The organism is Vibrio sp. NFR, assembly GCF_027587095.1.
In the GTDB taxonomy this organism is placed as follows: domain Bacteria; phylum Pseudomonadota; class Gammaproteobacteria; order Enterobacterales; family Vibrionaceae; genus Vibrio; species Vibrio harveyi.
On record NZ_JAPPTN010000007.1, the window covers coordinates 173,015 to 278,486 of the forward strand.

The following is a 105,472-nucleotide window of genomic DNA, read 5'->3' on the forward strand; positions in this document are numbered from 1 at the left end:
AAGCGGCGCATTGCATCATCAATTGAGAGTTTAAAGTCCTCTTCTAGCGCCAATATTTGTTGGACAGGTGTCTTTTTATCACCGTAAATCAGGAAAGAGGCGTAACGGCTTACGCGTTTGTATAGCAAGCCCCAAGTGATCCCGATTAAAGCGCAGATCGGCGTGGCAATTAACCATTGGTTATTGTCAGTCATCGGGATAAAGATAGCCCCCAATGGAAGCACGAAAATAGCACATACCAATAAGGCACTTAACGTCATGTACGCTAGGTACTTCACGCTGTAGAAGCGCGAGGTCAGCAGTGCATACCCGACAAAGAGCATCTCACTGATCGACAGCGCGGGTGGCAACCATGTCAGAGAGAAATCACCCAAGAAGTAGGTCATACCAAGATGAATGGTCGCGGTAGAGAGCATGAATACTAAAATGCCCGCGATCATGTAGTTGGTTTTTGCTAGCGTAAGTTTGCTGCTGTTTGCTCGCATGGCGACGAGGTTGACCAAAGTGAGCACAACGAAACTGACCAAACCAATAAAGAAATAGGACGTGTGTGAGCCAAATTCGATAACAAACTGGCTAGGACCTTCAATATCGACGTGTTCGACTGTCAAATCTGGACGCAAATTGATAAACAGTGAATACACCGTCAAGGTGACAAAGATACCTTGCTGCCACAAATGCACTTTGCCTTTGCGTTGCTCTGCCGCAAGCTGGCAAGAAAAATAGTAAGCAAAGGCGAAAGCAAAAAAGGATGCTAAGTTAGCAAACTTCGCCATAAAGATGCCCGCCGAAGCACCAAGTTCAGGCAAGAGATTGGTATGGAAGTAAGCGTTACTGCTGATCCACGCAATGATACACACTGAATACGCAATGTAGGGCGCATGGTGTGTACCAAAGATCACTTCGTTCTTTTGTTTGAGTCGATAGCAGTAATAGCTTAACCAGATCATCACCACCGCCACTGTCGCAAGTAACGTGATGGCTTTGGTGTAAACGATTGCCTCTAAGCTGAGATCAAACATGTTCGTCCCTTTCGACCGATTTGCCTTTTCTTATCGCACTTACGGTGCGTTTGTAGTGGCGAAAATCGATGTTATTGAAGGCTTTGACCATCATTTCAAAATTCCAAAATCCACGGTAAGTCTTTTTACCGTCATTGTTTAGGTCGCAATATCCCGAATGGAAATACGCTTCTTTATCAATTGCTTTATAAAAGTTGAGCATGAAAGGTTGCTCAATGATTGTGAAGCCGACTTTGTAACCTGCTTGGTGCAAAACACTCATTAATTCTTTTTGAGCAAGATAGAGATAGTAGAGCTTTTGTTGAGCATTTCCACTTACCGTCAGTCGCAATACTTCGCATACCGATTTTTTATCAGACAATTGTAACTTGAATTCGTTATCAAATTCTTGGAGAGAGTAACACTTTGACAGTGTTGGCGATGTAAACAGCTGTAAGCGAGCTAGGGTCTCTTCTGCGTGCTCTGGTAAGCAATAATGCCACTTTGCATTGCTAAACTGCGGCGCATAACTTAGCCATGTATTGTGTATCTGCCAATCCTGAATCAAAGCTGAAGCAACGAGCGTTGGACACGATTCCTCATCAGGGTGCTTGAGTAAGATGAAGTGCTTACCGACTTGAGATAGAAAGAGTAAAGGCAACATTTCGTACCACTTTTCACCTTGTATAAAAAGCTCAAGATTACTCAATGTAATTGCATCACTGATTGACATTGCATGCGGATGGCTGGGGATTTGTACCGCAAGTTGCGCATCTTCTATTCGCTCAATCAATGCGCCGTAGTACGCGCTGTCCTTAAATGGCAAGGAGGGCGAAGTAGGGGCAGACGTTGTGAATGGAGCTTTGGCTTTGATCGCGGCAATTTCGCACGCGCACCAAAACTCGAGCCAATGCATGTAACATTGACCGACGACCTTTTCTAGCAAAGCAATATCGGCTGAAAGTGTGCTTGGGTAACGTTGCACAAGATCTCGATAGTCCATCAATTCGAACAGCACAGAAAAGCTGTTGTCCTGATGTTCAGGGAAGATAGAGACTAATTGGTTTCTGCGATAATCAGTAATAGTCTGAAATAGAGCAGCGCGCTCGTGCGGTTGATATGCGTTGATGACGAGTTCAAGCAATGCTTGCTGTTTTGTTTCGATAGGCAGACAGCTCGTCGACAGTGAGCCTAAAGACGACGTAAATTTCATGGTTCAACCTAGCCTAGGTTTATTGATTTTTTATGTTTATGGCTCCCTTATATCACTTGAGAAAAAATATGCCATTGGTTTCTATTTAAATGGTTACTTACTGCAATGTTAAGTACAAAAAAAGCCGCTCTTTTGAGCGGCTTGTTTAAAATGCGTTCAGGCTTATGCTTCTTGCTTTTGAAGCTCAACTTGTGCCGCTTCTTCTTCAACTAAAGCATCTACGATAACTGCACATGCAGCGTCACCGGTGATGTTTAGTGCGGTACGAATCATATCGAAGATACGGTCTAGAGCGAACAATAGTGGCAGACCTTCGATTGGAATACCTGCAGCAAGCAGTACTGCAACGACTAGGAATGACGGGCCTGGAACACCAGCTTGACCTACTGCACCTAACGTTGAAGTCACGATGATAGCGATGTACGCGCCCATGCCTAAGTCGATGTTGAACAGTTGCGCGAAGAAAATTGCAACCAGACCATAGTAAATTGCGTTACCGGACATGTTGATGGTTGCGCCAAGAGGAAGAACAAAGGATGCTGTTGAGTTTTTAACGCCCAGCTCTTTCTCACACGTATCCATTGTAACTGGTAGTGTCGCCATCGATGAAGCTGTAGACAGGGCAACCGCTTGTGGCTTCTTCATTGCAGATACGAACTTTTTCGCCGATGTCTTAGTGAAGATGTGCACCATTGCTGGGTACACAACGAAACCGAAGACAAGGATTGCTGCAACGTAAACAACGAAAAGCTTGAACACTACCATTAGAGCGCCAAACCCGAACGTACCCACAGCTTCAGCCATAAGACCGAATACACCAATAGGGGCAATAATCATGACCTTGTTGATCATCCAAACCATTGCGTCAACGATGCAGTTTACGCCATTGATGATTGGTTCACGGCGTGCTTTTTCTTGTTTTGAAATCGCAATACCGAAGAACATACAGAACACAAGGATCTGAAGGATGTTCGCTTCGTTTAGTGATTGGAAAACGTTCGTTGGAATCATACCAGTGATGGTAGCCCAGAAAGTAGGTAGTTCACCTTTTGAAGCGTACTCAGCAGAAAACATGCCTTCAACGCCAGAAACGTCGATACCCATGCCCGGTTGGAATACTTCACCCATAAACAGCGCTAGTGCAACAGCGAGCGCTGACGTTAGACCGAAGTAACCTAGGGTTACTAACCCCACTTTACCTGCAGATTGACTGTTACCTAGACCAGCCGCACCTGAGATCAGCGCCACTGCAACCAAAGGGATCACAAGCATTTTGATCAGGTTGATAAAGATAGCACCAAGCGGCGCGAATACAGTCGCACTTTGACCCATGAAGGCACCAACGGCAGTACCCACGATCATTGCAATGACGACTTGCACGCCAATGTTGTTTAGCAAACTCTTTTGTTTTAACACTTCCATAACCTCTGTGCTAATAATATGTAAAATCCTAAAATTACCCACCAATCTAAAGTTGTTATTTGGATAATTATATCGCCTTGCTTTTTACACTTATCATTCACAATTAGCAATACAATTTCCGTACAAACTGACCAACTAACTGGGAATTTATTGATGAATGATAGTTTTTTAATCAGAGGCAAACGATTGCTATCGATCGTAGTGATATTTTTACTGGGTGATGTTTATAAAATAGATGGTAAGGAAGAGGAGAATTTAGAGAATGGATGTTAAAAAAAAGATCGATTCCGAATGGTTAATAAGGAATCGATCTCATATTCCACAAATCAGTAATACGTTATTTTTGTGTTGCAGCTTTCATTGCTGATACAAACTCGCCAAGCTTGTTGAGCATGGTTTGCGGTTGCTCTACGTTTGCTTCAATGATCTTCACAACAGCCGAACCAGAGATAGCACCTGCAGCACCTGATTCTAGTGCTTCTTTTACTTGAGCTGGCTCTGAGATACCAAAACCGAGTAACGCTGGTGGCGCATTGAATTGGTTCAGCTTATCTAGCATATGACCAACTGGCATGTTTGCTTTGGTTTCTGCACCAGTAACGCCGGCACGAGAGAGTAGATAAGTATACCCACCGCCAAGCTCTGATACTTGCTTAAGCGTTTCGTCACTGGCTGTAGGTGGCGCGATAAAGATTGGGTGAATACCAAACTTCTCAGCGGCTGCGACAAACTCTGCACTTTCGTTGGTTGGTACGTCTGCAATCAGAACAGAATCGATGCCCGCTTTTGCACAACGCTCATAGAAGTTCTCGATACCACGTGAGTAAACAAGGTTTGCGTACATCAGAAGACCAATTGGTAGCTCGGGATATTTCGCTCGGATCTTACCAATTTGCTCGAAGCAGATATCAGGCGTAGCACCAGATTCTAGAGCACGAATGTTCGCCCCTTGAATTGTCGGACCATCTGCCAGTGGATCAGAGAATGGGATACCCAGCTCTAAAGCATCTGCACCGGACTCCACGAGCGTTTCCATGATTTGGTAGGACTGTTCAGCGTTTGGATCGCAAACCGTTACGAACGGTACAAACGCGCCTTGGTTTTTCTCGTTTAGGCGCTCAAACATCTTTGCATAACGGCTCATTAGATCGCTCCTTTTTCTTCTAGGATGGCGTGCACAGTGAAGATATCTTTATCACCACGACCTGATAGGTTTACAACTAACAATTGCTCTTTTTCTGGGTTCTCTCGAGCCATACGCAGGGCGTGTGCCAGTGCATGAGAAGATTCGAGAGCAGGAATAATACCTTCATGACGCGCAATTTCTTGAAATGCTTCTAGTGCTTCATCATCGGTGACGTTGTCATATTCGGCACGACCAATAGCGTTAAGATGCGCATGCTGTGGACCTACAGATGGGAAGTCTAGACCCGCAGAAACAGAGTAAGACTCTTCTACCTGACCGTTTGGATCTTGCATCAAAGGTGCTTTCATACCAAAGAAGATACCCGTTTTACCGTGCTTAAGTGGTGCACCATGTTGGTCTGTATCGATGCCTTTACCCGCAGGTTCTACACCAATTAGGCGAACGCTTTCTTCTTCGATAAAGTCAGCAAACATACCAATCGCGTTTGAGCCGCCACCAACACACGCGATAACGGCGTCAGGAAGACGACCTTCACGTGCCAAAATCTGATTCTTCGTTTCTTCACCAATCATTCTCTGGAAATCACGAACGATCGTTGGGAATGGGTGAGGACCTGCAGCTGTACCTAGTAGGTAGTGTGCGTCTTCGTAAGTTGCAGACCAGTCGCGTAGTGCTTCGTTACATGCGTCTTTAAGTGTTGCTGAACCTGAGTGAACTGGAATTACTTCAGCACCCATGAGTTTCATACGGAATACGTTCGGGCTTTGACGTTCAACGTCTTTTGCACCCATGTAAACACGACATTTCAGACCAAGTAGCGCACACGCTAGTGCAGTTGCTACGCCGTGTTGACCTGCGCCGGTTTCTGCGATGATTTCGTTTTTGCCCATGCGTTTCGCAAGCAGCGCTTGACCTAACACTTGGTTAGTTTTGTGTGCGCCACCATGAAGTAGATCTTCACGCTTGAGGTACAGTTTGGTTTTCGTACCTTTAGTTAGGTTACGAGTTAGAGTCAGAGCTGTTGGACGCCCCGCATACTCTTGAAGAAGCGTCATGAATTCACTGCGGAATTCTGGATCTTCTTGTGCGTCGATAAACGCTTGCTCTAGTTGCTCTAAGGCTGGAACTAGAATTTGCGGAACGTACTGACCGCCGTATTCGCCAAAGTAGGCATTCAGTTTTGCCATCGTGATATTCCTTCTCGTATTTTTTTCGCTACGAATAGCTTTAAATTTTTAGCTACAAACAGCTTTAGTAGTTGCGAATTGCATTGAATGCCGCGAGCAACTTCTGTGAATCTTTCTTACCTGGTGCGCTTTCTACACCAGAATTTAAATCTAGTCCCAAGCAGCCCAAATTTGCTGCTTGTCTTGCATTCTCTGGCGACAACCCGCCAGCCAGCATAATTTGACTGGGGTCGCCGATCAGTGACCAATCAAACACGTGACCTGTTCCGCCTGTTTGAGTGCCAACTTGAGCATCCAAAAGATGGCGGTCTATGTTATCTACAAGCAGTTCTGGCTTGGCATCAGTAACGCCGTAAGCTTTCCAGATTTCAACACCTGATGGCAGCTCTGCTTTGAGTTGGTTGACGTAAGCTTGATCTTCTTGACCGTGCAGTTGGACTGCTTTTAACCCCAGAGAGGTCACCATTGAAGCAACAAAGTCGATGTCGTGGTTTTGGAATACACCTACATAATGAAGAGGTGCGCCACTCATCGTTAGACGAGCACTTTCCAGATCCACAGCACGCTTTGACTTTTCAACAAAAATTAGACCGCCAAACACTGAGCCAGCTTGGTATGCCTTTGCTGCATCATCAGGATGAGTTAAGCCACACACCTTGTTTTCACCCAACGTCACTTTACGAACCGCAAGCTCTAGGTTGTCTTCTGCCATCAGCGAGCTACCAATCAAGAACCCGTCTGCGTATTCCACTAAATCACGAACTTGTTGATGCGTATAAATGCCAGACTCTGAAATCACGGTTGCGTTTGGTGCTAATTCGCGAATTGTTGGTGCCAGTTCTTTAGTACGATTCAAATCAGTACTTAGGTCGCGCAAGTTACGATTATTGATTCCGATAACACGCGCTCCTAACTTAACCGCGCGATGAAGCTCTTCTTCGTTGCTAACTTCAGTCAGAATACCCATGTTTAAACTGTGTGCCGCTTCTTCTAGCGCTTTGTACTCTTCGTCATTCAGGACTGAAAGCATCAGCAATACGGCATCGGCGCTGTAATGACGCGCTAGGTAAACTTGGTAGGCATCTACCATAAAGTCTTTGCACAGAACGGGTTGTTTGACTTGACCACGCACTTGAGGAAGAAAGTCAAAGTTACCTTGGAAGTACTTTTCGTCTGTTAATACCGAAATGGCATCAGCATGGTTGTTATAAACCGATGCAATGTAATCCAAGTCGAAGTGATCACGAATCAAACCTTTAGAAGGAGATGCCTTCTTGCATTCGGTGATGAAAGCCGTCTTTTCGCCACTCAGAGCGTCGTAGAAGCTGCGGTCCGATGGCAGCAAATCAGACTGAAATGTGCTTAGCGGTTGAGACAACTTACGGTCTGCTACCCATTGATATTTATCGCGGACAATTTTCGCCAGTACTTCTGCCATTTCTGCTTCTTTTTTAGAAACGTGCTCAGATAGGTTGTCAGCTTGCTGAGTGTTGAAGTCAGTCATCTTCTTCAATTCCTTAAGCGTGTGCGGCAAGTTGTTGTACCAATTGGTACGCCTTGCCTGAATTCATTGCCTCAATCGCTTGTTGCGTGTTGGCTTTTAAATCTTCGTCACCGAATAGACGCATTAGCAGAGCAACGTTCACTGCCACTGCACCCAATTGTGCGTCTGTACCTTTACCCGTCAGGATATTGGTAATGATCGCCTTGTTTTCTTCAGGATCTCCACCTTTGATTGCTTCTAACGGGTGCGCTTCTAGACCGAAGTCTGCTGGTGTTAGCGTGTACTCAGTGATCTTGCCGTCTTTGATTTCTGCAACCGTTGTTTCGCCATGAATCGCGACTTCGTCCAAACCACTTCCGTGTACCACTGCGGCGCGCTTCATACCCATTTGTAGCATGGTTTCCGCGATAGGACGAACCAGTTCTTCACTGTAAACACCCATCAATTCGATGTTTGGACGAGCTGGGTTAATCAGCGGACCAAGAATGTTAAAGATGGTGCGTGTTTTCATAGTTTGACGCACAGGCATCGCATGGCGCACACCACCGTGGTATTGAGGTGCAAATAGGAAAGCAACACCGATATCGTCGACCGCTTTGCGCGTATCTTCTGCGCTCATGGCTAGGTTGATACCAAATGAATCAAGAAGGTCAGAAGAACCCGATTTGCTTGAAACGCTGCGGTTGCCGTGCTTTGCCACTTTTAGACCACATGCTGCAGCAACAAATGCCGCGGTGGTTGAAATATTGATGGTGTTGTGACCGTCTCCACCAGTACCTACGATATCTGCGAAATCGTAATCTGGGCGAGGAAATGGGTTTGCGTTTGCCAGCAGTGCTTTTGCCGCACCCGCAATTTCATCCGGTGTTTCGCCTTTGATTTTTAGTGCAGTCAGTGCTGATGCCATCAAAATCGGATCGAGTTCACCACGGATGATGATGTCGAACAGTTGTTGGCTCTCTTCCTGAGTCAGTGACTCTTGCTCGTACAACTTGGTAATAATAGGGTTGATGATTGCTTCCATATTTCCTCTCCTAAATTTCTTATGTGCCAAGCGCTTTTTTAAGCAGTGAGGGAATTCACTGAAGTTTGTACTTCGAGTGCCCATTCAATGGCATTGGCCAACAGTGTCGCTCCGTAGGTCGTCATAATAGATTCCGGGTGGAACTGGAACCCGCAAACTTTATCTTTTTCATGTACAACAGACATGACCAAATCATCCACTTCTGCTGTGATGGTTAGGCTCTCAGGAACCTTGGTTGCAACTAACGAGTGGTAACGTGCAATTGCAAGTGGTGATGGTAGGTTTTGGTAAATCGCATGGTTTTGGTGCTCCATCATAGAGACCTTACCGTGAATGATTTCGCCTGCACCAGCAACGGTACCGCCGTAAGCTTCAACAATTGCTTGGTGACCAAGACAAATACCAATCATAGGAACTTTGCCTTTCAGCAATTGAATTAGCTCTGGCATTGAGCCTGCTTCAGACGGCGCACCAGGACCTGGCGATAGCAGTACCACGGGGTTCTCAAGCTCATTCACTGCTTGTTCAATGGTTTTTGCTGGAATGTTGTTTCGGTAAATCTTGACTGAGTGACCTAGCGAGCGGAACTGATCCACAAGGTTGTAGGTGAACGAGTCAAAGTTATCGATAAAAATGATATTAGCCATCTCTGAACCCTATTCCTTATTGTGACTTATGTGCTGCTTGAATAGCAGAAATTACCGCTTGGGCTTTCCCGCGTGTTTCGTCTGCTTCTGCTTGTGGATCAGAATCAAACACCACACCTGCGCCTGCTTGAACTTGAGCAATGCCGTTCTCAACATAAGCTGAGCGGATCACGATACAAGTATCTAATGTACCTTCGCCGGTAAGGTAACCTACTGCGCCTCCGTAGCTACCGCGGCGTGCGCCCTCTACATCACGAATCAACTGCATTGCACGAATCTTTGGTGCGCCAGTTAGTGTGCCCATGTTCATACAAGCTTGGTAAGCGTGCAGGGCGTCTAGATCGTTACGTAGTTGCCCAACGACACGAGATACCAAGTGCATTACGTGGCTGTAGCGGTCGACTTTGAGTAAGTCTGCGACGTGGCGAGTTCCAGCTTGAGCAATACGTGCGACGTCATTTCGTGCTAAGTCGACTAGCATCATGTGCTCAGCGTTTTCTTTCATGTCAGTGCGCAATTCGAGTTCGATACGGCTATCCAAGTCAAAATCGATATCACCGTTTGGACGTTTGCCACGGCGGCGAGTCCCTGCGATTGGGTAGATTTCAATTTGGTTAGTGTCTGTTTCGTACTTGAGCGCACTCTCTGGTGATGCTCCGAATAGAGTGAACAGCTCGTCTTGCATGTAGAACATGTAAGGGCTTGGGTTGCTCTGTTTTAGCTCTTTATAAGCTGTCAATGGAGAAGGGCAAGGTAGCGTAAATCGGCGAGACGGTACGACTTGGAATACATCCCCTTTTACGACGAACTCTTTTAGGTCACGAACGATTTGGCAGAAGTCATCGTCAGACACGCTTGGTCTAACTGTCACATCCGCGATTTGCTCTGCACTTGGCAGTAGTTTTGGTGCTGCGCATTGTGCACTGATTTCTGAGATGCGAGTTTCTAGCGCTGTTTTTTCTGAATCATCAACAAATAAAGTTGCTTGCAGCTGACAAGATTCTGTTTGGTGGTCCACAACCAGCAGTGTTTCGGCGACGTAGAAAACGTAATCTGGGCATTGGTTTGTGGCTTCTGCATTGCCCAGTGGTTCGAAGTTAGCGACCAAGTCGTAGGCAAACAAACCACCAAGGAAAATCGCGTGTTTGTCTTGGTCCGAGATATCGAAGCTGTGCTGAACCAAACGCAGCGCATCAAATGAAGAGGCTTCACGCAGTCGAGAGTCTTCATCTAGCGTGTCGCACGGGTGGGTGAAATCTAAAGTCAGTGTTTCGCCATCGAGCTCACTCTCGACATCACCACGGATGTTTTGGTTTAAGTGAGTTAGTAGGTTCTTACCGTTATTGGTCAACGCTTGCATCTTGACAGTGTGACCGTAACAAACGATGCGTACGGCTGAATCAACAATCAACAGCGACTTCAAATCTTGCTTTGAATCGATCTCAGCAGATTCCAGCAACAGACTGTCAGTTTTGTTCTCACATAATGTGTGGAACAAGCGAGTCGGGTCTTGAGTATAAGGGACGGAAGCCGTCAGTACTTCAAGCTGTCCAAGTTTCTTAATTTCAATGGCCTTGTTCACAAGACCTCCTTATAGCTGTTTTATATCTTCCTGCCGTACATAGTCGCATAAAGCAAACGTTCACCCAATCTAGTTTTGGTCATATCCGATGAATGTTTGAGCAGTTAACTGTGAGGTAGACGGCAAAACAAAAAGCCCGCTGAAGTAGCGGGCTTTGTGACATTTCATTCGTTAAACTAGAAGTACACGTTCGCCCACCAAGAACTTGTCCAAGTGCGCCACCAAGCTAGATCAACAGAATTCATCTTATTAAGACGATCTGCAACTTTCGCTTCCTGGTTTTGGTTAAATTCTTGTAACATGGTGAGCCTTAAATTAGGTACTTCGTATTTGTGTACTAGTTAACTAGTGCAGAGATAAAAAGTCAACCCCAAAACAGCATTAAAACGACAAAAAAATGAGAATTGATTTACACAGCCACACCACTGCATCAGATGGTCGCTTTGCACCACATGATCTAGTAGACAGGGCATTGAGTTTTGATATCGAGGTTTTGGCGATCACGGATCATGATACGGTTGACGGCTTAGCTCCGGCCAAGCAATACGTTGAAGAAAATAATCTTCCGATAAAAATCATCAACGGTATCGAGATTTCCACGGTTTGGCAGAATAAAGATATTCATATTGTTGGGTTAAACATTGACCCGGACAGCCCAGCGTTGGTTGAGTTAATCGAGCAACAAAAAAAGCATCGCGTTACACGTGCAGAGCTTATTGCGGAACGTTTACAGAAGGCGACCCGTGAAGGTGTGCTGGAAGAAGTGCAGCAAATCGCTGGTGATGCGCCTATTACCCGTGCGCACTTTGCTAAGTGGTTGGTCGACAACGGTTACGCCAAGACCATGCAGATGGTGTTTAAGAAGTTTCTGACGCGCACCAATCCGGGTTATGTCCCACCAAACTGGTGCTCAATGAAAGATGCGGTAGATGCTATTCATGCCGCGGGTGGTCAAGCGGTACTCGCGCATCCGGGGCGTTACCAACTGACGGCAAAGTGGGTAAAACGCTTATTAGCCGCGTTTGTTGATGCTGGTGGAGACGCTATGGAAGTGGCGCAACCCCAACAAGCGCAACAAGAAAGACGCAACTTGGCGGATTATGCTATACAATACAAACTATTAGCGTCTCAAGGCAGTGATTTTCACTATCCATCACCGTGGATGGAGTTGGGAAGAAACCTTTGGTTACCTTCGGGCGTAGAGCCAGTTTGGAAAGATTGGGGAATTGACCCTTCTCTAGAAAGCGCTGAATAAGACGGAGTCTAGACTCCATAAAAAAATATAGAGCCGAGAGGTTCGATAATGAGGAATTACAATGAGCCAGTTTTTTTACGTTCATCCAGAAAACCCACAGGCTCGCTTGATCAATCAAGCAGTAGCAATCATTCGTAACGGCGGTGTTGTGGTGTATCCGACCGATTCCGGTTATGCACTAGGCTGTCAATTGGAGAACAAGCAGGCGTTAGAACGCATCTGTCAGATTCGTCGTCTGGATGACAAGCATAACTTTACTTTGTTATGTCGTGATTTGTCGGAGTTATCTCTGTATGCGCGTGTTGATAACGCCGCATTCCGACTTCTGAAAAATAACACTCCTGGTCCTTACACTTTTATCTTCAAAGGCACAAAAGAAGTGCCGCGTCGTTTGATGAACGCGAAACGTAAGACCATTGGTATCCGTGTTCCAGATAACCGTATCGCACTTGATCTGCTTGAAGCGTTAGGCGAGCCAATGATGTCGACGTCGCTGATCTTACCGGGTAGTGATGTTACTGAGTCAGATCCTGAAGACATCCGCGATAAGCTTGAGCATGCGGTAGATGTGATCCTTAATGGCGGTTATCTTGGTGAGCAACCAACGACAGTGATTGATTTCAGTGAAGGCGATGCTGTTGTAGCACGTGTTGGTTCGGGCGATCCTGCACCATTTGAATAGTTCGCTCTATTGGTAATGAAATAAGAAAGGGAGGCACAGAAGCCTCCCTTTTTATTTTTAATAAAGCCTATCGCTGAGCATTTAGCTTATGCGAAATCGAAGATATCAATGCCGTGGTGTTCGACGTAGTTCATGTATCCCGCATCAATGCCTTTTAGTGTGACTTCAACATTGAACTGATCGCTTGAGAATACAGCCCAACCAAAATCGTTGTAAGACAGAGTCAGATCGTCGGCGGAATCCAAGAATGTATCGCGAATGCCGTCGTCATTGGTGTCTAGACCCATATCAAAGACCAACTTGTCGTGGCAAATATTAAAGTCGAGAATTTCCGCTTTTACTTCAATGTCGTTTGATGAGACGGGTTGGTCTGGCACACCGATGGCAAGGCGATTGGTCATTACGAAAGTGTCATCACCGCAACCTCCAGCGATCACCGAATGACCGTCACCGACCACGACGGTATCATCGCCCCAACCAGCGTTGATGAAGTTGTTACCTGAGTAGTCAAAAATCGTATCGTCGCCACAACCACCAAACAACAGGTCGTTGCCTAGACCGCCAGACAGAAAATCATCACCAGAGCCACCTGAGATGAGATCATTACCTCGGCCACCTAACAGGTGATCGTCACCACGACCCCCATAGACATAGTCATTACCGCCGTAACCAACAAACTTATCATCGCCGCCGAAGCCAACAAAAATATCGGTCGTGTTCGAACCTAATGTGCCCGTTAGATCGTCATCTGCTGCCGTACCAAATATCCAATTCAGGTCAAGATTTGTATGAGACATTTATTATTCCTTTGTTTTGTTTGAGGGAGCTAGCAAGCTATTGGGTTTTCTTTGTTACCACTCTGATAATTTTATCAGGTAGGTCAGGTTTTTAGAGGTGAAAGGCGACCTATAATAGTGCGGTTCTCGATGGTCTTTGTCTGGTACTAAGTTGGACAAATTGATGAGGGAAGTGTGAGTTTATGACCGATATTTTGCTACGCCAATGTCGACGATTTCGCTTACATTAAGTCGTAGAATCTCGTATAATGTCCGACCGAAAAAATCCCAATAGGTTGGGTAACTTGCACAATGAAGACCAATTCTGGTCTCGACGTCTGTGAAGACGACACATAGGTAGATAAATGAGCGAAAAGTTACAAAAAGTATTAGCACGTGCTGGACACGGTTCTCGTCGTGAGATCGAATCGTTAATTAAATCTGGTCGCGTTAGCGTGAACGGAATCGTAGCTAAACTTGGTGAAAGACTAGAAGATGAGAACAGCGTAGTTCGTATCGATGGTCACATTGTGTCTGCAAAGGCACAAGAAGAAGTGATCTGTCGTGTATTGGCTTACTACAAGCCAGAAGGTGAACTATGTACTCGTCACGACCCTGAAGGTCGTCGCACTGTTTTCGATCGTCTGCCAAAAATTCGTGGCTCTCGTTGGATTTCAGTTGGTCGTCTTGATGCGAACACATCTGGCCTACTGCTTTTCACAACTGATGGTGAATTGGCAAACCGCCTAATGCACCCAAGCCGTCAGGTTGAGCGTGAATACCTAGTGCGTGTGTTTGGTGAAGTGAACGAGAAAAAAGTTCGTAACCTAGTAAGTGGTGTAGAACTTGAAGATGGTATGGCTCGTTTTGAAGACGTAGTACACGCGGGTGGTGAAGGTATGAACCACACGTTCTACGTAGTAATTAACGAAGGTCGTAACCGTGAGGTTCGTCGTTTGTGGGAATCTCAAGAATGTACGGTTAGCCGTCTAAAACGTGTTCGTTACGGTGATATCTTCCTAGACAAGAAACTACCTCGTGGTGGTTGGATGGAACTTGACCTGAAAGAAGTGAACTACCTGCGTGAGCTTGTAGAACTTCGTCCAGAGAAAGAAACCATGCTTGATCTGAACAAAGACAACACATCACGTAAGCGTGAACGTGCTCGTAGCCAAAAAATCCGTCGCGCAGTTAAGCGTCACGAAGAGCGTGTTAACACACCAAAAGGTCGCAGCAACAATCCTTCTCGTCGTAAGCCGAAGAAGACTGCAGGTGACCAAGGTGCACGTAACAAGCATCGTTAATCGATAGCAGAAAATCAGAAAGGCTTGCCAAATCGGCAAGCCTTTTTCTTATCGAGCCTTTCGAGTTTACGAGCTTTCATGTCTTTCAATCATGCTTGTGCAATTAATAAACATAAAAAAACACCAGCATGAGGCTGGTGTTTTTGATCATGATAGGGAAAGCGTTAGTCACGTTTCCAAAGCATATGACAGAACTTATGTTCTGGGTCTCGACTGATTAGCATACGAGCAAAAACGTCATCAAGCACGTCATTTTCCTCGTTTACTAAGCCGATTCGAACTTCTGCATACACTTCTTTGTCGATATCGAAGCCAACGTGTTCAACCCAGTCATCACCAGTTTCAACAAGTTCTGCGGCACCACGATCTTCAAATTGCGCAGTAAACAGAATGACATCAGCGGGCTCTAGGTTATCTGGAGCCATCTCAAGGAAGATGTCGTACGCAGCGTCGATAACGTCGTCGTAAGAAATCAAATCAGACATGCTTATGCTCGGCTCATGTATTTACGTTCAGTCGTGTTAATGATAACACGGTCACCAGTTGCGATGTATTCAGGAACTTGGATTACAAGACCTGAAGCAAAGCGTGCTGGTTTAGTACGTGCAGATGCAGAAGCACCTTTGATTGAAGGGTCAGTTTCTTCAATCACTAGCTCAACAGAAGATGGTAGTTCGATACCCACAGCAGCACCGTTCACAAGGATAATGTGGATACCTTGTGTGTCTTCGTTGATGAACAGCATGTCGTCTTCAACTTCATTGTGCTTGAATGTGTATTGTGAGTAGTCTTCGTTGTCCATGAAGATGTGCTCATCGCCGTCAGCGTATGAGTACACAACTGCACGTTTGTTCATTTCTACTGTTTCAACAACATCATCAGACTTGTAACGCTCGTCTACACGAGCACCAGTGTTCAGATCTGTACAACGCATTTTGTAGATTTTAGCGCCGCCACGACCGCCAGGAGTCGTTACTTCGATGTCTTTAACTAGAAGAGTTTTACCATTAGACTCGATTGCGAAGCCTTTTTTGATTTCACTTGCCTTTGGCATTGTATTTTCCTATTACACTTATTAAGCAAAACTTGGTGATTATAGCGCTAAGTTCTTTGTCTGGCATTAAAATTCCACTCAGTAATTTGAACATTAATAAGGAGATGAATAGGCTTGATCCAAACGTAATGCTGGTGGATCATATAGCCCTTCGTCCGTTAAAAGCTTGAGATCGCGTTTTCTTCAATGTCTCTCCCTATTATCGATCCAAAACATCCTTTCCAACCTGAATTCGAACCTCTGCTCAGAGAAGTTCTCGCATGCCTAAAAGGTGGGCTTGGCGCAAACTTGCACAGTGTTTACGTCTACGGTAGCGTGGCCCGTAAGTCTGCGGTCGCAGGTAGATCGAATCTTGATATGGTGGTTGTGACAAAGGCGGACTTTGAAAACAACCGCGCCACGTTACTAAACACCATCAAATGGCGAGCACAGCAAGGGTATCCTCATGTGAAAGGGGTGTCGATTCGCACGGCGTTGGTCAATGAAGTAGCCAATCTCGATAGCATTTTTACTTGGGGTTTTATGCTCAAGCATTGCTGTGTGTGTGTTTATGGTGATGATCTGGCAGATTGCTTTGGTGATTATGTACCAAGTTGGGAGATTGCTAAGCACTGGAACATGGATGTGGAAGATTGGCTATCGGTGTATCGTACCAAGATTGTACAAGCACAAAGTGTTGAAGAGCTGGTCAGTGCTCAAGTTATTATCGCCAAGAAACTGCTTCGCGCTTCGTATTCTTTAATCATGTATCGTGATAAACGTTGGTTTGACGACCCGCTTAAATGTGGCGAAGTGTTTTTGCAGTATCACCCAGAAAAGCAACTTGAGATAGAACGCCTTGGTATTCTGCTCTCTGGACGTCCTATCCCTAAACGCTCTGTGGTTGGGTTATTGGACGGTTTTGGCGATTGGTTAGTAAAGCAATATCAGAAAACCGAATTCCGCATTGGTTAACGCCAACAGCGTTAGCGCCCTTCCAATTTCGAATCTGATTTAGAACAGCCCCATCTGTGGTGCAGATAACTGCTCGAAGTCTGTGCCAATGAACGGCAAAATAGCGTCCGCGATCGGTTTTAGCTGTTTATCAATATAATGCTGATAGTCGATAGGGCTATTACGGTACTCATGCGGTTCTGGTCCGTTAACAGTGATCAAATATTCAATTCGACCACGGTTTTGATACTGCAGTGGTCTGCCTAATTTAGCATTGATGTCATCGGCTAAGCGCGCAGCGCGTACTTGTGGCGGAATGTTCTTTTGGTATTCGTGCAGCTTGCGACGTAAGCGTTTTTGATAAACCAATTGATCATCAAACTCGCCACTATTGGTTTTTTCAACCATCTCTCGTACGTAATCACTCGGATCTTCACCATGGAAAATCATTTGGTACAAGGTGTTTTGGAAACGCTGCGCCAGCGGTGTCCAGTCGGTGCGTGCGCTCTCTAACCCTTTAAAGATGATACGTTCTTTTTCACCTTCACCAATCAGACCAGCGTAGCGTTTCTTTGAGCCAGTTTCTGCGCCTCGAATAGTCGGCATCAAGAACTTGCGATAATGGGTTTCGTATTCTAGCTCAAGAATCGAATTGAGATTGTATTCATCACGAAGGTGATCACCCCACCATTGATTAATGTATTCGACCAGTTCAATACCAATCTTATCGGCATCTGCTTGGCTATACGGACCATTTAACGACACAAAAGTTGAATCGGTATCGCCATAAATCACTTGATAGCCTTTGGCTTCGATCAGCACCTTGGTTTGCTTCATAATTTCGTGCCCACGCATGGTGATGCTTGAAGCAAGGCGGGTATCAAAGAAACGACAACCGGAAGAACCAAGCACGCCATAGAAAGAGTTCATGATGATTTTGATAGCTTGCGAGAAGGCTTTCTCATTGTTCTTCTTTGCGACGTCGCGGGCTGCCCAGAGCTTTTCGATCATCTCGGGTAGAAAGTGTTTCGAGCGATGGAACTGACCACCACGAAATCCCGGTACCGCTTCATCTTCTGCTTTGCCGATTTCAAGCTGTAAGCCCTCGACCAAACCCATAGGGTCAATCAAGAATGAGCGAATAATAGAGGGGTAAAGACTCTTAAAATCGAGCACTAATACGGAATCGTAAAGGTTCGGGATAGAGTCCATCACATAGCCCCCTGGGCTGGCGATCCAGTTTTCTGGATGCAGGTTTGGGGCAACATAGCCTGCTCGGTGGATTTGAGGCAGATACAAATTGGTAAATGCGGCCACTGACCCCCCAACGCGGTCTAATTCCACACCTGTTAGGCGGGAGCGTTCTATCGCGAAGTCGAGTAGATGAGTGTGGTCAAAAATCTTGTTAACCAACACACAATCTTGCAAGTTGTATTTAGCGAGAGACGGCTTGTCTGAACGGTACATGCGATTGATTTCATCCATTCTGTCATGCACGTTATGAATTTCTTTACCTTCGCCAAGGAGTTCTTGTGAAACAGACTCAAGTGACCAAGAACGGAAATGGTAGGTCGCGGTTTTGAGCGTATCGATACCATCCAGCACAACACGACCAGGAATAGAGATAAAGCCCTGTTGGCTTTGTGCTGAGCTGCGGAAGAAACTTGGCTGGTCTGCACGACCTAATATCAGCTTCATGTTATGCCACTCTGCGCGCTTATGCAGCAGACGGAAATCGAAGTCGATAACGTTCCAACCAACAATCACATCTGGGTCAAATTGCTTAAACCACGCAATTAAAGCATCGAGCAAAGCCTTCTCATCTTTTACCCATTGAATTGGCGTCTCTGCTTGTTCCGGTTCGCCAATCATAATCACGCGTGAATCAACAGGGCTATCTAAACCAATCGAGTAGAGAATGCCTTTCTCTGAGCATTCCAAATCTAGAGAGACCACATGCAGCTTAGGTTGGTATTCACCTGTGCGACACTTTGCATTTTGAATGCGTTGGAAGCCGTTTAGTGATTGTTGGTTACCGGTAAACTCCATACTGCCTTTGATAAAGCGTTCCATCAGATAACGATCGGCAAGTCGTACATCGCCCTCGAAATGGACGATGTCGTTTTGCTTCAGTTCATCTTGTAGAGCGAATGCGTCTTTCGTGGTCTGGGTATAACACGCGGCTAAAGGAGTTAGTTGGAAGTTCTTTAACTCAAGCGAGCGTATGTCGACAGCAATTTGCTTAGAAGTGGCAAATCGCTTGGTTTGCTCTATTTGTGCTTGCTCGATAAAGAAGACAGGTCTTTCTCCTTGAATCAACAATTGGGTCGGACCATTCTCGGTCGAAAGCCAAAGCTCAATTTGAGTTTGACCTTTGATGTCTCGGGCTTGTCGAGTGAGAAGGAAGCCTTGTTGGATATTCAATAGAGAAACCTTGTAAATCAATGAAGCACGTATTCTATCATTAAGAACTGTAAAAATAACCAGTGAAATAGAGTGGTTGTATTTCGCAGGTTAAAAGGACGTGTTGCGGGAGTACAAAAGCAGAGATAACCCGCTTATGGAATAACCATTTATAGGTGATATTGCGTTTCGCTGAGCAAAGTGAAATCTAGTTGCTTGATTTATTGGAGTTTATGTTGTTAATTAGCTTGTCTTAAAATTCGGCTTTGCACAGAGCACACTCAAATAATAGAGTGGTTTATGAATAAGTTCTTGCCAAACTTTGCGTTTAAGCACATATTCATAGAAAGCAATTTTTTGTCTTATGCGTTAGTATATAGGCACTCATACTGATATCCACATTGACCAAAGTTATGTGGGTGCAGAGCCAATAAAAGTGTGGAGATACAAGTTTGATAAATGTTTTCCTTGTAGATGATCACGAGCTGGTTCGCACAGGGATACGACGTATTATTGAAGACGTCCGTGGAATGAACGTAGCAGGAGAAGCTGACAGCGGTGAAGAAGCAGTAAAATGGTGTCGCAGTAATCATGCAGACGTCGTTTTAATGGATATGAACATGCCAGGAATTGGCGGCTTGGAAGCCACTAAAAAGATTCTTCGCGTGAATCCTGATGTAAAAATCATCGTATTAACCGTTCATACGGAAAATCCGTTCCCAACTAAAGTGATGCAGGCGGGTGCTTCTGGTTACCTAACCAAAGGTGCAGGTCCTGATGAAATGGTTAACGCAATTCGTGTGGTTAACAGTGGGCAGCGTTACATCTCGCCCGAGATCGCGCAACAGATGGCATTGAGTCAATTCTCACCAGCCTCAGAAAACCCATTCAAAGACCTATCTGAACGCGAATTGCAGATCATGATGATGATCACCAAAGGGCAGAAAGTTACGGATATTTCTGAACAACTGAATTTAAGTCCAAAAACAGTCAACAGCTACCGCTACCGTCTGTTTAGCAAATTGGACATCAATGGTGACGTTGAGTTAACACACTTAGCGATCCGCCACGGAATGCTGGACACCGAGACCCTTTAGTGTGAATCAACCCTTCGATTCGGCTTCCTTTCTCAAGACAGTAACTCATCAGCCCGGCGTTTATAGAATGTACAACGCCGAGGCTGTTGTTATTTATGTCGGCAAAGCCAAAGACCTCAAAAAGCGTCTCTCCAGTTATTTTCGCAAGAAAGTCGACAGTGAGAAGACACGTGCACTCGTCAGTAATATTGCCAAGATTGACGTCACGGTGACCCATACCGAGACGGAAGCGCTCATCCTTGAGCACAACTACATCAAACAATATCTACCGAAATACAACGTACTTCTGCGTGACGATAAATCGTACCCGTACATTTTTATCAGCGGTCACAAACATCCGCGATTGTCTATGCATCGTGGTGCAAAAAAACGCAAAGGTGAATACTTTGGACCGTATCCAGATTCGGGCGCAGTGCGAGAAACCTTGCACTTATTGCAGAAAACGCTTCCTGTTCGACAGTGTGAAGACACCGTGTATTCCAACCGAACGCGCCCATGTTTGATGTATCAAATTGGTCGCTGTGCAGGTCCGTGCGTGAGCACGATTATTTCTGATGAAGAATACGACGAGCTGGTGGGGTTTGTTCGTTTGTTTTTGCAGGGTAAAGATAAACAGGTACTTGAGCAGCTTATTGAAAAGATGGAAGTGGCAAGCCAACAGCTTCGTTTTGAAGACGCAGCCAAATTCCGTGACCAGATCCAAGCGATTCGACGTGTACAAGAACAACAGTACGTTTCAGAAGACAGCATGGATGATATGGATGTACTTGGCTTTGCCCAAGAAAACGGTATTGCTTGTATCCATATTTTGATGATTCGTCAGGGTAAGGTGTTAGGCAGTCGCAGCCATTTCCCAAAGATTCCACAAAATACAAGTCAACAAGAAGTGTTTGATAGCTTCCTTACCCAATACTATTTGAGCCATAACGAGGCGCGTACCATTCCTTCTCGTATTATTTTGAATCAAGAATTGGGTGGCGATATAGAGCCTATCCAACAAGCTCTAAGTGAAGTGGCAGGTCGTAAGGTTCAGTTCCATACCTCTCCAACGGGTTCACGGGGTCGTTATCTAAAACTTTCCAATACCAATGCGCTTACTGCCATTACGACCAAAATTAATCACAAGATGACCATTAACCAACGCTTCAAAGCGCTGCGGGAAGTTTTGGGGATGGAAACTATTGCTCGAATGGAGTGTTTCGATATTTCGCATACTATGGGTGAAAGCACCATTGCCTCTTGTGTGGTTTTCAACAGTGAAGGTCCAGTTAAGCAAGAGTATCGTCGTTACAACATCACCGGAATTACTGGTGGCGATGACTACGCAGCGATGGGACAAGCATTGGAGCGTCGTTATTCGAAGCAACTCGATGTAGAGAAGATTCCTGACATTATCTTTATCGATGGTGGTAAAGGGCAGTTGAATCGAGCGCACGAAATCATTGCTCAATATTGGGGGGATTGGCCTAAGCGTCCGACCATGATCGGTATTGCGAAAGGGGTAACCCGTAAGCCAGGTCTTGAAACCTTAATTACCGTAGATGGTGATGAATTTAACTTGCCAAGCGATGCACCAGCATTGCACCTCATTCAACACATCCGAGATGAGAGCCATAACCATGCCATTGCAGGGCACAGAGCGAAACGTGGAAAAACGCGTCGTACCAGTGCTTTAGAGGGAATTGAAGGGGTTGGACCAAAACGCCGTCAAGCTTTGCTCAAATACATGGGCGGTTTACAAGAATTGAAGCGTGCAAGTGTCGAAGAAATCGCCAAAGTACCGGGAATTAGTCACTCTTTGGCAGAAATTATTTTCCAAGCATTGAAACAATAAGGAAAATCCCGCAACATTAAGCCGCAATGTGTAAGAGAATAATAAAATGCGTTTGAATATCCCGAACATTCTATCTCTACTAAGACTGTTCCTAATCCCAGTTTTCGTGGTTGTTTTCTATCTACCTTACTCTTGGGCACCGTTTGCAGCAGCAATGGTTTTCTGGGTCGCAGGTTTTACTGATTGGCTCGACGGTATGTTGGCTCGTAAGCTAGGTCAAACATCGCGTTTTGGCGCTTTCATTGACCCAGTAGCAGATAAGGTTCTGGTAGCAACAGCGTTGATTTTGATCACGGAGCATTACCACACCATTTGGGTGACTATCCCAGCTGTAACAATGATAGCGCGTGAAATCATTATCTCCGCATTGCGTGAATGGATGGCAGAAATCGGGAAACGAGCCAGCGTCGCAGTTTCTTGGGTTGGTAAAGTAAAAACGGTATCGCAAATGTTCGCTTTATGGGTACTGATTTGGCGTTACGATGATTGGATGGTGTGGCTTGGCTTTGGTGCTTTATATGTAGCAACCTTCCTGACGTACTGGTCAATGGTTCAGTACTTAGCTGCGGCGAAAGATGATCTCCTTAATGAAGAACATCATTAAAACAATCCATCACAAATAGCATTTTAAAAAGCAGGCTCTATCGCCTGCTTTTTTTCTATCTCGATTTTATGAGTGAATTTTATGTGATCTAAGTCTTGTTTTTGTTCTGTCAGCACTTGGCGATGGTTTATGGCTTTGATTATCAACACTTGAAATAGAAAATCCCCCAAAGAGATAGGGCGGTGGAGAAGCCCAATATTCATGATAAACAAGTGTATTTGGTGTGGTTTCAGTATCAAAACTAATCAATTTACCGTCTTTCGCACAAATTCTGGTCAAACGATTTAAAAAAATAAAAATAGTGTTGACTCGATCGCTCGAATCCGTAGAATGCATCCCGTACCCAAGAGAGCAAAGCTTGAAAGGGTGGTGAGAAAAGTTAAGCTTTCTTCACAAATGAGGCGCCTTGGCAGAGTGGCTATGCAGCGGATTGCAAATCCGTGGACCTCGGTTCGACTCCGGGAGGCGCCTCCATTATTCTTTTGAGAGTGAGTGACTTTCGAGAATAAATGCGACACTAGCTCAGTTGGTAGAGCGCAACCTTGCCAAGGTTGAGGTCACGAGTTCGAACCTCGTGTGTCGCTCCAAATTAAAATGATATGGCAATTAGCGGTATCAGATGGTGTTTTACTTTTCTGTAAAGGCATCACAAAGAATATTTGTGTGCCCTGGTGGTGGAATTGGTAGACACAAGGGATTTAAAATCCCTCGACGTTCGCGTTGTGCCGGTTCAAGTCCGGCCCGGGGCACCATCTCAAATCTGCGACACTAGCTCAGTTGGTAGAGCGCAACCTTGCCAAGGTTGAGGTCACGAGTTCGAACCTCGTGTGTCGCTCCAGATTTTAAAGCCCAGCATCTATGCTGGGCTTTTTCATTTCTGTTGTTTTCTTTTCTCTGAGCTTCTTCTTTCCTTCCATGCTGGCATAGATACCTCTGCCGCGTACTTTATTTATCCTGAATTTCCTTGCTCTTTACTACGCACGAAATACAGCCTCAACTAATCACCTTCAGCGTTTACTTTTCTGTCGAGTTTAAGAAGACCTTCTGCGATGCACATCAATGTTGAGGTAAAATAGTCCAGTAAAGGTTTGCTGTGATTGTGATCTCAGTCAATATGCAACCTGTGAAAAGATATTGCCAGAAGATTTTATTTTGTGATAAATTCGCGCGCAATCTCGGAGCGTATTATTACGACTTTGATTCTCTGGGGGATACGCGTAGTGACCATTCAAGCTGATTGTGACACTACGTAGGGTAGGTATCGGCAAAGCCATTTGTCGATAGACGGGATACTAGTGCTGTAAGAAACAGCATGTTAATGGGAAACCCAACATTGAAACCTTTAAACAAACACACACTAATCAGCTTCATACTGCCGAAATGTCCTGTTTTACAAAACGGGTGCATTACGGAACCTTGATTACTCTCCAATCAAAATAAAAAGTCGCGCTTGTCGTGACGGGTTATCTGTATTTGTCGTTTAGAAAATGACGAATGCGGAGGTGTATCTGTATATCCTGTTATTTAATACTAACGAGAATAAATACAGGAAAGAGAATCATTATAATTCAAGGGATTATGTAGTATGAGCACTGCCTTTGAAGTCGATAACACTATCGCAAATTACTTTTCGTCTCAGGTTCCAGTTGTTGAAGGAACGTATGATTTAACGCCTGATCAAGTTCTTATCGAACAAGCAGAGTATGAATCGGAAGTACGTTCTTACCCACGTCGCTTGCCAATCGCAATTAAACAAGCTTACGGCTGTTTGGTTGAAGATACGCGTGGTCAAATCTTTCTAGACTGTCTTGCTGGGGCGGGTACGTTGGCTCTGGGTTACAATCATCCGGAAATCAACCAAGCGCTAAAAGAGCAGTTAGATTCTGGTTTGCCGTACCAGACTCTGGATATCGCAACGTCTGCGAAAACACATTTTATTAAGTCTGTTAAAGGCTTCCTTCCTCAAGAGCTAAGCGACAACTGCGTGATTCAGTTCTGTGGTCCTTCGGGTGCGGATGCCGTTGAAGCGGCTATTAAATTAGCGAAGCAAACCACGGGTCGTAACACCATGTTTGCTTTCCGTGGAGCCTACCACGGTATGACAAATGGCACCATGGGTATGATGGGGAACTTGGGTACCAAAGCTCGCCGTACTGGATTGATGTCAGATGTGCACTTTATGCCATTCCCATACAGCCTACGCTGCCCATTTGGGCTTGGCGGTGATGAGGGTGCGAAAGCGAGCATCCGCTATATCGAGCGTCTCTTGAACGACGATGAAGCGGGTATCATGAAGCCGGCAGCGATCATTGTGGAGCCAGTCCAAGGTGAGGGTGGTGTTATTCCTGCGCCTGCATTCTGGTTACGTGAACTACGCCGTATTTGTGATGATCACGGTATCTTGTTGATCTTCGATGAAATTCAATGTGGTGTTGGTAAGTCAGGTTACAACTTCGCATTCGAAGAAGCGGGCATTGTTCCTGATATTTTATGTTTGTCTAAAGCAATCGGTGGTGGCTTACCTATGTCACTACTGGTGATCAACAAACAACACGATACATGGAAGCCAGGTGAGCACACCGGTACTTTCCGTGGTAACCAATTGGCAATGGTCTCAGGTGCAAAAGCACTAGAAATCATCCAGCGCGACAACCTTGTTGAACATGCGAACGTCGCTGGTCAGTATTTACGCTTTGGTCTTGAGAGCATTCAAAAACGCGTTAACTGTATCGCGGATGTTCGTGGCAAAGGTTTGATGCTTGGTGTTGAGATTAAGCATCCAAATGGCGAGTTGAACAAATTTGGTGAGCCTCTAGCTGATGGTCAATTGACACTTGCTATTCAACGTGCGGCGCTTGAGCGCGGCTTGATGGTTGAAAAGGGCGGTCGTGAAGGCTCTGTAATTCGCTTCCTTCCACCTCTTATTATCTCTTTTGAGCAAATCGACTTTGCGCTTCGCGTACTCGAAGAAGCGATTATTGCAGCGGGTGGCAGTCATATTGAAACTGCACCACAAGAAGAATGGAAAAAGCACTTTATTCAAACTGGTGAACTTGGTGGTGCCGAATTCGCGTCGGTTATGAATCACACTACCGCTGTAATGAAATCGGTGTTCGAACAAGTGAACGCACCATACTCTGGTATGAACCCTCAGTTGCTGGAAGCGGCGATTAATGCAGTCGATCTAGACAACAAAAATGCGTCGTTAAAGTCTGTCATCGATGAAGCTGCTGAGCTTGTTGCGAAGAATGCGATTTTCACCCAGCACCCAGATTGTATTGCGCATCTACATACCCCTCCTCTCATGCCAGCGGTTGCGGCAGAAGCCATGATTGCGGCGCTAAACCAATCTATGGATTCATGGGATCAAGCTTCCTCTGCGACTTACGTAGAGCAAAAAGTGATTAATTGGTTGTGTGACAAGTATGAGTTGGGTGAGAAGGGCGACGGCATCTTCACCAGTGGTGGTACGCAAAGCAACCAAATGGGGCTAATGTTGGCGCGAGACTGGATTGCACACAAGCTAAGCGGTCACTCAATCCAAAAGCTGGGTCTTCCTGATTACGCAGACAAACTGCGCATTGTGTGTTCTAAGAAATCACACTTCACGGTTCAAAAGTCAGCATCTTGGATGGGACTGGGTGAGAAAGCAGTGATGACCGTCGATGCGAACGCCGACGGTACAATGGACGTTACTCAGTTAGATCAGGTTCTAACACTGGCGAAATCAGAAGGTCTGATCCCATTCGCCATTGTTGGCACGGCGGGTACGACTGACCACGGCGCAATTGATGACCTTGATTTCATTGCTGATATGGCAGCGAAGCATGAGATGTGGATGCACGTTGATGGCGCTTACGGTGGCGCACTGATTCTAAGCAGTCACAAATCTCGCCTGAAAGGTGTAGAGCGTGCGCACTCTATTAGTGTCGATTTCCACAAATTGTTCTACCAAACAATCAGTTGTGGTGCGTTGCTGGTGAACGACAAGTCGAACTTTAAGTTCCTACTTCATCATGCTGACTATCTGAACCGAGAACACGATGAGCTACCAAACTTGGTGGACAAATCTATTGCAACCACGAAGCGCTTTGATGCATTGAAAGTGTTCATGACGATGCAAAACGTGGGTCCTAAAGCGCTGGGCGATATGTACGATCACCTGTTGGTACAAACTCAAGATGTTGCCGAGATGATTCGTGCACACGATCAGTTCGAGCTTTTGGCTGAGCCGGCACTTTCTACGGTTCTATTCCGCGCAACCAATGTACGCACAAACAACGCATCTGCAGATTTAGATGAACTAAACAAAGCGTTGCGTCTTGAAGCGTTGACTCGCGGTATCGCAGTTCTCGGTGAAACCATCGTTGATGGTAAGACCGCTCTTAAATTTACGATTTTGAATCCTTGTCTGACGACAGCGGACTTTGAATCTTTGCTCTTTAAAATCAACACGCTAGCAGTTGAGCTAGTTTAATAAAGGTAACGGAAAACTATGGCAGTTCTACAGATTGGTGCAGGCGGCGTTGGCTGGGTTGTTGCACATAAAGCAGCACAAAATAACGACGTTCTGGGTGATATCACAATCGCATCACGTACTATTGGTAAGTGTGAGAAGATCATCGAATCGATTCAGAAGAAAAACAACCTGAAAGATTCAGCTAAGAAACTAGAAGCGCGTGCAGTGAACGCTGACGACGTAGATTCTCTGGTTGCTCTTATTGAAGAAGTAAAACCGGATCTTGTCATCAACGCGGGTCCTCCGTGGGTTAACATGCCAATCATGGAAGCGTGTTACCGAGCAAAAGTTTCATACCTAGACACATCAGTAGCGGTTGACCTGTGTTCTGAAGGTCAGCAAGTGCCACAAGCTTACGATTGGCAATGGGGTTACCGTGAGAAGTTCGAGGAAGCGGGCATCACAGGTATCCTGGGCGCTGGTTTCGATCCAGGTGTAGTCTCGGTATTTGCAGCGTACGCTGTAAAGCATCTGTTTGACGAAATCGATACGATTGATGTAATGGATGTTAACGCGGGTGACCACGGTAAGAAGTTCGCGACCAACTTTGACCCAGAAACGAACATGCTAGAGATCCAAGGTGATTCATTCTACTGGGAAAACGAAGAGTGGAAACAAGTACCTTGTCACTCTCGTATGCTAGAGTTCGATTTCCCGAACTGTGGTTCTCACAAAGTGTACTCAATGGCGCACGATGAAGTTCGTTCGATGAAAGAATTCATCCCAGCAAAACGCATTGAATTCTGGATGGGTTTCGGTGACCGTTACCTAAACTACTTCAATGTAATGCGAGATATTGGTCTACTAAGCCCAGATCCACTAACGCTGCACGATGGTACAGTCGTTCAACCTCTGCATGTACTAAAAGCGCTATTGCCAGACCCAACATCTCTAGCACCGGGCTACACAGGTCTAACGTGTATCGGTACTTGGGTTCAAGGTAAGAAAGATGGCAAAGAGCGTAGCGTGTTTATCTACAACAACGCAGATCATGAAGTCGCGTACGAAGACGTTGAACATCAAGCGATCTCTTACACGACAGGTGTTCCTGCGATCACAGCAGCGCTGCAATTCTTCCGTGGTAAATGGGCTGACAAAGGCGTGTTCAACATGGAACAGCTAGACCCAGATCCGTTCCTAGAAACAATGCCAACAATTGGTCTAGATTGGCATGTTCAGGAATTAGAAGCAGGTCAGGGGCTTCCAGTTATCCACGAACTGAACAAGTAAGGCACTTACACTAACGATTTCTTTTTATCGTGTTTTGAGGTGTGCGCGTTAATTGTTACAAACAACGCGTGCATCCTAAACTCGATTAGAAGTTTTAGTGCAAGCTGCGCTTATTTGAATCATCAATCTAAGCCGGTGCGATCGCATCGGCTTTGTTCGGTTTTATAGTTCCTTCATTTTTATGAGGGGATCTAAGGTATTAACATGCAACAAAACGAACTTAAAACCCCATACTTCATGATCAATGAAGACAAATTGATTGAGAATCTAGAGAAGGCAAAACAGCTAAAAGATATCTCTGGTGTGAAGTTAGTGTTGGCACTGAAGTGTTTCTCGACATGGGGTGTATTCGACATTATCAAGCCTTACTTAGACGGTACAACCAGCTCTGGTCCTTTTGAAGTGAAGCTTGGTTATGAAACCTTTGGTGGAGAGACTCATGCTTACAGTGTTGGCTACAGCGAGGATGACGTACGTGAAGTAGCAGATATCTGCGACAAGATGATTTTTAACTCTCAGTCGCAGTTAGCAGCTTACCGCCATATTGTTGAAGGTAAAGCGTCGATTGGTTTGCGTCTAAACCCGGGTGTAAGCTATGCAGGTCAAGACTTGGCGAACCCTGCACGTCAGTTTTCTCGTCTAGGCGTACAAGCTGACCACATCAAGCCGGAAATTTTCGATGGCATTGATGGTGTGATGTTCCACATGAACTGTGAGAACAAAGATGTGGACGCATTCATCAGTCTGTTGGATTCGATCTCAGAGCAGTTTGGCGAGTATCTCGATAAGCTGGATTGGGTTAGCATGGGCGGCGGCGTGTTCTTTACGTGGCCGGGCTACGATATCGAAAAGCTGGGGCTTGCACTGAAAGCTTTCTCTGAAAAGCACGGCGTACAAATGTACCTAGAGCCGGGTGAGGCAATCATCACTAAAACGACGGATCTTGTCGTGACTGTGGTAGACATTGTTGAGAACGTGAAGAAGACTGCGATTGTGGATTCAGCAACTGAAGCACACCGCTTAGATACTTTGATTTATAACGAGCCAGCATCGATTCTTGAAGCAGCAGAAAATGGTGCACATGAATACGTCATTGGCTCGTGCTCTTGTTTAGCTGGTGATCAGTTCTGTGTGGCGAACTTTGAGCAACCACTGGAGATCGGACAGCGTCTGCACATTCTAGATAGTGCGGGTTACACCATGGTGAAACTGAACTGGTTTAACGGTCTACGTATGCCGTCGGTATACTGTGAACGTTCAAATGGTGAAATTCAAAAGCTGAACGAATTTGATTATTCAGACTTCAAACGTTCTCTGTCTCAATGGACAGTGAAGTAATCACCTTTTCATTTGATTGAACGTAAAAAGAGCAGCGATGAGCTGCTCTTTTTTATTATGCATTGCTTCGGTTTACCGAGTGCTTTGGGCTTAAGATCAGCTTTCGACAATCACACGAGTATCTTCGCTGAGCGATTCTAACTCATTCGCTACATCATCAATTTCCAGTTCACTCGGCAACTTGATTGCCATCTTAGCGCTAAACAAGCTTGAACTTACACCTCCGCCACCGGCGATAAACACTCGTTGACAGTCCATGTCTAAAATCGAAATGCCTTGTCCATCGAGCACGTGGGTGATTTCGTTGACGATGCCTGCACGATCATTGGCGTCCAGACGAAGCTGAAAGACCGTATCTTCGCGGTGAGAGTGAGGCTCGGAATCAACGAATTTTACGATGAGGGTTTGGCAAGCAGAGAACGCCTCTTTCACTGTGTTGGCATTTTCCTCTGGTAGCTCGATTTTGATCACGCCGGCAACCTGATCCTCAATAAAGTTCACTTTACTGATCAGCCATTTGCCTTCGTTTTCATGGGTAACCGCTGCAAGCTGTTTGATGGTCGCTGGTGATGCCTGACCGACGAAATTAACGATAAACACAGTGTTCATAATGGTCCCCTCCCGGAATAAGGTTTGGACGCGGCACGGTTAGACGTATCGCTATAGTTATTTGAGCTTAAGGTTTAAAACTTAAGTTATTGGAATTAGTCCTTAAATTCAGTGTAGGTGCTGGAGGAGGGTTAGGTTTGATAAAGGTCAATTTTTGACGCTAATTCGTGATGCAAATAATAAAAACTATGCTTGGGGCACAAAAAAAGCAGCCCTCAGGCTGCTATTTAACAGTTTGGTTTTAGAAGGTGACCTTCATTTCAAAACCGTAGAAGACGTTATCGTAGCTTGCGCCGGAATCCATCGCAAACTTCGCTGCGTCTTGGTTGCCAAACCAAGGTGATGAACTGAATTGGAATTCTGCGCTACCGCCCCATGCATCTGATACCCAGTAGTGAATGTGTCCGACTGGATTGAGGAAGAATAGAGAAACGTCCCCAACGGTTTCTGAGCCCATTACTTCACCACCATTGGCAACGATGTCTTGTTCCGCTGTTAGCATCATTTCACCCACTACAGCACCAAAGAATGGAGTAATAAACAAGTCCTGCCATGATGGGATTTCAGCAAAAGCTTCTACACCGTATTCCCAGAAGAACGTCGACATGGTCGCAGAATACAAGAAGGATTCAAATTCGTTATAGCCAGCGTGGCGCGCAGCCGTATAGTAAACACCACCGAAGTAAGGGTGCATGACGTAGTTTAGAAAGTGCTCATCTCGGTCCCATACTGGACCGCTTGAAACGTTGTCTTTCCACTTGCTACCTAGCTTACTCATGTCACGATCTTCTTCGTCCCATTTTGTAATGCTCTCAGGCAATAAAGTCATCAAACCTACCGTAGCCACACTCAAACCAAGAATGGTGTAAGTTTGACCCATGAGATAGTCCCAATCTTTGTCTTTTGGCACGATCATATGCTTCGGTTGAAGGCCTGCGTCGAGATTTAAAGAATCATCGTTATCAAGTCCCATCGCAAAGCGACGATTTTGTGGCTCGAAGCTATACAGAGTGGTCGTTTCGCAGTAACCTGACAGGCAATCAGGCGTGTAAGAGAACTCAATATGGTTACTCATATCGTACTGGCTTGCATTTGCGGTAGCAGATGCCGTCAGAACAAGACCACTTAGAGTTTTCTTGAACATGGATGATTTTGACACGAAGGTCTCCGAGTTGTTGGTTTGATGATCGGGCTCACAATTATCCCTTAAAAGAACAGCCATTTAAATACTTGACCTACATTTAATCTCAACAAATTAACTATGAGATTAGTCCAATAAAATGAAAACGATATAGGCACAATGTCGAAAAAATGTGGATTTTGCCTATTTTCAGGAGTCAGTTGTGAAAATTGCTATGCTAAGTACCGGTGAAGAGGTCCTTCACGGTGATATTGTTGATACAAATGCAGCTTGGCTGTCGAGCTTATTTTATCAACATGGATTTGGCTTAACGAAGCGCTCGACCGTTGGTGATAAACAATCGAGTTTGATTGAAGAGTTTTTGATGCTCAGCTTCAATAATGACGTGGTGATCGTGAATGGTGGTTTAGGACCAACCACAGATGACATGAGCGCAGCGGCAGCAGCGAAAGCAGCAGATTGCAAATTAGTGTTATTTAAAGACTGGTTAGCACACCTAGAGGCGATGTATGCCCGTCGTGGTATCCCAATGCCGGATAGCAATCTCAAGCAAGCTATGTTACCGGAAACGGCACAAATTGTTGATAATCCGATTGGCACGGCTTGTGGCTTTAAAATGCTGATCAATGATGCGGTGTTCTATTTCACCCCAGGTGTACCAAGTGAATTTAAGTTAATGGCAGAGACGCAAATTCTGCCAGATTTGAAAAAACTCTTCCCTGAAGTAGAAAGTGCATCTTGTAGCCGAATTTATACGTTTGGTCTGTCTGAATCTGGTATATCGGACAAGCTTGACCAAATGAAGCTTCCGCCTGGTTATGAGTTGGGTTATCGCTCTTACTTACCCTTTATCGAAGTGAAACTGTTTGGTCCATCTCAGCATGTTGAGCAACGCATGAAGTTGATGCAGATGATCCATAAGCACCTTGAAACCAATTCTGTAAGTGTCGATGTACCTATGGTTGAACATGTCGGTCAGCTACTAACAGATAAAGCGCTGACACTATCGGTGTCGGAGAAAAGCAGTGCAGGGTATTTAACGTATTGGCTAAATAGTGATGAAAAAGTCGCTGAGCAATTCGGTCACGGTTGGGTTCTATCAGGAAACAATCAAACCATTGCAGATGAAGGGGACCCACTAGCAGCGACGTTTGCTCTAGCTGGTGCGACACGTGAAAAGTGCGCCACCGACTTGGCTTTAGTTACGGGAAAAATGGAAGAAGGCATTTTCTCTGTTGCTCTTTCCACGTCAACAGGAGAGTGGGGCGCCCTATACAAACTTTCAAGAAAATATCAGCAAGATGATCAGGTTAAAGTCATCAGTGCTGCGGCACTGGATATGCTACGCCGTTATCTAGAACGCAAGCCGATGTCGGCTCAATACGCATTCTTGGAAAAGATGAAAGAAATGCACATTCCGAGCAGTGCTCTTTAAAAGGATGTCGAGCTGTTTAGATAGTAAAAGTAGACAGTAAAAATAAATAGTAAAAAGCCAAGGCGATTGCCTTGGCTTTTTTGTACTGGCTGGTGGCGTTTATGCGCGTTTTTCTTTCATCGCGTAATTCACACCACTGAGCGAAATTTCGGATTTCGCTTTGCAAATACAAGGCAGAATTTCGTCTGGCTGAGTATACGCCATTGCAAAACCAACATACTCCACGTCACCTGATTCCAATTTACAGCGACATGCACCACAGTGTCCGTCGCGGCAATTGTATTCAGGCAGTAAGCCCGCTTGCTCCATCGTCTCCAAAATTGTGTTAGATGGATTAGACTCAATGCTAACGAGTTTGTTGATTTTGATGCTTGGCATTACAGCTCAAATCCTTCGAAGTCGTCTGCACTTACTTCATTGTCAATCTGACCAACAAGGTAAGAAGAGATTTCTGCTTCCTGCGGTGCAACTTGAACGTTATCCGATGACAACCAAGCGTTAATCCATGGGATAGGGTTTGAAGTTGCTTCAGGGTATGCTGCTGGTAGACCTACCGCTTGCATACGAATGTTCGTAATGTATTCAACGTATTGGCTAAGGATATCTTTATTTAGACCAATCATTGAACCATCTTTAAATAGGTATTCAGCCCATTCTTTCTCTTGCTCTGCCGCTTCTTTGAATAGGTCAAAACAGTCTTGTTTTGCTTCTTCAGCGATTTGCATGAAAGAGAAGTCATCTTGACCGTTACGTAGCAGGTTGATCATATGCTGAGTACCGTTCAAGTGAAGCGCTTCATCACGAGCGATGAGCTTGATGATTTTCGCGTTACCTTCCATAAGCTCACGTTCAGCGAAAGCAAATGAACATGCGAAACTTACGTAGAAGCGGATTGCTTCTAGTGCGTTCACTGACATCAAACAGACGTACAATTTCTTCTTCAGATCGTACAGGCTAACTTTAACCGTTTCACCGTTAAGAACGTGTTCGCCTTCACCGTAGCGGTGATAGTCGTTTGTCGCTTGGATCAGGTCATCGTAGTAATGCGCGATGTCTTTCGCACGCTTAAGGATGTGCTCGTTTTCTACGATGTCATCGAATACCACACTTGGATCATTCACGATATTACGGATGATGTGCGTGTAAGAACGAGAGTGGATCGTCTCAGAGAACGACCAAGTCTCGATCCAAGTTTCTAGCTCAGGTAGAGAAACCAGAGGAAGTAGCGCAACGTTCGGGCTACGACCTTGAATTGAGTCAAGCAGCGTTTGGTACTTCAGGTTTGAGATGAAGATGTGCTTCTCATGGTCAGGTAGCTTGTTGTAATCAATACGGTCGCTAGATACATCAACTTCTTCTGGACGCCAGAAGAAAGACAATTGCTTTTCGATAAGCTTTTCGAAGATCTCGAATTTTTGCTGGTCGTAACGAGCTACGTTCACTGATTGACCAAGGAACATTGGTTCCTTCAGTTGGTCATTTTTGTTCTGGTTAAAAGTACTGTAAGCCATAATGCCTCAATTCCTTTTAGACCTCCCCAAGCGGGGAGGCGTTCGATTGTTTGTTACTACGAATTGTTTAAGTGGGGGAGATTAAATCTTACAACCGCCGCCTGCACAATCGTCATCTTGTGGTTGAACTGCGTCTTTCTGGTCGTCTTTCGCACCGTCACGAGTGTTATGGTAGTAAAGCGTCTTCACACCAAACTTGTAAGCAGTCAGAAGGTCTTGAAGAAGTTTCTTCATTGGCACCTTACCGCTCTCATAACCAGAAGGATCGTAGTTTGTGTTCGCAGAGATCGCTTGGTCAACGAACTTCTGCATAATGCCCACAAGGTGTAGGTAACCGTCGTTAGAACCGATGTTCCAAAGCAGTTCATAGTTGTCTTTAAGCTCAGCGAAATCTGGCACAACTTGTTTCAAGATACCGTCTTTCGACGCTTTAACAGACACGAAACCACGTGGCGGCTCAATACCGTTTGTTGCGTTAGAGATCTGAGAAGATGTCTCAGAAGGCATTAGCGCAGTCAGTGTTGAGTTACGCAGACCGTGTTCCATGATTTCTTGACGTAGGCTGTCCCAATCGTAGTGCAGCTCTTCGTCACAAATTAGGTCAACGTCTTTCTTGTAAGTGTCGATAGGCAGTAGACCTTTCGCGTAGTTCGTTTCGTTAAACGAAGGACACTTACCTTGCTCTTTCGCAAGCGCAACAGAGGCTTTCAATAGGTAGTATTGAATCGCTTCAAATGTACGGTGAGTTAGACCGTTTGCGCTGCCGTCAGAGTACTTAACGCCATTCTTCGCTAGGTAGTATGCGAAGTTGATAACACCAACACCCAGCGTACGACGGTTCATTGTCGATTTGTATGCAGCTGGTAGTGGGTAATCTTGATAATCAAGCAGTGCATCTAGCGCACGAACAACAAGCTCAGACAGTTCTTCGAAGTCATCCAGAGACTTGATTGCACCAAGGTTAAACGCAGACAGTGTACATAGCGCGATTTCGCCCGAGTCATCTTCAACGTTAGTTAGTGGCTTGGTTGGCAGCGCGATTTCCAAACATAGGTTTGATTGACGAACTGGTGCTACTTCTGAATCGAACGGGCTGTGCGTATTACAGTGGTCTACGTTCTGAATGTAAATACGACCAGTTGATGCGCGCTCTTGCATTAGAAGAGTGAACATTTCAATCGCTTTAACGGTCTCTTTTTTGATTGAAGGATCGTTTTCGTATTTCACGTATAGACGCTCGAATTCTTCTTGATTTTCAAAGAATGCGTCGTACAGACCTGGTACGTCAGATGGTGAGAATAGCGTGATGTTGCCACCTTCCACTAGGCGTTGATACATCAGTTTGTTCAACTGAACACCGTAGTCCATGTGACGAACACGGTTCTCTTCAACACCACGGTTGTTCTTAAGAACCATTAGCGAGCGCGCTTCACCGTGCCATAGTGGGTAGAACACAGTTGCTGCACCACCACGAACACCACCTTGAGAACAGCACTTAACTGCTGTTTGGAAGTATTTGTAGAACGGGATACAACCTGTATGGAATGCTTCACCACCACGGATCTCAGAACCTAGTGCACGGATACGACCAGCGTTGATACCGATACCAGCACGTTGAGAAACGTAACGTACGATTGAACTTGCTGTTGCGTTGATAGAATCTAGGCTATCACCACACTCGATCAGCACACATGAGCTGAACTGACGAGTAGGGGTACGTACACCAGACATGATTGGTGTAGGTAGAGAAATCTTAAATGTCGATGTCGCATCGTAGAAACGTTTGATGTAGTCAAGACGCGTTTCTTTCGGGTAGTTAGCGAACAAGCAAGCAGACACTAGAATGTAAAGGAACTGAGCACTTTCGTAGATTTCACCCGATACACGGTTTTGAACGAAGTACTTACCTTCTAGTTGTTTTACAGCAGCGTAAGAGAAATCAAGGTCGCGCTTGTGATCGATGTAAGCATCAAGCTCGTCCAATTCAGCTTTTGTGTAGTCTTCTAGGATGTGTTGGTCGTACTTACCCATATCAACAAGACGAGCTACGTGGTTGTAAAGCGTTGGCGGCTCATATTGACCGTATGCTTTCTTACGTAGGTGGAATACCGCTAGGCGAGCAGCTAGGTATTGGTAATCCGGTGTTTCTTCTGAAATCAAATCTGCAGCAGACTTGATGATAGTCTCGTGGATATCTGTCGTCGTAATGCCGTCGTAAAACTGGATGTGAGCACGTAGTTCTACTTGTGATACCGATACGTTGTTCAGGCCTTCTGCAGCCCAAGTAATAACGCGATGGATTTTCTCCAGATCGATAGTTTCTTTGCGGCCATCACGTTTAGTGACGGTAAGTTGTTGGTTCATTCTGCTTTATTTCCCTAAGAAAACTGATAAAAGCCGTATTTTTGTTTGTTTATGTGCAAAACTTGTAAAATTTGCGGCGGCTTTGTGATCAAAGTCTATCTATATATTGTAGTCGAAACACAAGATATAGGGGTTCATTTGTTTGCGAGTTACAAGATAGTGCTGTTACCCCAATTTTTCAAGGCACAGGTTTGGGATGACTTGTGGATAACTAACAAAATAAAAAAAAACAGTAAGTGAACACTAACCGATGAGAAAAGGGCTGACTTGAATGGGGAAAAATACGTTTTTTAAATCGGTTCATAAATAACCGCATGTAAAAATATTTTCCTTGATCTTTGACAGTTTTTGTTTGTTAAAAATAGTTTGGTCAAAATGGAATCTAGAGCACTTTTTTTCGACAGAAATTGACAAAAAAAGCGGCGCATCTATGCTACCGCTTTTTCTCAATCTTGATGCTCGTTTTTTGCTTAAGCGTCAATCGAACCATCAATATCTTGTAGTATGAACGATGTAGTTTACATCCACATTACGACCAAGTTTGTAGCTATCGTTGAGTGGGTTGTAATGTAAGCCTGTGATACCCATCTCGGTAAGGTCTGTCTGGTCAATCATCTTCATCATTTCACCAGGTTTGATGAACTTCTCATGATCGTGTGTACCTTCTGGCACAATCTTAAGCAACTTCTCTGCACCCACAATGGCAAATAGGTAAGATTTGATATTACGGTTCAAGGTAGAGAAGAAAACGTGACCGCCAGGTTTGACCAATGCAGCACAAGAACGAATCACTGAAAGTGGATCTGGAACGTGTTCAAGCATTTCCATACAAGTGACAACGTCATAGATTCCTGCATTTTCTGCTGCGTGGTCTTCAATCGTGCTTTGGATGTAAGTCAACTTAGTGCCAGTCTCAAGTGCATGCAGGCGAGCGACCTCAAGAGGCTCTTTACCCATATCCAAACCAGTAACTACTGCACCTTCTTTAGCCATGCTCTCAGCTAGGATGCCACCACCACAGCCAACATCGAGCACTTTTTTACCAAATAAGCCGTCTGCTTTCTCTAGGACATAGTTCAAGCGAAGCGGGTTAATTTGATGAAGTGGCTTGAACTCGCCTTCTAAATCCCACCAACGAGAAGCCATCTCTTCGAATTTCTTAATTTCACTTGGGTCGACGTTTTGTGCTTTAGTCATGATTGTTATATCGCTTCGCTAATAGTCCTTTGGAAGGCGAGATTATACTCCAATGGTACGATACGTTAAAACTGGTTCTTTTCTCACAATCGCTACAGGAGAGATTTTTGACTGATGTTGGTGGAAATATAGTCAGTTTTCATAAAGATATGGGATGAATGTGCAAATTCTCTTCATTTAACCCATAACCAAGCTCACAACCTGATAAAACGAGTGGGAAAGTGATGCCCCGTTGATGAATTGTGTGTTATATTTTTGCACCTTACACGTATCGTAATTACGATCAGATAATAGAGGGATAATGGCTCTATGAGCGATTTAGCTAAAGAGATCACGCCCGTAAACATTGAAGATGAGCTTAGAGGTTCATATCTAGACTACGCGATGTCTGTCATCGTGGGTCGTGCTCTTCCAGATGTGCGTGATGGCCTAAAACCAGTACACCGCCGCGTTTTATTCGCGATGAACGTACTAGGCAACGATTGGAACAAACCATATAAAAAATCAGCCCGTGTTGTCGGCGACGTAATCGGTAAATATCACCCACACGGTGATAGTGCTGTGTACGACACAATCGTACGTATGGCTCAGCCGTTCTCACTTCGTTACATGCTGGTCGATGGTCAAGGTAACTTTGGCTCGATCGATGGCGACTCTGCTGCGGCAATGCGTTATACCGAAGTACGTATGGCGAAAATGGCCCACGAACTTCTGGCTGACCTAGACAAAGAAACTGTGGACTACGTACCTAACTACGATGGTACGGAGCAAATTCCTGCAGTTCTTCCTACTAAAATTCCTAACCTACTGGTAAACGGTTCTTCCGGTATCGCGGTAGGTATGGCAACCAACATCCCGCCACATAACCTTGGCGAAGTGATCGATGGCTGTCTTGCATACATCAATAATGAAGAAATCACTATTGATGAGCTAATGGATTACATTCCTGGTCCTGATTTCCCAACTGCGGCGCTTATCAGCGGTCGTAAAGGTATTGTAGACGCGTACAAAACAGGTCGCGGCAAAATCTACATGCGTTCAAAAGCGGAAATCGAAGTGGAGAAGAATGGTAAAGAAACCATCATCGTCACTGAAATCCCTTACCAGGTGAACAAAGCTCGTTTGATCGAGAAGATCGCTGAGCTAGTAAAAGATAAGAAAGTAGAAGGCATTAGTGCGCTACGTGACGAGTCTGATAAAGATGGTATGCGTATCGTAATTGAATGTAAGCGCGATGCAGTGGGTGAAGTTGTTCTAAACAACCTTTACGCACAAACTCAGCTTCAAACCACTTTCGGTATCAACATGGTTGCGCTAAACAACGGCCAACCTCAGCTATTCAACCTAAAAGACATGTTGAAGTGCTTCGTTGATCACCGTCGTGAAGTTGTGACTCGTCGTACTATTTTCGAATTGCGTAAAGCGCGTGAACGTGCGCATATCCTTGAAGCACTTTCTCTTGCTCTTGCGAACATTGACGAAGTTATCGAACTCATCAAAAACGCACCAACTCCAGCTGAAGCAAAAGTTGGCTTGGTATCGCGTGGTTGGGATCTTGGTAACGTAGCATCAATGCTAGAGCGTGCTGGTACTGACGCTGCACGTCCTGAATGGCTAGAAGATCAATACGGTATCCGTGATGGTCTGTACTACCTAACAGAAACTCAAGCTCAAGCGATTCTAGAACTTCGCCTACACCGTCTAACTGGTCTAGAGCATGAGAAGATTCTTGATGAATACAAAGCGCTATTGGACGAAATTGCAGAGCTAATGCACATCCTTGCAAGCACTGAGCGTTTGATGGAAGTGATCCGTGAAGAACTTGAAGCGGTTCGCGATGGTTACGGCGATGAGCGTCGTACAGAAATTACAGCAGCTAGCCATGACATTGACATGGAAGAGCTGATCGCTCGTGAAGACGTAGTAGTAACTCTGTCTCACGAAGGTTATGTTAAGTACCAAATCCTAAGCGACTACGAAGCTCAGCGTCGTGGTGGTAAAGGTAAGAGTGCAACGAAGATGAAAGATGAAGACTTCATCGAGCGTCTACTTGTTGCAAATACTCACGATAACATTCTGTGTTTCTCAACTCGTGGTAAGACTTACCGTCTGAAAGTTTACCAATTACCTCATGCAACTCGTACTGCACGTGGTAAGCCAATCGTAAACATCCTTCCACTTGAGGAAGGTGAACGTATCACGGCAATCCTTCCGGTAGATGAGTTCTCTCCAGAGAAGTTTATCTTCATGGCTACGGGTGACGGTACGGTTAAGAAGACACCTCTGAACCAGTTTGCTAACGTACGTTCAAACGGTCTGATCGCAGTTAACCTACGTGATGATGACTCTTTGATCGGCGTTGATATCACTACAGGTTCAAGCGATATCATGCTGTTCTCTAAAGCAGGTAAAGTGGTTCGCTTTAGCGAAGACAAAGTACGTGCAATGGGTCGTACAGCGGCAGGTGTTCGCGGTATGAAGCTAGCAGATGATGATCAAGTGGTTTCTTTGATCGTTCCATCAAACGAAGGCGATATCCTAACGGTTACTCAAAACGGTTACGGTAAACGTACTGAACTAGCGGAATACCCAACGAAAGGTCGTGCAACTCAGGGCGTTGTGTCTATCAAGGTTTCTGAGCGTAACGGTCCAGTAGTTGGCGCGGTACAAGTAGAAGAAGGCGACGAGATGATGATGATCACCGACGCTGGTACTCTAGTTCGTACACGTGTTGCGGAAGTTAGCCAAGTTGGTCGTAATACTCAAGGTGTAACACTTATCCGTACAGCTGAAGATGAGTCAGTGGTTGGTTTGCAGCGTATTGATGAAGTTGAAGAAGTAGAACTGCCAGAAGGCGAAGAAGCGGAAGCAACAGAAGCAAATGCAGAAGGTCAAACGCCTGAAGCACCAGCAGCGGATGATGCAGCAGAAGGCTCTGAAGAAGAGTAATCTTTTCCTTTACATCTAAGTTTGAAAGCCGAGCATTACGCTCGGCTTTTTTGTATCTGTATCAACGCAATATTGAGAGGAAGTCAGTAAACTAAACCAATATTTGCTTGTGGGGGACATTATGTCTGCTTGGTTCTTCGTTGCCATCACTCTGATGGGATTATTCGTCGTGGTGTTATCGCTCAGCGCTTCAAAGGTCAAACCGGCTCAATGGTTTGGGCTTTGTACTTTAGTTTTGGTTGTTACTAGTGCAAGCTTTTTACTCTTGCGACAAACGCCACCGCCAACAATGCAAGCCGAGATGTCACGTATGACCAATGCACGGGATATCATGCAAGAGATCCAAGACCAGTTGCGCGAAGACCCAAATAATGCAGCATTGTGGTTTCAATTAGGGCAGGGCTATCTTGTTGAAGGGGAGCTTGATGGAGCATTGATTTGTTTTGATTATGCTATTCAGCTTAGTGACGTTGTTAGTGCCACCCAACTTGCCGCGAAAGCCACCACACTATATTACCTCCACCAACAATCCATGACGGAAGAAGTCACTCTGCTACTTGAGCAAGCCTTACAGCTCGAGCCGCACAATGAAGCCGCTTTGTCTTTGATTGCAAATGACCACTTTTTGTCATTTCGTTTTCAAGAAGCCATTGATACCTGGGTACTATTATTAGATTCCAATGATCCTAATTTGGATCGTGTACAAATCATAAACTCAATCAACAAAGCGAAAGAGTTGTTGTAAGCATATAATTAGGGGGCTGTTGACCCTTCGTGCTGATTTCTGCAGCGAATTGTTGGGCCTTTACACAAAGCAGAGGTTTTGATGTGCAGTTCGTCTTTATGAGAAGCCAAAAACGCAGTAGATGTGACCAATAAACGCTACCCCAAAGGGGCGTCTAAAATTAACCGCGAAAGATAAACAGCCTCTGGAGCAGTAAAAGGAAAGTGGGTGATGAATGAACAATAAAGCGTTAGGGATATTGGTGGTGCTATGCGGTTCCGTGTTGGCGGGTTGTACCTCTTCCGATCATTCCGGTTCCTCATCTTCGGCTTATTACGCTTCTGGTTACTACGACCCATGGTGGTACGATCATGATGATTATTGGATTTACTACTACCCAGGTTGTTGTGATAACGATGACGAGTATAAAGAGAAGTTGGAAGCGTGGTGGAACGGTTTGGATGAAGAACAACAACAATCCATCAAAGACAAAGTTGAAGATTGGAAAGACGATGATATGTCCGCCAACATCGACACCATGAAACGTCAGCTTGACGATCACTGGCAATCGCTACCAGAAGAACAAAAGCAGGAGATTCAAACTAAATGGGAGAATCGTCCGGAACGCATCGAACCAGCGTTGATGCAAGACAAAGCATTGAAAGAAAAAGTGCAACAAAGAGAAACGCGACCAGAGACAAAAGTTCAACGCCCGGTAGCAAAACCTAGCATTCAAATGCCTAAAACACGTCCAAATATACAGCCCAGACCGAGACTTCCTCGCCGTTAATTATAAGGCGAGCTGGGTTTAGTTCGTCTTTTCCTACGATCAAACAAAAAGGGCGCATTGTGCGCCCTGTACTTTGCATGGTGTTATCTTAGTTGATTAGTACGTTGCTTCGCGCTCCGCTGCTGCTTTATCCCAATCTGGAACCACGGTCTCTAAGAAGTGTTTCTTGTCCGCGTTCATTTTTTCCATATCCATCCCAAGAGCTTGTTGTGCTTTGGCCTTAGTTGAAATATCAGGGATCTGTACTGGGTCAGTAATGCCTTTCGTCGCTAGTAAACGAACCAGCTTAGTACGGGCGTCTGCTGCGCGGTCGACTGCAGTACCCAGTACTTCAAGTGCCACTTCAGGCGCGTGCATATGAACGCCATGAGAGGCAATTGCGTAATCCCAACGCCATTGTGCATGGCGGATATCTTGAAGGATAGGTTGCATCTCTTCTTCTGTTGCCCCGGCTTTCCATGCAGCTCCTGCCTCAAAGTGCGCTGCCACGATTTGCTTCTCGGCAGTGAGCTTCATGTTCAGTACTTGCGCTTTGCGAGTCGAAACGATGCCTTGCAGCTGTTCTTTGGTTTGGGTATGACATTGCGCACACGTGTCTTCGAAACGATCAAATGGGTTACCCACTTTGTGATCGGTGTAAACTGTGCCGTCTTCTTTGGTTACTTTAGGCATGTGACAGTCCACGCAGACCACTTTGTTTTTGCCATGGATACCATCACGCCACGTTTCGTAACCCGGGTGCTGTGCTTTCAACATTGGTGCCTTGGAGACTGCATGCGTCCAATCTTTGAAATTTAGCGCGTCGTAGTATTTCTCCATGTCATTAACGGTAGTGCCCATGTCCCATGGGAATTTGACGGCTTTCGTCGGACCCGTAAAGTAGTACTCTACGTGACATTGCGCACATACTGATGCTTGTTTATCTAGGCGAGATTGCTGATCAAAGTTTTTGCCTATTGTATCGAATGCACGTTCTACGTATGGACGGGTCAATGCTAAAGCAGGCTCACCTTTCTTAAACTCTTCAGAGCGTGTGTCATGACAGTCAGAACAACCGATCGGGTTGACGATTTCTGAGCCTAAACGTGCCCATTTCCCTTCGAAATAACCGTCTTCACCTCGCTCTTCAATCACACGTGCCACATCTGGGCTTTTACAGCTCCAACACGCCATTGGCATGGGACCGGACTTCTCATCGCTAGGTGCACCAGTACGTAGAGTTTGGCGAACATCATCGAGTGCGTAAAAGTGACCGCGTGCCTTGTTGTAGTCTTTCGCGAATCCATAGCCTGCCCATAAGATTACCATGTTCGGATCTTCGCCTAGGGCATCTTCAATATGTTCGCTCTCAGAGGTGGCTTTCCATGAGTGGTATTGGTCAGGGTGTTGTTGCTCAAAGGCATCATTGCGAGGGTCCATGAGACCTTTCTCTTCTGCTGCCAACGGAGCGCCGGCCAAAAATAATTGGCTGGCGAATAAGGTCGCAACCGCGATTGGTGCGCTCATCCAGTGTTTTATGCTCACGGTGTTATCTCCATATTCGTTTTTATTAGCAGCGTTGTGAGGAGCTATTCCAAATAAGAATCGGAGATCTAAAGTTAATATTATTAGTTAATTAAGGAGATGAAATAGTGAGCGAAACTTGTCTTGTTTTAGATCAATTTACACCAGTGATCTCAATCATATTTAGATTTATATACCCCTAAAGGGGTAGTGGTTAATGTCTTGTTTGATAAGGGGTTGGCTTTTTAACCATTTTAAAAATAGGGTGATTTAGTTCGCTTTTTGAACAGGTGTTTCTACCCCTTATGAATAATAGAGGTATTATAAATATAGGTTTAGCGTTGTGGCTTTCCGAAATAAGAATTGATGTCATTTGAAGATTTGGAAAATATCTTCAGAGGAAATTAATTGTCGCTCAAATAAATAGTTGAGAATAGTTATCAATTATTATCGAGCTAAGGAAAGAAAAATATGGGCAATATAAAATTGACCATAGAGACAATGCTGAAATTTCTCTTCATCCTTGCCATCTATGGTTTTACCATCGCCGCCCATGCGACTTCTTCAGAGCCAATTGATGGAGCTCAATCTGAGCGTCATCAAGTCGAGTTAATCCGTGACAGAGACTATAAATGTCTGCAATGTCACAAGGATGCCAAAGAGACTCTGAACCTTTCGCATGATCCTCAAGCGTTACTCAGTCAGGGTAAACAGCTTAATTGCACCAACTGCCATAGTAATATCGGTCCTGACCATCGAGAAGGCGCGCCTGATGTAATCAAGTTTTCAGCGGCTCAATCGAAAGCGGTGCACGACAAAGTGTTCTTAGACCCAAGCTTGATCCTCAAAGCGAACAGCCAGTGTGTGGATTGTCATACACCAACAAAGCTAAGAGAAAGTCACTGGACACATGATGTGCATGCTAAAAATCTCACTTGTTCAAATTGTCATGATGTACACGCCGCCAAAACTAAAGCGCTGTCGTACGACAGAAAGCAACTGATCAAACAGTGTGTGGATTGTCACTCTGAATTTGCCGTCAAACCTGAGCTCGCAAAAGAAGAGGAGAGATAGCATGAAATGTTCGAGAAGAAACTTTTTAGCCGGCAGCGGCGCATTGATATTGACCACGGGCGTTGCAGGCACCTCTGTTGTGAGCTCCTCTCTTTATGCCAGCGACAGTGAACAAGGTAAACGTTTAGGTATGGTGCATGATGAGAACGCTTGTATTGGGTGTACCGCCTGTACTGATGCCTGTAGAGAAGTAAATAAGGTGCCTGACGGCGTGACACGCCTTAAAATTCACCGTGGTGAACCGATTGGTGAATTTCCTGACGTGGAGTATCAGTTCACTCGAGAGTCCTGCCAGCATTGTGATAACCCTCCTTGTGTATATGTATGCCCAACAGGGGCTGCCTATAAAGATGAAGCGACTGGTATTGTCGATGTACACAAGGAAAAGTGTGTCGGTTGTGGTTACTGTCTTGCTGCTTGTCCTTATCAAGTGCGTTTCTTTAATCCCGTCGACCATTCTGCGGACAAATGTAACTTCTGTAGAGATACCAATTTAGCGCAAGGTAAACAACCGGCTTGTGTTGAATCTTGCCCAACTAAGGCGCTGATATTTGGCGATCTGAACGATCCAACGAGTGACGTGAGTAAAGCGATAGAAAGCCATGTGGTGTACCGCGATAAATCACATTTGGGTACGCAACCTAAGCTGTACAAAATTCCGCATAGTAAAGGGGAGGTGTCATCATGAACGGCTTTGAAAGTGCTTTCCATTTTGACTCGTTAGTCTGGGATTGGATCATCGCGATTTACTTATTCTTAGCGGGCATGTCGGCAGGAGCTGTGATGATCGCGCTCTATCTTAAGCGCAAAGTCATTGAAGGTGATCCGGCGAATAATGGCATCATGAAAGCAATGGCTTGGCTAGCACCATTTGGCATTATCTCGGGATTAGTGATTTTGATTTTCCACTTAACCAAACCTCTCGAGTTTTGGAAGATCATGATTTACTACAACCCGACGTCAGTTATGTCGATGGGCGTCATCCTGTTCCAAGTCTATATGATTGTTTTGTTCGTGTGGATTGGCACTATTTTCCGTCATCAAATCATCCGTTTTTGTGAAGGAAAATTGCCGAGCAAATTGCTCGATTTGGCGGATACTGTCTTGATCAAAGCAGGTAAAGCGAATAATGCCGTAGAATTGTTATTAGGTTTCTTGGCGATTGTACTCGCGGCATACACTGGCTTCTTATTGTCTGCACTCAAGACTTACCCAATGCTCAACAATCCAGTGCTACCAATCTTGTTCCTATTTTCAAGTTTGTCTTCCGGTGCTGCGGCCAGTTTGATGTTTGGTATCTTGGTATTTAAAGAACCAACCAGCAGTCCTAGTGTGTCATGGGTACACGGATTTGAACGCCCAGTCGTATTGTTTGAGTTGTTTGTCCTAGTTACCTTCTTTACCGGACTGATCTTCAGCGGTGGTCAGAACGAAGTCGCGGCTTGGAATGCGATATCGACGGGTTTTTGGGCACAATGGTTCTGGGGAGGCGTGATCCTCATCGGCATGTTAATGCCTTTGACGCTCAATTGGTTGACGCCTGCCGAAGTTCGTCACAAAGGTGGCTATGTGTTCGTGGTGACTTCTTTGAGTTTGGTTGGGGTTTTGATGCTTCGTACCTTCATTCTCTATGCCGGTCAAATGACCATCGTATAAAGGAGGAAAAATGGAGGCTGAGCTGGGATTTTTCTTATTGATACTGGTCGGTGTCGCATCGACTTGTACGGCATTATTGCATTGGATGAGGCGCGCCATGAATAAGAAGGTGGTATTGCCCCATCAAATAGCGATGTCACACATCATCAGCTTAGCCTCTTTAGTTTGTTTAACCCTATTGATCATCAGTTTTATTCAGGACAACTTCGCCTTAGAGTACGTGGTCACTCATTCTAATAGCCAATTGCCCATGGCGTTTAAAATAGCTGCCGCATGGGGAGGACACCAAGGCTCGATGTTGTTTTGGGTGGTCACGTTAAGTCTTTGGGCTTCCTACATAGCACGCAAGTTACCTATTAGTGGGCAATACACCGCTGATTGTTTAGGTATTATGAATATTCTGATTGCGGTGTTTGCGTGGTTTACACTCCTTACTTCTAATCCATTTGAATACGCGCAAGAGTTGGCTACACAAGGGCGGGATTTGAATCCGATGTTGCAAGACGTAGGGCTGATTATTCATCCACCTTTGCTGTATTTGGGCTACGTTGGTTATGCGGCAATTTTGGCATTTGCTCTAGCGGCGCTGTTAGGTCCGCGACCAATTCATGAATGGTATAACGCAGCACGTGGTCCAGTACTTTTTGCTTGGGGCACTCTCACGTTGGGTATCATCGTTGGGTCTTGGTGGGCTTATAACGAACTTGGATGGGGTGGCTGGTGGTTCTGGGACCCAGTAGAAAATGCGTCGTTGCTTCCTTGGCTAACTGGTAGTGCGTTACTTCATAGTGGGGTCATTGCGACGAGAAACAAGGGGGCAATTTGGAGCACTTATGCGTTAGCTTTTGCAACATTCAGCTTGAGTATTCTCGGCACATTTGTGGTGCGTTCTGGTGTGCTCACTTCGGTGCATGCATTTGCTGTAGATCCAACCAAAGGTCTTGTACTGCTTAGCGTGCTGTGTCTGCTAGTGATTGTGACTTTTGCCTTGCTTATCACCAAAGGCGAACATATCGCCCGTTTTCAACTTCACACATTAACCAGCCGAGCCTACACCGTTTATTTTGCAGTTGGATTGCTCGTTATGACGACAGCAATCGTCTTTCTCGGCACCTTTTACCCTATGCTTTATCAACTCTTGGGGTTGGGGAATATTTCAGTAGGAGCACCGTATTTTAACAGCCTTATCTTCCCTTTAAGCCTGCTAGCGCTCGTTGCTCTTGCGCTAATGCCCATACTGAAATGGAGTAAAGGCATCAATCAGACGATGGCTTCCCAAACCGGAACTGCAGGCGCGATCTCGTTTGTTGTCGGGTGTGCTTTTATCTTTACTGTCGACGTTATTCATCTGACAAGCCTTATCACGCTAGTATTGTCAACGTGGGTCGGAGTGTCACATGCCTTAATGCTATTTAAAACAGAAAATAGACGTTTGCGGTTACCAATGGTGTTTGCGCATATTGGCTTTGCGGTAGCATGTTGCGGAGCTGTGTTTAATAGTGACTATTCATATGAATATAATCTGCGTGTAGAACCGGGTACTACGTCTCAAAGAGCTGATATTAGCATCGACTATCATGGGATAGAGTGGCGAGTAGGTCCAAACTACACCGCCGAGCAAGGAATGATCGATCTGCGCCTTGAGGACGGTAGCCGTCTCAACTTTACGCCAGAGAAACGCCATTACCCTGTGCGAGTGATGAATATGACCGAACCAGCGATTCGCTCGCGGTGGTATGGGGATTACTATGTGACGTTAGGTGATAAAGTCGATATTCATGCTTATGCGATTAAAGTGCAGTATCGGGCTGGGATCTGGTGGATCTGGATCGGCGGCATTCTAGCGGTGCTAGGTATGTGCACGACATTAATGACGAAAAGAAAAGAGGCATTCAATGCGACCGAGAAATACGCTTAAACTAGCAGGGTTAGTCGCGAGTGTGATTGCATTTGCTGTTGTAGCGACTATCGCGTTATCAGATAGACCGAATGTCGAATTGTCTCAGCAGCGCAATTTATCCATCCCTGAATTTACCGCCACGTCTTTACTTTCGGGTAATGACGTCACTCAGCAAGTTTTTAAAAAGGAACAGTATAAATTACTGAATGTTTGGGCATCTTGGTGCGGCATATGCAAGCGTGAACATGAAGAATTATTGCAACTTGCTGAGCTTGGTGTCGTTATTATTGGACTGAATTATCGAGACAACGATCAAGCCGCTCGTGAATATTTGAGCTCTAAACGAAATCCATACACAGAGGTGATCAGTGATCCAAATGGTAGGCTTGCAGTTGAGCTAGGGGTTATTGGAACACCAGAAACGTATTTGATTGATCAAAATGGCAGGGTGTTGATCAAATATCGAGGTGAGTTAACTTCGGATAAATGGAACGATATATTTTCAGGTTATTTGAATGTTTCGATTTAATTATCTATTTCTCATGCTAGTCACGTTTGCGTTATTTTCTTCTTCGCTAAAGAGTGAAGAAATTGTGCAGAATGTTGATCTGTTTGAGTTTCATTCTATTGAACTGCAACAACGTGCAACGAGATTAGCCAAGACATTACGCTGTCCGCAGTGTCAGAACCAAAACTTAGTTGAGTCAAACGCGCAGGCTGCAAAAGACCTGCGTTTGAAAGTGTATACCATGGTGAATGAAGGACATTCAGATCAAGAAGTGAAAGATTATTTGGTGACTCGTTATGGGAATATTGTTCTATATAAACCACCATTTAATTATTCTACTGCCATGCTGTGGATCCTTCCGGCGTTATTTTTGATCTTTTTTGTCCTATATTCGATCCGAATGATAAGGCGTGATTAATGTGACCGTTATTCCACTATTAAAAATAAATTGTGCACATAACAAACAGAATGTTATCATTTTCTCGAATTTATGAATGCTCCAGCGAATAGCAAACGATATAAATTGAGCTGGAGGAGTAATAAAGAATGAATAGGTGTACGCAGTGGATTCAGTTATAACGCAATTAAAAAAGGACTTTTATTCGCAGATTCGTGCATTGCAGTCACCGAAACTGCCTCAAGTCACTTCATCTCTCGCGGTGTTGACCGACGAGGAAATTCAAGAACTCGAAGCGGTCTGGATTGAGCTCGCCGTATGGAAGCGAAGCCAAACGCATTGAATGCCAGATTTTAATAACTCTTTCTAAACCCCAGGCAAATATGTCTGGGGTTTTTTTATTGTAGTTCGTCATAAATGTTATATTATAACAATTGTAAAGTCGGCTAGCGGGTGTTATTCCGATAGGATTTCCAAGCTTGTCACACATAAGAATAGGGCTCGTTGTGATCTCAACATTGAAAAATGCGGTATCAATCCCCATAGTTGAAGAGCAAATGAGAACAATCCCATGAATGCAATAACGAACATGCATCAAGCAATAAATCGAGTGAGTGTAGATATGGCGGAAGTACGTGCCAGAGTAGATTTTAAAGTCGGGGCTAACAGTAACATTGATGCCGAAATCCTGTCTTTTCGCGGTCTGAAGACGGATAAAGAGCATGTAGCAATTATCTTTAAGCAAGCAGACCAAACACAAGACATGCCTTTAGTGCGCATGCACTCTGAGTGTCTGACTGGTGATGTGTTCCACTCTTCACGCTGTGACTGTGGCGAGCAATTGGAAGAAACCATCAACCGAATGGGTGAGTCAGGTGGCATTATCTTATATCTTCGCCAAGAAGGTCGCGGGATCGGTTTGTACAACAAAATTGATGCGTACCGTTTACAAAGCCAGGGTATGAACACATATGAAGCAAACAACCACCTAGGCTTTGATGATGACTTGCGCGATTTCACCGAGGCGGCACAAATGCTTGAGGCGTTAGGGGTTGGAAAAATCCGTCTCGTAACTAATAACCCTAAAAAAATCCGTGAGTTATCGGAATACGGAATTGAAATTACAGAGGTTGTCAACACTTCAGCGCACATTAAAGATGGCAATGAAAATTATCTTAAAGCAAAGGTTTCACACGGGAAACACCACCTAAAGGTTTAATCTTAAAGATAAATTTGACAATAATGACTGTTAAAGGCCTCATTTTTATGAGGCTTTTTTTGTATCTGGAGTTGCAAATAAATTGTAAATTTGTATTATCTCGGGACAAAAGTGCAAATAAGAATAATTAGCACTACCAATACGATAATTAAAATGCTCAACAAGGATGCTTCAGATGAATGCAAAAACAGTATTAGTCCAATCTATTGCTGCATCACTCCTCATTGCCAGTGGTTCTACGGTTGCTGCGACAGTAACTAAACAACAAGTGGTCGAACATTATGCTGACGTGGCACACGCCGTGTTCGCTGATTCTGTGACTACAGCGAAAACACTCGACGTAAAAATCGATGAGTTTCTTGAATCCCCATCAGCGAAAAAGCTTGAAGAAGTTAAACAAGCTTGGCTTGACGCTCGCGTACCATACCAACAGTCTGAAGTTTTCCGTTTTGGTAACGCAATCGTCGATGATTGGGAAGGTCAGCTTAACGCATGGCCGCTCGATGAAGGTCTGATTGACTATGTCGCTTCTGATTACCAATATGAGCTTGGTAACGAAGGTGCTGCAGCAAATATCATCGCAAACACAAGCCTACAAATTGGTGCGTCTAAGCTAGACGTTTCAAAAATTACACCAGAGTTGCTAGCGGATCTAAACGAAGTGGGTGGCTCTGAAGCAAACGTTGCTTCTGGTTACCACGCGATTGAATTCCTACTTTGGGGCCAAGATCTAAATGGCACAAATGCGGGTGCGGGTCAGCGTGCTTATACTGACTTTGTGGTTGGTTCTGAATGTACGAATGATCATTGTGACCGTCGTGGTGAGTACCTAAAAGCGGCTGCAGATCTGTTGGTTCAGGATCTTGAGTGGATGGAGAAGCAGTGGTCTTCGGAAGTAAAAGGTAATTACCGTGAAGAGCTTCTAAGCGAATCTGCGGATAATGGTCTTCGTAAGATGTTGTTCGGCATGGGCTCTCTGTCTCTAGGTGAACTAGCGGGCGAACGTATGAAAGTAGCGCTAGAGGCAAACTCTACTGAAGATGAGCACGATTGTTTCTCAGACAACACGCATAACTCTCATTACTACAATGAGCAAGGCATCTACAACGTTTACACAGGTACGTACAAAGGTGTTGACGGAAAAGAACTGTCTGGTCCAAGTATTGCGGATTTAGTCGCTCAAAAAGACAAACAAGCGGCAAAAGAGATCCAAAAGCAGTTTGATACAACACGTAGCCAAGTGGGCGAGCTGGTTACTTCTGCAGAGAAGAATAACCAACACTTTGACCAGTTGATCGCAGCTGGTAATACGCAAGGCAATGCGTTAGTCAATGACACGATTATGTCATTGGTAGCTCAAACAGGTGCGATTGAGCGAGCGGCGAACATCGTCGGTATCGACAGCTTAAGCCCTGATACTGCTGATCACGAGTTTTAATAAGAAAACCATAATAAATAAGGGCTCTTTGTGAGCCCTTTTGCCGTTTGAGCTCGTTGTTATCACACCTGTCGTATTAGTAGAGCAATGATATGAAGCCATACCTATATTCTGCGCTAGTCGCGCTCCTTTCTTCTTCTGCCATGGCTTATGATGTTAAGTCTGGTGGCAAAGCCAGCGTCAAAAAAGACGGCGCTAACGCGTATTCTCTTCCTGCTGCCAACCTGCCGATGAGCAAACGGCTGGACTTTAGTGTCGGCAACAGTTTCTTCCGTAACCCTTGGGTACAAGCGCCTGCATCAACAGACGCTCGCGATGGACTGGGACCTTTGTTTAACACGAATGGTTGCCAAAACTGCCATATCAAAGATGGGCGTGGTCATCCGCCGGAAAAAGACGATTTGCATGCGGTCTCTATGCTAGTGCGCCTCAGTATTCCAGCAATGACTCCGGAGCAGAAAAAAGCGTACATCAAAGATGGCGGTATCCCTGAGCCAACTTACGGTGGGCAGCTACAAGATTTTGCACTGCAAGATCAAACGCCGGAAGGCAAGATCAATATCAGTTACACCGACGTGCCAGTTACTTTTAAAGATGGCACCAAGGTCGTACTCAGAAAGCCAGTGCTGCAAATTACGGATTTAGGTTATGGGGCGATGCACCCTGATACAGAGTTCTCTGCGCGTGTTGCTCCGCCAATGATCGGTCTTGGTTTGCTGGAGAGCATTCCTGATAAAACGTTGCTGGCTTGGGCTGACGAGCAAGATACAAACAAAGATGGTATTTCTGGCAAAGTGAATAAAGTGTGGGACATCGAAAAAGACGATTTCTCAATTGGTCGATTTGGCTGGAAAGCAGGGCAACCGACGCTCATGCAACAAAACGCCGCTGCATTTAACGGCGATGTGGGTCTAACTAGTCATTTGTTCCCGAACGAAAACTGCACTTCTAAGCAGACGATTTGTGATGACATGCCTAATGGCGGCAAACCAGAGGTGAGTAAAAATATCCTCGATTTTGTTGAGTTCTACAGTCAACACCTCGCAGTACCGGCACGTCGAAATATCAATGATCCCGAGGTTCAGCTTGGTCAGCAGATTTTTGCGTCTTCTGGCTGCGAAAGTTGCCACAAGACGAGCGTAAAAACCGCTAAGCGACCGGAATTACCGGCTCTTTCTGAGCAACTTATTCACCCTTATACCGATATGCTTCTGCATGACATGGGTGATGGCTTGGCAGATAACCGTCCTGAGTACCTAGCGAATGGCCGTGAATGGCGAACCGCGCCGTTATGGGGGATTGGTTATACCGAAGAGGTAAATGGTCATACTTACTTCTTACATGATGGTCGTGCACGTAACTTAATGGAAGCCGTATTGTGGCACGGCGGCGAGGCAGAAACGGCTAAGCAAAACGTTTTAGCGCTCAACAAGAAAGAACGCGACGCATTGATCGCATTCCTGAATTCTCTATAAGGAGCCAACCATGAAAAAAACTTTGTTAGTGAGTGCGATTGCCGCAACGTTAAGTTTGGCTGGCTGCCAATCGACAAACGGGTCAAGCTCTGTTGAGCCCGAGAGTACAAGCCATATTTCACAAAACGTATACGAGGTGGAGTTTAACGCGGCACAGGCGTTTGTAACTCAGACAACCAAGTTAGAGCAGAGCCTCACAGAATACTGTGCTTCACAAATGAAAGGTGACGCACAAATTAAGCAACAATGGCATCAAACCATGTTGGTGTGGATGGCATTACAAGGGCAAGAGCGTGGACCTGCGACTGCATTAGAGCAGAGCTGGAATGTGCAATTTTGGCCAGATAAGAAGAACACGACTGGACGAAAAATGTCGGTCTTAACGAAGTCTGACCAAATTTGGAGCGCAGAGGATATTTCGACTCAAAGCGTAACAGTACAAGGGTTGGGTGCGCTGGAATGGTTGCTTTACGACAAGGCGTCGAGTTTATCTACTAATAGCAATACGTGTGCTACCAGTATTGCGATTGCAGAAAACCTTAATAACAAAGCAAACATCATTGCAGATTCATGGGCACAAAACCCATGGAAGTCATTAGACATGACAGAGTGGGAGTCTGAGTACATTTCGTTGCTGTCTAATCAATTAGAATACAGCATGAAGAAGCTGAGCCGTCCATTGGCCAAAATAGGCAAACCGCGTCCTTATTTCTCAGAATCATGGCGTTCACAAACTTCATTGTCTAACTTGAAGGCTAACCTTGAAGCGTTACAGGCTCTCTATCTTGCTAACGGCTCTGGTTTAGATGCATTGCTTCGTGAGCAGGGGCATAGTGAATTAGCTGATCGTGTTGTTCATCAATTTGATATGGCGTTGGATACGTGGCCTGAAGATAAAAGTTTGTTTGCCGCGCTGCAAACCAAAGACGGTTATCGAATGGTTCTCGCACAATACAACAAGCTTGAGCAACTGAAGTATCTGATCCACGAAGAGGTGGCTATCGAACTTGGTGTCGTTATAGGATTCAATGCAACCGATGGTGACTGATCAAACTCGCCGAACCTTACTGAAAGCCGCTTTGTTTGGAGCGGCTGCCCCTGTTATGCCGTTCGGTTGCACTTCAACAAACACACGCGAGCCTGCTTTGATTGGCTGCTCTATCATTGGACGCGACAAATACGCTGCCGTAGTTGCCGATGAACATGGCATGCCGCTGTCTTCGCTGCCAATCCCTGAACGGGGTCATGGCGTGGCGACCAACCCGCAAGGTCATGCGGTTGTCTTTGGTCGTCGTCCCGGCACCTTTTTTATGGTGTTTGACTATCGTTCGGAGCAAATGGTCAAACTGGAGTTAGCAAAAGCGGACCGCCATTTCTATGGGCATGGTGTTTACTCCCATGATGGTCATTACTTATTTGCCACTGAGGGGGAAAGGGGAACAAGCCGAGGGATCATCGGAGTTTATGATGCGCAAAGGCAGTATCAAAAAATTGATGAATTGAGCGGATTTGGTCTCGGACCTCATGAAGTCATCATGATGCCTGACGGTGCTTTAGCCATTGGTGTTGGTGGCGTCCACACGAATGGACGTGAGCCGCTTAATCTAAATACCATGACGCCAAGTCTGAGCTATCTTTCGCAAGAAGGAGAATTATTAGACCAAGTGTTTTTACCCGATCATAAGCTGAGTATTCGTCACCTTGCACATGATGGTGTTGAGACAGTGCTTTGCGGTCAGCAATATCGTGGTGAGCCGGATGAATACCCAGCTTTGATCGCCATGCATACGCGTGGTGGTGAAATGCAAGATTTGCAAGCTGAACCGGAGCAGTGGGCGCGTTTTAATCATTATGTGGCAAGCATTGCTGCGACAGAAGATTGGATATTAGCAACATCACCTCCGGGAAGTTGTTACGGTATTTGGTCGAAATCCACCGGGCAGTTGGTTGAATTGAATGCACTACCAGATGCTTCTGGTGTCGTCACTTACGGTGATGAGTTTCGCGTCAGCTCTGGCGCAGGGAGAGTGGTCGAACAAAGACCTACAGAGTCAAAGAATACTTTTGCTAGCGGCGTTCAATGGGATAACCATTGGGCGAGAATTGTCTAGAAAGATCATTAAGTAACATCTTATTGAGAATCTTGTTGGCATTTTCGTTTGCAGATTCTTAATTTTAAAGCGGCAACCCGTGAGATATTTGCCATACTTTTTTTATGGCACGTAACGAAGGGATCGTTTCAGTGATTGCTAGACTCATAATGATAACGGCACTTTTGGTGCCGTTTTGCAGCTTTTCAACCGTGGTTTCTCCCGATGCATCTGCACAAACAGAGCAAGAGGGCGCGGTTGAGCAGTTGTCTGTGGAGAAGATGATCCACTATCCAGATGTCATCGATCAGCTTTACCAAAGCACCAACTACCGTCTCAACTGGGAAAATGAAACTGATGTTGATCAACTCATCTTTCAAATTGAGCTGGTGGCATTGGCGGATGTGACCTCTGAATTTGATGACCAACTGCGACGTATTGAACAAGTACGCGAACAAGGTGATGAGCTTGACTTTGATCTGGTGATGAGTGATTCACTCCTCATGTATTTGTCCTACCTTGAACAAGTTCCACAAGAAGGCATCAATTGGCTATTTGCAAATAAAGTTCACGTCAAACTGCCTGCGCCAAGTATCGAAACGCTGTCGTTGTTGAGTAATGAAATCACGGTAGGCAAACTTGACCAGTTTCTTGCCGAACTTCGCTCCCCCCTACAAATGGATGCATCATTTAATACCGCCTTTGCTTCATTATCGACTTACGCGCAGTTTGAGTTCCCTTTGTATCAGCAAGAGCAGAGATTGGCGAGAGTCGGAGACGAGCTATTTGATAAATCGAGCCTGATAGCGCGGATGCAAATCGTGGGCGTTGAAGTCGGTCATTTAGACACAGAGACCACACGTTATGATGAAAACCTAGAACTGGCGGTGATGGAGTTTCAACGTATTCATGGCTTGAAGCAAGACGGTATCATCGGCCCCAATACGATTCGCTGGATCAACTTCTCTCCTGAGCAACGATTGCACTCTCTAGCACTTAACGCAGAGCGCTCGCGGATTTGGGCAAAAGAGCGTGATAACGTGGTGTTTGTCAATGTCCCCGGCTACGAAGTGACCTACTGGCATCAAGGACAAGCACTGTTTGAATCCAAGGTAGTGGTAGGGAGAGCATCACGCAAGACCCCAATCATGACGGGCACGCTCGATTCCGTTATCTTAAACCCAACTTGGAATGTTCCTTGGAAGATCATGGTTAAGGACATCATCCCTAAGGTGAAGCGTAATCCCATGTATCTGATCGAGCATAATATCCAGATCATCCGATCATGGACCTCGCAAGAGATCATTGACCCAACCACAATTAACTGGGCAACGGTCAACCCAAGAAGCTTTCCTTACCGGATGAGACAGTCATCGGGTTCGCACAATGCTTTGGGGTTGTACAAGTTTAATATGCCGAATCCACAAGCAATCTATCTACACGATACTCCAAGCAAAAACTTGTTCGATCAAGATCGGAGAGCATTCAGTTCAGGGTGTGTTCGCGTTGAGCATGCTGATCAACTTGCTGAGTTGCTCTTTAAAACGCAAGGTCTTGAAGAACGGTTAGCGAAAAAACGTCAAAGTGGACGTCGCTCCAACACCTCAGTGCCTTTGAGTGAGCGAATTCAAGTGCACATCATTTATCAAACCGCGTGGTTAGAAGAAGGCACGCTCTACTACCGTGACGATATTTATCAATACGACGACCAAGGGTAAAGGGCACACTTAATTTAAGAAAATTTACAATTAAGAAAATCTGTTTTTTGTTCAATAAGTAAGCAAAAAATCCAGCCTAAAAGCGACAAGCCGGACCGGTTTATGCATTTGACGCGTTAAATAGGTTTCGGTAATGTCCGCTGCTCGTACAGTAATTGAGCAGTATATTTGTCATGGTAAGTCGTAATTTTTCCCGTCGTGATTTTCTTAAAATGACCGCTGGTGGTGTTGTGGTCGCCTCGGCGATGCCAAGTTTGTCTTGGGCTTCATTGCCTGATGAACCTCGTGTGCTTGCGATGAATAATCTCAATACTGGTGAGCTTTTGGAGTCATGCTACTTCAACGGTAGTACTTATGTGGACGAGGAACTTAAACGGCTTGATAAGTTTTGTCGTGACCATCGTCGCAACGAAATCCATCCAATGGACCGCCGCTTATTTGATCAAATCAGTCAGATCCAAGCACTGATAGGTACCGATGCAGAGGTAATTGTGATTTCAGGGTACCGTTCGCCTCTAACGAATGCATCGCTACGCAACAACTCTTCTGGCGTGGCAAAGAAAAGCATGCACATGGAAGGCAAAGCGATCGATTTTCGCTTAGATGGCGTCAAGCTTTCGACCGTGCGTGATGCCGCATTAAGTTTAAAAGCGGGTGGTGTTGGCTATTACCCACGCAGTAACTTTGTACATATCGATACCGGCGCAGTACGTTCTTGGTAATGCCTGCCTAAGACTTAATTTATTGACGTAGAAAGTCGTTAATTACCCATGGCTCAGCGCTTGAAGTCACTCAGGCTTAGTGTCATAGTTGCCGCAGTTTTCACGAAAATTTATTCGGTATAGGTTATCTATGGCTCTGAAGTACCAAGTTGTTCCCGTAACATCTTTCTCTCAAAACTGTTCTATTGTCTGGTGTGATGAAACCATGAAGGGCATTGTGGTTGACCCGGGTGGTGATGAAAAGCAACTGGCAATGCTGATCAAAGAGTTGGGTGTTGAGGTTGTAAACCTAGTTCTGACACACGGTCACTTAGACCATGTGGGCGGCACTGAACCATTATCTGCTCTTCTTGGTGGTACTGAAATTGTTGGGCCACACAAAGCGGATAACTTCTGGTTGCAAGGCTTGGAAGGTCAGAGTCAAATGTTTGGGTTCCCATTGACTGAAGCGTTTGAACCACATCAATGGCTAAATGAGGGCGATAAGGTCTCTTTTGGCAACCAAACTTTAGATGTTATTCATACGCCTGGACATACGCCTGGTCACGTTGTGCTTTACAGTGAAGAAGCTCGTCTTGCTTTCGTTGGTGATGTTTTGTTTAACGGCAGTGTAGGTCGTACAGATTTCCCTCAAGGGGACTTCAATACATTGATAAGTTCGATCAAAGAAAAGCTGTGGCCACTCGGCAACGATGTAACTTTCGTTCCTGGGCATGGCCCACAATCGACGTTTGGTCATGAACGCAAGACAAACCCATTCGTTGCAGACGAAATGCCTCTATATTAAGGCGCATTGAATTAAGCATCTGGCTCGGCGGCAGCTAAGTAACGTCGAGCCAATCCCACAAACTCTTCAGCTTCTCGGTCTAAGTCACTGGCTGAAATAAACACGTCATAGCCGTAAAACTGCCTCTGATACTTCATTCTATTCGCCAGCATGGCTTGTAGACCTTCGTAATGCATGCCTTCTTGATTAATGTATGGAGCGGGGTCTAACACCATATCTTCAAATTTTGTTTCGCAATTATTTTGTCTTGCGCCTAAGTAAAGCAAAGCTCGTTGCCCTAATAAAATTTCCGTTGCGATTCGAGGACAGATCGAGTTGAGATAAGGGGAATAGTGCTTCAAGCGAATACCAATCCAAGGTAAAGGCTGATGCCAACCTTCTTGCTCGTAGGTGCAAATACCGATTGAATCAATGTCTTTCCAACGTAGTACCCAGCCGCCTTTGAAAAGATGTTGCTGGAAATGAGAAGCGGTGAGCGTGAAAGAGACCTGGCTCTTTTTGATCATTACAATGGCAAAGCCAACGATGAGTGCCATCAAGATCACCGACAACATGGCTTGTTTCCATCCTGGAGCAATTAAAACCAGAAATAAGGTAATCGTGACAACCATAAACATGATCAATTTGTTGATGGGGGAGTCAGATTTGAAATGTGAGTTGCTGAGATGCCGCGTTTCCATGCTTTTAGCCTCATTGAACAATGGTGTTGAGACTCTTGTTTTTGATATTCATTTACTTGCTTATCAGAAACAAAGAACCTCTGTTTTTATACCCAGTATTCAATAAATCCGTTCACAATTTATCTGATTAAATAGTAGACGTTCTATGCAATGAGCGCATTTTTCATCGCGTTTCGCCGCTAAAACCTACAAATCGTTTGTGATTTTTGGTATAAAACGCGCTTCAAATTTTCATCCCTGCTGAGATGCAGTGAACTGGAGAAATATTCAATGAGACTTGCTCATAAGCGTAAAGTGCAGATGAAACTGCAAAAACGCATTAAAGCGACAGTAGCAAACGTAGTTGCAGCACCGAAGGCGGCTAAACCTGTTGTTGAGAAAGCAGCAGCACCTTCCGTTGCTACAAAAGCTGTTGCTGAAAAAGCAGTAGCTGAGAAGAAAGTAGCTGCAGCAAAAACGGTTGAGGTTGCACTTACTCCTAAGCAGCAACAAGTACTAGATATCGTTGTAGCAAACGCAGAAGGTATCAACCCTAAAGGTATCGGTCTGGCTGCTGGTCAAGAAGACACTAAAGCGGCATCATGGGCTACTGGCGCACTGAAGAAGCTTCTTGAAGAAAACCTAGTTCAAAAAGAGCAGTTAGCAGGTAACAAAGTTATCTATAAAGCAGTTTAATTACCGCTGTAATTCTGTTTTTTGCATTAAATACCTCGGCATTGACCGGGGTATTTTTTTACCTTAAGAGCGGCTTTTTCCCTTCTATAATTGAGCATTCTAACGATACAAACCCGTCATTTGTCACAATTTATTAAATACTGTGTAAATTTTTTCGCAGTTAACCACGTACGTGGTTTCTATGCTGCTTTCTCCAAATGAAATAGATAACATTCTGATTTTACGACTTTGTTTCATGATGATCGCTCATCGCCTACGCAGAAATACGTAATACTAACGACTAAGCCTAGCTTATAGACACCGATTTGTTGCGTGTTCATGCCCATTTCTTACTTCCAAGTAATGTCCCATCTTCTATATCGAATCCTTATGTAATGGATGACAACAATAACCTTGGTGACAAAGGACGTGAACGATGAGTCTTATCCAAAAATCTTTGAAACGAGTACTCAAAGCGACAGCGATGGTAGCAACCATGGCATTTGTAGCGACTTCTGCTAACGCTGCTGACGATAAAGTGTATCGCTTGAAACTAGCGGAGACTTGGGGACCGAATTTCCCTATCTTCGGTGATGCAACAAAGAACATGGCGAAAATGGCAGAAGAAATGTCAAACGGACGCCTACAAATTCGTATTGATTCCGCAAACAAGCATAAAGCGCCGCTTGGCGTGTTTGATATGGTGAAATCCGGTCAGTACGACATGGGACATTCCGCTTCTTATTACTGGAAAGGCAAAGTACCAAACACCCTTTACTTCACCTCTATGCCTTTCGGTATGTTGCCAACAGAACAGTACGCATGGTTTTACTACGGTGGTGGCATGGAGTTGATGGAGAAGGTTTATTCTCCGCATAACTTGCTGTCTTTCCCTGGTGGTAACACCGATACCCAGATGGGCGGTTGGTTCCAGAAAGAAATCAAATCAGTAGATGATCTAAAAGGTCTGAAAATGCGTATTCCGGGTTTCGCTGGGGAAATTCTCGCAGAGCTGGGTGCAAAACCAACAAACATCGCACCGGGTGAGCTATACACTTCTCTTGAACGACGCACGATTGATGCATTGGAGTGGGTAGGACCATCTCTGGATTTGCGTATGGGCTTCCACAAAATTGCTCCTTACTACTATACAGGTTGGCATGAGCCAGGTACCGAACTGCAGTTCCTAGTGAACAAACGTACTTGGGAACGCCTACCGGATGATCTAAAAGCGATCTTGCAAGTAGCGATGAAAGCGGCGGCTTACGATATGTACACGCAGTCTAAACATGAAAGTGGTAAGAACTGGGCATCTATCCAATCAGAATACCCAGACGTACAAGTTAAAGACTTCCCACCTGAGGTGATTTCAGCGCTGCGAGAAGCGAACGAGCGTTTGCTAAAACAGCATGCTGAGAAAGACGCGCTAGCGAAAGAAATCCAAGAGTCACAAGCAAGCTACATCGAGCAAGTACGCCCTTGGTCTGACATTTCACACCGAGCTTACTTAAACAGCCAAGCTCAGCAATAACTTCGTATCGCAGGCTATTTCGAGTGATTTAGCCTGCCAATGAAGCCCAAGAAAACTTCTCTTAGAGAAGGTCATAACAAGTGCTCCGCGAACCAGCGGAGCCAATCTCCCCCATGTTCCATGGAGTTCGGAATGAGAAGCCTTATTTATATTGAGCGAATCTTTAACCGCTTCGGTGATTTTCTAGGCTGGTTATCCAGCATCTTATTTATTTTGTTGCTAGCGAACGTGGTGTACGACGTTGTCATGCGCTACGTGTTCAATGACGTCTCGATCGCCTTTCAAGAAATGGAATGGCACCTTTTCTCTGCCGTGTTTTTACTTGGTGTGCCTTACGCAATTAAATCCGGCGGGCACGTACGCGTCGATATTTTCTATGAGCGTTTGTCATACAAAGCGCAGTCCATAATCGACATTTTAGGCACTTTACTTTTTTTGTTTCCCTTTTGCCTATTGGTTGCTTGGTTTGGTGTCGACTTTGCCAAAGAGAGTTACTCGCTGGGTGAGACATCTGGAGATCCGGGTGGTTTGCCATACCGATGGATCATTAAAGGTATGATTCCACTTTCGTTTTTGTTTATGGCGGTAAGCGGAGTTGGTTTGCTGCTTCATTCCATCAACAAAATTGTTAACCCTCATCTTATCTATGCCGGTAACAACGGTAAGTCGTAAAAGGAATTCAGTATGATCGGTATAGTGATGTTTTTTGTGGCGTTATTTGCGCTACTGCTTGGTTTTCCTGTCGCCTTCACCTTTGGCGGCATCGCATTAATTTTTGGCGTATGGGCAGAAGGCATTGAGATGTTTGCTTTCATGCCTTATCGCATTCAATCCATCATGGAGAATACGGTACTGATGGCAGTACCTCTGTTTGTCTTCATGGGATTAGTGTTGCAAAAGACCCGATTGGCTGAGCAATTGCTTGAGTCGATGGGGCGTTTGTTTGGTGGTATTCGCGGTGGTATTGCCATTTCAACCGTGTTGGTGGGTGCCTTGCTTGCCGCATCAACGGGGGTAGTCGGTGCATCGGTAGTGGCAATGGGGTTGATCTCCTTGCCAGTGATGCTTAAGTACAATTACGACAAAGGATTGGCTTGTGGCACCATCTGTGCGTCGGGCACATTAGGTCAAATCATTCCGCCTTCCATAGTTTTGATTCTTCTGGGGGATGTTCTCGGTGTACCAGTCGGGGATTTGTTCCAAGCCGCAGTGTGGCCGGGATTGGTGCTGGTGGGCGCGTATGTGATCTACATTTTGATTTACGCCAAACTGAATCCTGAAGCAGCCCAGCCTATCGAGCGTGATGAGTCTATCAGTCGTAAAGAAGAAGTGATTACCGCGTTGAAAGCCGTACTGCCACCGCTGGCGCTGATTATTGTTGTTCTCGGCTCTATCTTTGCGGGTATTGCTACCCCAACAGAGTCCGCAGCACTGGGTGGGGCTGGTGCAATTGTATTGTCGTTGCTTTACAAACAGTTTAGTTGGTCGATGGTGTATGAAGCTTCGAAAGAGACCGTAAAAGTGACCGCGATGGTCTTTGCGATTTTGCTCGGGGCAACGGCATTCTCAATGGCGTTTACGTACACTGGGGGGGATTATCTTGTTGAAGAGTGGATGTTGGAACTTCCGGGTGAAAAATGGGGCTTCTTGATCATTACCATGTTAGTCATCCTTATCCTTGGGTTCTTCATCGACTTCGTAGAAATCTGTTTCATTATCGTGCCAATCATTGCACCTGTTGCCGAGTTGATGGGTATCAACATGACTTGGTTTGCGATTTTGATTGCGATGAACCTGCAGACCTCATTCCTAACACCGCCTTTTGGTTTTAGTTTGTTCTACCTAAAAGGTGTGGCTCCAGCAGGCGTGACCACTCGGGATATCTACCGTGGTGTGATGCCATTCATTGCGATTCAGATTGTGGTACTTGCTTCATTGCTATTTTTCCCAGGATTCTATGGCATGTCCTAATGCAAGTAAGAAGCAAGGAATTGTGATGTGAAAATTTTCACCTTTTGAGACAAGTTGTTAAGCTGATTAGCGAGCAGGGTCTGTGATGTTTCGAACCGATTTTAATCGCGAAAGGTCAACAGCCCCAAGCCTAATCAGCGTTTCATTGGAGGGAAAGGATGCCTCTCAAAGCCAAGTTAATCTTGTTGGCACTGATCCCTGTGGTTTTGGTGTCAGCCAGTATCAGTTGGATTTCCATTTACCAAGCGAAAACCTTGGGGCAGCGTGAGGTGGAAATCTTTCATCAGAACTTAATTCAATCCAAAGAAGCGGCACTAAAAGATACCGTAGATCTCGCCTTTGATGCCATTTCCCATATCTATAACGATCCTATGCTTGAAGAGGCTGACGCGAAAGCGCGCGTAAAAGCGATCCTAAACCGCTTACGTTACGGTTCAGACGGGTATTTCTTTGCCTACGATAAGCACGGTACGAACCTTGTTCATCCCATTCTCCCGGACTTAGTCGGACAAAATTTACTGCATATTCAAGATGAAAATGGCGATCACCTGATTGAGGCTCTGCTTTATCAAGCGCAGCTTGGGGGCGGGTTCCATCAATATCTATGGCAAAAGCCCTCTACGGGGGAGGTGGTACCAAAGCTGAGCTATGCGGCATGGCTTGATAAATGGGATTGGATGATTGGCACTGGGTTGTATATTGAAGATGTGAGCCGTGAAGTCGCCAATATGCGTGCGGCAATCAATCAAAATATCGAGACTACCTTTTTCACCGTGGTGATTATTCTGGTGGTTACGGTGGCGGTGATCATCGTATTGACACTTGCCATCAATTTACACGAGCATCGTTTAGCGGATAAGAACCTAAAAGAGCTTGCCCACAAAACGGTGATGTTCCAAGAAGATGAGAAAAAACATCTGGCGAGAGAGCTCCATGATGGCATCAATCAATTGCTGGTTTCGAGCAAATGTCACCTCGATTTGATGGCGCATCGTATTGAAGATGAAAAGCTCAAAGCTCACCTAGATAAATCTCAACGCTCGTTGATCACTGCGATTAATGAAGTTCGCCATATTTCTCACCAACTGAGACCAAGTGCCTTGGATGATATTGGCTTAGAAGCCGCGCTTTCTACATTATTGCAAGATTTTCATTCGCACTCTGGTATGGACATCGATAGCCATTTTGATACCGAGCAAGTGAAGTTGAAATCTGAAGTGGCTACAACCTTGTATCGTGTGGCTCAGGAATCTTTAAACAACATTGAGAAGCACGCCAAAGCAAAAAAGGTCACAGTAATTTTGCAAAAAATGGGCAATATGCTGCAATTACTGATACGAGACGACGGTACGGGTTTTATGGTCAACCCTTCAGTGCACCGACAAGGAATTGGATTGCGGAACATGCGTGAGCGTGTTGAGTTTATCGGAGGCGAGTTTGAACTCATGAGCGAGCCCGGTTTGGGGACGGAAATCACCGTATTGTTAGATTTGGATGGATTAGTTTATGGATAAACCAATTAGCGTGGTGATAGTTGATGACCATCAGGTGGTGCTTGATGGTTTTATGGCGCGTTTGGAACTGGAACCTGATATTGATGTGATTGGTACGGCGAGTAATGGGCTTGAGGCAATTGAAGTATCAAAGCTTCTCAATCCAGATGTCATCTTGATGGATATCAGTATGCCAATCATGAATGGCATTGAAGCTACTGGCGTAATTAAGGAAGAGCGTCCAGAGAGCAAAATTTTAATGCTCACCATGCACGACAACCGTGAATACATCATGAAGGTGATGCAAGCTGGCGCGGTAGGTTACATGCTGAAAGAAATTTCAGCAGAGAAAATGGTGCAAGCAATAAAAACGGTGAACCAAGGATCGACTTACTTTTGCGAATCCGTTACCCAGACCTTATTTACGCAGGATGTCGTCCCGGCAGCGCAAAAGCCGAACCCACTTAGCCGCAGGGAAGAAGCGGTACTTAAGTTAGTGGCGCAAGGAAACAGCAGCAAAAAGATTGCGACGCTGTTGGACATTAGCTATCGAACGGTAGAAACGCACCGCCATAACATCAAACACAAACTGGATTTGCACTCGACGGCTGAGTTGGCGAAATACGCTTTTGAAACAGGATTGATAGAGTAGGCAGGGGCGCCCTCATGCTTTCATACATCAGAGCGCTCGAAGGGATACTTATTCAGGCTTGGTAATACTGCCAAGTTCAAGCATAGGGGCAACATCAATATCTTCTGCATTCATCATGGTCGAGATGCGCTGCACAGAAGACAAAAGCAAGCTCTGTTCCCACTCTTCCAGCTTTTGGAAGCGGCTAATAAAATGCTCTTGCAATGGCGTCGGGGCCTGTTTTAAGGCTTCTTGTCCTTTCTCCGTCAATACCGCGTGAACTTTACGCTTGTCTTCGACACTGCGGCGGCGCTCAACAAGTTGGTTGCGCTCTAAGCGGTCAAGGATAGTGGTTGCCGTTGCCTGACTCATGTTGGTATGGCTAGACAATTGTTTGATAGTGACGTTATTTAATTCACTAATGGCACGCATCAGGATCAGCTGAGGAGCCGTCAAACCAGACTCTTTGCTTAACTTCTTAGAATGTAAATCAATAGCGCGGATGATCTGACGAATCGAGACCAAAACTTCTTCGTACTTTTCCAATTTCGTAATCCAGTCATTAAGGGATCATGTAACGAGGCGACACTAACTCAAATGCGCTGTTATTTAAAGGGCTTCGTTAGGGATCGCGACACCAATTTTCAATAATTTGCCTTGGCTCTCCTTATTGTTTTTAAGGTCATTGAGCGAGGAAAAAAGCAACGACTAGAATTATTATAGTAAGAAATGTTTGTGGTCTAAGTATTGCTGTGGTTGTTTCCGCTTTTTTAGCTACACTTTTCTGATTGAAATGTAAGTTATTGGATTTTTTATCAGCAAAAGATAGACAAAAACGCCTCAAATGGTAGGATCTTCCACTTTCATGGAAAATAAAATGTATCGTGTTCAAATGATTTTTAATGCCTTGTTAAGAAGATTGAACATAAAAAGAGAGGAATAATGACAAAAGGTATAGATAAGTACAGTATCGACAGTACCGACTATACGGTTGGTCAAGACAACGTCCAGAAATGGGGTTTTGACGTACATAATCCTGTTTTTGGTATCAGTGCTGGTTTCATTGCACTGTTTCTTATTGCTGCACTTGTGCTGGACGCACACACCGCTAAGACCGCACTCGACGGCATTAAGTGGAAAATCATCGGTTCTTTTGACTGGCTGTTTATTATCTCTGGTAACATCTTCGTTATCTTCTGTTTAGCTCTCATCGTTTCACCAATGGGTAAGATTCGCCTTGGTGGTAAAGATGCTGTCGCTGATTACTCATTCATGTCCTGGCTGGCAATGTTGTTTGCTGCTGGTATGGGTATCGGTTTGATGTTCTGGAGTGTGGCAGAGCCAGTAGCGTACTTCACTGGTTGGTATGAAACCCCGTTGGGTGTAGAAGCAAACACACCAGAAGCCGCGAAGCTAGCACTAGGTGCGACCATGTTCCACTGGGGTCTGCACCCATGGGCGATTTACGGTGTCGTGGCACTATCTCTTGCTTTCTTTACTTACAACAAAGGTCTGCCGCTTTCAATGCGCTCGATTTTCTACCCGTTATTGGGCGATCGCGCATGGGGTTGGGCAGGTCACATCGTGGATATTCTAGCGGTATTGGCAACCTTGTTTGGTCTGGCGACTTCTCTAGGTCTAGGTGCACAACAAGCGGCAAGTGGTATTCACCATGTCTTTGGCGTTGAACCAGGACTAGGACTGCAAATTGTCGTTATCACCGTTGTTACGCTATTGGCGGTTGTTTCTGTTGTTCGTGGTATTGATGGCGGGGTAAAAGTCATCAGTAACATCAACATGGTGATTGCTTTCTTATTGCTTATCCTTGTTGGTTTGATCGGCTGGGCGGTAACACTAGGCTCTGTGCCAACCACATTGATGGCTTATGTTGAGAATATTATTCCACTGAGTAATCCGTTTGATCGTACTGATGAAGCTTGGTTCCAAGGTTGGACAGTATTCTACTGGGCTTGGTGGATCTCATGGTCACCATTTGTAGGTATGTTTATCGCTCGAGTTTCACGCGGTCGTACCGTTCGTGAATTCATCACTGCGGTTCTAATTGTACCGACAGCAGTTACCTTGATTTGGATGTCGACATTCGGTGGTCTTGCTATCGACCAAGTGATCAATAATGTGGGCGAGCTAGGTGCAAATGGTTTGACTGATGTTTCCCTTGCGATGTTCCAAATGTTCGATGTATTGCCATTCGGTAACATGCTATCCATCATTGCAGTCGTACTAGTATTGGTATTCTTTATTACTTCTTCAGACTCAGGCTCATTGGTTATCGACAGCATCACCGCTGGTGGTAAAGTCGACGCGCCAGTGTTACAGCGTGTATTCTGGGCATTCATGGAAGGTGCGATTGCGGTTGCATTACTGTGGATCGGTGGTTCTGAAGCTGTTCAAGCGCTGCAAGCGGGTGCAATTTCTACTGCACTGCCATTTACCGTCGTTTTATTGGCGATGTGTGTCAGCCTGCTTATGGGTATGAGAACCGAACGTCAATAATTGATAAGATTTATAAATATTACTTAAATATTAGTAAGTTAAAAAAGCCAGCGTTTTGCTGGCTTTTTTTGTGTGATTTTTCTGACGGTAGACAAAATAATGACGAAATAAGTCATTAATTTACAATGAGTTAATGTTTTATTTTTATTAGTAAAATCTCGTGATTAGTGATTAAAAAATGTGTAATATTCACCCACCTTAACTGTTCTCCCAACCTCTATAATAATTATGAAATTATCATTAAAACAAAAGCTAATTGGCGCAAGCCTCTCTGCTGTTGTTGTGATGGCAACAGCACTGACTTGGTTGTCGGCTGGTCAACTTCTTGATCAGACGCGTTCAGGTGTCTATTCACGAGCACAAAGCCTAAGTAACGCCGCTTCAGAAGGTATTTCTGACTGGGTGGCAATTCGTAAAGATATTGCGACGGCTTTCAACGACTACTCAACTGAGCAAGACGTTGTGCCTTTCCTACAACAAGCACGTAAAGCTGGTGGCTTTGACGATATCTTCTTAGGTACACCAGAAGGTGGTATGTATCGTTCTCATCCCGAGCGTAACCGTGCTGATTACGATCCTCGCACGCGTCCTTGGTACAAAGACGCAAACGCAGCAGGCAAGCAAATCATCACAGAAGCTTACCAAGACGCTATCACTAACGCGCTATTGGTGACAATTGCTGAGCCAGTAATGAAAAACGGTAAGTTCATTGGTGTTGTCGGTGCAGATGTATTGATTGACCAGTTGATCAATGACGTCATCAGCCTAGACGCAGGTGACAATGCTCATGCAATGCTGATCGATATGAACGATGGCACTTTCCTTGCTCATCCAAATAAGAGCCTAACGCTTAAGCCAATCACCGACCTTTCTAAAGAATTTTCTAAAGATTCTATTGAGCGCGCAGCCAACTCTGGTGCGATTGAAAGTGCAACAATCAAAGGCAAAGAGAAGCTTTACTACTTCAGTAAAGTGCCTGGCACACATTGGATGTTTGCGATTGAAATGGATCGTGCAACAGAAGAGGCAAGCCACGCTCAATTGTTACGAGAAATGCTGATCACCGCTGTGTTGATCACTATCGTCGTGATTGTTGCTGTTTCATGGCTAGTAGGTTTCTTGTTCCGCGATTTGGGTCGTGTTTCACAAGCATTGGAAGAAATTGCTTCTGGTGAAGGTGACTTGACGCAACGTCTAGAACCGCGCAGTGATGACGAAGTCGGCAAGCTGGCTGATAACTTCAACCGTTTTGTCGGCAATATGCACACGATGGTGACGAAACTAAGTCACGTATCGTCCGCACTGTCTGAGCAAGCTCGTACAACGGCACAGCAAGCCGAAGAACGTAGCCAGCGTATTTCTTACCAGCAAGACGAAATCAACATGGTGGCGACTGCGGTTAACGAAATGGCGGCAGCAACACAAGAGATTGCTGGTAACGCGGACAACACAGCATCAAGCTCGGAAGAAGCGGTACAAGCATGTGTGCATGGCTCTGGTCAAGTAACGCAAACGCAAGGTTCGATCCAAAACCTAGCGCAAGAAGTTCAAGTCGCGACCAACGTGATTCAAGAGCTAGAAGCGCACGGTAACGCGATTAATACGATTCTTTCGACTATTCAAGGTATTGCCGAACAAACCAACTTACTGGCACTGAATGCGGCGATTGAAGCAGCACGTGCTGGTGAACAAGGTCGCGGTTTTGCGGTGGTTGCGGATGAAGTTCGTGTGTTGAGCCAACGTACTCACGCTTCAACGCAAGAGATTCAAGAAACCATCGAAATGCTACAAGGTACTACGGCGAAAGCGGTGGGTATTATGGATGACAGTCGTCGTCTAGCAGATACTAGCGTGGATGATGCAAACTCTGCGGCAGTTAGCCTGACGCAAATTCACTCTGCGGTAGAGCGAATCAGTGATATGGCAACTCAAATTGCTTCAGCAGCAGAAGAGCAAGCGTCAGTAACCACTGAGATTACTCGTAATACAGAGGGCATTCGTGACGTATCGAATGAGCTTTCTGTGGAAGCGCACCAGGCGGCTGAGCAAGCAGCGCACCTGTCTGAGCTTTCTCACGAGCTAGAACAAGAGATCAGACGCTTTAAGCTGTAAGCTTTTGTTGTTTTGAATAAAAAGGAGCCATATGGCTCCTTTTTTGTTGCTCAAAGATAACGTAAGCCGAATTACAACCACAGGCTACTGATAGGTTGCTCTGGGTTATAATGATGGGCAATTTGGGCTTGCAGCAGCTCTGCTGTAGCAATGGCATCGGTTAGAGCATGGTGCGGTGTATAGTCTGGTAAGCCATAACGACGGCGAGACTGGGCTAAGCGTAATGATTTTGGCTTATTGCCCTTGAGCTTGTTCCAAAGACCGCCCGCTGCTTTTTGTTGAATGTTTTCTTCAATTTGCAACGTATCAAGAACTGGAAACTCAATACCTTCGCCAATACGAGAGCGCAGTGCTTGGTCGAGAAACTCACGCTCGATACGGCGGTAATGTACCACTACAATCTTACCCGCTAAGCTTTCTAGCAAGGGAGCGAGGATTTCACCCAGATCGGGAGCGTCAATCAGTTCACTGTGAGTGATACCATGAATGATGACTGATTCTTCATCGAGTTTTTCCTGTGGTCGCACCTTCCAGTGCTTTGCTTGGCGTAGGAAAATTCGATTGAGATCGAACGGCACCAAACCAATGGTGATGATGCCGTTTTTTTGTGGGTTCAAACCGGTAGTCTCAAAATCAAGCGCAACGAACTCCACTTGGGATAGTGGCGTTTCAGGTGCTGGCAGCGCTTTACCGTAAAAGGCGACTAAGCGTTCATCAGTGGCACGCTCAAGTTTCTGCTGAAACTTCACTGGCCACTGAATACTCGGCTTTTGAAATAACTTCTTTATCACTTCACGCCTCACTTAAACTTGTTACTAGCCTGATAGCGGAACTTAAGGAAGTTCTGACCATTACTTAGGATCTGGAACGCATCTTTCAAATTACGACGTTCAAAATCCGACAAGTTTTCAGGCTCAATGTTGTTGTCTGGTTCAATACCTAACTCAACATCAATTGCTTGGTGGCGGATACGCACCATTGAGATGAACTCCATGGCGTCTTTAAGATCTTGTGCGCGCCCTTTTGGTAAGATGCCAGCATCAATGATGTCATCGAGACGCTCAAATGAATTCTGTGCACGTGAGCCTACCGCCAGAGAATGAACGCGGATCAGATCGACCAATGGCGCAGTACCACGGCGTTTCAAGTTGATTGAGTTTTTATGTTGACCGTCTTTTTCCATCACAAAGTCTTTGAAGAAGCCAAGTGGTGGAGTTCGATTTAATGCGTTACGTGCCAAGCAGGCTAGGAAGCGATTGTTCTTGCGGGCACGACGTACGATGAAGCTGGTGAGCTGCTCTGCCCATTTTAAGCGACCGTAAACCCCATCTAAATCAAAGAAGATGGATGCGTTGAGTAGCGCTTTTGGATTGGGGTCATCAATCCAATCGGCAAAGCATTCTTCCCATTGTGAGCGGGTCATTCGCCACATCGGGTTGGTCGCCATAATGTCGCCAGTACAGTACTTGTAACCGCATACGTTCAAACCATCACTGACATATTGCGCGAGAGCCTCAAAGTATTTACCGTGTTTCTCTTCTTTGTAGGTGTCGTCTAGGATGATTGCATTGTCTTGGTCAGTGACCAGCAACTGTTCGTCGCGCCCCATTGAACCAAGAGCAAGGAAGCAATAAGGGATAGGAGGTGGACCGAGTTCTTCTTCTGCCATTTCTAAAAGGCGTTGCTTAAAGCTGCGACCGATCACCGACATCGCGCTACCCACCATGTGTGAGTTGGCGTCTTCGTTGACCAAGCGAACAAAACTGCTCTTTACTTCTTCTGCCACAATCGCTAAATCTTCGATGCTTTGCTGCTGGAAGATACTACTGACCAGCAACAGTGAGTTTTGCGATTCATAACGTACAATATCGGTAGCTTCGATAATACCAATCGGCATTTGATCTTTAACCACAGGCAAATGATGCACGTTGTAGCGCAACATGGTCAGCATGGCTTCGTATACGTATGCGTTATGATCGAGTGAGATAACCTCAGTGGTCATCACCGTGGAGACATCGTCTTGCGGTGATAAGCCTTCGGCTAACACTCGGGTACACAAATCACGGTCGGTAATGATACCTAGCACCGGAGATTGTGGGTCTTCTTCGTCCAGCACAAAGTCTGGGTCCACAATCAACAATGAAGAAACATTGTCTTGCGCCATCAATTGCGCGGCTTCTTGGATCGTCTGTCCACGTTCAATCGTCGGTGCGTCACGGGTTAATAAGGTTTTGACCTTAGAAGTGGTTAGGTCATTGGCATCGTTGTTTTCTGACACTGCTTGGCGCAAACGAGCGCTGTTCTCTACTTCAACAAAATCAGCGAATGAGTCGAAGTTATCATACAGTTCTTGGAAAATGTCTTGAGGAATGCAGTAGAGTAGGGAATCTTCTATCGCTTTTACTGGGAAGCGAACTTTGTTGTTGGTCAGAAGCCCCATTTGACCAAAAAGGTCACCCTCGTCGAGTCGGTTGTAAAGTTCACCTTTGCGTCGATAGACCTCAACCACGCCACTACGAACCATGTATAGATCGTGGATCTGGTCGCCGAAATGAATGACGGGAGTATCTTGACGATAGTATGAGATTTCGATGTTCTCGGTCACTTTGGTGAGCGTTTCTTCCGGAAGCTCGTTGAATGGGGGATACTTGGCGAGAAAGTTATATATCTCGAGAAGTTCTGCTTCCATTAAGGTGCCTTTTGGTTTGCAAGTGATAGGGTAATCTTAACTTAGTTTTAAAACAGAATCTTATCGGATCACTGTTTTTCGTGCGCAATGATAAGATTCGGACAAGTCGCACGGCAAATCGCCATCAATTCGGCTACGCTGTCATCAAGATGCCGAATTAAATCAATACAATGGGCGTATTAAAGAAGAGTTTTGGATGACACTCATGGAAGGAAGTAGAATGGTAAGACTATTATTCGCTGCACCTCTTGTAGCATTACCACTAATGAGCGTTGCCTCAGAGTCAGAACAGGTCGAGAAGTTTGGGTACGAGCACATTAATTTAGACATTGGTGCCGGGACAACGAATGAAGAGTGGCTCGATAATTCTAACGCTACCACTCTAGGGCTTGGCGGTAATTACCTATTTACCGATAACTGGCTGTTTAACGTTGACTACTCGGCGCAATTTTTCCACCCAGACAATTTCACTTTGCGTATTGACCGTTTGTTGTTCGGTGGTGGTTATCGTTATGGCGTCAACGAGAAGTTTGATATCTACGGGATTTATGGGATTGGCGCAATTAAAGCCAAAGCGACTGATGATAAAACCGACCGTACACTGTCCTCGGATAGCGAGTTTATTCAAGGCGTCACGTTTGGGGCAAATTACCTATTTAGTGAAAAGCTAATGGGGACGGCAGAAGTGCACTTGAATCGAAGTGATATCGTCGACGAGAACAACTATAAGATTGCCTTTAACTACCAATGGCATCGCGTGATTGGTACCGGTCTTTATTACCAGTTCCGTGACACCGATTATCAAGGTCAACCGTCAGATCACATCAATGAAGTTGGAATTAGCTTTAAGTTTGTGTATTAGTTCATAGGAGTGTAGCGCCACCTTGTATAGTGGCGTTTCAACAAGCGGTAGAATCAAAAAAGGTCAGCGAGTGCTGACCTTTTTAATTTGTGACTTTCGACGCGATTACAGAACCGCAGCGATGCCTTTACATAGAGGACCCATGTTTGCTTTTGTCATACCTGCAACGCTGATACGACCTGAGCCTACGATATAGATACCGAACTCTTCTTTTAGACGGTTTACTTGCTCTTTGGATAGACCAGAGAACGAGAACATACCGTTTTGGCGCTCGATGAAGCTGAAGTCAGCATCCACACCTTCTGCCTTAAGAGTAGCAACGAATAGTTCACGCATCTCTTGGATTCGGTTACGCATTTCCGCTACTTCCGCTTCCCATTCTGCGCGCAGGTCTGCGTCACCAAGAATGTGAGTCACAACAGCGCTACCGTGCGCTGGTGGGTTAGAGTAGATAGAACGGATGATGGCTTTTACTTGTGAGAACGCCGTTGTTGCAACGTCTTCTGATTCAGCAACCAGAGTGAATGCACCAACACGCTCATTGTATAGACCGAAGTTCTTAGAGAAAGAACTCGCGACTAGGATTTCTTTGTTGTACTTAGCGAAAGTACGAAGACCTGCTGCATCTTCTTCTACACCTTTAGCAAAGCCTTGGTATGCGAAGTCGAATAGAGGAAGCAGTTTTTTCTCTGCAACCAGCTTAGCCAGCGTTTCCCACTCTTCAGCTGTTGGATCGATACCTGTAGGGTTGTGACAGCAGCCATGCAGAAGAACAACGTCACCTTCAGATGCACCTTGCAGGTCGTTAACCATAGCAGCGAAGTCTTTGTCTTTGGTTTCTGCGTTGTAGTAGCTGTATTGTGCTGTTTCGATACCAGCTGCAGTGAATACGCCGTTGTGGTTTGCCCAAGTAGGGTTGCTGATCCAGATCTTCACATCACCAAGCTGACGCTTAATGAACTCACCTGCTACACGTAGAGCACCTGTGCCACCTGGTGCTTGTGCTGTTTTAGCACGCTTGCCAGCAACGATTTCCGCGTCTGCACCGAAAAGCAGTTTTTGTACTGCTAGACCGTATTCTGCTGTACCTTCGATTGTTAGGTAAGATTTGGTTTTTTCAGTTTCAATCAGTGCGGCTTCGGCTTTTTTAACAGTCGCAAGAACAGGGGTTTCACCTTGTTCGTTCTTGTAAATACCAACGCCTAGGTTAATTTTTTCGGCGCGAGCATCTTTTTTAAACTCTTCAGTAAGTCCAAGAATAGGGTCAGCCGGAGCGGCAACTACTTTTTCAAACATAATCTTCATCCATGTTAATCGAAGGGGTCTGCTGACATTTATACCTTTCAGCAATATTCGTTACAACAGTTAGTGATAAGAAAACTTAAAAAAGTTTTGATTTGAAACAGAAATCTAACATAACGGAGGCTTTTGATATAAAAACCCCTCTTAACAAGCGTTTTAAGAGGGGGATAATTGGCTAAGCGGCGATGTTTTGCTCATCTTGATATTGATGTGCGATATGTTGAAATTCGGTTTCAACTGCAAGAAATGCATCGACGATTTGAGGATCGAAATGTTTGCCTTTACCCTCTAGGATGATGGCTTTCGCCTTGTCATGGCTGAAAGCAGGCTTATATACACGCTTAGAAATAAGAGCGTCATACACATCTGCTAATGCCATTAAACGACCGGATAAAGGGATGTTCTCGCCGCTTAATTGATTTGGATAGCCACTACCATCCCACTTTTCATGGTGTGTTAGGGCAATCTCTTTAGCAACGCGCAAAAACGAACTACTTCCTAGCTGTTTTTCAGCAATTGACAGCGCTTCGGCACCAATTTGTGCATGTCCTTTCATGATCTCAAACTCTCCATCGGTCAGTTTTCCCGGTTTTAGTAACACGCTATCTGGTACACCGACTTTTCCGACGTCATGCAGCGGCGCCGATTTGTAAAGTAGTTCGATATAATTTGGAGTCAGTAATGAACAATGTTGTTCAAATTGGCTTAAATGTTCAGCCAATACTTTTACATATTGTTGCGTGCGCATAATGTGCGCACCGGTTTCATTATCACGTGATTCAGCCAATGCCGACAAACTGACAATGGCAACATCTCGCGTGGCTTTGACCTCATCTTGCGACAGTTGCAAACTGTCGAGCATTTGGTTAGTTAAACAGGCCATCGAGCCAAGCTCATCATGTTGGAAAACTGGTAAACGTTGCGCAATTTTCCCTTGTGTCACTTCCAGCAAAGCTTGCTCTTGGCTAAACAAGATCTTTTGCATCAAGCGAGTCCAAAGCACCATAATCGCGATTACATAGCCTCCGACGACAAGTGCGATGTAAACCAACTCTTTAATGAAGCTGATTTTGCCTAGCCCATTGGTGATTTGCTCTGGGTTTTGCTCCAACCAATAAATGTCTTTGACTGCGACCATGGTCAAAATGGTGGTCAAGGTGATGAGCAAGGCGATCATCATGCCTATCATTTGTTTCACCATGGATTGGCGCTGACCTGATAACGCAAAGCCAAATTGGTTTTGTTGACGTAGGCTGTCAAATTGAACCAGCTTGCTTTGCAGTTGCAAGATAGAACCAGTTAAAAAGCCAAAGAGCGCCATACCAAACAACACTTTCACATTGCTGTCGAAGGTAAAGTCGTATTGAAGGTTATAGTACGCAGCAAAAGGAATACTTACAGCGGTAAACAACACAGTATCAAGCTTGGCTTGTCGGTTTTGTGCAATCAAAGGATGTGAGACAAGAATAAAGTGGCGAACAAGATAGAGGAACGTAAAAACCACCGCGCAATGTAAGATCACTTCGTATACGCTCAGCGTGCTGAGCATCGGGCAGACGCGTCCACCGTATGTGCCAAAAAAGAACGCCGCAGCTAGGTAAAGTTGGAATGTAAGTGGTGCATTGTAGTTAGTATTCACCATGGTTATCCTTTTTTGGACAAATCTCAGCATCGTTTTCTCTCTTAGTTGAGCAAGAAGAGAGAGGTACTGTGGAATTGATGTCTGTTGATTGATCTGTCACTAGTAAAATCGAGACCTGAAATTTTATCGATAGATTCTTATAAATGATAGAAATTTGTTATGTATATGCTCAAGTAACCTTGAGATGCTTGCTTCAGCGAGGATGGCTTGGTTTGAAGGTGAGGCAACAATTTGAAGATCTAGGGGGGCTAATTCGAAAATTGTTAAAGAAGCATGTGAACTAAAGCCACTCGCCCTTCGGGAGCCTGTCACTGAAGTACGTTCTTTGCTAACTAAATAGCATCGTCAAACAACTTGGATATAGCTTGCAATTCCGCTTCGCTGTTTTCCTTGCTGTCTTTTGGTAAAGAGGGAATAGTGACAATACTCTGAATCTAGCATCTTGAAGTGACATTGATATAGCGAAGGATTTACAAAAAAGCCCCGCTATGGCGAGGCTTGGTCTCAATCATCGACATGAAAAAGGGTAGGAATTACTTTTTCAAATCCATTTGTGATTCATGTGCATTCGTTTCGATGTCTGGGTTAGAAGACAGTTTGCCTGTTGCCCAATCGTTCATGTGCTTAAGGATAGCTTTCAATGCATGTTTTTCTGTTGGTGCTTCAGCGGATTCTACTTCGATTTTTTGTTTAGGATGAGAACCCGTTGCGTCTTCAGCAACGTGCAACCAATCTGGGTGCCAGTAGTAAGGCTGACCTGATGTTGTACTCCAAGAGTGAACACCATTAGATTCGCCTTTGTATTGAATGTCGTTTTCGTTGTATTTCGTCATTATTATCGTCTCTCATAGTCATGAGTTGAGGTGTGCGTCACCATTACTCTATAAATGTAACAGATGTCATCGGAATTAATGTGACTGCTATCTATTTATCTTGTTGATAAATGATCCATTCCGTTGCACAGCTCTCATTCAGATATATTTGTTGATCCCACCTAGCAATAACCGCCTGAAAAATAGGTATTTATGCCCAAGTAACCTCGCCCTTTGGGAGCGTGTCGTTGATTCGATCTCTGAGTCAAACAACTTGGAAAGAGCTAACTATTCCGCTGCGGTTGTTCTCCTTGACCTCGAATCAATGACAGCGCACTGAATCCTGCATCTAGAAGTCACTTGGGTATAATCAATATTATTGCCCATTGAGATGTTTGATAATTGCTGCCTTTGCATGCTCAGGTGTGGCTGCTTCACCCTCTGGGACATCGAGTTCTGCTTTTGGGTGCACCCCTAGTGCATCCTCAGCGATGTGCAACCAATCTGGGTGCCAATAATATGGGTTATTGCCTTCTGGGTGGTCCCAGCTATGAACTCCTTCGTGTATGCCTCGATAAGAGAGGTCATCCATCGTAAACATTTTCATCATTTCCTCCCGTAGAATATTCATACCTTTGAAAGTATGGAACATAAATTCTCATTTCGTAACGTCAATTGATATCACTAAGATTGATTAATTACGTTTCGAGTTTGATAAGTCGAAGATCGGAATCAGGGCGTGAAGTATGCTAAGGTGCGCTCGGTAGTAAGAAATGAGGGAAGCATGAACCGATACCGCCAACTGGCTGAGCTGTTTAAAACGCAAATTCAACAAAATACATGGAGAGCAGGAGAGAAGTTGCCCTCCGTGCGTGTCACTAGCCGCAACCATTCGGTCAGTGCAGGAACTGTGTTACAAGCCTATCAATTGCTCGAAGCGCAAGGTTGGGTGATTGCTAAACCTCAGTCGGGTTACTTTGTTACTGCTGAGCTCGAACGTCTCGACGCTGCTGGTGCTGATAACAATGCGTATCGTACTTCACTAAACGATGAGTTGTACGATTTCCTCAAACAACAAACCGTGCCAAACGCGACAAAGCTAGGCTCCGCGTTTCCTGACCCAGCACTTTTTCCTCTCGAAGCACTAAACCGTAACCTTGCCAGTTCCGGGCGAAAAATGGGACCAGATACCTTGTTAGATAACCTACCACCGGGTAGTGCTTCTCTACGCCGCTCGATTGCCCAGCGCTATATACAGCAAGGCATGACTTTAACGCATGATGATATCGTTATTACCTCTGGCGCGTTAGAAGCGCTCAACCTCAGTTTGCAAGTGGTTGCTGAGCCAGGGGATACGGTTGTCATTGAGTCGCCAACATTTTATGGTGCGTTACAAGCAATTGAACGACTAGGGTTGAATGCCATTGAGATCTCGGTAGATGCCGAAAAAGGGCACTCCTTGGCTCAGATGGAACAAGCTTTTGCACAGCACAACGTTAAGGCTTGTTGGCTTATGAGTAACTTTCATAATCCAACAGGCACTTCGTTGAGTGACGAACAAAAGCAACGTGTTGTTGAGCTTGCCAATCTACATGATGTGTATCTGATTGAAGATGATGTTTACGCAGAGTTGTATTTCTCCGACAAGAAACCTACATCGCTGAAAACCTATGATGACCAAGAGCGCGTTTTGCATTGTGGCTCTCTTTCAAAAAGTCTTTGTCCTGGCTATCGGTTGGGGTGGGTGATCACCAAGCGCTTTAACGAGCGTGTTCAAAAGCTTCAACTGATGTCGACGCTATCTGGCAGTGCACCTATTCAACAGGGAGTTGCGCATTACCTGCAAAATGACAGCTATGACAATCATCTAAGAAAGTTGCGTAAAGGGCTTGAACAGCGCCAAGCTATGTTTGTGCAAACAATGAAAGAGTGTTTGCCTAAATCTATCGAGTACTATCTTCCTCCTGGCGGTTATTTCTTATGGCTTAAGTTGCCTCAAGGGATAAGCAGTAAAGCGGTTCATCACACCTTGCTATCACAGCAGGTAACTGTTGCGCATGGTGCGTTGTTCTCGGTCGATGAGCAATATCAGGACTATCTGCGTTTGAATACTTCTCTGCCCATTGATGACAATCTGTGTCAGGCTTTGGGGAAATTGGGTGAGTTACTTCACTAAAGAAACTGTTTAATCCTTTTTTGACCTAACTGTATCAGAGTGGTTTACTTGGGTTGTGCTTCAATCGGATACAGAAATATTGTGATGATTGGAGTGACAATGAAAAAGCAGTTGGTAAAACATGAATTAAGATTGATCGCCGTTGCCATTTTTAGCGCATTTCTGTTGGTATTTGCGCACCTTATTTTGGCGAAATCGTTCTCTCACATGGCGTGGACGGAATACACCGCGGCTGTGATCCCCTTTATTATGTTTGGTTTGTGCGTACTGGGTGTTAAGTATGCCGCCAAGGCAGATAAAGATGATGAGAATAAGTCTTAGATTCATGAGATAGAAGTTAGGAATAAACACTATGAAACATGCATGGCTACTGGCACTGTCTGCTATCACTTTTGGTTGCACGGCTAATCAAGGTGATGAGCCCGAATCGGTGATCTTACACTACGGAAAGTCGGAGCTTGTTGCTCAAATACAAGCCAACGAACAGTTCGAAGCCCAAATCAACAATAATCAAGAGCAGGTTGATTTTTCTGGCTTTGTGAGAAAACAGTCGTCGGGCTACCTCGTTGACGTTGTTGCTATGCAAGAAAGTAAAACCCAGCATTCTAGCTCTAGTGTGAACACACAAGTGTTAATCAAAGAGGGTGACGTAGGTAAGCCACTCATGATTGGTGCGGTTAACGACAATGCAATGAGTGTGACGCTGAAATAGTTGAAATAACAGAAACGATGAAACTGCCACAAACTAAAAGACCTCCACTTGGGAGGTCTTTTTAATTCTGTATCACTCTAGGTGATTAGAAGTTCGCAGAGCGAGGAGTACGTGGGAATGGGATCACGTCACGAACGTTGCCCATACCTGTTACGTAAGATACTAGACGCTCAAAGCCTAGACCGAAGCCTGCGTGTGGCACTGTGCCGTAACGACGTAGGTCGCGGTACCAGCTCATGTGCTCAGGATCGATACCCACTTCACGCATACGTGCATCTAGGATGTCGAGACGCTCTTCACGTTGAGAACCACCGATGATTTCGCCGATGCCTGGTGCTAGTACATCCATCGCTGCGACTGTTTTACCGTCATCGTTAGCACGCATGTAGAATGCTTTGATGTCTTTCGGGTAGTTCTTAACGATTACAGGTGCTTTGAAGTGTTCTTCAGCAAGGAAGCGCTCATGCTCAGAAGACATATCGATACCCCATTCAACTGGGAATTCGAATTCACGACCAGAATCAAGCAGGATTTGGATCGCGTCTGTGTAGTCAACTTGTGCGAAGTCAGAAGAGACAAACTGCTCTAGGCGAGTAATTGCTTCTTTGTCGATACGTTGAGCAAAGAACTCAAGGTCATCACGACATTCTTCAAGAACGGCTTTGAATACAAACTTCAGCATGTCTTCAGCCAATTTTGCAACGTCGTCTAGTTCTGCGAACGCAACTTCAGGCTCAACCATCCAGAATTCCGCTAGGTGGCGGCTTGTGTTTGAGTTTTCAGCACGGAAAGTAGGACCAAACGTGTAAACTTTGCTTAGTGCACAAGCGTAAGCTTCTGCGTTTAGCTGACCAGATACCGTTAGGAACGTCTCTTTACCGAAGAAGTCTTCGTTGTAGTCAACTTTACCATCGTCAGTGCGAGGCAGGTTTTCCATGTCTAGCGTAGATACGCGGAACATTTCACCAGCACCTTCTGCGTCAGAAGCTGTGATCAATGGCGCTGATACCCAGAAGTAACCTTGCTCGTGGTAGAAGCGGTGGATTGCTTGAGATAGGCAGTTACGTACGCGTGCTACTGCACCAATCACGTTTGTGCGTGGACGTAGGTGAGCTACTTCGCGTAGGTACTCGATAGAGTGACGAGTTTTTGCCATTGGGTAAGTGTCAGCATCTTCAACCCAGCCAACAACTTTAACGTCAGTTGCTGCTAGTTCGAAGTCTTGACCTTTCGCAGGAGAGGCAACAATCTTACCAGTTACTTCAACAGAGCAGCCAGTCGTTAGCTTAAGTACTTCGTTGTCGTAATTATTAAGATTATTAGGGACCACGGCCTGAATCGGGTCGAAACAAGAGCCGTCATAAATGGCAAGGAAAGAGATTCCAGCTTTGGAATCACGACGTGAACGGATCCAGCCACGAACAGTTACTTCACTGTCTACTGCTAGCTGACCTTTCAAAACGTCTGATACAGGCGCGTAAGTCATGTTTTCAATATTCTCCATTGAGGTAAAAATTCAACTCAACACTTAAAAGTGCCTGTCTCACAACAAAATTGTTTAAAAAACAAGCGAAGTGTTGAGTTGGATAGAATTTTTTAGATTCAACGAAACATATTACCTGTCAAATCGTCAGCTTCAACCTTTATATTCAATTTGAAGGAGAGAATTTCCTTATTTATTCTCTTGCGCTCTCTCTGAAAGGGTAAATTGGCTAAGTAATGACTCCAAACGCTCTGAAAGATGTTCCAGATCGACACTGATCTCGCGAGTGTGCGATGCCGATTGTGAGGTCTCGTTTGCGTGTAAGGTAATGGTGTCAACTTTGCTTTGGATGTGCTTGCTTACCCCAGATGTTGTTAGTGTCTGATGTTGGATATTTTCAGCGTGTTTAAGTACTTGATGCATCTCATCGACCACATTGCGCATGGTCTGTGACAATGCTTCGACATCTACTGAGCGCTGATGAGCAAACTCGCACACTGTATCGACCGAGGTTAACGACTCTTCGCTGCCTTGTTGGAACTGAGAAATAATCGTCTCAATATTACTGGTGGCTTCGGCGGTGCGAGAGGCAAGATTGCGCACTTCATCGGCAACTACCGCAAAACCACGACCTTGATCTCCGGCTCGGGCGGCTTCAATAGCGGCGTTAAGCGCCAATAAATTGGTTTGCTCAGCGATGCCTTTTATCACGCCAAGAATTGATGATACTTCATCAGTTTGTTGGTTTAACGTCGCAATGTTCTCACGCACTTTATCAATATCGGTCACAAGGTGCTTGATGTCTTCGCTGACATGATGGGCTTGACCTGCGCTGGTGGTTGCAACGTCAACGGTATGGTTAACTAAGGTTGTCGCATCGACTGTCGCTTGCTCCACCACGCTTTGTTGCTCAAGCATATCGGTAATATTGGTTTGCACTTCATTGGTTTCGACTTGTTGATTATCAGCAGCTTCATCGGTCGATTGAGCTACATCAGTCAGCCTTCCTGCTGAGTCTGCAAGAGAGTGGGAGGTATCTCGAACGCGTTCTAAACTCTCTGACACCGTATCCATAAACGAATTGATGGAATCCGACAATTGACCGACTTCATCATTTTGCGTGCCCGACAGACGCTTGGAGAGATCTTTACTGGCACTAACGTTAGACATAAAGCGTGATGTATTTTGAATAGGGCGGACGATGATTTTTCGGATGAGTCCCATAGTGATGAGGAAGCCAACAAATGCGATCACTGACATGATCCCCATCGCAAATACGGCTTGCTTGTTAATCAGCGTGTTGACGTGACTCATGTTGTATTCAAGACGAATAGCACCAAGCACTTCGCCCTCAGGTGCAATATGGCAGGACACGCAATTTGTGCCTCGATAGTCCTCACTTGATTTCATTGGTAGAGCGACGACCAAGCCCTTACCCCATTCAGCACTGATGGGTTCAATGACCAATTCCCCGCTCAGTGCCCGTTGATCGATGTCGTCGAGAGGTTGTTGGTTGGTTTGCCCTTGACCATAAAACTTTGACACGGCATCGGCACGCAACACGCGTACTTGTTCAATGCCTTCCTGTGCCAGCGCTTTTTGTCGTAGTGTCTCTTTCTGCGACATCGTGCCTGTCAGCATCATCATGTTTAAGCTGTCGAAGTAGTTACTGGCTTTGTCGTGTAACTGTTCGCTTAGTACATCATTAATAAGTGTTTTTTGTTGGTAGTACTGATACCCAGTGGACACGGCAAGAACACAAGTGAACACGGCGATCAGGGCGAGTAGGAGTTTAAAGGTAATAGTTGAGCGCATATTTTTATAAGTGTTATTGGAACGAACCCCACAATATTAAGAGGTTAGTTGCACTTGAGCGATGAATTGGCTAACTGAATGTGACCCCAAACATTTTGTGGTTATGTAAATGTGATGTAAGTGGTGTGTAATCAAAACTTTGACGTGGTGACAAAAAAACGGCACGGTGTTTTTTTAAGATCTTTTAATGCCAAAAATTTTCTACTTGGTTAGATAATGGCGCCTGCGTTTTCAATTTCAATACGTCATGATTTACTGCTTTATCGTTTGCCTTGCTATTCATAGCGGGCGCTATTGATAAAGGTTGTCATTAAAGGGTGAATTCCTTAGTATTGCGTGTCTTTTTAAAGCTTGAGAATCAAGATGAAAACAGAATTGTACAAAGAGTTTATGTTCGAAGCGGCACACCACTTGCCACACGTACCTGAAGGTCATAAGTGTGGACGCTTACATGGACACTCTTTCCTTGTTCGTCTTTATGTAGAAGGTGAAGTAGACCCTCATACAGGTTGGGTTGTAGATTTTGCTGAAATCAAAGCCGCATTCAAACCTATCTACAACCGTCTCGACCATTACTATTTGAACGACATTGAAGGTCTGGAAAACCCAACCAGCGAAGTTCTAGCAAAATGGATTTGGCAACAACTTAAGCCAAGCTTACCTCTGCTTAGTAAAGTAGAGATCAAAGAGACGTGTACCGCAGGTTGTATTTACAAAGGTGAGTAATCGTCTTCTGCATGCATACAAGAAAGGCAAGCCAAACGGCTTGCCTTTTTCTTTATCAAGAATTTATTAGTGGGCGTTTAATAGCCTATGCCATTTCTCAGTGCAAACTGAACTAAATCTGCATGACTATCCAGCTCTAGCATGTCTAGCAATCGATATTTATGAGATTCGATCGTTCTTGGGCTTAGATTGAGTTCTGTGGCAATTTCTTTTGCTGATAATCCTTTAGCCAGCAAACCCAGCACGTCACATTGACGGTGACTCAAACGTAGCATGCGGTGATTTTCTTGGTCGGTTTTCATGTCTGGACGGTGCAAACTACGATGTAGCTTTGAATGTTGCCAAAAGGACAGCCACATATGAGAGATGAAGCTAACCTGTTCAAGCTGGCTTTCGGATAAGCCGCAACTGTTGCTACCAAAGAGAGTAAAAGAGAGACCGCCCCAGCGCTGACCAAATTGGACGAGTGGAATAGTGTAATGGCAACACGCGCCTTGTGCTGACAGCATGCGCAATACCACTACATCACTGTTGGCTAAAGCGTTTTTATCGAAAAACTGGGTTTTCTCAGAATTACCAATTAAGCGCAGGTAGCGTTCGCCATCTTCGACCCCGACTTGCTTAGTCGTCAGAACTTGGTGTGGCTCGCGAGCAACAGAAAGCGTTTTCCCTTGATTGAAAAACAGCATGGAGTTGGGAAACATTGTCATACGATCGATTTCAAACCACTCCATGGCTTCTAGCATAAACTGCTTGAGGTAGCTTTCACATTCGTCAGCATGTGCGGACGTTAAAAGCTTTGCTTGGCGTATCATCAACGCATCAAAACTGGTGGATTTGGTGGTGTTACCTATATCACTGCCCATAAAAGTTGGCCCATCTTATCGTTTTTTATAAATGCAGTATTTTTACTCTACACCCTTGCCCTATCATTTTGCAAAATTGCTCCCGCAATAATTCGAAGTTTTTCGAATCACATATACGGTATCCATTTTATCTCAAGGAGAGAGTTCACGCACGTATGGGCAAAGGGCTCCAACTGCATGGATACGGTCATTTTTTATTATCATTTGGGTGAATGGCGAGCAAGTTAAGCCTCTTTCACCTTGCGGAGAGGTGTACAATGAAGATGATGAAACTGCGTTATCGCGCGGGATCACATAGCATGTGGGTGGAAGTCGTAGTATCGACGTTTGTTGCCGAAGAATTGGCGAAAGAATACATTGGCTATGGCTGGCAAGCTGAAGTCATGGCAGTTTAAAGTGAAATGGGCAGTCCAATATAGACTGCCCATTTTTTATTTCGGTGGTTTGTTTTCGACTTAACTCAATGCATGGCGCATGATCAGCGCTTTACCTTGAGCGTCGTAAATGGTCTTTTGCGTATTTTCAAACCCAGTTGTCTCAAACAGTTTGATCGCCGCTTGGTTGGTGCTGATGATCGTCGCACATATCGAGTTGCTTTCGGCATCAATAGCGTAACCATACACCATCAACTTTTGCAGCGTCGCTTTGCCTATCCCTTGACGCTGAAAGCGTTTATCAATCATGAGGTAGGTCAACCCAAGTTCATGACGTTTAGCAAAAGGCGCATGTTGAGCAAATGCTTTATCAATCACCAAATACCCCACAGTCAAATAGTCGTGGAATATGGTGTAAAACACTTCCGATTTGGCGCGTTGTTGGTAAGCCTGTTCAAAGGGCTTGAAAAATCCTTTTTGATCGTCGTGCACATCCATTTGCATCAAGCTGGCAAAATCTTTCAGCTTGGCTGGTTTAATAGCGATCATGTGCTGAATCTATTTAGAGGCGGTAAAGTCGATACCGCCATTATAGTTGTGGATATAAAAAGTACGCAATCTGGTTATGTGCAGATTTTGTCAATAAATAGAAGCCGCTAGCGGCACAATGGGTAATAAAACCCTTGATGGATGTGCGCGCCAAGAGTGGTGAGTAGATGCGCGCATTCTGCAGTTTCAACACCTTCTACGATCACTGTGCAGTGGTAAGTGTGTCCCATCGCGATTAGCTGGCGCAGAGTTTCAACCTTTTTGTCGTCTTGCTTTAAGTTCATGACAAACAGACGGTCAATTTTCAGGTAATTCGGAGTAATGTGGCTAATCAGCTCAACATTGTTATTCCCAGTACCAAAGTCGTCAATGCTGATTTTACAACCAAGCTGTTTGAGCTTACTGATGTTGTCAAATATCTCGCGCGTGTAATACATCGAGGCATTTTCCGTGATCTCAATGGTTAGCAGTGTACAGTCTAACTGGGACAACTGACGATAAAGACGCGTAAAATTGCGCCCAATGAGAAGAGAAGGACATACGTTGATGCTGAGAGGGGCGAGTAATGACTTTGCGTCGCCATAGACGTTTTTTATCACCAGTAAGGTGTGATTGATCAGTAAGCCATTGGCAATCAAACGTTCAATAAATCGCTGAGTGTTTTTAACTTTAAAACGTGACAGTACCTCATAGTGAATATTTTGCCGATTTGATGTGTTATGAATAGGTTCAAGCTTTAAGGTGAACTGACGAATTGCCCATAGGTAGGAGACCAGCGAACGCAGCTTTTTATGCCTGGCAATAAACATTAGTATAAAGCTCAAAACAAGGATGCTTGTGATCGGTCCGGATACGTAATAGATCTCTTTGTAGCCGTTATCATTGACGTTATATAAAAACGAGTTGCCCTGGGTATCGCCAATTTCGAGCGCTGTACCGGTGTTAGTACACACTTTCATTCCCGACAAAAACATCCGCGACATGTGGCTCTCTATGCTATTCGCTAGATTGATGTTTTTCACTCGCACCAACACTTCTGCGCCGTCAAAGAAAAATGAATGCGTGGTGTAACTTTCGTTATTGAGCCAAAGGTTGCGGTCTCTCTCGTTGACCGGCACGACGGCTTCTGGTGTCACCAAACAACGAATATTGTGTTTGTCCGTCATTAAGGCGGACTCGACCAGTTGGATATTATCGAACAAACCACGTAAGCGGTCTTCATGCTCAAAGCAGCTACGCTGTGCCAGATCATGGGCAAAGTCCATCGCATCATCAAAATAGTTTTGCCTGACAATCGTACTGATTGCGTAAAAGCAAATCGCAACATACAAGATGATAGTAAAAACGAGAAAAAACAGTAGATTCAAGTACAGCGCACGACTGCGTAAGCAGATGCCTATTGCTCTTCTTATGCTGTGTGTCGCTTGTTGATGGATCCGCGCTTGCTGCAGAAGTCCGTCTTTTTGCGCATGTTGGCTATCGTATGGCACAAAATATCCCTTTCGGTGGATGTTTTCGATCAGAGACTTAGGTGCCTCTACGTGATTCTTTGTCAGTTGCCTGAACTTCTTTCGTACCGACGCAACAGCGTTCTTAAATCCATTTTCCGGCAACATCAAATGATGTTGCGCTGATAACTTCTTTTCGATTTTCCTCTGGCTAATAGGCGCGTTTAGGCTGCCAAAAGCGGCGATGGTGCTAAGGATCAAATATTCGATTCGGTTTACAGGAATAGAAGAGTGGATGGAATGATTGAGCTGTAGTGAAAGTTCTTTTTCGGTCAGGCAAACGCAGATTTGGTTTCCGAGTTCAAACCTAATCATGTGTTATTGCGCTCCAGGATTAATTTTTTGAATACGTTATCAATATTGATGTATCAGGTATGTGACCTTCTACGGGCATATCCTAAACTTCTGGATATAGTGACCATTTTAGATTTTTTTATAAAGCTCAATCTAGTTGTATTTCGGTGGATTAAGAAAGCAGAAACGAAAAAAAAGCCCGAGCAATGTGCTCGGGCTTTTCAATTGAGAGGGGAGGATTAGCAAATCACTTTGATTGCTAGACCGCCTTGAGATGTCTCACGGTATTTTGCGTTCATGTCCTTACCGGTCTCTAGCATGGTTTCGATAACCTTATCCAGAGAAACCGTAGGTGCAGATGAGCGACGCAGTGCCATACGAGTTGAGTTGATCGCTTTTACTGCCGCGATGCCGTTACGCTCGATACATGGAACCTGAACCTGACCCGCTACAGGGTCACAAGTTAGACCTAGGTTGTGTTCCATCGCAATTTCTGCTGCCATACATACTTGCTCAGGGCTACCACCCATCAGCTCAGCAAGACCAGCTGCAGCCATCGAACACGCTACGCCAACTTCGCCCTGACAACCAACTTCTGCACCAGAGATAGATGCATTGCGCTTGTAAAGACCACCGATTGCACCAGAAGCCGCAAAGTAACGGATGTAATCTTTTTCAGTTACTGTCTGGATGAACTTATCGTAGTAAGCCAGTACCGCCGGGATGATGCCACACGCACCGTTCGTTGGTGCTGTAACAACGCGACCACCGGCAGCGTTTTCTTCGTTTACTGCGAAAGCGAACATGTTTACCCAGTCAACAACCGACATTGGATCGTTAGTTGTCTTTTCAGAAGTAAGCAGTTGCTGACGAAGTGCTGCTGCACGACGAGGTACGCGTAGTGGACCAGGCAGAATACCTTCTTCGTTCATACCGCGATCCATACATTCGCGCATTGTGCGCCAGATGTTTGCGAAGTATGTACGAGTCTCTTCATCAGAGTGCAGAGAGTGTTCGTTTTTCATCACAAGTGCGCTGATAGAAAGACCGCTTTCTTTACACTGGTGAACTAACTCTTCTGCCGTTGTGTATTCGTAAGGAACCTTGATAGGGTTCTCTACTTCTTTACCGAAATTCTCTTCATCAACGATGAAACCACCGCCGATAGAGTAGTAAGTCTTTGAGTATACTTTTTCGTCATCGATCCAAGCGTGGATCTGCATGCCGTTTTCGTGTAGCTCAAGGTTAGTAGTATGGAAGTTCATACCACCATCTTTCGGGAAAGATACTGTATGACAGTGCATGCCAACAGGTAGGCGCTCAGTTTCTTCTACGCGAGCGATAAAGCCCGGAATAGAGTCGATATCTACTTTCTCAGGGGAGTTGCCTGCAAGACCCATGATGATCGCGATATCCGTGTGGTGACCTTTCCCTGTCAGTGATAGTGAACCATAAACGTCAACGGTGATTTTAGTGATGTCGCGCAGTTTTCCCATTGCACGAAGATCATCAATAAATTCTTTACCCGCTTTCATTGGACCTACAGTGTGTGAGCTTGAAGGACCAACACCGATTTTATAGATGTCAAAAACACTAATCATATCGATTACCTCAGAACAAAGCCTCCCAAGGGGAGTTGGGAGGCTTTTTATTATCGTTATATTCTTGGATTAATCACGCTAAATAAAGCAGCTGTGATTAAAGAGCGCCGTAGATTACAGAACTAATTGCCGCAAGACCACAGATTGCTGTGAAAATCTGTACAGGTGCTGAAGTTTTGTACTTCGCCATTGCTGGTACTTTCTGCATTGCGAATACAGGCATCAAGAATAGGATTGCCGCGATCATCGGTGCACCCATTGTTTCAATCATGCCTAGGATGCTTGGGTTAACGATAGCAACGATCCAAGTTGTGATTACGATGAACAGTAGCGATACTTTTTCAATCTTGCTGACAGGAGTTTGAGAGCGAGATTTGATTAGACCTACTAGACCTTCGTGCGCACCAAGGAAGTGACCAAAGTAGCTAGAAGTGATCGCTGCAAACGCTACTAGAGGACCCATGTAAGAAATAAGTGGAGACTCATGAACGTTAGCTAGGTAAGACAGTACTGAGATGTTTTGTTCTTGCGCAGATGCTAGTTGCTCTGGAGATAGAGAAAGTACTACAGAGAATACGAAGAACATTACAAAACCCATAAGCATCATTGCTGCGCCACCAGTGATAGCGTCAGTTTTCTTCACTGCGTCATCACCGTATACACGACGTTGTTCTTTAGAGAACTGAGAAATGATTGGGCTGTGGTTGAAAGAGAATACGATGATTGGAATTGCTAGCCAAACGATGGTCGGCATTTCGCCCCAGTTTGGTGATACTTCCATCATTGATGTATTCCAATCAGGAATTAGGTAGAAAGAAAGTGCTAGTAGGATAAATACTAGTGGGTAAACCATTGCTGATGTTGCTTTCAGCATTAGTTCTTTACCAAATACTACACCTGCTGTCATTGCTGCGATAAGTGCACCAGACAGTAGCCAGCGAGGAATAGATTCCATACCCATTTGGTTGACTAGGAAAGAGTCAACTGTGTTTGTGATACCAACACCGTAGATAAGTACGATTGGGTAGATAGCGAAGAAGTAGGCAAAAGTAATAAGGTTTGCGCCAGTTTTACCGAAGTGCTCTTCTACTGTGTCAGTGATGTCCGCTTCAGGGTTTTTCGCAGAAAGTACGAAACGAGCGAGAGATTTGTGTGCGAACCAAGTCATTGGTGCCGCGATTAGCGCTAGGATAACTAATGGCCAGAAACCGCCAGCACCTGCTTTAATAGGAAGGAAAAGTACACCTGCACCTACTGCTGTACCAAACAGGGACAGACACCAAGTGAAGTCTTTGTAAGAAAACTTACTAGACGATTGTGCGGTCGAAGCCGCAGAAGTAGTTGTATTCATTTTTGAGTTACTCATTTTGGGAACAGGAAATAAGTCGGGAGCAATTTTGCAAGATTTTGCACTAGGAAAATTAGATCTAAATCATGTATTGCTCGAGCTTATTGAATGATATGTCAAAAACCTGCTTTTTATCACGAAAACGGCGTGCTACACGTGATTATTGCTAATGAGTAAAATTAGAAAAACTTATCTGAAGGGGCAATTGTATAAATTTATCTCACCGCAAGCGTTTGCGATATAAAATCCAAATTAAACTAATGTGAACGAATGTTTGAAAAATAACCTTTTATTAATATTGATGCACATGATGTTTGCTATAGAAGCAAGATTATCATTGATAAGACAGTTAGTTAGAAATGATGTGTTTTTGCATCGATTCGATAATTTGTGCTGTCATTCCCCAAATGAAATGCTGTTGATAGGGGATTGCAAACACACGGTGACTGGTGTTTTTTAGTTTGAATTTTGTACTGTAAAGCTTTTTTGGATTCAAAATATGATCTGCTGGCACCTCAAAAACCTCGGCGACTTCGTTTGGGTCGATCTGAGTCGAATAGTCTGGTGAGACAAAGGCTAAAAATGGCGTCACATTAAACTGGCTAATAGTAGGTAGCTTGGGCAACTGACCAAACACCCTTATATCTGTTTGATGAATACCAATTTCCTCTTCTGCTTCTCTAAGGGCGGTATTTACAAGTACTTGATCGTCATCTTCAAATTTGCCCCCAGGAAAACTGATTTGCCCTGGATGATGCTTTAAGTGCTCGGCACGCTTGGTCAAAATCACTTGCAGACCTTGTTCACGTTCGACAAAGCCAATCAATACGGCCGCTTCTCTCAACTTCAATGATTCTAAGTGCGCTAAGCGTCCCAAAGACTCACGATGATAGCCTGTGGGCATTTGCAGTTGGAAGTTCTGCAGTAATGTCGATTTATCAATAACCAATGCTCAATCCTTTTACTGAAAACACCTGTGTGCTGAAGCATATTAATTTGAAAGTTATACCTTTATACACCATTCTTTATTTTAAGGCGTCACTATAAGGTTAGTTGAAGACGATGAAAGGGATTATTTTCACAGAGTTCATGGAGTTAGTGGAAGAGAAGTTTGGTCTGGAAGTTTTGGACCAAGTGCTCGACTTGTCTAATGATGAAGGCATCTACACCTCGGTCGGCAGTTATGATCATCGTGATTTGGTCAAGTTAATTGTCAACCTCAGCAAAATATCCAACATTCCACCGGAGCAGTTACAAGAAGTGTTTGGTGAGTGTGTGTTTCAAAACCTGCTCAAATCAATCCCAAACCATGCCAGCTTGCAGCAATGCTCCACTACGTTTCAATTTGTGCGTCATGTGGAAGACTTTATTCACGTGGAAGTGAAAAAGCTTTATCCAGATGCCAATCCACCGCAATTTGACTTTATCAGTGAAACTCAATCGGAGATGGTGTTCGATTATCGGAGTGCGCGCTGCATGGCGCATGTGTGTGTGGGGTTAATTAAAGGATGTGCTACCCACTTTGATGAAACGGTGATCATTAAGCACCAAAATCAGTCGCAAGATGGAAGCCAAGTTCGTTTTTGGCTGGAGGCTCAATAAGGCAATATGACAGGAAGTTCCTCATTAGAAAGGAAACTCAAACGAGAAGTGGCATCGCGAAAAGCAGCAGAAACACTGTTGGAGCAAAAAAGCTTAGAGTTGTACGAGGCGAATCAGCAACTGAGCGTAGCCTTAAAAAAGCTGGAAATGCAGTCAGAGCACGACTTGCGCAAGTTTGAGTTTGAAGAGCAAATCGATGCCACGTTGATTAAGTTTGGTCGTACCTTCCTTTCTAGTACCTTTGATGAAACCATGATTGCCAGCTTTTTGGAGCAACTGACATCTAATTCAGTTGTGTCGGGTGCGTACCTGTATTTGAGCGATACGCATTTATCTTCGTTGCGTCGTCATCAATTTGGTCATCTTAATCTTGCTCATGATGCGCCCATCGATGCCAAGCCTCGCTGGCAAGCGCAGAAGCTTTACCTGCCGATTATTATCGATTCAATGATTTTAGGCGAGCTTGTGTTTTCCGTGGATCTTGAACAAGTTGACCAAGAATTCATTTCCAAGCAAATGGTATTAGTGTCTGATTTAGTTCATGGCGTTATTAGCCGTCACTTGAGCCTAGAACGCGAAGTTGAATTACGTAAGCGTGCCGAAGCATCGGAAAAGGCGACCAAAGAATTCGTTGCCATGATTAACCATGAGTTGCGAACGCCATTAAATGGTGTGCTCGGCAGCGCGGAGCTGTTAAGTAAAACCCCCTTGGAGGAAGAGCAGCTTCAATACCTTGGTAATCTAAGTCAATCAGGCGATTTGCTACGCGTTATTATTAACGACTTGCTCGATTTCAGTAAGATGAATGCGGGTATGATGGAAATCATAAACAAAGTATTTGCTTGGAAAGACCTAGAAAATGCTTTGACCGGCGTATTTGCAGCCAAAGCTGCGGAAAAGCGCATTCACTTTTCTATTGATAAGAAGTTGGGTATTCCAGAGTACTTGATTGGAGACTTTGAACGTATTACGCAAATTCTGGTCAATTTGATTGGTAATGCGATTAAGTTTACCAATCTTGGAGGTGTGGTGCTTCGTGTCGAATGGAGCGATGGCTACGCTCTGTTTGAAGTGGAAGATACTGGGATTGGTATCCCGCTAGAAGCGCAACAAGCTTTATTTGACCCCTTTGTGCAAGCCGACCGCTCTACCAAGCGAAGTTTTGAAGGCTCTGGGCTTGGACTTGCGATTTGTAAGAATTTGGTCGATTTGATGGACGGCGAAATCAGCTTTGTCAGTGAGCCGCGCAAGGGCACTATTTTTAAAGTCAAATTGCCACTGAAACAAGGGCAAGCACAGGGCAGAGCGGCTGGCGATGTTTTAATTGGTCATCAGATAGACCTGTCCGGGCGTTCCGTATTGGTGGTGGATGATATTCGCATGAACCAAGTGATTGTGACTCAAATGCTGAAAAAGCTCGATATTACTCCAGATTTGAAAAACAACGGGTTAGAAGCGCTTGATGCGGTGAAAGAGAAAGATTACGAATTGATCTTTATGGATTGTCGGATGCCGGAAATGGATGGCTATGAAGCAACGGTACACCTTCGTGAAAATGGCTTTCACAGACCGATTATTGCACTAACAGCAGGCACCACCCTTGAGGAAAGACAAAAGTGCGTGGAGTCTGGGATGGATGACATCCTAACCAAACCATATACTGCTGCGGATATTGAGCAGATGATGTGTAAGTGGTTAGACGAATAGAGAGCACGAGAACATATAAAGAGAAGCGGCACGGTTATGTTGCAGTGCCGCTTTGTTTATTTCGATTGAGGTTTTTTGCTCATGATTTGAGCGCTGGTAGTATCTTAGAGAGCTTATCCAGAGTCTCTTGATATTCTGCAGCGCAGTCACTGTCTGCGACCACACCGCCACCAGCCCATGCGTAGAGCCGTTTGTCTTCTGCGACCAAAGTGCGGATTGTAATACTGGTGTCCATACGCCCATGACGGGAAATATAACCAATACTGCCACAATAAGCGTTGCGTCGATGAGGTTCTAACTCTTCAATGATTTGCATTGCCCGTACTTTCGGCGCACCAGTGATCGAACCGCCGGGAAAACATGCGCGAAGCAGATCTGCAGCGCAGTAGCGAATATCTAAGTTGGCCCGAATGGTGCTCACTAAATGATGCACTGCGGGAAAGCTCTCAATATCAAATAGCTTCGGTACATGTACGCTACCTGGTGCCGCGACCCGACCAATATCGTTGCGAAGTAAGTCGACTATCATCAAGTTCTCTGCTTGGTCTTTCTCTGCGGTCTGTAAATCAAACGCGTTGGCGGAATCTTGATGTGGATTTTGACTGCGAGGACGAGTGCCTTTGATCGGTTTGGTTTCAATAACGTTATCTTTAAGCTCTAGAAAACGCTCTGGTGACACGCTAATAATCGCTGATTTAGGCATACGAATGAACGCGGAAAAAGGCGCTTGATTTGCTTCTTCCAGTTTTTTGTAAGCTTGCCATTCACTGCCTTGATAGGCGGCGTTAAAACGTTGTGCTAAGTTAATTTGGTAGCAGTCGCCGCTCAGTAGGTACTGTTGCACACGCTCAAAACGAGAAGCGTAGGACGCTTGCGTCATATTGGATTGCCAGTCGCTAATCAGCTTGAAGTCTTCAACATCCGCGCTCGATTGCGCATTGAGCCATTGCCATGCTTGCTCGATGTTTCTGCCGACCATACACGCCTTGTTTAGCTTGTGGTCAACGATCAGCGCCCATTCATACAAGCCTACAGCCATGTCTGGAGTACGCAAATCTTTGTCTGCCAGATTAGGCATGGATTCGACTCGACGACCTAAATCGTAGCTGAAGTAACCCAGTGCGCCACCGACAAACGGTACATCCCATTTCGTGTCAGCTTCAACCTGTGGTAGTAGCCGCTGCTGAAGGTCTTCTAGCAAAGAAAATGGGTCATCTTGGGAAACGTAGTTTTCGTTTGATGTGGTGATTTGTGTGTCACTGCTCACTGTCTCAAGGGTAGCGATTGGGTTTGCGACTAATACGTCGAACCGGCTATCGATGTGCGTCTGCGAGGCAGAGCGTAAAAGCATCGCCCAAGGTTGGCTTTCAATACGGGAAAATAGCGAAAGAGCGAGGTCGTTGGCGTAATCCAATGCCTTAAAATCAAGCAATTGCGTATCCATGTTGTTCATTTGTTTAAATTGTGACAAAGAGTTCATTCACTGCATGGCATGTCATGGGCAGCAAGAGTATCATAAACCCTTGTATAGCCAAACTACCTCTATACAAAGGCTTGGAGGTGGTTTTACTATAAAAGAAGGCGACTTCATTTACTCGTGTGTCGATATCAGCCGTTCGACAATTGTTTATAAAACATGGTTTAAAAATAAACGTTTATAAAAACAAAGCTCATCAAGAGCAATAAGCTCAACAAACACGATTGAAGCCAAGCCAATAATGGAAGCAAAGCATAACAATAATGAGGCATGCAATGACGGTAATACGCACGCAGGATGTCATCAGCAGTGTTGCTGATGCGCTACAGTATATTTCTTACTACCACCCGCTAGACTTTGTTCAAGCCCTTGAAAAAGCCTACCACCGTGAAGAGAGCCAGGCGGCAAAAGACGCCATCGCTCAGATCCTAATTAACTCTCGTATGTCGGCGGAAGGTCATCGACCTATCTGTCAGGACACGGGGATCGTGACTTGTTTCGTGAACATCGGCATGGGCGTCCAGTGGGACTCGACCGATATGACGGTACAACAAATGGTGGATGAGGGTGTCCGACAGGCTTACACAAACCCAGACAACCCATTGCGTGCCTCGGTTCTTATGGACCCTGCTGGTAAGCGAATCAATACCAAAGACAACACGCCAGCAGTCGTGCACATTAATATGGTGCCTGGAGACAAAGTTGAAATTCAAATTGCTGCGAAAGGTGGCGGTTCTGAGAACAAAACTAAGATGGTCATGTTGAACCCGTCAGATGACATTGCAGAATGGGTAGAGAAAACGCTACCAGCTATGGGCGCTGGCTGGTGTCCTCCTGGTATGCTTGGCATTGGTATCGGCGGCACTGCAGAAAAAGCAGCGGTACTGGCAAAAGAATCTCTAATGGAACACATCGACATTCAAGAGTTGATTGACCGTGGTCCTCAAAATGCGGAAGAAGAGCTTCGTCTTGATATCTTCAATCGTGTAAACAAACTTGGCATCGGTGCTCAAGGCTTAGGCGGTTTAACGACAGTTGTTGATGTGAAAATCAAAACTGCACCGACTCACGCCGCTTCGAAACCTGTGTGCTTGATCCCGAACTGTGCAGCGACACGCCACGTGCATTTCACTCTTGATGGCAAGGGACCGGCAGAGTTGACGCCGCCAAAACTGGAAGATTGGCCAGACATTACTTGGGAAGCAGGCGAGAACACACGTCGCGTTAATCTTGATACGGTCACCAAAGAAGAAGTCCAAGAGTGGAAAACGGGTGAAACCGTTCTGCTGTCTGGCAAAATCCTTACTGGTCGTGATGCGGCACATAAACGTATCCAAGGCATGCTAGAGGCGGGAGAAGGTCTACCAGAAGGTGTCGATCTTAAGGGTAAGTTCATCTACTACGTTGGTCCGGTTGATGCAGTGGGTGATGAAGTTGTTGGTCCTGCAGGTCCAACAACCTCCACGCGAATGGATAAGTTTACTGACATGATGCTAGAGCAAACGGGCATTATGGGTATGATAGGTAAAGCCGAGCGTGGTCCAGCTACGGTTGAGTCAATCAAAAACCACAAAGCCGTTTATCTCATGGCGGTAGGTGGAGCGGCTTACTTGGTTGCGAAGGCGATCAAAAAAGCACGCGTTGTGGCGTTTGAAGATTTGGGTATGGAAGCAATTTACGAATTCGAAGTTGAAGACATGCCAGTTACCGTGGCAGTGGACTCGAATGGTGTAAATGCGCACCAAATTGGTCCAGATACGTGGAAAGTGAAAATCCAAGAGATGGAAGCGTAAGACACGAGTTGCTAATTTGTCAGGTCACAAGGTTTGTGTCATGCGGAGTCTGACTCGGCGAGGCGCAGGCGTCTCAATCGAGAGAATGTGACAAAGTGCTGATTTACCTAGCAAACATTTGACAAAAGTGCAGCGAAAGCTGCACTTTTTGTCTATATAATCAGATATAAACTTATAGGCATAACAAATTTTGTTGTTATGCTGACCATGATTAGGAGACGGCATGCCTCGTTTTATTCAAATTCTACAAATAGTCCTTGCGGTTGTGATCGGTAGCTTTGTGGGCTACGACTTGATCCTTCACGGCATCAGTATCTTCGATGAAAAATACGTCACCATCACTTGTGTCTTGTGGTTGATTTTGGAGATTGCACTGTTTGTTATCTACAAGCTTATCGAAGACGATTAGAGTGTAAACTGGTTATCAAGATCCCCGAAGCCTCTGAAATTCTCAGAGGCTTTTGCGTTTTTAAACGTCAGATTTTGCCGTGAATACTTTGTTCATCTTTGATTAAGGTTGGTAAAATTACACTGCGTAGCAGAAATTGATGAGATAAATAAAAAGTATGAAAAGAATAACGCAAGAAGTGAATGACTTTATCAGCCGTGGTATGGACGCCAATGTCCGAATCGCCGTGACTGGGTTATCTCGAGCGGGGAAAACCGCCTTTATTACTTCTTTAGTCAATCAACTGCTGCACACTGCGACACACGATAATTTGCCACTGCTTAATGCGGCCCGTGATAAGCGCCTGATTGGGGCTAAACGTGAACCACAAACGAACATGATGGTGCCACGTTTTGCCTATGACGAAGCAATGAGTCAAATTCATGCTACACCTCCCCAATGGCCGGTGCCGACTCGTGACGTGAGCGAAATTCGTCTTGCACTCAAATATAAACCGAACAAAACCACTAAAAAGCTGCTGAGCAAAACCGCGGTATTGAACGTCGATATCATTGACTACCCGGGTGAGTGGCTTCTTGATTTACCTTTGCTTGATATGGATTTTGCAAGCTGGTCTCGTACCCAGTTTGATGCGCTAAAAGGTCAGCGTCTTGAGCTTGCCAACCCTTGGTTAGAGGCGCTTGATTCTGTGGATTTGAATGCAGAAGCCAGTGAAAAACAGCTTGAGCAGGTTGCTAACGCATACACAGATTATTTGCATGCTTGTAAAGACTCAGGGCTACACTGGGTGCAACCTGGTCGATTTGTTTTACCGGGTGAGCTTGCTGGTGCGCCAGTGCTGCAGTTTTTCCCGTGTCGAGTTGACGAAGGGGTAAAGCCTTCTAAAGGCAGTAACCTCGCGATGCTAGAAGCGCGTTACCATGAATACCAGCAAAAGGTCGTCAAAGCGTTTTACAAACATCATTTTGCTACTTTCGATCGACAGATCGTACTGGTCGACTGCTTGCAGCCACTTAATGCGGGTGATGAAGCTTTTTATGATATGCGCCAAGCGCTTGAACAGATCATGCATAGCTTCCGGTATGGGCGCAGTAGCTTCTTGCGTCGTTTGTTCTCACCAAAGATCGACAGAGTTCTGTTTGCTGCGACGAAAGCGGATCACGTGACCCCAGATCAGCACCCTCACTTAGTGTCATTGTTACAGCAAATGGTCCACCCAGCATGGCAAACCGCAGCGTACGAGAACATTGAAATGAGCTGCATGAGCATTGCGTCGATTCAAGCGACCATGTCAGGCTTTATTGCCTCCGGAGATAAAACCGTCCCCGCGCTGCAAGGCACGACGTTAAAAGGGGAGCCAATGACGATGTTCCCGGGAGAAGTCCCTAAGAAGCTGCCGAATACCGCTTATTGGCAAAACAGTGGCTTTGATTTTACTTCTTTCCGTCCAATGCCTTCAGAAACGGATGAGCCGATGAAACACATTCGCCTAGACAAAGCATTGGAATACCTATTGGGAGACAAATTGAAATGAGTGAACTAAAACAAAAACAAGTCTTCTCAGAAAAAGTGATGCAAAGTGATCAAGAGAGTGTTTCTCCTGAGTTGACGGCTCAAAAGACGTTTTCAGAAAAAGAAACCTTCGTACCTGTGGCGATTGAAGAGCAACAGGATGAAACAGAACAAGAGTTACAGCTTGAACATGTCATTCGCCCGAGAGTGGGTCGCAAATGGCTGACAACGGGGCTCTTTGCAACCTTTGCCGGTTTAGTTGGTTGGCAGGCGGTCGATTCTGTCGTTACCGCAGTACAAACTGCTGATTGGCTTGCTCTTGGCTGGGCTGGCTTTGTCACTACTATCGCTTCTTTTGGTTTGGGTGCACTAGGCAAAGAGCTATGGAAGCTGCGTAAACTTCGCAATCATTTTAGTGTGCAGGAAGAAAGCGAAGGGCTTATTGATAGCCAAAGCGTCGGTAAGGGCAAAGCCTTTTGTGAAAAAGTGGCGGAGCAAAGCGGCGTGTTGGCAGAAAACCCGGGGTTTGATCGTTGGAAAAACAGCGTAAACCCAGCTCATAGTGATGCCGAAATTCTAGACATGTATGATTCCATGGTCGTGAGTCAGCAAGACAAGCTCGCAACCAAAATTGTTTCGCAACATGCAACTGAATCTGCCGCTTTGGTGGCTGTGAGCCCATTAGCAGCCGCTGATATGTTGCTGGTGGCATGGCGTAACTTCAAAATGATCGATAATCTTTCGAAGGTGTATGGCGTTGAGCTGGGGTATGCTTCACGCATCAAACTGCTACGTGCAGTGTTCGTTAACATGGCAGCAGCAGGTGCCAGTGAGCTCGCGATTGATGCCAGTATGGATCTGATGTCGATGGATTTAGCTGGAAAAGTCTCTGCGCGAGCAGGGCAGGGTTTGGGTGTGGGTATTTTGACTGCGCGCCTAGGGCTCAAATCGATGGCACTGCTTCGTCCATTACCTTGGTATCCGGAGCGTCAGGTGAAACTAGGTGCGATTCGCAAAGAAGTGGTGGCGAAAGTTGCATCAATCACGATGAAACCGTAATCAATGTCACCTTTGACGGTGAGGATTACTTGACGCCATTCCAAGCTTGGTAGAAACTACTGTCAACTTTTCCTGACAGTTGTGATTTGGGATATTTTCAGTGCGTCTTGAAGTCTTTTGTGAAGATAGACTCGGTCTTACCCGAGAACTGCTCGATATTTTAGCGTCTAAAAGCATCGATTTACGTGGTATCGAAATTGATATTAGTGGCATCATTTACCTAAACTGCCCTGATATTGATTTTGATACCTTTAGCGAACTAATGGCAGAAATCCGCCGTATACCGGGGGTCAAAGACGTACGTAAAATCCAATTTATGCCAATGGAGCGCCACAATACTGAGTTGCTCTCTTTGGTAGATAATCTTCCAGATCCTGTCTTTGCCATCGACCTCAAAGGTGCGGTAGATATGGCGAACATGTCAGCATTGTCTCTACTTGGTCAGCACAAACAAGATGTGATTGGCACTCAAATCGGAGTTTTGTTACCGAGTGTGCGTTTTTCTCGTTGGTCGGAAGGCGTTAATGCCCGCACTCGTGAAAGCTTAGTGATTGATGGTTTGGACTACATTCTTGAGTTGATGCCTGTTTACATTAAAGACGAAGCGCAAAACTCAACTCTTGCTAGTACGTTGATGACTATTCGCTCTAGCCAGCAAGGTGTGCAGATAGAAGAAACTCTGCCATTGCATAACCAGTTAGGATTCGAGCATTTTGTTGGTTTATCGAATCGCCATAAGGCGTTGATGAACCAAGCGAAAAAACTGTCAGTGCTTGACCAACCCCTATTGATTGAGGGTGAAACTGGTACTGGCAAAGAAATGCTGGCAAAAGCATGTCATAGCCGATCTGGACGCGCGAGCAAGCCATTTATGGTGCTGAGTTGTGCGTCGATGCCGGACGATGTTGCGGAGACCGAGTTATTTGGTCATGCACCTGGCTCGTTTAATCATGAGCAAGGGCATAAAGGTATTTTTGAGCAAGCCAATGGCGGCACCGTTTTTCTCGACGAGATAGGCGAGATGAGTGCGCACTTACAAATCAAACTACTTCGCTTTTTACAAGATGGAAACTTCCGTCGTGTTGGTGCAGAAGATGAGATGCATGTTGATGTGCGTATTATTGCCTCAACCAAGCACAACCTAGCCGAACTTGCCGAAGCAGGTAAGTTCCGTGAAGATTTGTATTATCGTCTCAACGTTCTAACGTTGAACATCCCGCCGCTGCGTAAACGCTCGAACGATGTTGCACCATTGCTGGATTTGTTTGTCACAAAACATGCTCAGCAGCTTGGTATCGATAAACCAGAACTCGATGATGAACTTGTTGATGCGTTAGCAAATTACCAGTGGCCCGGTAACATGCGTCAGTTAGATAACATGGTGCTTCGCGCGCTGACTGAGATGGAAGGTCATTTGCTAAAAGCGGATAACTTTAATCTGCCTCAACCGCAAGCAATGGGCGGAGGTAGCGCAACCTTGAACCTTGATGGATCATTGGATGAGATCATGCGTGATTACGAATCGCAGATTTTAGAGCGTTTGTATCAATCTTTCCCATCAAGCCGTAAGCTTGCCAAGCGATTGAATGTCTCTCATACCTCTATCGCGAACAAGTTGCGTGATTATGGTATTCGTAAAAGCTAGGGTATTCGTACAAACTGGGCTATCCGAAAATTAATCCGAAATTAAATGGAAGTTGTCATTCGTAATGGAAGATAAAAGCTCCTCAATCGCCGTTCACAAGTTGGACGGCGACTTGCTTCTACGTACCGCAGAAATTGGTGATGCCGATATGATTGCGGCGTATTTTCAGACAAACCGAGAGTATTTAGCGCCTTTTGAACCAAAACGTGAAGAGGCATTTTACTCTGTCAACGGCTGGCTACAAAAGTTGATAAAACTGAACGAGCTGCATAGATTGGGGTTGGGCTACTACTGCCTACTCGTTCATGCTGAATCAGGTAAAATGCTCGGGACGCTCTCTTTCAGTAACCTGACCCGTTTCCCATTTTATGCCTGTAATGTGGGTTACTCTCTTGCTGAAGATGCGCAAGGAAATGGCTATATGCGCCGCGCGTTGAAAATGGCATGCGACTATATGTTTGATGTACAAAAGTTACATCGCATTCAAGCTGGCTACATGCCGCATAACACGCGAAGTGAAGCTGTTTTGCAACATGTCGGATTTGAAAGAGAAGGTTACGCAAAGGATTATTTGTTGATCAACGGTGAGTGGCAAGATCATGTGCTGACATCGCTGACTAACCCGAATTGGAATGCAGAGGCTCGATAGATGGAAAGGCTGGAAAAGCAGTTAGCGCTTTTGATAGAACTAGACCAACTGAAAAGCGTACTTCGACGCACTCGAGTAAAAAGCGCTGATGGACGTCTGGAAAATAGCGGTGAGCACAGCTGGCACGTTGCGCTAATGGCTGTTTTAATGCAAGAGCACGCTAATGCTCCAGTTGATATTGCGCGTGTGATGAAAATGCTGCTTATTCATGATGTTGTAGAGATCGACGCGGGCGATACCTTTGTTTATGATGTTGCAGCGTCTAAAGAGCAAGAAGAGAAAGAGTTCAGAGCGGCTCAGCGTTTGTTTGGTATGTTACCAAGCGATCAAGGTGAAGAACTGCTCGCTCTGTGGCATGAATTTGAAGCCGCGCAAAGTAATGATGCTAAATACGCTAAGGCGTTAGACCGCCTTATTCCAATGTTGCTCAACTACCACAATGATGGTCAAAGTTGGAAAGAAAATGGGGTGACGCGAGAGCAAGCGTTAACCATCAATAAAAGAATTGAATTTGGCTCTGTCACATTATGGGACAAGGCTAAAGAACTGATTGAAGATGCCACCGAGAACGGTTGGTTGAAGTCGTAAGAAAGGAGACTGAATGTCTTATTTGCCTTTGGATGAATACCAAAGAAAATGGATTTTTACTCACCAGTCAATGCCAGTGCCGGAAGAAGACCTTGAGTTTATCAAACCAATGAGTCAAGCTCGCGCCGCGCAGTTCTGGAAAGAGAACATCAGTGCGCAAAGCCCTGATGCAGATCGTTTAAGCTCATCAGACTGGCCAATGAAAGAGTCTAACTGGTCACAAGAAGTCGATTGGATGGCTGCTTGGGAAGCTGATGAACGTGAACTTCCAGAAGAAGTAGCGACGTTTATTGACTGGCAAGATGATGTAACCGTGTACTTTTGCTATGAGAAGTACAACGTGATTGAGACGAAGTGGTCAACGTTTAAAAAACACTGGAAGAATTTCTTGTTCTACGACGATGGTCCGATTTTGATTGGTCGTCGCCGCGCTCAAGCTCTGTGGTTTGACTCCAAAGGAAACGTCAAGCTAGGAGAGCGCCACTAGCACGACTTTTGCACATAAATGGCTAAAGCCACCGATGTTTTACTCGATGGCTTTTGTTTTTTATAGGCTCGATAAAGGGCTCAATACGCCGCCAGCACCTCGCTCGATTACATGTGTGTATATTTGTGTGGTTTTTACATCGGAATGCCCAAGCTGTTCCTGAACCGTGCGTATATCTGCACCGGACTCGAGTAAGTGCGTCGCAAAGCTGTGTCTGAGCGTGTGGCAAGTGACTGACTTTTCTATGCTTGCATCTTTTGCGGCTCGCTTCACTGCTCTTTGTATCGCGCTTTCATTGATATGGTGACGCCTAAACTCTCCTGTTTCGTTGTCGACATTTAACTTGGTGGAAGGGAAGAGGAAGTGCCAATTAAAATCCAGCTCGGCTCCAGGATATTTTCGACTTAAGCCATCGGCTATATTTACACCCGCATAACCTGCCACATGACGATCTTTTTGGTAATAATCTCTTGCTAAGTTTACTTGTGCTTTTAATGGTTCATGTAACTCTTTTGCCAGTGTCACTGTCCGGTTCTTGCCCCCCTTTCCTTGCCAAACTCTGATTGCTCCATAATCGTAATCGATATCTTGAATCCGCAATCGGAGACATTCCATGACTCGAAGCCCTGAACCATATAACAATTGAATATGGAGTTTATATCGTGGATCAATATGTCGAACAAAGCGGCGTACTTCATTCCTTGTTAACACCACTGGCAATTTCATTTCAGCCACTGACTTTTGAAATCGCATGTTTAATGAAAGTGGCATTTGAAAGTATTCACGGTATAAAAAAGAGATAGCATTTAATGCGAGAGCCTGCGTTTTTACTGCCACTTTTTCTTCAATCGCGAGGTGGCTAAGAAAGCCTTCAACATCATCTTCAGAAAGTTTCGAAGGGTGGGCTAGCTGGTGGAAATGTATGTATCGCTTTATCCAAAATAGGTAGGCTTCTATGGTCTTCTTGGCATAGTGACGTGAGATCATATGCTCTTTCACGCTGAGTAAAAACTGACTTTTCATTGTTTAATTTTAACTGGCTATTTATACAGTTTTGTTAATTTAGCGTGCTTAAACGAATTAGGCACGCCTGCGCCGTCTAATTGCGTGGTTGAGCACACAGATTCATACTGATTTTCTATTTGTTTCATGCAGATAAGTGCTAGCATGCATACTTTCTTTTGCATGAAAGAAGGCGGTAGCGTGCCTGAAAGATGGCTTAGAGCCGTATAGAAA

At 45.1% G+C, this 105,472-nt stretch carries 93 protein-coding genes, 4 tRNA genes and 1 other annotated feature (1 of these 98 only partly in view); of the genes, 57 read left to right on the forward strand and 40 right to left on the reverse strand.

From position 1 onward, the window contains the following. The 10 genes from luxN to OH463_RS15260 all read right to left on the reverse strand — a co-directional run. Positions 1-1,022, reverse strand: partial view of a quorum-sensing autoinducer 1 sensor kinase/phosphatase LuxN gene (luxN, locus tag OH463_RS15215; RefSeq protein WP_009698416.1) — the beginning only. It extends 1,528 nt beyond the left edge of the window; only the first 1,022 of its 2,550 coding nucleotides appear in the window; its start codon is at positions 1,020-1,022; its stop codon lies off the left edge, out of view. Continuing rightward, positions 1,015-2,214 (reverse strand): acyl-homoserine-lactone synthase, encoded by a 1,200-nt coding sequence (locus OH463_RS15220; protein ID WP_269991545.1) that lies wholly within the window; start codon positions 2,212-2,214, stop codon positions 1,015-1,017. The genes luxN and OH463_RS15220 overlap by 8 nt, the downstream gene beginning before the upstream one ends. 162 nt (positions 2,215-2,376) lie before the next feature. Continuing rightward, the gene (locus OH463_RS15225) at positions 2,377-3,636 is read right to left on the reverse strand and encodes a dicarboxylate/amino acid:cation symporter (protein ID WP_005445037.1); all 1,260 of its coding nucleotides are present in this window, start codon (positions 3,634-3,636) and stop codon (positions 2,377-2,379) included. 337 nt (positions 3,637-3,973) lie between these two features. After that, positions 3,974-4,780 carry a tryptophan synthase subunit alpha gene (gene trpA, locus OH463_RS15230; RefSeq protein ID WP_009698413.1) on the reverse strand — a complete coding sequence of 269 codons (807 nt, stop codon included), beginning with the start codon at positions 4,778-4,780 and terminating at the stop codon, positions 3,974-3,976. Continuing rightward, a complete protein-coding gene (trpB, locus tag OH463_RS15235) occupies positions 4,780-5,970 on the reverse strand; it encodes a tryptophan synthase subunit beta (RefSeq protein WP_005445041.1) in 1,191 nt (396 codons plus the stop codon). The genes trpA and trpB overlap by 1 nt, the downstream gene beginning before the upstream one ends. Before the next feature lie 64 nt (positions 5,971-6,034). Beyond that, positions 6,035-7,474 carry a bifunctional indole-3-glycerol-phosphate synthase TrpC/phosphoribosylanthranilate isomerase TrpF gene (trpCF, locus tag OH463_RS15240; protein WP_033008711.1) on the reverse strand — a complete coding sequence of 480 codons (1,440 nt, stop codon included), beginning with the start codon at positions 7,472-7,474 and terminating at the stop codon, positions 6,035-6,037. A 13-nt stretch (positions 7,475-7,487) separates the two neighbouring features. After that, on the reverse strand, positions 7,488-8,498 hold the full coding sequence (gene trpD, locus OH463_RS15245) for an anthranilate phosphoribosyltransferase (RefSeq protein ID WP_005445045.1): 1,011 nt from the start codon (positions 8,496-8,498) through the stop codon (positions 7,488-7,490). Positions 8,499-8,536: 38 nt separating this feature from the next. Continuing rightward, positions 8,537-9,145 carry an aminodeoxychorismate/anthranilate synthase component II gene (locus tag OH463_RS15250; protein WP_017817896.1) on the reverse strand — a complete coding sequence of 203 codons (609 nt, stop codon included), beginning with the start codon at positions 9,143-9,145 and terminating at the stop codon, positions 8,537-8,539. 16 nt (positions 9,146-9,161) lie between these two features. After that, a complete protein-coding gene (locus tag OH463_RS15255) occupies positions 9,162-10,727 on the reverse strand; it encodes an anthranilate synthase component 1 (RefSeq protein WP_005445049.1) in 1,566 nt (521 codons plus the stop codon). Between the two features lie 126 nt (positions 10,728-10,853). Continuing rightward, positions 10,854-10,957 (reverse strand) — a sequence feature (Trp leader region). Further along, a complete protein-coding gene (locus OH463_RS15260; RefSeq protein ID WP_005445052.1) occupies positions 10,904-11,029 on the reverse strand; it encodes a hypothetical protein in 126 nt (41 codons plus the stop codon). It overlaps the preceding feature by 54 nt. A gap of 95 nt (positions 11,030-11,124) precedes the next feature. Between OH463_RS15260 and rnm the strand changes: the two genes are divergently transcribed. Together rnm and OH463_RS15270 are read left to right on the forward strand one after the other, a co-directional pair. After that, positions 11,125-11,982 carry an RNase RNM gene (rnm, locus tag OH463_RS15265; protein WP_005445055.1) on the forward strand — a complete coding sequence of 286 codons (858 nt, stop codon included), beginning with the start codon at positions 11,125-11,127 and terminating at the stop codon, positions 11,980-11,982. Positions 11,983-12,043: 61 nt separating this feature from the next. Continuing rightward, positions 12,044-12,664, forward strand: coding sequence for an L-threonylcarbamoyladenylate synthase (locus tag OH463_RS15270; RefSeq protein WP_005445057.1), 621 nt, complete (start codon positions 12,044-12,046; stop codon positions 12,662-12,664). Between the two features lie 86 nt (positions 12,665-12,750). On the opposite strand, the gene OH463_RS15275 is transcribed toward OH463_RS15270, so the two are convergent. Beyond that, entirely contained in the window at positions 12,751-13,461 is a 711-nt protein-coding gene (locus OH463_RS15275; RefSeq protein WP_009698409.1) for a calcium-binding protein, read from the reverse strand. Between the two features lie 344 nt (positions 13,462-13,805). Between OH463_RS15275 and rluB the strand changes: the two genes are divergently transcribed. Next, positions 13,806-14,744 carry a 23S rRNA pseudouridine(2605) synthase RluB gene (rluB, locus tag OH463_RS15280; RefSeq protein ID WP_005445061.1) on the forward strand — a complete coding sequence of 313 codons (939 nt, stop codon included), beginning with the start codon at positions 13,806-13,808 and terminating at the stop codon, positions 14,742-14,744. Between the two features lie 164 nt (positions 14,745-14,908). Here rluB and OH463_RS15285 read toward each other — a convergent pair whose 3' ends face one another. Further along, positions 14,909-15,229 (reverse strand): HI1450 family dsDNA-mimic protein, encoded by a 321-nt coding sequence (locus tag OH463_RS15285; protein WP_005431208.1) that lies wholly within the window; start codon positions 15,227-15,229, stop codon positions 14,909-14,911. A 2-nt stretch (positions 15,230-15,231) separates the two neighbouring features. Further along, positions 15,232-15,798 (reverse strand): elongation factor P-like protein EfpL, encoded by a 567-nt coding sequence (gene efpL, locus OH463_RS15290; RefSeq protein ID WP_005445063.1) that lies wholly within the window; start codon positions 15,796-15,798, stop codon positions 15,232-15,234. A gap of 186 nt (positions 15,799-15,984) precedes the next feature. Here efpL and OH463_RS15295 point away from each other — a divergent pair, with 186 nt between their 5' ends. Then, positions 15,985-16,752 (forward strand): hypothetical protein, encoded by a 768-nt coding sequence (locus OH463_RS15295; protein ID WP_005445065.1) that lies wholly within the window; start codon positions 15,985-15,987, stop codon positions 16,750-16,752. A gap of 39 nt (positions 16,753-16,791) precedes the next feature. Here OH463_RS15295 and OH463_RS15300 read toward each other — a convergent pair whose 3' ends face one another. Then, entirely contained in the window at positions 16,792-19,155 is a 2,364-nt protein-coding gene (locus OH463_RS15300) for a DNA polymerase II (protein WP_038898625.1), read from the reverse strand. A 431-nt stretch (positions 19,156-19,586) separates the two neighbouring features. On the opposite strand from OH463_RS15300, the gene uvrY reads away from it, so the two are divergent. The 10 genes from uvrY (at position 19,587) to nspC (ending at position 29,756) form a co-directional block, all read left to right on the forward strand. After that, entirely contained in the window at positions 19,587-20,231 is a 645-nt protein-coding gene (gene uvrY, locus OH463_RS15305) for a UvrY/SirA/GacA family response regulator transcription factor (protein ID WP_005434947.1), read from the forward strand. Between the two features lies 1 nt (position 20,232). Beyond that, entirely contained in the window at positions 20,233-22,065 is a 1,833-nt protein-coding gene (gene uvrC, locus OH463_RS15310; protein ID WP_026138235.1) for an excinuclease ABC subunit UvrC, read from the forward strand. A 46-nt stretch (positions 22,066-22,111) separates the two neighbouring features. Beyond that, positions 22,112-22,669, forward strand: coding sequence for a CDP-diacylglycerol--glycerol-3-phosphate 3-phosphatidyltransferase (gene pgsA, locus OH463_RS15315; protein WP_005445072.1), 558 nt, complete (start codon positions 22,112-22,114; stop codon positions 22,667-22,669). Positions 22,670-23,069: 400 nt separating this feature from the next. Next, positions 23,070-23,143, forward strand: a tRNA-Cys gene (locus tag OH463_RS15320). A gap of 37 nt (positions 23,144-23,180) precedes the next feature. After that, positions 23,181-23,256 (forward strand) — tRNA-Gly (locus tag OH463_RS15325). A 78-nt stretch (positions 23,257-23,334) separates the two neighbouring features. Beyond that, positions 23,335-23,421, forward strand: a tRNA-Leu gene (locus OH463_RS15330). Positions 23,422-23,431: 10 nt separating this feature from the next. Continuing rightward, positions 23,432-23,507 (forward strand) — tRNA-Gly (locus OH463_RS15335). A 747-nt stretch (positions 23,508-24,254) separates the two neighbouring features. Further along, complete coding sequence (locus OH463_RS15340) at positions 24,255-27,146, forward strand: pyridoxal phosphate-dependent class III aminotransferase (RefSeq protein WP_269991546.1); 2,892 nt, start codon at positions 24,255-24,257, stop codon at positions 27,144-27,146. Between the two features lie 18 nt (positions 27,147-27,164). Beyond that, positions 27,165-28,418: a carboxynorspermidine synthase gene (locus OH463_RS15345; protein WP_005445078.1), complete on the forward strand. Its 1,254-nt coding sequence runs from the start codon at positions 27,165-27,167 to the stop codon at positions 28,416-28,418. A gap of 204 nt (positions 28,419-28,622) precedes the next feature. After that, positions 28,623-29,756 carry a carboxynorspermidine decarboxylase gene (gene nspC, locus OH463_RS15350; RefSeq protein WP_005445080.1) on the forward strand — a complete coding sequence of 378 codons (1,134 nt, stop codon included), beginning with the start codon at positions 28,623-28,625 and terminating at the stop codon, positions 29,754-29,756. Between the two features lie 96 nt (positions 29,757-29,852). Here nspC and OH463_RS15355 read toward each other — a convergent pair whose 3' ends face one another. Then, positions 29,853-30,365 (reverse strand): glycine cleavage system protein R, encoded by a 513-nt coding sequence (locus tag OH463_RS15355; protein WP_005445081.1) that lies wholly within the window; start codon positions 30,363-30,365, stop codon positions 29,853-29,855. 241 nt (positions 30,366-30,606) lie between these two features. Continuing rightward, positions 30,607-31,509, reverse strand: coding sequence for a DUF3943 domain-containing protein (locus OH463_RS15360; RefSeq protein WP_005445090.1), 903 nt, complete (start codon positions 31,507-31,509; stop codon positions 30,607-30,609). A gap of 199 nt (positions 31,510-31,708) precedes the next feature. Between OH463_RS15360 and OH463_RS15365 the strand changes: the two genes are divergently transcribed. Continuing rightward, positions 31,709-32,941: a CinA family nicotinamide mononucleotide deamidase-related protein gene (locus OH463_RS15365; RefSeq protein WP_269991547.1), complete on the forward strand. Its 1,233-nt coding sequence runs from the start codon at positions 31,709-31,711 to the stop codon at positions 32,939-32,941. A 99-nt stretch (positions 32,942-33,040) separates the two neighbouring features. Here the strand turns inward: OH463_RS15365 and yfaE are convergent, their stop codons facing one another. From yfaE to ubiG, 4 genes are all read right to left on the reverse strand, one after another. Then, entirely contained in the window at positions 33,041-33,319 is a 279-nt protein-coding gene (yfaE, locus tag OH463_RS15370; protein WP_005445095.1) for a class I ribonucleotide reductase maintenance protein YfaE, read from the reverse strand. Beyond that, positions 33,319-34,452 (reverse strand): class Ia ribonucleoside-diphosphate reductase subunit beta, encoded by a 1,134-nt coding sequence (gene nrdB, locus OH463_RS15375; RefSeq protein WP_005445097.1) that lies wholly within the window; start codon positions 34,450-34,452, stop codon positions 33,319-33,321. Before nrdB ends, yfaE begins: the two co-directional genes overlap by 1 nt. Before the next feature lie 81 nt (positions 34,453-34,533). Further along, positions 34,534-36,816 carry a class 1a ribonucleoside-diphosphate reductase subunit alpha gene (nrdA, locus tag OH463_RS15380; RefSeq protein ID WP_005445098.1) on the reverse strand — a complete coding sequence of 761 codons (2,283 nt, stop codon included), beginning with the start codon at positions 36,814-36,816 and terminating at the stop codon, positions 34,534-34,536. A 489-nt stretch (positions 36,817-37,305) separates the two neighbouring features. Beyond that, entirely contained in the window at positions 37,306-38,013 is a 708-nt protein-coding gene (gene ubiG, locus OH463_RS15385) for a bifunctional 2-polyprenyl-6-hydroxyphenol methylase/3-demethylubiquinol 3-O-methyltransferase UbiG (protein WP_050933011.1), read from the reverse strand. Positions 38,014-38,322: 309 nt separating this feature from the next. On the opposite strand from ubiG, the gene gyrA reads away from it, so the two are divergent. The 3 genes from gyrA to OH463_RS15400 all read left to right on the forward strand — a co-directional run bounded on the left by gyrA (position 38,323) and on the right by OH463_RS15400 (position 42,476). Then, on the forward strand, positions 38,323-40,962 hold the full coding sequence (gene gyrA / locus OH463_RS15390; RefSeq protein WP_005445103.1) for a DNA gyrase subunit A: 2,640 nt from the start codon (positions 38,323-38,325) through the stop codon (positions 40,960-40,962). 121 nt (positions 40,963-41,083) lie between these two features. Continuing rightward, positions 41,084-41,707 carry a TPR domain-containing protein gene (locus OH463_RS15395; RefSeq protein ID WP_005445105.1) on the forward strand — a complete coding sequence of 208 codons (624 nt, stop codon included), beginning with the start codon at positions 41,084-41,086 and terminating at the stop codon, positions 41,705-41,707. Positions 41,708-41,921: 214 nt separating this feature from the next. Beyond that, positions 41,922-42,476, forward strand: a complete 555-nt coding sequence (locus tag OH463_RS15400) for a hypothetical protein (protein WP_269991548.1) — start codon at positions 41,922-41,924, stop codon at positions 42,474-42,476. A 96-nt stretch (positions 42,477-42,572) separates the two neighbouring features. Here OH463_RS15400 and nrfA read toward each other — a convergent pair whose 3' ends face one another. Next, positions 42,573-44,000: an ammonia-forming nitrite reductase cytochrome c552 subunit gene (nrfA, locus tag OH463_RS15405; RefSeq protein ID WP_005445107.1), complete on the reverse strand. Its 1,428-nt coding sequence runs from the start codon at positions 43,998-44,000 to the stop codon at positions 42,573-42,575. A 450-nt stretch (positions 44,001-44,450) separates the two neighbouring features. On the opposite strand from nrfA, the gene nrfB reads away from it, so the two are divergent. The 15 genes from nrfB (at position 44,451) to OH463_RS15480 (ending at position 58,963) form a co-directional block, all read left to right on the forward strand. Then, a complete protein-coding gene (nrfB, locus tag OH463_RS15410) occupies positions 44,451-45,053 on the forward strand; it encodes a cytochrome c nitrite reductase pentaheme subunit (protein ID WP_017817906.1) in 603 nt (200 codons plus the stop codon). A gap of 1 nt (position 45,054) precedes the next feature. Beyond that, entirely contained in the window at positions 45,055-45,741 is a 687-nt protein-coding gene (gene nrfC / locus OH463_RS15415) for a cytochrome c nitrite reductase Fe-S protein (protein WP_017189460.1), read from the forward strand. After that, on the forward strand, positions 45,738-46,709 hold the full coding sequence (nrfD, locus tag OH463_RS15420) for a cytochrome c nitrite reductase subunit NrfD (RefSeq protein ID WP_053050226.1): 972 nt from the start codon (positions 45,738-45,740) through the stop codon (positions 46,707-46,709). The genes nrfC and nrfD overlap by 4 nt, the downstream gene beginning before the upstream one ends. 10 nt (positions 46,710-46,719) lie before the next feature. Beyond that, positions 46,720-48,627 (forward strand): heme lyase CcmF/NrfE family subunit, encoded by a 1,908-nt coding sequence (locus tag OH463_RS15425; protein WP_050926422.1) that lies wholly within the window; start codon positions 46,720-46,722, stop codon positions 48,625-48,627. After that, entirely contained in the window at positions 48,605-49,138 is a 534-nt protein-coding gene (locus OH463_RS15430; RefSeq protein ID WP_005445115.1) for a DsbE family thiol:disulfide interchange protein, read from the forward strand. Before OH463_RS15425 ends, OH463_RS15430 begins: the two co-directional genes overlap by 23 nt. Further along, positions 49,125-49,535, forward strand: a complete 411-nt coding sequence (nrfF, locus tag OH463_RS15435) for a heme lyase NrfEFG subunit NrfF (RefSeq protein ID WP_005445117.1) — start codon at positions 49,125-49,127, stop codon at positions 49,533-49,535. The genes OH463_RS15430 and nrfF overlap by 14 nt, the downstream gene beginning before the upstream one ends. Positions 49,536-49,680: 145 nt before the next feature. After that, complete coding sequence (locus tag OH463_RS15440; RefSeq protein ID WP_005445119.1) at positions 49,681-49,857, forward strand: hypothetical protein; 177 nt, start codon at positions 49,681-49,683, stop codon at positions 49,855-49,857. A 279-nt stretch (positions 49,858-50,136) separates the two neighbouring features. Further along, a complete protein-coding gene (locus tag OH463_RS15445) occupies positions 50,137-50,733 on the forward strand; it encodes a GTP cyclohydrolase II (protein WP_005445121.1) in 597 nt (198 codons plus the stop codon). 175 nt (positions 50,734-50,908) lie between these two features. Beyond that, positions 50,909-52,171, forward strand: a complete 1,263-nt coding sequence (locus OH463_RS15450; RefSeq protein ID WP_005445123.1) for an imelysin family protein — start codon at positions 50,909-50,911, stop codon at positions 52,169-52,171. A gap of 92 nt (positions 52,172-52,263) precedes the next feature. Continuing rightward, positions 52,264-53,646 (forward strand): di-heme oxidoreductase family protein, encoded by a 1,383-nt coding sequence (locus OH463_RS15455; RefSeq protein WP_269991549.1) that lies wholly within the window; start codon positions 52,264-52,266, stop codon positions 53,644-53,646. Positions 53,647-53,656: 10 nt separating this feature from the next. Then, complete coding sequence (locus tag OH463_RS15460) at positions 53,657-54,694, forward strand: imelysin family protein (protein ID WP_017189465.1); 1,038 nt, start codon at positions 53,657-53,659, stop codon at positions 54,692-54,694. Next, complete coding sequence (locus OH463_RS15465) at positions 54,675-55,757, forward strand: DUF1513 domain-containing protein (protein WP_017189466.1); 1,083 nt, start codon at positions 54,675-54,677, stop codon at positions 55,755-55,757. Before OH463_RS15460 ends, OH463_RS15465 begins: the two co-directional genes overlap by 20 nt. Positions 55,758-55,861: 104 nt before the next feature. Beyond that, on the forward strand, positions 55,862-57,454 hold the full coding sequence (locus tag OH463_RS15470; RefSeq protein WP_005445129.1) for a L,D-transpeptidase family protein: 1,593 nt from the start codon (positions 55,862-55,864) through the stop codon (positions 57,452-57,454). A gap of 173 nt (positions 57,455-57,627) precedes the next feature. Further along, the gene (locus tag OH463_RS15475) at positions 57,628-58,176 is read left to right on the forward strand and encodes a DUF882 domain-containing protein (protein WP_005445130.1); all 549 of its coding nucleotides are present in this window, start codon (positions 57,628-57,630) and stop codon (positions 58,174-58,176) included. A gap of 130 nt (positions 58,177-58,306) precedes the next feature. Further along, the gene (locus tag OH463_RS15480; protein ID WP_005445137.1) at positions 58,307-58,963 is read left to right on the forward strand and encodes an MBL fold metallo-hydrolase; all 657 of its coding nucleotides are present in this window, start codon (positions 58,307-58,309) and stop codon (positions 58,961-58,963) included. An 11-nt stretch (positions 58,964-58,974) separates the two neighbouring features. On the opposite strand, the gene OH463_RS15485 is transcribed toward OH463_RS15480, so the two are convergent. Continuing rightward, a complete protein-coding gene (locus tag OH463_RS15485; RefSeq protein ID WP_005445138.1) occupies positions 58,975-59,643 on the reverse strand; it encodes a DUF2982 domain-containing protein in 669 nt (222 codons plus the stop codon). 270 nt (positions 59,644-59,913) lie between these two features. Between OH463_RS15485 and OH463_RS15490 the strand changes: the two genes are divergently transcribed. The 6 genes from OH463_RS15490 to OH463_RS15515 all read left to right on the forward strand — a co-directional run bounded on the left by OH463_RS15490 (position 59,914) and on the right by OH463_RS15515 (position 65,944). Then, positions 59,914-60,318: a hypothetical protein gene (locus tag OH463_RS15490; protein ID WP_017817912.1), complete on the forward strand. Its 405-nt coding sequence runs from the start codon at positions 59,914-59,916 to the stop codon at positions 60,316-60,318. Between the two features lie 415 nt (positions 60,319-60,733). Next, positions 60,734-61,828, forward strand: coding sequence for a TRAP transporter substrate-binding protein (locus OH463_RS15495; protein ID WP_005445140.1), 1,095 nt, complete (start codon positions 60,734-60,736; stop codon positions 61,826-61,828). 132 nt (positions 61,829-61,960) lie between these two features. Beyond that, complete coding sequence (locus OH463_RS15500; protein WP_017817914.1) at positions 61,961-62,500, forward strand: TRAP transporter small permease subunit; 540 nt, start codon at positions 61,961-61,963, stop codon at positions 62,498-62,500. A 12-nt stretch (positions 62,501-62,512) separates the two neighbouring features. Next, positions 62,513-63,799 (forward strand): TRAP transporter large permease, encoded by a 1,287-nt coding sequence (locus OH463_RS15505; protein ID WP_005445143.1) that lies wholly within the window; start codon positions 62,513-62,515, stop codon positions 63,797-63,799. Between the two features lie 158 nt (positions 63,800-63,957). Continuing rightward, positions 63,958-65,313 carry a cache domain-containing protein gene (locus OH463_RS15510; protein WP_005445145.1) on the forward strand — a complete coding sequence of 452 codons (1,356 nt, stop codon included), beginning with the start codon at positions 63,958-63,960 and terminating at the stop codon, positions 65,311-65,313. Further along, positions 65,306-65,944, forward strand: a complete 639-nt coding sequence (locus OH463_RS15515; RefSeq protein ID WP_005445147.1) for a response regulator — start codon at positions 65,306-65,308, stop codon at positions 65,942-65,944. Before OH463_RS15510 ends, OH463_RS15515 begins: the two co-directional genes overlap by 8 nt. A gap of 48 nt (positions 65,945-65,992) precedes the next feature. Here OH463_RS15515 and cosR read toward each other — a convergent pair whose 3' ends face one another. Next, entirely contained in the window at positions 65,993-66,469 is a 477-nt protein-coding gene (gene cosR / locus OH463_RS15520; protein ID WP_005445149.1) for a MarR family transcriptional regulator CosR, read from the reverse strand. A gap of 396 nt (positions 66,470-66,865) precedes the next feature. On the opposite strand from cosR, the gene OH463_RS15525 reads away from it, so the two are divergent. Together OH463_RS15525 and OH463_RS15530 are read left to right on the forward strand one after the other, a co-directional pair. Beyond that, a complete protein-coding gene (locus tag OH463_RS15525; protein ID WP_005445152.1) occupies positions 66,866-68,437 on the forward strand; it encodes a BCCT family transporter in 1,572 nt (523 codons plus the stop codon). Positions 68,438-68,665: 228 nt separating this feature from the next. Further along, positions 68,666-70,549 (forward strand): methyl-accepting chemotaxis protein, encoded by a 1,884-nt coding sequence (locus tag OH463_RS15530; protein WP_005445153.1) that lies wholly within the window; start codon positions 68,666-68,668, stop codon positions 70,547-70,549. Positions 70,550-70,620: 71 nt separating this feature from the next. Here the strand turns inward: OH463_RS15530 and OH463_RS15535 are convergent, their stop codons facing one another. After that, a complete protein-coding gene (locus OH463_RS15535; RefSeq protein ID WP_033001524.1) occupies positions 70,621-71,337 on the reverse strand; it encodes a 3'-5' exonuclease in 717 nt (238 codons plus the stop codon). Between the two features lie 11 nt (positions 71,338-71,348). Next, positions 71,349-73,238 carry a DUF294 nucleotidyltransferase-like domain-containing protein gene (locus OH463_RS15540; RefSeq protein ID WP_005445155.1) on the reverse strand — a complete coding sequence of 630 codons (1,890 nt, stop codon included), beginning with the start codon at positions 73,236-73,238 and terminating at the stop codon, positions 71,349-71,351. Between the two features lie 220 nt (positions 73,239-73,458). Here OH463_RS15540 and OH463_RS15545 point away from each other — a divergent pair, with 220 nt between their 5' ends. Beyond that, positions 73,459-74,100 (forward strand): outer membrane beta-barrel protein, encoded by a 642-nt coding sequence (locus OH463_RS15545; RefSeq protein ID WP_026000254.1) that lies wholly within the window; start codon positions 73,459-73,461, stop codon positions 74,098-74,100. Between the two features lie 105 nt (positions 74,101-74,205). On the opposite strand, the gene OH463_RS15550 is transcribed toward OH463_RS15545, so the two are convergent. From OH463_RS15550 to OH463_RS15565, 4 genes are all read right to left on the reverse strand, one after another. Then, positions 74,206-75,396, reverse strand: a complete 1,191-nt coding sequence (locus OH463_RS15550; RefSeq protein WP_026138237.1) for an amino acid aminotransferase — start codon at positions 75,394-75,396, stop codon at positions 74,206-74,208. A gap of 181 nt (positions 75,397-75,577) precedes the next feature. Beyond that, positions 75,578-77,044 (reverse strand): HD domain-containing phosphohydrolase, encoded by a 1,467-nt coding sequence (locus OH463_RS15555; RefSeq protein ID WP_269991550.1) that lies wholly within the window; start codon positions 77,042-77,044, stop codon positions 75,578-75,580. Positions 77,045-77,577: 533 nt separating this feature from the next. Beyond that, on the reverse strand, positions 77,578-77,877 hold the full coding sequence (locus OH463_RS15560; protein ID WP_005445160.1) for a hypothetical protein: 300 nt from the start codon (positions 77,875-77,877) through the stop codon (positions 77,578-77,580). Positions 77,878-78,232: 355 nt separating this feature from the next. Further along, positions 78,233-78,463: a hypothetical protein gene (locus OH463_RS15565; protein ID WP_026000256.1), complete on the reverse strand. Its 231-nt coding sequence runs from the start codon at positions 78,461-78,463 to the stop codon at positions 78,233-78,235. A gap of 177 nt (positions 78,464-78,640) precedes the next feature. On the opposite strand from OH463_RS15565, the gene OH463_RS15570 reads away from it, so the two are divergent. The 3 genes from OH463_RS15570 (at position 78,641) to OH463_RS15580 (ending at position 80,744) form a co-directional block, all read left to right on the forward strand. Then, complete coding sequence (locus tag OH463_RS15570) at positions 78,641-80,032, forward strand: aminotransferase-like domain-containing protein (protein ID WP_269991551.1); 1,392 nt, start codon at positions 78,641-78,643, stop codon at positions 80,030-80,032. A 99-nt stretch (positions 80,033-80,131) separates the two neighbouring features. Next, positions 80,132-80,353 carry a hypothetical protein gene (locus tag OH463_RS15575; RefSeq protein WP_009698378.1) on the forward strand — a complete coding sequence of 74 codons (222 nt, stop codon included), beginning with the start codon at positions 80,132-80,134 and terminating at the stop codon, positions 80,351-80,353. Between the two features lie 31 nt (positions 80,354-80,384). Continuing rightward, positions 80,385-80,744 carry a hypothetical protein gene (locus tag OH463_RS15580; RefSeq protein ID WP_269991552.1) on the forward strand — a complete coding sequence of 120 codons (360 nt, stop codon included), beginning with the start codon at positions 80,385-80,387 and terminating at the stop codon, positions 80,742-80,744. Positions 80,745-80,829: 85 nt separating this feature from the next. Here OH463_RS15580 and asnS read toward each other — a convergent pair whose 3' ends face one another. Then, the gene (asnS, locus tag OH463_RS15585; RefSeq protein WP_005445169.1) at positions 80,830-82,230 is read right to left on the reverse strand and encodes an asparagine--tRNA ligase; all 1,401 of its coding nucleotides are present in this window, start codon (positions 82,228-82,230) and stop codon (positions 80,830-80,832) included. Between the two features lie 186 nt (positions 82,231-82,416). Further along, positions 82,417-84,042, reverse strand: a complete 1,626-nt coding sequence (locus OH463_RS15590) for a methyl-accepting chemotaxis protein (protein WP_269991553.1) — start codon at positions 84,040-84,042, stop codon at positions 82,417-82,419. Between the two features lie 363 nt (positions 84,043-84,405). On the opposite strand from OH463_RS15590, the gene queD reads away from it, so the two are divergent. Beyond that, positions 84,406-84,768, forward strand: coding sequence for a 6-carboxytetrahydropterin synthase QueD (gene queD / locus OH463_RS15595; protein ID WP_005376896.1), 363 nt, complete (start codon positions 84,406-84,408; stop codon positions 84,766-84,768). A 77-nt stretch (positions 84,769-84,845) separates the two neighbouring features. Here queD and OH463_RS15600 read toward each other — a convergent pair whose 3' ends face one another. After that, a complete protein-coding gene (locus OH463_RS15600; protein WP_005445181.1) occupies positions 84,846-85,634 on the reverse strand; it encodes a response regulator transcription factor in 789 nt (262 codons plus the stop codon). A gap of 257 nt (positions 85,635-85,891) precedes the next feature. On the opposite strand from OH463_RS15600, the gene OH463_RS15605 reads away from it, so the two are divergent. Further along, the gene (locus tag OH463_RS15605) at positions 85,892-86,029 is read left to right on the forward strand and encodes a hypothetical protein (protein ID WP_005445182.1); all 138 of its coding nucleotides are present in this window, start codon (positions 85,892-85,894) and stop codon (positions 86,027-86,029) included. 60 nt (positions 86,030-86,089) lie between these two features. On the opposite strand, the gene OH463_RS15610 is transcribed toward OH463_RS15605, so the two are convergent. The 5 genes from OH463_RS15610 to OH463_RS15630 form a co-directional block, all read right to left on the reverse strand. Beyond that, positions 86,090-86,557, reverse strand: coding sequence for a GNAT family N-acetyltransferase (locus OH463_RS15610; protein WP_269991554.1), 468 nt, complete (start codon positions 86,555-86,557; stop codon positions 86,090-86,092). 107 nt (positions 86,558-86,664) lie between these two features. Then, entirely contained in the window at positions 86,665-88,380 is a 1,716-nt protein-coding gene (gene tpdA / locus OH463_RS15615) for a cyclic di-GMP phosphodiesterase TpdA (RefSeq protein ID WP_269991555.1), read from the reverse strand. 218 nt (positions 88,381-88,598) lie between these two features. Continuing rightward, a complete protein-coding gene (locus tag OH463_RS15620; protein WP_005445190.1) occupies positions 88,599-89,960 on the reverse strand; it encodes an L-serine ammonia-lyase in 1,362 nt (453 codons plus the stop codon). 97 nt (positions 89,961-90,057) lie between these two features. Further along, a complete protein-coding gene (locus OH463_RS15625; protein WP_005445192.1) occupies positions 90,058-91,311 on the reverse strand; it encodes an aromatic amino acid transport family protein in 1,254 nt (417 codons plus the stop codon). Between the two features lie 346 nt (positions 91,312-91,657). Then, positions 91,658-92,257 (reverse strand): CoA pyrophosphatase, encoded by a 600-nt coding sequence (locus OH463_RS15630; RefSeq protein WP_005445194.1) that lies wholly within the window; start codon positions 92,255-92,257, stop codon positions 91,658-91,660. A 113-nt stretch (positions 92,258-92,370) separates the two neighbouring features. On the opposite strand from OH463_RS15630, the gene OH463_RS15635 reads away from it, so the two are divergent. After that, on the forward strand, positions 92,371-92,910 hold the full coding sequence (locus OH463_RS15635) for a heme NO-binding domain-containing protein (RefSeq protein ID WP_009698373.1): 540 nt from the start codon (positions 92,371-92,373) through the stop codon (positions 92,908-92,910). A 6-nt stretch (positions 92,911-92,916) separates the two neighbouring features. Beyond that, entirely contained in the window at positions 92,917-94,617 is a 1,701-nt protein-coding gene (locus OH463_RS15640; RefSeq protein ID WP_038899419.1) for an ATP-binding protein, read from the forward strand. Positions 94,618-94,696: 79 nt separating this feature from the next. On the opposite strand, the gene pabB is transcribed toward OH463_RS15640, so the two are convergent. Then, a complete protein-coding gene (gene pabB, locus OH463_RS15645) occupies positions 94,697-96,061 on the reverse strand; it encodes an aminodeoxychorismate synthase component I (protein WP_104411119.1) in 1,365 nt (454 codons plus the stop codon). A 308-nt stretch (positions 96,062-96,369) separates the two neighbouring features. Here pabB and OH463_RS15650 point away from each other — a divergent pair, with 308 nt between their 5' ends. The 8 genes from OH463_RS15650 to OH463_RS15685 all read left to right on the forward strand — a co-directional run bounded on the left by OH463_RS15650 (position 96,370) and on the right by OH463_RS15685 (position 104,236). Next, positions 96,370-97,887 (forward strand): fumarate hydratase, encoded by a 1,518-nt coding sequence (locus OH463_RS15650; RefSeq protein WP_009698369.1) that lies wholly within the window; start codon positions 96,370-96,372, stop codon positions 97,885-97,887. A gap of 223 nt (positions 97,888-98,110) precedes the next feature. Continuing rightward, complete coding sequence (locus OH463_RS15655) at positions 98,111-98,296, forward strand: hypothetical protein (RefSeq protein WP_005433708.1); 186 nt, start codon at positions 98,111-98,113, stop codon at positions 98,294-98,296. A 157-nt stretch (positions 98,297-98,453) separates the two neighbouring features. Then, on the forward strand, positions 98,454-99,830 hold the full coding sequence (locus OH463_RS15660; protein WP_009698368.1) for a YcjX family protein: 1,377 nt from the start codon (positions 98,454-98,456) through the stop codon (positions 99,828-99,830). Beyond that, complete coding sequence (locus tag OH463_RS15665; RefSeq protein WP_269991556.1) at positions 99,827-100,867, forward strand: YcjF family protein; 1,041 nt, start codon at positions 99,827-99,829, stop codon at positions 100,865-100,867. Before OH463_RS15660 ends, OH463_RS15665 begins: the two co-directional genes overlap by 4 nt. A 100-nt stretch (positions 100,868-100,967) precedes the next feature. Continuing rightward, positions 100,968-102,512, forward strand: a complete 1,545-nt coding sequence (gene tyrR, locus OH463_RS15670) for a transcriptional regulator TyrR (protein ID WP_009698366.1) — start codon at positions 100,968-100,970, stop codon at positions 102,510-102,512. A gap of 64 nt (positions 102,513-102,576) precedes the next feature. Beyond that, positions 102,577-103,161: a ribosomal protein S5-alanine N-acetyltransferase gene (gene rimJ / locus OH463_RS15675; protein WP_005445212.1), complete on the forward strand. Its 585-nt coding sequence runs from the start codon at positions 102,577-102,579 to the stop codon at positions 103,159-103,161. Continuing rightward, positions 103,162-103,749, forward strand: coding sequence for an HD domain-containing protein (locus OH463_RS15680; protein WP_005445214.1), 588 nt, complete (start codon positions 103,162-103,164; stop codon positions 103,747-103,749). 13 nt (positions 103,750-103,762) lie between these two features. Then, positions 103,763-104,236, forward strand: a complete 474-nt coding sequence (locus tag OH463_RS15685; protein WP_269991557.1) for a DUF2947 domain-containing protein — start codon at positions 103,763-103,765, stop codon at positions 104,234-104,236. A gap of 60 nt (positions 104,237-104,296) precedes the next feature. On the opposite strand, the gene OH463_RS15690 is transcribed toward OH463_RS15685, so the two are convergent. Continuing rightward, positions 104,297-105,259, reverse strand: coding sequence for an integron integrase (locus tag OH463_RS15690; RefSeq protein WP_199450586.1), 963 nt, complete (start codon positions 105,257-105,259; stop codon positions 104,297-104,299). 17 nt (positions 105,260-105,276) lie between these two features. Further along, positions 105,277-105,472, reverse strand: a 196-nt coding sequence (locus OH463_RS15695; RefSeq protein ID WP_269991558.1) for a hypothetical protein, incomplete at its 5' end; no start/stop codon positions are given.

What these genes read in the sequence shown, in the direction of transcription:
- OH463_RS15220 (WP_269991545.1), bottom strand. Translation starts at nt 2,214, where the DNA reads ATGAAATTTACGTCGTCTTTAGGCTCACTGTCGACGAGCTGTCTGCCT.
- OH463_RS15225 (WP_005445037.1), bottom strand. Translation starts at nt 3,636, where the DNA reads ATGGAAGTGTTAAAACAAAAGAGTTTGCTAAACAACATTGGCGTGCAA.
- trpA (WP_009698413.1), bottom strand. Translation starts at nt 4,780, where the DNA reads ATGAGCCGTTATGCAAAGATGTTTGAGCGCCTAAACGAGAAAAACCAA.
- trpB (WP_005445041.1), bottom strand. Translation starts at nt 5,970, where the DNA reads ATGGCAAAACTGAATGCCTACTTTGGCGAATACGGCGGTCAGTACGTT.
- trpCF (WP_033008711.1), bottom strand. Translation starts at nt 7,474, where the DNA reads ATGACTGACTTCAACACTCAGCAAGCTGACAACCTATCTGAGCACGTT.
- trpD (WP_005445045.1), bottom strand. Translation starts at nt 8,498, where the DNA reads ATGGAAGCAATCATCAACCCTATTATTACCAAGTTGTACGAGCAAGAG.
- OH463_RS15250 (WP_017817896.1), bottom strand. Translation starts at nt 9,145, where the DNA reads ATGGCTAATATCATTTTTATCGATAACTTTGACTCGTTCACCTACAAC.
- OH463_RS15260 (WP_005445052.1), bottom strand. Translation starts at nt 11,029, where the DNA reads ATGTTACAAGAATTTAACCAAAACCAGGAAGCGAAAGTTGCAGATCGT.
- rnm (WP_005445055.1), top strand. Translation starts at nt 11,125, where the DNA reads ATGAGAATTGATTTACACAGCCACACCACTGCATCAGATGGTCGCTTT.
- OH463_RS15270 (WP_005445057.1), top strand. Translation starts at nt 12,044, where the DNA reads ATGAGCCAGTTTTTTTACGTTCATCCAGAAAACCCACAGGCTCGCTTG.
- OH463_RS15275 (WP_009698409.1), bottom strand. Translation starts at nt 13,461, where the DNA reads ATGTCTCATACAAATCTTGACCTGAATTGGATATTTGGTACGGCAGCA.
- rluB (WP_005445061.1), top strand. Translation starts at nt 13,806, where the DNA reads ATGAGCGAAAAGTTACAAAAAGTATTAGCACGTGCTGGACACGGTTCT.
- OH463_RS15285 (WP_005431208.1), bottom strand. Translation starts at nt 15,229, where the DNA reads ATGTCTGATTTGATTTCTTACGACGACGTTATCGACGCTGCGTACGAC.
- efpL (WP_005445063.1), bottom strand. Translation starts at nt 15,798, where the DNA reads ATGCCAAAGGCAAGTGAAATCAAAAAAGGCTTCGCAATCGAGTCTAAT.
- OH463_RS15295 (WP_005445065.1), top strand. Translation starts at nt 15,985, where the DNA reads ATGTCTCTCCCTATTATCGATCCAAAACATCCTTTCCAACCTGAATTC.
- pgsA (WP_005445072.1), top strand. Translation starts at nt 22,112, where the DNA reads ATGCGTTTGAATATCCCGAACATTCTATCTCTACTAAGACTGTTCCTA.
- OH463_RS15340 (WP_269991546.1), top strand. Translation starts at nt 24,255, where the DNA reads ATGAGCACTGCCTTTGAAGTCGATAACACTATCGCAAATTACTTTTCG.
- OH463_RS15345 (WP_005445078.1), top strand. Translation starts at nt 27,165, where the DNA reads ATGGCAGTTCTACAGATTGGTGCAGGCGGCGTTGGCTGGGTTGTTGCA.
- nspC (WP_005445080.1), top strand. Translation starts at nt 28,623, where the DNA reads ATGCAACAAAACGAACTTAAAACCCCATACTTCATGATCAATGAAGAC.
- OH463_RS15355 (WP_005445081.1), bottom strand. Translation starts at nt 30,365, where the DNA reads ATGAACACTGTGTTTATCGTTAATTTCGTCGGTCAGGCATCACCAGCG.
- OH463_RS15360 (WP_005445090.1), bottom strand. Translation starts at nt 31,509, where the DNA reads ATGTTCAAGAAAACTCTAAGTGGTCTTGTTCTGACGGCATCTGCTACC.
- yfaE (WP_005445095.1), bottom strand. Translation starts at nt 33,319, where the DNA reads ATGCCAAGCATCAAAATCAACAAACTCGTTAGCATTGAGTCTAATCCA.
- nrdB (WP_005445097.1), bottom strand. Translation starts at nt 34,452, where the DNA reads ATGGCTTACAGTACTTTTAACCAGAACAAAAATGACCAACTGAAGGAA.
- nrdA (WP_005445098.1), bottom strand. Translation starts at nt 36,816, where the DNA reads ATGAACCAACAACTTACCGTCACTAAACGTGATGGCCGCAAAGAAACT.
- ubiG (WP_050933011.1), bottom strand. Translation starts at nt 38,013, where the DNA reads ATGACTAAAGCACAAAACGTCGACCCAAGTGAAATTAAGAAATTCGAA.
- gyrA (WP_005445103.1), top strand. Translation starts at nt 38,323, where the DNA reads ATGAGCGATTTAGCTAAAGAGATCACGCCCGTAAACATTGAAGATGAG.
- OH463_RS15395 (WP_005445105.1), top strand. Translation starts at nt 41,084, where the DNA reads ATGTCTGCTTGGTTCTTCGTTGCCATCACTCTGATGGGATTATTCGTC.
- OH463_RS15400 (WP_269991548.1), top strand. Translation starts at nt 41,922, where the DNA reads ATGAACAATAAAGCGTTAGGGATATTGGTGGTGCTATGCGGTTCCGTG.
- nrfB (WP_017817906.1), top strand. Translation starts at nt 44,451, where the DNA reads ATGGGCAATATAAAATTGACCATAGAGACAATGCTGAAATTTCTCTTC.
- nrfC (WP_017189460.1), top strand. Translation starts at nt 45,055, where the DNA reads ATGAAATGTTCGAGAAGAAACTTTTTAGCCGGCAGCGGCGCATTGATA.
- nrfD (WP_053050226.1), top strand. Translation starts at nt 45,738, where the DNA reads ATGAACGGCTTTGAAAGTGCTTTCCATTTTGACTCGTTAGTCTGGGAT.
- OH463_RS15425 (WP_050926422.1), top strand. Translation starts at nt 46,720, where the DNA reads ATGGAGGCTGAGCTGGGATTTTTCTTATTGATACTGGTCGGTGTCGCA.
- OH463_RS15430 (WP_005445115.1), top strand. Translation starts at nt 48,605, where the DNA reads ATGCGACCGAGAAATACGCTTAAACTAGCAGGGTTAGTCGCGAGTGTG.
- nrfF (WP_005445117.1), top strand. Translation starts at nt 49,125, where the DNA reads ATGTTTCGATTTAATTATCTATTTCTCATGCTAGTCACGTTTGCGTTA.
- OH463_RS15445 (WP_005445121.1), top strand. Translation starts at nt 50,137, where the DNA reads ATGGCGGAAGTACGTGCCAGAGTAGATTTTAAAGTCGGGGCTAACAGT.
- OH463_RS15450 (WP_005445123.1), top strand. Translation starts at nt 50,909, where the DNA reads ATGAATGCAAAAACAGTATTAGTCCAATCTATTGCTGCATCACTCCTC.
- OH463_RS15455 (WP_269991549.1), top strand. Translation starts at nt 52,264, where the DNA reads ATGAAGCCATACCTATATTCTGCGCTAGTCGCGCTCCTTTCTTCTTCT.
- OH463_RS15460 (WP_017189465.1), top strand. Translation starts at nt 53,657, where the DNA reads ATGAAAAAAACTTTGTTAGTGAGTGCGATTGCCGCAACGTTAAGTTTG.
- OH463_RS15465 (WP_017189466.1), top strand. Translation starts at nt 54,675, where the DNA reads ATGCAACCGATGGTGACTGATCAAACTCGCCGAACCTTACTGAAAGCC.
- OH463_RS15470 (WP_005445129.1), top strand. Translation starts at nt 55,862, where the DNA reads ATGGCACGTAACGAAGGGATCGTTTCAGTGATTGCTAGACTCATAATG.
- OH463_RS15475 (WP_005445130.1), top strand. Translation starts at nt 57,628, where the DNA reads ATGGTAAGTCGTAATTTTTCCCGTCGTGATTTTCTTAAAATGACCGCT.
- OH463_RS15480 (WP_005445137.1), top strand. Translation starts at nt 58,307, where the DNA reads ATGGCTCTGAAGTACCAAGTTGTTCCCGTAACATCTTTCTCTCAAAAC.
- OH463_RS15485 (WP_005445138.1), bottom strand. Translation starts at nt 59,643, where the DNA reads ATGGAAACGCGGCATCTCAGCAACTCACATTTCAAATCTGACTCCCCC.
- OH463_RS15490 (WP_017817912.1), top strand. Translation starts at nt 59,914, where the DNA reads ATGAGACTTGCTCATAAGCGTAAAGTGCAGATGAAACTGCAAAAACGC.
- OH463_RS15495 (WP_005445140.1), top strand. Translation starts at nt 60,734, where the DNA reads ATGAGTCTTATCCAAAAATCTTTGAAACGAGTACTCAAAGCGACAGCG.
- OH463_RS15500 (WP_017817914.1), top strand. Translation starts at nt 61,961, where the DNA reads ATGAGAAGCCTTATTTATATTGAGCGAATCTTTAACCGCTTCGGTGAT.
- OH463_RS15505 (WP_005445143.1), top strand. Translation starts at nt 62,513, where the DNA reads ATGATCGGTATAGTGATGTTTTTTGTGGCGTTATTTGCGCTACTGCTT.
- OH463_RS15510 (WP_005445145.1), top strand. Translation starts at nt 63,958, where the DNA reads ATGCCTCTCAAAGCCAAGTTAATCTTGTTGGCACTGATCCCTGTGGTT.
- OH463_RS15515 (WP_005445147.1), top strand. Translation starts at nt 65,306, where the DNA reads ATGGATAAACCAATTAGCGTGGTGATAGTTGATGACCATCAGGTGGTG.
- OH463_RS15525 (WP_005445152.1), top strand. Translation starts at nt 66,866, where the DNA reads ATGACAAAAGGTATAGATAAGTACAGTATCGACAGTACCGACTATACG.
- OH463_RS15530 (WP_005445153.1), top strand. Translation starts at nt 68,666, where the DNA reads ATGAAATTATCATTAAAACAAAAGCTAATTGGCGCAAGCCTCTCTGCT.
- OH463_RS15540 (WP_005445155.1), bottom strand. Translation starts at nt 73,238, where the DNA reads ATGGAAGCAGAACTTCTCGAGATATATAACTTTCTCGCCAAGTATCCC.
- OH463_RS15545 (WP_026000254.1), top strand. Translation starts at nt 73,459, where the DNA reads ATGGTAAGACTATTATTCGCTGCACCTCTTGTAGCATTACCACTAATG.
- OH463_RS15550 (WP_026138237.1), bottom strand. Translation starts at nt 75,396, where the DNA reads ATGTTTGAAAAAGTAGTTGCCGCTCCGGCTGACCCTATTCTTGGACTT.
- OH463_RS15555 (WP_269991550.1), bottom strand. Translation starts at nt 77,044, where the DNA reads ATGGTGAATACTAACTACAATGCACCACTTACATTCCAACTTTACCTA.
- OH463_RS15560 (WP_005445160.1), bottom strand. Translation starts at nt 77,877, where the DNA reads ATGACGAAATACAACGAAAACGACATTCAATACAAAGGCGAATCTAAT.
- OH463_RS15565 (WP_026000256.1), bottom strand. Translation starts at nt 78,463, where the DNA reads ATGAAAATGTTTACGATGGATGACCTCTCTTATCGAGGCATACACGAA.
- OH463_RS15570 (WP_269991551.1), top strand. Translation starts at nt 78,641, where the DNA reads ATGAACCGATACCGCCAACTGGCTGAGCTGTTTAAAACGCAAATTCAA.
- OH463_RS15575 (WP_009698378.1), top strand. Translation starts at nt 80,132, where the DNA reads ATGAAAAAGCAGTTGGTAAAACATGAATTAAGATTGATCGCCGTTGCC.
- OH463_RS15580 (WP_269991552.1), top strand. Translation starts at nt 80,385, where the DNA reads ATGAAACATGCATGGCTACTGGCACTGTCTGCTATCACTTTTGGTTGC.
- asnS (WP_005445169.1), bottom strand. Translation starts at nt 82,230, where the DNA reads ATGACTTACGCGCCTGTATCAGACGTTTTGAAAGGTCAGCTAGCAGTA.
- OH463_RS15590 (WP_269991553.1), bottom strand. Translation starts at nt 84,042, where the DNA reads ATGCGCTCAACTATTACCTTTAAACTCCTACTCGCCCTGATCGCCGTG.
- queD (WP_005376896.1), top strand. Translation starts at nt 84,406, where the DNA reads ATGAAAACAGAATTGTACAAAGAGTTTATGTTCGAAGCGGCACACCAC.
- OH463_RS15600 (WP_005445181.1), bottom strand. Translation starts at nt 85,634, where the DNA reads ATGGGCAGTGATATAGGTAACACCACCAAATCCACCAGTTTTGATGCG.
- OH463_RS15605 (WP_005445182.1), top strand. Translation starts at nt 85,892, where the DNA reads ATGAAGATGATGAAACTGCGTTATCGCGCGGGATCACATAGCATGTGG.
- OH463_RS15610 (WP_269991554.1), bottom strand. Translation starts at nt 86,557, where the DNA reads ATGATCGCTATTAAACCAGCCAAGCTGAAAGATTTTGCCAGCTTGATG.
- tpdA (WP_269991555.1), bottom strand. Translation starts at nt 88,380, where the DNA reads ATGATTAGGTTTGAACTCGGAAACCAAATCTGCGTTTGCCTGACCGAA.
- OH463_RS15620 (WP_005445190.1), bottom strand. Translation starts at nt 89,960, where the DNA reads ATGATTAGTGTTTTTGACATCTATAAAATCGGTGTTGGTCCTTCAAGC.
- OH463_RS15625 (WP_005445192.1), bottom strand. Translation starts at nt 91,311, where the DNA reads ATGAATACAACTACTTCTGCGGCTTCGACCGCACAATCGTCTAGTAAG.
- OH463_RS15635 (WP_009698373.1), top strand. Translation starts at nt 92,371, where the DNA reads ATGAAAGGGATTATTTTCACAGAGTTCATGGAGTTAGTGGAAGAGAAG.
- OH463_RS15640 (WP_038899419.1), top strand. Translation starts at nt 92,917, where the DNA reads ATGACAGGAAGTTCCTCATTAGAAAGGAAACTCAAACGAGAAGTGGCA.
- pabB (WP_104411119.1), bottom strand. Translation starts at nt 96,061, where the DNA reads ATGGATACGCAATTGCTTGATTTTAAGGCATTGGATTACGCCAACGAC.
- OH463_RS15650 (WP_009698369.1), top strand. Translation starts at nt 96,370, where the DNA reads ATGACGGTAATACGCACGCAGGATGTCATCAGCAGTGTTGCTGATGCG.
- OH463_RS15655 (WP_005433708.1), top strand. Translation starts at nt 98,111, where the DNA reads ATGCCTCGTTTTATTCAAATTCTACAAATAGTCCTTGCGGTTGTGATC.
- OH463_RS15660 (WP_009698368.1), top strand. Translation starts at nt 98,454, where the DNA reads ATGAAAAGAATAACGCAAGAAGTGAATGACTTTATCAGCCGTGGTATG.
- OH463_RS15665 (WP_269991556.1), top strand. Translation starts at nt 99,827, where the DNA reads ATGAGTGAACTAAAACAAAAACAAGTCTTCTCAGAAAAAGTGATGCAA.
- rimJ (WP_005445212.1), top strand. Translation starts at nt 102,577, where the DNA reads ATGGAAGATAAAAGCTCCTCAATCGCCGTTCACAAGTTGGACGGCGAC.
- OH463_RS15680 (WP_005445214.1), top strand. Translation starts at nt 103,162, where the DNA reads ATGGAAAGGCTGGAAAAGCAGTTAGCGCTTTTGATAGAACTAGACCAA.
- OH463_RS15685 (WP_269991557.1), top strand. Translation starts at nt 103,763, where the DNA reads ATGTCTTATTTGCCTTTGGATGAATACCAAAGAAAATGGATTTTTACT.
- OH463_RS15690 (WP_199450586.1), bottom strand. Translation starts at nt 105,259, where the DNA reads ATGAAAAGTCAGTTTTTACTCAGCGTGAAAGAGCATATGATCTCACGT.